89 protein-coding genes, 1 tRNA gene and 4 pseudogenes (1 of these 94 running past the window's edge) are annotated in these 115,343 nt (G+C 62.2%); 51 read left to right on the forward strand and 43 right to left on the reverse strand.

Annotated features, from left to right (window positions below; all coding sequences use genetic code 11):
• From E3N85_RS06100 to E3N85_RS06125, 6 genes are all read right to left on the reverse strand, one after another.
• Positions 1 to 129: CoA-transferase (locus E3N85_RS06100; protein ID WP_304990977.1), on the reverse strand; the 129-nt coding region annotated here is incomplete at its 3' end.
• Positions 122 to 931 (reverse strand): alpha/beta fold hydrolase, encoded by an 810-nt coding sequence (locus tag E3N85_RS06105; RefSeq protein WP_134460827.1) that lies wholly within the window; start codon positions 929 to 931, stop codon positions 122 to 124. The genes E3N85_RS06105 and E3N85_RS06100, both read right to left, overlap by 8 nt.
• The gene (locus tag E3N85_RS06110) at positions 928 to 1,221 is read right to left on the reverse strand and encodes a muconolactone Delta-isomerase (protein WP_134460829.1); all 294 of its coding nucleotides are present in this window, start codon (positions 1,219 to 1,221) and stop codon (positions 928 to 930) included. Before E3N85_RS06110 ends, E3N85_RS06105 begins: the two co-directional genes overlap by 4 nt.
• Positions 1,222 to 1,251: 30 nt before the next feature.
• Positions 1,252 to 2,130, reverse strand: a complete 879-nt coding sequence (gene catA, locus E3N85_RS06115) for a catechol 1,2-dioxygenase (RefSeq protein WP_241978337.1) — start codon at positions 2,128 to 2,130, stop codon at positions 1,252 to 1,254.
• A gap of 63 nt (positions 2,131 to 2,193) precedes the next feature.
• Positions 2,194 to 3,297 carry a mandelate racemase/muconate lactonizing enzyme family protein gene (locus tag E3N85_RS06120; RefSeq protein ID WP_134460835.1) on the reverse strand — a complete coding sequence of 368 codons (1,104 nt, stop codon included), beginning with the start codon at positions 3,295 to 3,297 and terminating at the stop codon, positions 2,194 to 2,196.
• Positions 3,284 to 4,219, reverse strand: a complete 936-nt coding sequence (locus E3N85_RS06125; RefSeq protein ID WP_241978338.1) for a LysR substrate-binding domain-containing protein — start codon at positions 4,217 to 4,219, stop codon at positions 3,284 to 3,286. The genes E3N85_RS06120 and E3N85_RS06125 overlap by 14 nt, the downstream gene beginning before the upstream one ends.
• Positions 4,220 to 4,458: 239 nt before the next feature.
• On the opposite strand from E3N85_RS06125, the gene benA reads away from it, so the two are divergent.
• The 6 genes from benA to E3N85_RS06155 all read left to right on the forward strand — a co-directional run bounded on the left by benA (position 4,459) and on the right by E3N85_RS06155 (position 12,386).
• Entirely contained in the window at positions 4,459 to 5,823 is a 1,365-nt protein-coding gene (gene benA, locus E3N85_RS06130) for a benzoate 1,2-dioxygenase large subunit (protein WP_134460838.1), read from the forward strand.
• Positions 5,820 to 6,338 carry a benzoate 1,2-dioxygenase small subunit gene (gene benB, locus E3N85_RS06135; RefSeq protein ID WP_198412065.1) on the forward strand — a complete coding sequence of 173 codons (519 nt, stop codon included), beginning with the start codon at positions 5,820 to 5,822 and terminating at the stop codon, positions 6,336 to 6,338. Before benA ends, benB begins: the two co-directional genes overlap by 4 nt.
• 38 nt (positions 6,339 to 6,376) lie before the next feature.
• Positions 6,377 to 7,408: a benzoate 1,2-dioxygenase electron transfer component BenC gene (gene benC, locus E3N85_RS06140; protein WP_134460841.1), complete on the forward strand. Its 1,032-nt coding sequence runs from the start codon at positions 6,377 to 6,379 to the stop codon at positions 7,406 to 7,408.
• The gene (locus E3N85_RS06145; protein ID WP_134461146.1) at positions 7,408 to 8,202 is read left to right on the forward strand and encodes a 1,6-dihydroxycyclohexa-2,4-diene-1-carboxylate dehydrogenase; all 795 of its coding nucleotides are present in this window, start codon (positions 7,408 to 7,410) and stop codon (positions 8,200 to 8,202) included. Before benC ends, E3N85_RS06145 begins: the two co-directional genes overlap by 1 nt.
• Positions 8,203 to 8,263: 61 nt before the next feature.
• On the forward strand, positions 8,264 to 9,658 hold the full coding sequence (locus E3N85_RS06150; protein WP_134460844.1) for an aromatic acid/H+ symport family MFS transporter: 1,395 nt from the start codon (positions 8,264 to 8,266) through the stop codon (positions 9,656 to 9,658).
• A 10-nt stretch (positions 9,659 to 9,668) separates the two neighbouring features.
• Positions 9,669 to 12,386, forward strand: a complete 2,718-nt coding sequence (locus tag E3N85_RS06155; protein ID WP_134460847.1) for a LuxR family transcriptional regulator — start codon at positions 9,669 to 9,671, stop codon at positions 12,384 to 12,386.
• Between the two features lie 386 nt (positions 12,387 to 12,772).
• Here the strand turns inward: E3N85_RS06155 and E3N85_RS06160 are convergent, their stop codons facing one another.
• Entirely contained in the window at positions 12,773 to 13,843 is a 1,071-nt protein-coding gene (locus E3N85_RS06160; protein WP_241978340.1) for a site-specific integrase, read from the reverse strand.
• A 123-nt stretch (positions 13,844 to 13,966) separates the two neighbouring features.
• Entirely contained in the window at positions 13,967 to 14,149 is a 183-nt protein-coding gene (locus E3N85_RS06165) for a helix-turn-helix domain-containing protein (protein WP_134460852.1), read from the reverse strand.
• Between the two features lie 662 nt (positions 14,150 to 14,811).
• Between E3N85_RS06165 and E3N85_RS06175 the strand changes: the two genes are divergently transcribed.
• The gene (locus tag E3N85_RS06175) at positions 14,812 to 16,713 is read left to right on the forward strand and encodes an ABC transporter ATP-binding protein (protein ID WP_134460855.1); all 1,902 of its coding nucleotides are present in this window, start codon (positions 14,812 to 14,814) and stop codon (positions 16,711 to 16,713) included.
• A gap of 110 nt (positions 16,714 to 16,823) precedes the next feature.
• Here E3N85_RS06175 and E3N85_RS06180 read toward each other — a convergent pair whose 3' ends face one another.
• The 3 genes from E3N85_RS06180 to E3N85_RS06190 all read right to left on the reverse strand — a co-directional run bounded on the left by E3N85_RS06180 (position 16,824) and on the right by E3N85_RS06190 (position 18,790).
• Positions 16,824 to 17,291 carry an SRPBCC family protein gene (locus E3N85_RS06180; protein ID WP_134460858.1) on the reverse strand — a complete coding sequence of 156 codons (468 nt, stop codon included), beginning with the start codon at positions 17,289 to 17,291 and terminating at the stop codon, positions 16,824 to 16,826.
• 100 nt (positions 17,292 to 17,391) lie between these two features.
• Positions 17,392 to 17,859 (reverse strand): hypothetical protein, encoded by a 468-nt coding sequence (locus E3N85_RS06185; protein WP_241978341.1) that lies wholly within the window; start codon positions 17,857 to 17,859, stop codon positions 17,392 to 17,394.
• Between the two features lie 271 nt (positions 17,860 to 18,130).
• The gene (locus tag E3N85_RS06190; protein WP_134460864.1) at positions 18,131 to 18,790 is read right to left on the reverse strand and encodes a hypothetical protein; all 660 of its coding nucleotides are present in this window, start codon (positions 18,788 to 18,790) and stop codon (positions 18,131 to 18,133) included.
• Positions 18,791 to 18,869: 79 nt separating this feature from the next.
• Between E3N85_RS06190 and E3N85_RS06195 the strand changes: the two genes are divergently transcribed.
• Positions 18,870 to 20,024 (forward strand): integrase core domain-containing protein, encoded by a 1,155-nt coding sequence (locus tag E3N85_RS06195; protein ID WP_241978342.1) that lies wholly within the window; start codon positions 18,870 to 18,872, stop codon positions 20,022 to 20,024.
• Positions 20,021 to 20,784 (forward strand): annotated as a pseudogene (istB, locus tag E3N85_RS06200) (IS21-like element helper ATPase IstB). The gene E3N85_RS06195 and the pseudogene istB overlap by 4 nt, the downstream one beginning before the upstream one ends.
• 76 nt (positions 20,785 to 20,860) lie before the next feature.
• On the opposite strand, the gene E3N85_RS06205 reads toward istB, so the two are convergent.
• Positions 20,861 to 21,469 (reverse strand): HNH endonuclease, encoded by a 609-nt coding sequence (locus E3N85_RS06205; protein WP_134460870.1) that lies wholly within the window; start codon positions 21,467 to 21,469, stop codon positions 20,861 to 20,863.
• Positions 21,470 to 21,885: 416 nt separating this feature from the next.
• On the reverse strand, positions 21,886 to 22,032 hold the full coding sequence (locus E3N85_RS16260) for a hypothetical protein (RefSeq protein WP_166783880.1): 147 nt from the start codon (positions 22,030 to 22,032) through the stop codon (positions 21,886 to 21,888).
• A 549-nt stretch (positions 22,033 to 22,581) separates the two neighbouring features.
• Between E3N85_RS16260 and E3N85_RS06210 the strand changes: the two genes are divergently transcribed.
• The 4 genes from E3N85_RS06210 (at position 22,582) to E3N85_RS06225 (ending at position 28,459) form a co-directional block, all read left to right on the forward strand.
• Positions 22,582 to 22,956 carry an STAS/SEC14 domain-containing protein gene (locus tag E3N85_RS06210; RefSeq protein ID WP_370289124.1) on the forward strand — a complete coding sequence of 125 codons (375 nt, stop codon included), beginning with the start codon at positions 22,582 to 22,584 and terminating at the stop codon, positions 22,954 to 22,956.
• Positions 22,957 to 23,276: 320 nt separating this feature from the next.
• A complete protein-coding gene (locus E3N85_RS06215) occupies positions 23,277 to 24,815 on the forward strand; it encodes a bifunctional diguanylate cyclase/phosphodiesterase (RefSeq protein ID WP_134461153.1) in 1,539 nt (512 codons plus the stop codon).
• Positions 24,816 to 24,956: 141 nt separating this feature from the next.
• Positions 24,957 to 25,613: a class I SAM-dependent methyltransferase gene (locus E3N85_RS06220; protein ID WP_241978343.1), complete on the forward strand. Its 657-nt coding sequence runs from the start codon at positions 24,957 to 24,959 to the stop codon at positions 25,611 to 25,613.
• A 1,601-nt stretch (positions 25,614 to 27,214) separates the two neighbouring features.
• Positions 27,215 to 28,459: an IS256 family transposase gene (locus tag E3N85_RS06225; protein WP_134460876.1), complete on the forward strand. Its 1,245-nt coding sequence runs from the start codon at positions 27,215 to 27,217 to the stop codon at positions 28,457 to 28,459.
• A gap of 604 nt (positions 28,460 to 29,063) precedes the next feature.
• On the opposite strand, the gene E3N85_RS06230 is transcribed toward E3N85_RS06225, so the two are convergent.
• A complete protein-coding gene (locus tag E3N85_RS06230; protein WP_134460879.1) occupies positions 29,064 to 30,560 on the reverse strand; it encodes an amidase in 1,497 nt (498 codons plus the stop codon).
• Between the two features lie 168 nt (positions 30,561 to 30,728).
• Positions 30,729 to 31,496, reverse strand: a complete 768-nt coding sequence (locus E3N85_RS06235) for a 5-oxoprolinase subunit PxpA (RefSeq protein ID WP_134460882.1) — start codon at positions 31,494 to 31,496, stop codon at positions 30,729 to 30,731.
• Between the two features lie 568 nt (positions 31,497 to 32,064).
• Between E3N85_RS06235 and E3N85_RS17110 the strand changes: the two are divergent.
• Both E3N85_RS17110 and E3N85_RS06240 read left to right on the forward strand, forming a co-directional pair.
• Positions 32,065 to 32,277, forward strand: a pseudogene (locus E3N85_RS17110) (winged helix-turn-helix domain-containing protein); the annotation flags it as partial.
• Positions 32,278 to 32,340: 63 nt separating this feature from the next.
• Positions 32,341 to 32,877, forward strand: coding sequence for a FadR/GntR family transcriptional regulator (locus tag E3N85_RS06240; protein ID WP_241978344.1), 537 nt, complete (start codon positions 32,341 to 32,343; stop codon positions 32,875 to 32,877).
• A 1,068-nt stretch (positions 32,878 to 33,945) separates the two neighbouring features.
• On the opposite strand, the gene E3N85_RS06250 is transcribed toward E3N85_RS06240, so the two are convergent.
• The 4 genes from E3N85_RS06250 to E3N85_RS06265 all read right to left on the reverse strand — a co-directional run bounded on the left by E3N85_RS06250 (position 33,946) and on the right by E3N85_RS06265 (position 42,714).
• Positions 33,946 to 34,953 (reverse strand): hypothetical protein, encoded by a 1,008-nt coding sequence (locus tag E3N85_RS06250; RefSeq protein ID WP_206751239.1) that lies wholly within the window; start codon positions 34,951 to 34,953, stop codon positions 33,946 to 33,948.
• A gap of 8 nt (positions 34,954 to 34,961) precedes the next feature.
• Positions 34,962 to 35,534 carry a hypothetical protein gene (locus E3N85_RS06255; RefSeq protein WP_134460891.1) on the reverse strand — a complete coding sequence of 191 codons (573 nt, stop codon included), beginning with the start codon at positions 35,532 to 35,534 and terminating at the stop codon, positions 34,962 to 34,964.
• Positions 35,535 to 36,035: 501 nt separating this feature from the next.
• Positions 36,036 to 36,656: a hypothetical protein gene (locus E3N85_RS06260; protein ID WP_198412066.1), complete on the reverse strand. Its 621-nt coding sequence runs from the start codon at positions 36,654 to 36,656 to the stop codon at positions 36,036 to 36,038.
• On the reverse strand, positions 36,646 to 42,714 hold the full coding sequence (locus E3N85_RS06265; RefSeq protein ID WP_198412067.1) for a hypothetical protein: 6,069 nt from the start codon (positions 42,712 to 42,714) through the stop codon (positions 36,646 to 36,648). Before E3N85_RS06265 ends, E3N85_RS06260 begins: the two co-directional genes overlap by 11 nt.
• 640 nt (positions 42,715 to 43,354) lie before the next feature.
• Here E3N85_RS06265 and E3N85_RS16730 point away from each other — a divergent pair.
• The gene (locus E3N85_RS16730; RefSeq protein WP_241978345.1) at positions 43,355 to 43,642 is read left to right on the forward strand and encodes a hypothetical protein; all 288 of its coding nucleotides are present in this window, start codon (positions 43,355 to 43,357) and stop codon (positions 43,640 to 43,642) included.
• Positions 43,643 to 43,738: 96 nt separating this feature from the next.
• Positions 43,739 to 44,065 (forward strand): hypothetical protein, encoded by a 327-nt coding sequence (locus tag E3N85_RS16735; RefSeq protein ID WP_241978346.1) that lies wholly within the window; start codon positions 43,739 to 43,741, stop codon positions 44,063 to 44,065.
• A 1,144-nt stretch (positions 44,066 to 45,209) separates the two neighbouring features.
• Here E3N85_RS16735 and E3N85_RS06275 read toward each other — a convergent pair.
• Positions 45,210 to 46,465 (reverse strand): annotated as a pseudogene (locus tag E3N85_RS06275) (IS110 family transposase).
• Between the two features lie 390 nt (positions 46,466 to 46,855).
• Here E3N85_RS06275 and E3N85_RS06285 point away from each other — a divergent pair.
• From E3N85_RS06285 to E3N85_RS06310, 6 genes are all read left to right on the forward strand, one after another.
• Positions 46,856 to 49,690 (forward strand): helicase-related protein, encoded by a 2,835-nt coding sequence (locus tag E3N85_RS06285; RefSeq protein ID WP_241978347.1) that lies wholly within the window; start codon positions 46,856 to 46,858, stop codon positions 49,688 to 49,690.
• 3 nt (positions 49,691 to 49,693) lie between these two features.
• Positions 49,694 to 54,409, forward strand: a complete 4,716-nt coding sequence (locus E3N85_RS06290; protein WP_134460900.1) for a DNA methyltransferase — start codon at positions 49,694 to 49,696, stop codon at positions 54,407 to 54,409.
• On the forward strand, positions 54,406 to 60,840 hold the full coding sequence (locus E3N85_RS06295; RefSeq protein ID WP_134460902.1) for a DEAD/DEAH box helicase: 6,435 nt from the start codon (positions 54,406 to 54,408) through the stop codon (positions 60,838 to 60,840). Before E3N85_RS06290 ends, E3N85_RS06295 begins: the two co-directional genes overlap by 4 nt.
• Before the next feature lie 6 nt (positions 60,841 to 60,846).
• On the forward strand, positions 60,847 to 63,111 hold the full coding sequence (locus tag E3N85_RS06300; protein WP_134460905.1) for a 3'-5' exonuclease: 2,265 nt from the start codon (positions 60,847 to 60,849) through the stop codon (positions 63,109 to 63,111).
• Between the two features lies 1 nt (position 63,112).
• Positions 63,113 to 64,903, forward strand: coding sequence for a DUF262 domain-containing protein (locus tag E3N85_RS06305; protein ID WP_134460908.1), 1,791 nt, complete (start codon positions 63,113 to 63,115; stop codon positions 64,901 to 64,903).
• 182 nt (positions 64,904 to 65,085) lie between these two features.
• Positions 65,086 to 66,252, forward strand: coding sequence for a hypothetical protein (locus tag E3N85_RS06310; protein ID WP_134460911.1), 1,167 nt, complete (start codon positions 65,086 to 65,088; stop codon positions 66,250 to 66,252).
• Between the two features lie 123 nt (positions 66,253 to 66,375).
• On the opposite strand, the gene E3N85_RS06315 is transcribed toward E3N85_RS06310, so the two are convergent.
• Positions 66,376 to 66,711: a hypothetical protein gene (locus E3N85_RS06315; RefSeq protein ID WP_134460914.1), complete on the reverse strand. Its 336-nt coding sequence runs from the start codon at positions 66,709 to 66,711 to the stop codon at positions 66,376 to 66,378.
• 742 nt (positions 66,712 to 67,453) lie between these two features.
• On the opposite strand from E3N85_RS06315, the pseudogene mobF reads away from it, so the two are divergent.
• Positions 67,454 to 69,317, forward strand: a pseudogene (gene mobF, locus E3N85_RS06320) (MobF family relaxase); the annotation flags it as partial.
• A gap of 435 nt (positions 69,318 to 69,752) precedes the next feature.
• On the opposite strand, the gene E3N85_RS06325 reads toward mobF, so the two are convergent.
• Together E3N85_RS06325 and E3N85_RS06330 are read right to left on the reverse strand one after the other, a co-directional pair.
• On the reverse strand, positions 69,753 to 70,658 hold the full coding sequence (locus E3N85_RS06325; protein WP_134460917.1) for a metallophosphoesterase: 906 nt from the start codon (positions 70,656 to 70,658) through the stop codon (positions 69,753 to 69,755).
• A gap of 146 nt (positions 70,659 to 70,804) precedes the next feature.
• Positions 70,805 to 71,401: a hypothetical protein gene (locus E3N85_RS06330; RefSeq protein ID WP_134460920.1), complete on the reverse strand. Its 597-nt coding sequence runs from the start codon at positions 71,399 to 71,401 to the stop codon at positions 70,805 to 70,807.
• A 498-nt stretch (positions 71,402 to 71,899) separates the two neighbouring features.
• Here E3N85_RS06330 and E3N85_RS06335 point away from each other — a divergent pair, with 498 nt between their 5' ends.
• On the forward strand, positions 71,900 to 73,456 hold the full coding sequence (locus E3N85_RS06335) for a hypothetical protein (protein WP_134460923.1): 1,557 nt from the start codon (positions 71,900 to 71,902) through the stop codon (positions 73,454 to 73,456).
• Positions 73,457 to 73,753: 297 nt separating this feature from the next.
• Here the strand turns inward: E3N85_RS06335 and E3N85_RS06340 are convergent, their stop codons facing one another.
• Positions 73,754 to 74,113 carry a hypothetical protein gene (locus tag E3N85_RS06340; RefSeq protein ID WP_166783881.1) on the reverse strand — a complete coding sequence of 120 codons (360 nt, stop codon included), beginning with the start codon at positions 74,111 to 74,113 and terminating at the stop codon, positions 73,754 to 73,756.
• Between the two features lie 372 nt (positions 74,114 to 74,485).
• Between E3N85_RS06340 and E3N85_RS06345 the strand changes: the two genes are divergently transcribed.
• The 6 genes from E3N85_RS06345 (at position 74,486) to E3N85_RS06370 (ending at position 79,422) form a co-directional block, all read left to right on the forward strand.
• Complete coding sequence (locus tag E3N85_RS06345) at positions 74,486 to 74,851, forward strand: hypothetical protein (RefSeq protein WP_134460929.1); 366 nt, start codon at positions 74,486 to 74,488, stop codon at positions 74,849 to 74,851.
• Positions 74,848 to 75,177: a hypothetical protein gene (locus E3N85_RS06350; RefSeq protein ID WP_134460932.1), complete on the forward strand. Its 330-nt coding sequence runs from the start codon at positions 74,848 to 74,850 to the stop codon at positions 75,175 to 75,177. Before E3N85_RS06345 ends, E3N85_RS06350 begins: the two co-directional genes overlap by 4 nt.
• A 133-nt stretch (positions 75,178 to 75,310) precedes the next feature.
• Entirely contained in the window at positions 75,311 to 75,514 is a 204-nt protein-coding gene (locus E3N85_RS06355) for a hypothetical protein (protein WP_134460935.1), read from the forward strand.
• Entirely contained in the window at positions 75,511 to 76,416 is a 906-nt protein-coding gene (locus E3N85_RS06360) for a tyrosine-type recombinase/integrase (RefSeq protein WP_134460938.1), read from the forward strand. Before E3N85_RS06355 ends, E3N85_RS06360 begins: the two co-directional genes overlap by 4 nt.
• A gap of 91 nt (positions 76,417 to 76,507) precedes the next feature.
• Entirely contained in the window at positions 76,508 to 77,506 is a 999-nt protein-coding gene (locus tag E3N85_RS06365; protein WP_134460941.1) for a tyrosine-type recombinase/integrase, read from the forward strand.
• Positions 77,503 to 79,422 (forward strand): hypothetical protein, encoded by a 1,920-nt coding sequence (locus tag E3N85_RS06370; RefSeq protein ID WP_134460944.1) that lies wholly within the window; start codon positions 77,503 to 77,505, stop codon positions 79,420 to 79,422. Before E3N85_RS06365 ends, E3N85_RS06370 begins: the two co-directional genes overlap by 4 nt.
• Positions 79,423 to 79,655: 233 nt before the next feature.
• Here the strand turns inward: E3N85_RS06370 and E3N85_RS06375 are convergent.
• Together E3N85_RS06375 and E3N85_RS06380 are read right to left on the reverse strand one after the other, a co-directional pair.
• Positions 79,656 to 79,732 (reverse strand) — tRNA-Pro (locus tag E3N85_RS06375).
• Positions 79,733 to 79,968: 236 nt separating this feature from the next.
• Positions 79,969 to 80,976 (reverse strand): NYN domain-containing protein, encoded by a 1,008-nt coding sequence (locus E3N85_RS06380; protein WP_134460947.1) that lies wholly within the window; start codon positions 80,974 to 80,976, stop codon positions 79,969 to 79,971.
• Positions 80,977 to 81,122: 146 nt separating this feature from the next.
• Here E3N85_RS06380 and E3N85_RS06385 point away from each other — a divergent pair, with 146 nt between their 5' ends.
• From E3N85_RS06385 to E3N85_RS06395, 3 genes are all read left to right on the forward strand, one after another.
• The gene (locus E3N85_RS06385) at positions 81,123 to 82,043 is read left to right on the forward strand and encodes a pseudouridine synthase (protein WP_134460950.1); all 921 of its coding nucleotides are present in this window, start codon (positions 81,123 to 81,125) and stop codon (positions 82,041 to 82,043) included.
• Between the two features lie 105 nt (positions 82,044 to 82,148).
• Positions 82,149 to 82,847, forward strand: a complete 699-nt coding sequence (locus E3N85_RS06390; RefSeq protein ID WP_134460952.1) for a bifunctional 2-polyprenyl-6-hydroxyphenol methylase/3-demethylubiquinol 3-O-methyltransferase UbiG — start codon at positions 82,149 to 82,151, stop codon at positions 82,845 to 82,847.
• 171 nt (positions 82,848 to 83,018) lie between these two features.
• Complete coding sequence (locus E3N85_RS06395) at positions 83,019 to 83,780, forward strand: MOSC domain-containing protein (RefSeq protein ID WP_134460955.1); 762 nt, start codon at positions 83,019 to 83,021, stop codon at positions 83,778 to 83,780.
• Positions 83,781 to 83,936: 156 nt separating this feature from the next.
• Here E3N85_RS06395 and E3N85_RS17115 read toward each other — a convergent pair whose 3' ends face one another.
• On the reverse strand, positions 83,937 to 84,203 hold the full coding sequence (locus tag E3N85_RS17115) for an SDR family oxidoreductase (RefSeq protein WP_370289111.1): 267 nt from the start codon (positions 84,201 to 84,203) through the stop codon (positions 83,937 to 83,939).
• Positions 84,204 to 84,357: 154 nt separating this feature from the next.
• On the opposite strand from E3N85_RS17115, the gene arfB reads away from it, so the two are divergent.
• Positions 84,358 to 84,780, forward strand: a complete 423-nt coding sequence (gene arfB, locus E3N85_RS06405) for an alternative ribosome rescue aminoacyl-tRNA hydrolase ArfB (protein WP_134460958.1) — start codon at positions 84,358 to 84,360, stop codon at positions 84,778 to 84,780.
• A 36-nt stretch (positions 84,781 to 84,816) separates the two neighbouring features.
• Here the strand turns inward: arfB and E3N85_RS06410 are convergent, their stop codons facing one another.
• Positions 84,817 to 86,688, reverse strand: a complete 1,872-nt coding sequence (locus E3N85_RS06410; RefSeq protein WP_134460961.1) for an FAD-binding monooxygenase — start codon at positions 86,686 to 86,688, stop codon at positions 84,817 to 84,819.
• Between the two features lie 351 nt (positions 86,689 to 87,039).
• Between E3N85_RS06410 and E3N85_RS06415 the strand changes: the two genes are divergently transcribed.
• Positions 87,040 to 87,483 carry a VOC family protein gene (locus E3N85_RS06415; RefSeq protein WP_134460964.1) on the forward strand — a complete coding sequence of 148 codons (444 nt, stop codon included), beginning with the start codon at positions 87,040 to 87,042 and terminating at the stop codon, positions 87,481 to 87,483.
• A 98-nt stretch (positions 87,484 to 87,581) separates the two neighbouring features.
• Positions 87,582 to 88,460, forward strand: a complete 879-nt coding sequence (locus tag E3N85_RS06420; RefSeq protein WP_134460967.1) for a helix-turn-helix transcriptional regulator — start codon at positions 87,582 to 87,584, stop codon at positions 88,458 to 88,460.
• A gap of 4 nt (positions 88,461 to 88,464) precedes the next feature.
• On the opposite strand, the gene E3N85_RS06425 is transcribed toward E3N85_RS06420, so the two are convergent.
• From E3N85_RS06425 to E3N85_RS06440, 4 genes are all read right to left on the reverse strand, one after another.
• Positions 88,465 to 89,442: an aldo/keto reductase gene (locus E3N85_RS06425; RefSeq protein ID WP_134460970.1), complete on the reverse strand. Its 978-nt coding sequence runs from the start codon at positions 89,440 to 89,442 to the stop codon at positions 88,465 to 88,467.
• Positions 89,443 to 89,552: 110 nt separating this feature from the next.
• Positions 89,553 to 90,620: an NAD(P)-dependent alcohol dehydrogenase gene (locus E3N85_RS06430; RefSeq protein ID WP_134460973.1), complete on the reverse strand. Its 1,068-nt coding sequence runs from the start codon at positions 90,618 to 90,620 to the stop codon at positions 89,553 to 89,555.
• Positions 90,621 to 90,781: 161 nt separating this feature from the next.
• Positions 90,782 to 91,009, reverse strand: coding sequence for a sulfurtransferase TusA family protein (locus E3N85_RS06435; RefSeq protein WP_134460976.1), 228 nt, complete (start codon positions 91,007 to 91,009; stop codon positions 90,782 to 90,784).
• A 61-nt stretch (positions 91,010 to 91,070) separates the two neighbouring features.
• Positions 91,071 to 92,201, reverse strand: a complete 1,131-nt coding sequence (locus tag E3N85_RS06440; RefSeq protein WP_134460979.1) for a YeeE/YedE family protein — start codon at positions 92,199 to 92,201, stop codon at positions 91,071 to 91,073.
• A gap of 272 nt (positions 92,202 to 92,473) precedes the next feature.
• Here E3N85_RS06440 and E3N85_RS06445 point away from each other — a divergent pair, with 272 nt between their 5' ends.
• Both E3N85_RS06445 and E3N85_RS06450 read left to right on the forward strand, forming a co-directional pair.
• Complete coding sequence (locus E3N85_RS06445; protein ID WP_134460982.1) at positions 92,474 to 93,115, forward strand: DNA-3-methyladenine glycosylase; 642 nt, start codon at positions 92,474 to 92,476, stop codon at positions 93,113 to 93,115.
• Between the two features lie 70 nt (positions 93,116 to 93,185).
• A complete protein-coding gene (locus E3N85_RS06450) occupies positions 93,186 to 94,166 on the forward strand; it encodes an NAD(P)-dependent alcohol dehydrogenase (protein WP_134460985.1) in 981 nt (326 codons plus the stop codon).
• Here the strand turns inward: E3N85_RS06450 and E3N85_RS06455 are convergent.
• Complete coding sequence (locus tag E3N85_RS06455) at positions 94,132 to 94,716, reverse strand: CGNR zinc finger domain-containing protein (protein ID WP_134460987.1); 585 nt, start codon at positions 94,714 to 94,716, stop codon at positions 94,132 to 94,134. The two genes, E3N85_RS06450 and E3N85_RS06455, sit on opposite strands and share 35 nt — an antisense overlap.
• An 80-nt stretch (positions 94,717 to 94,796) precedes the next feature.
• On the opposite strand from E3N85_RS06455, the gene E3N85_RS06460 reads away from it, so the two are divergent.
• The 3 genes from E3N85_RS06460 to E3N85_RS06470 all read left to right on the forward strand — a co-directional run bounded on the left by E3N85_RS06460 (position 94,797) and on the right by E3N85_RS06470 (position 97,647).
• Positions 94,797 to 95,792: a DMT family transporter gene (locus E3N85_RS06460; RefSeq protein ID WP_134460990.1), complete on the forward strand. Its 996-nt coding sequence runs from the start codon at positions 94,797 to 94,799 to the stop codon at positions 95,790 to 95,792.
• Positions 95,793 to 95,896: 104 nt separating this feature from the next.
• On the forward strand, positions 95,897 to 96,526 hold the full coding sequence (locus tag E3N85_RS06465; RefSeq protein ID WP_241978348.1) for a DUF1992 domain-containing protein: 630 nt from the start codon (positions 95,897 to 95,899) through the stop codon (positions 96,524 to 96,526).
• 89 nt (positions 96,527 to 96,615) lie between these two features.
• Positions 96,616 to 97,647: an NADPH:quinone reductase gene (locus E3N85_RS06470; protein WP_134460993.1), complete on the forward strand. Its 1,032-nt coding sequence runs from the start codon at positions 96,616 to 96,618 to the stop codon at positions 97,645 to 97,647.
• 74 nt (positions 97,648 to 97,721) lie between these two features.
• Here the strand turns inward: E3N85_RS06470 and E3N85_RS06475 are convergent, their stop codons facing one another.
• A complete protein-coding gene (locus E3N85_RS06475) occupies positions 97,722 to 99,596 on the reverse strand; it encodes a DEAD/DEAH box helicase (protein WP_134460996.1) in 1,875 nt (624 codons plus the stop codon).
• Between the two features lie 214 nt (positions 99,597 to 99,810).
• On the opposite strand from E3N85_RS06475, the gene E3N85_RS06480 reads away from it, so the two are divergent.
• Positions 99,811 to 100,476, forward strand: coding sequence for an SDR family oxidoreductase (locus tag E3N85_RS06480; RefSeq protein ID WP_134460999.1), 666 nt, complete (start codon positions 99,811 to 99,813; stop codon positions 100,474 to 100,476).
• Positions 100,477 to 100,580: 104 nt separating this feature from the next.
• The gene (locus tag E3N85_RS06485) at positions 100,581 to 100,724 is read left to right on the forward strand and encodes a hypothetical protein (protein ID WP_241978349.1); all 144 of its coding nucleotides are present in this window, start codon (positions 100,581 to 100,583) and stop codon (positions 100,722 to 100,724) included.
• Positions 100,725 to 100,750: 26 nt separating this feature from the next.
• Here E3N85_RS06485 and E3N85_RS06490 read toward each other — a convergent pair whose 3' ends face one another.
• On the reverse strand, positions 100,751 to 101,527 hold the full coding sequence (locus tag E3N85_RS06490; protein WP_134461002.1) for an alpha/beta fold hydrolase: 777 nt from the start codon (positions 101,525 to 101,527) through the stop codon (positions 100,751 to 100,753).
• A gap of 145 nt (positions 101,528 to 101,672) precedes the next feature.
• Here E3N85_RS06490 and E3N85_RS06495 point away from each other — a divergent pair, with 145 nt between their 5' ends.
• Together E3N85_RS06495 and E3N85_RS16430 are read left to right on the forward strand one after the other, a co-directional pair.
• Positions 101,673 to 102,311 carry a phosphoribosyltransferase gene (locus E3N85_RS06495; RefSeq protein WP_241978350.1) on the forward strand — a complete coding sequence of 213 codons (639 nt, stop codon included), beginning with the start codon at positions 101,673 to 101,675 and terminating at the stop codon, positions 102,309 to 102,311.
• Positions 102,312 to 102,450: 139 nt separating this feature from the next.
• Complete coding sequence (locus E3N85_RS16430) at positions 102,451 to 103,470, forward strand: lytic transglycosylase domain-containing protein (RefSeq protein ID WP_134461005.1); 1,020 nt, start codon at positions 102,451 to 102,453, stop codon at positions 103,468 to 103,470.
• Between the two features lie 143 nt (positions 103,471 to 103,613).
• Here E3N85_RS16430 and E3N85_RS06505 read toward each other — a convergent pair whose 3' ends face one another.
• Positions 103,614 to 104,228, reverse strand: coding sequence for a hypothetical protein (locus E3N85_RS06505; protein WP_134461008.1), 615 nt, complete (start codon positions 104,226 to 104,228; stop codon positions 103,614 to 103,616).
• A gap of 130 nt (positions 104,229 to 104,358) precedes the next feature.
• Between E3N85_RS06505 and E3N85_RS06510 the strand changes: the two genes are divergently transcribed.
• The gene (locus E3N85_RS06510; protein WP_198412069.1) at positions 104,359 to 104,772 is read left to right on the forward strand and encodes an ankyrin repeat domain-containing protein; all 414 of its coding nucleotides are present in this window, start codon (positions 104,359 to 104,361) and stop codon (positions 104,770 to 104,772) included.
• 109 nt (positions 104,773 to 104,881) lie between these two features.
• Here the strand turns inward: E3N85_RS06510 and E3N85_RS06515 are convergent, their stop codons facing one another.
• The gene (locus E3N85_RS06515; protein WP_134461011.1) at positions 104,882 to 105,451 is read right to left on the reverse strand and encodes a hypothetical protein; all 570 of its coding nucleotides are present in this window, start codon (positions 105,449 to 105,451) and stop codon (positions 104,882 to 104,884) included.
• Between the two features lie 244 nt (positions 105,452 to 105,695).
• The gene (locus tag E3N85_RS06520; protein ID WP_241978351.1) at positions 105,696 to 106,556 is read right to left on the reverse strand and encodes a 3-methyladenine DNA glycosylase; all 861 of its coding nucleotides are present in this window, start codon (positions 106,554 to 106,556) and stop codon (positions 105,696 to 105,698) included.
• 175 nt (positions 106,557 to 106,731) lie between these two features.
• On the opposite strand from E3N85_RS06520, the gene E3N85_RS06525 reads away from it, so the two are divergent.
• On the forward strand, positions 106,732 to 107,730 hold the full coding sequence (locus E3N85_RS06525) for an LLM class flavin-dependent oxidoreductase (protein WP_134461014.1): 999 nt from the start codon (positions 106,732 to 106,734) through the stop codon (positions 107,728 to 107,730).
• 8 nt (positions 107,731 to 107,738) lie between these two features.
• On the forward strand, positions 107,739 to 108,110 hold the full coding sequence (locus E3N85_RS06530; RefSeq protein ID WP_134461017.1) for an MmcQ/YjbR family DNA-binding protein: 372 nt from the start codon (positions 107,739 to 107,741) through the stop codon (positions 108,108 to 108,110).
• Between the two features lie 20 nt (positions 108,111 to 108,130).
• Here the strand turns inward: E3N85_RS06530 and E3N85_RS06535 are convergent, their stop codons facing one another.
• Both E3N85_RS06535 and E3N85_RS06540 read right to left on the reverse strand, forming a co-directional pair.
• Positions 108,131 to 108,787, reverse strand: a complete 657-nt coding sequence (locus tag E3N85_RS06535; RefSeq protein WP_134461020.1) for a histidine phosphatase family protein — start codon at positions 108,785 to 108,787, stop codon at positions 108,131 to 108,133.
• A gap of 97 nt (positions 108,788 to 108,884) precedes the next feature.
• The gene (locus E3N85_RS06540; RefSeq protein WP_134461023.1) at positions 108,885 to 109,178 is read right to left on the reverse strand and encodes a putative quinol monooxygenase; all 294 of its coding nucleotides are present in this window, start codon (positions 109,176 to 109,178) and stop codon (positions 108,885 to 108,887) included.
• Positions 109,179 to 109,447: 269 nt separating this feature from the next.
• Between E3N85_RS06540 and E3N85_RS06545 the strand changes: the two genes are divergently transcribed.
• Positions 109,448 to 109,774 carry an antibiotic biosynthesis monooxygenase gene (locus E3N85_RS06545; protein WP_134461026.1) on the forward strand — a complete coding sequence of 109 codons (327 nt, stop codon included), beginning with the start codon at positions 109,448 to 109,450 and terminating at the stop codon, positions 109,772 to 109,774.
• A 36-nt stretch (positions 109,775 to 109,810) separates the two neighbouring features.
• Here the strand turns inward: E3N85_RS06545 and E3N85_RS06550 are convergent, their stop codons facing one another.
• Genes E3N85_RS06550 through E3N85_RS06560 form a run of 3 tightly spaced genes read right to left on the reverse strand, consistent with a single transcriptional unit; the run spans position 109,811 to position 111,700 of the window.
• Positions 109,811 to 110,224 (reverse strand): hypothetical protein, encoded by a 414-nt coding sequence (locus E3N85_RS06550; RefSeq protein WP_134461029.1) that lies wholly within the window; start codon positions 110,222 to 110,224, stop codon positions 109,811 to 109,813.
• 55 nt (positions 110,225 to 110,279) lie between these two features.
• The gene (locus tag E3N85_RS06555) at positions 110,280 to 111,299 is read right to left on the reverse strand and encodes an MAB_1171c family putative transporter (protein ID WP_134461032.1); all 1,020 of its coding nucleotides are present in this window, start codon (positions 111,297 to 111,299) and stop codon (positions 110,280 to 110,282) included.
• Complete coding sequence (locus E3N85_RS06560) at positions 111,299 to 111,700, reverse strand: hypothetical protein (protein ID WP_134461035.1); 402 nt, start codon at positions 111,698 to 111,700, stop codon at positions 111,299 to 111,301. Before E3N85_RS06560 ends, E3N85_RS06555 begins: the two co-directional genes overlap by 1 nt.
• A 946-nt stretch (positions 111,701 to 112,646) precedes the next feature.
• Here E3N85_RS06560 and metH point away from each other — a divergent pair.
• Positions 112,647 to 115,343, forward strand: the 5' portion of a protein-coding gene (metH, locus tag E3N85_RS06565; RefSeq protein ID WP_134461038.1) for a methionine synthase. It continues 939 nt past the right edge of the window; 2,697 of the gene's 3,636 nt are visible here — the first part of the coding sequence; the start codon lies at positions 112,647 to 112,649; its stop codon lies off the right edge, out of view.

Here is a 115,343-nt window from a genome sequence, read left to right on the forward strand (position 1 = left end):
GCCGAGTGCGAGCAGCGCACGAATGAGCACGATCGGCACGCCGACCAGGCCGAATCCACCGACGGCGAGCGAGGCGCCATCGGGAATGTCGGCGACGGCGGATGCCGCGGAGAAATATGTCTTATCCATGAAATTCGTCTTTGTTCGGTTTGATTGGCCGGCGTGTGTTTGAGAGAAGCAGCTCGGTGACCTCTCGCGGGCGTTCGAGAGGAGGAAGGTGCGCCGCGCCAGCTATCGTCGCCCAGCGTGCCTCGGGGATGCGATCGCTGAGCTCAGCGAGCTGAGCGCTGGGCGTCACCCGGTCGTATTCCCCGGAGACGCAGAGGGTGGGTGTAGAGAGTGTGCCCAGGGCATCCGTCACATCAAATTCGGCCAACGCCTCACAGGCCAGCGCATACGATTCGTCGTCAACGTCCCGCAACGCGGCCAGAGCAGTCGAGCCTGCAACGTCGCGCGCCAGAAAGCCGGGAGCGAACCAACGCTCGGCGCTTCCGTCAACCAGGGTGCCCGTGCCACTCGCACGTACTTGAGCTGCACGAGCTCGCCAAGCTTCGGGGGTGCCCACCCGCGCTCCCGAGCAGAAAATGCTCACGCTCCGCAAGCGGTCCGGATGCCGCAGGGCCAACTGCAAGCCGACAGCACCGCCGAGGGAGACCCCCGCATAGTGAAAGGGACCTCCGCCGACGGAATCGATCGCCGCGATCACAGCATCGGCGAGATCCGAGATGCAGAACGACTCACGCGCATTAGGGCTGACGCCATGGCCGGGCAAATCGTATCTCAGAACGCGGTGCGTTGCTGCGAGCAGGTCTGCTGGCCCGGCCCAGAGTTCAGCCGTCGTGCCTAGGGAGGGTCCGAGCACGAGAAGCGGCGCTGTCGGATCCCCGGCTCGGACCCCGTCGAGGGTATGCAGAATGTCGGGATGGCTCATGCTTTCTCCGCCACAGCAATGTCCGACGGGTGGGACGACAGTGCGGTGACGACAATCTCCATGTAGGGGAAGAGCGGCAGGTCCCACAGAATGCGGTGCAGGCGCTCGTTGCTGTCCACATCGAAAATACTCAGGTTCGAGTACTGGCCCACGTTGCGCCAGATGTGCACCCACTCTCCCGAACGCTGGAGGGCCTGGGAATAGGCCTTCTCCCGAGCGAGCGTCGCCGCTTTCACCGCCGGATCGAGACCTACCGGTATGCGGACGTTCATGTTGACCGAAAAGAGCATGTCTACCTCCTCAGACCGTGACGGAACGGGCTATGCAGAAATCGGATCGAGAACGAAGTCGTAGGTGACTTCTTCGCCCGGTCCACCCGCCACCGGGGTCGGGCTCAGGATCAGTTCCGGCTTGACGGCGGAGGCGATGTCATCGGACAAGTGCCGGTCGCCGGTGAAGTAGAGCTGTGCCGTGAGCAGTTGCTGGCCCGGAGCAGACACCTTCAGATGCAGATGGGCCGGACGCCAGGCGTGCCAGCCGGCTGCGGCAATGAGTTTGCCACAGGCTCCGTCAGTGGGGACCTGGTACGGGGCCGGCTCGATCGTATTGATCTGGAACCGGCCATGCTCGTCAGCGATGACGGTGCCGCGCAGATTCCACTCAGGAAGGCCCGGGCTGTACTGCGAGTAGAAGCCGTGGCTATCGGCGTGCCAGATCTCCACCGTGGCGCCCGGCAGAACGGTTCCGTCAACGGTGGTGATGGTGCCCTGGAACAGCAACGGAGTACCTGCCTCGTCCGCGCGCATCGGCAGAGTGGCCGGGGTCGCCAACGAGGGTGCCTGTGCGACATAGTAAGGTCCCTCGATGGCGCCCTTATTGCCGTGGCGGGCTTCGGTGGCAACGTCTTCGATCACGTGCTCCACCCACACGTCCATGAAGAGCGGCCATTCGCCGTCTAAGCCCACCTGTATGAGCCAGCCCTTGACGGCCTGGAACTCGTCGTAGCTGACTTTGTGCCGCCGGATGGTGTCGGCGAGGGAGTTGAGAACTTCGACCGCGAGAAGATTCACGCGTTCCGTGCTGACCTCGATCTCGACCCTGTGGTTTTCTTGATAGCGCTCCGTGGCTTGCTGTCCGGACTCGGCTGCCTTGGCGTCGAACTCGGTGCGGCTGTCTGTGGTTGCGATCTGTTCGGTCATTCTGTTCTCCATCTCTGATGTGGTGCCCCACACAGATGTGTAATGGGGCATGAAATGATGCGGTTAAGAGTCCTGGCGATACTTCGCCAGCTTGGCGGGATCGACTTCAATCCCCAGTCCCGCCACGTTGCGGACGGCGAGAGTGCCGTCCGAAATCTCGAGAGGGTCGGCGAGTAGGTCGTCCGACATATCCAGAAAGTTGGACAGTTCACCGGCCCGTGACGTCGTGGCCTTGTAAGCGGATCCGAAGACCGCGCTGCACATGGTGCCGATCTGGCCGTCAATCTGGTTACCCATGACGACCTCGGTGCCGAGTCCCTCGCACAGGTGCAGCACGCGCCGGGAAGAGGTGAAGCCGGTGCGCGCGGTCTTGATGCTGATGACATTGGAAGCCCCGCTGAGCAATTCACGGGTGACCTCCCCGGGTGTCGTGGCGCTCTCGTCGGCCACGACTGGAAGGGGACTACGAGCGGTCAGCCACTTGCGCCCCAGAACGTCATCAGCCGGGCAGAGTTCCTCGGCGAGTGTCAGGTCGAGATCGTTCATGGCGTTGAGCGCGCGCAGTGACTCGGACGGAGTCCAGCCCCGGTTGCCGTCGATGTACAGCTCAACCTCGCTGCCCAACGCGGCGCGTAGAGCCCGGCAGACCTCCACGTCGAGCATGAATGGCTTGCGGCCGACTTTCACTTTAAAGGTGGTAATCCCGTAGACGTCCCGCATCCGCTCCGCTTCGACGACCATGGATTGAGGGCTGGCGAATCCCAGCATGTGCGAGACCCGCATCCGGTCGGCGTAGCCGCCCAGGAGAGTGGTCACCGGAAGCTGGAGAGACTTGCCAATTACGTCCCAGACCGCCATATCGACGGCGGACTTGGCCGTGGGATTGCCGACCGTGCGGTTCATGACGGCATGGATCTGTTCGCGGTTGAGGCAGGACAAACCTACGAGTTCGGGCGCGAAAACCTTTTCGACCATCGACTTGATGGAATCCTGAGTCTCCCCATACGTGAAGGGGCGGGGCGGGGCTTCGGCCTCTCCCACAAAGCCGTCTTCGCTGTGGACCCGCACCAGAATGTGCGCGGCCACACGCACCTCGCCACTGGCAAAACGCAGCGGCTTTTTGTACGGAATCGCGAAGGGGATCGCTTCGATTTTAGAGATTTTCACGGGAGCCTTCGGTCGGATGCGGAATGTGAAAGAAGTGATTTTCGTCGAGGAGCTCTATCAGCCGGGCGACCAGCGGCGATTGATCGTTCGTGCGCCAGGCCAACGCCAGTTCAATGCTCTCGGCATCCAGCAGGTCGAGGTAGACGACACCCGACAGGGTCATGCTGCCTGTGGATTCCGGAACAACCGCCACCCCGAGTCCCGCGGCCACAAGCGAGAGCGCCGTGGACGTTTTCTCAGTCTCGTACGCCACCTGCGGGTAGAAACCCGAGGCGAGACAACTTGCGACCACGGCATCGTTGACGACCGAGAGCGAGGATTGCGGGTACATGATGAAATTCTCGGCGCTGAGTTCCGCCATGCTCACCTCACGGTTGGAGCTCAACGGGTTCTGCTCAGACACAGCCAGGATCAGGGACTCCTGGGCAATCGTGCGCAGGCCGAGCGCGGCACTGCGCGCGGGCGGGCGAAGCACCGCAACATCCAGTTCCGAGTCCAGCAGGGCGCTCTCCTGCGCCAGGGTCAGCATTTCAGTCCTGATTTCGAGTGCGACCGTGGGAAGAAATTTGTTGACCAGACGTGCAATCGCGGGGAGTTGGCGATACGCGGCTGAGCTCGTGAAACCCATCCGAAGGGTGCCTGATTTGCCGGTCGCAAACCGTCGTACGTGCACTTGGGCCGATTCCACAGACCGGAGGATGCGCACGGCATCCGCGTAAAAGACTTCGCCGGCTGGCGTCAGGTCAACCTGGCGGGTCGTCCGGGCCAGAAGCTCGACCCCAAGTTCCGCTTCAAGCTGGCGAATCTGTCGGGAGAGGGGAGGTTGGGCCATCTGCAGCCGTTCGGCGGCGCGTCCGAAATGGCGGGTCTGGGCGACCGTGGCGAAATAGCGCAGGTGGCGTAACTCCACAGCAGACCTCACTTTCGTCTCTTACGGATCGGCTGTGACCCGCGGATCGCGGTGTAGCGGATTCATACTCGGATCCGATGTCTATGACGCTATTGATATTCGAGAGGTTCTAATAGCCCCCCTAGGCGACCCTAGGCAAATGCCTAGTGTGAGCGTCGGTGCACACTGTAATCGTCGTCATCAGCACAAAAAACTTGCCAACCAGTGCCGGTTGGCCGGGGCAACGTAGCCCCAATCAGATTGGAGCGGCAATGACTGACAAGCTTGATAACGTCACCACCTTTCTCGACGATGCAGTCATCGAGAACGAAGACACGGGCATCCATCGGGTGAAGCGCAGCATCTTCACCGACGAAGAAATCTTTGAACTCGAGATGGACCACATTTTCGAAGGAAATTGGATCTATCTCGCCCACGAGAGCCAGATCCCGAACGTGGGCGACTACTTCACAACCAACATTGGCCGGCAGCCCATCGTTATCTCACGCAACAAAGAAGGCAGTCTCAACGCGCTGATCAATGCGTGCAGCCACCGCGGGGCCATGCTGTGCCGACGCAAGACCGACAATAGAACCACGTTCACCTGCCCGTTTCACGGCTGGACGTTCAATAACTCCGGCAAGCTGCTGAAGGTCAAGGACTCTCGAGATGCGGGCTATCCGGAGCAGTTCAACACGGACGGTTCTCACGATCTGACCAAGGTGGCCCGATTCGAGAGCTATCGGGGGTTCCTCTTTGGAAGCCTTCGAGAAGACGTGCTGCCGCTCGAAGAGCACCTGGGCGAATCCACCAAGATCATCGACATGATCGTCGAGCAGTCTCCGGATGGGCTCGAAGTTCTGCGTGGCGCGTCCACCTACACCTACGACGGAAACTGGAAGCTCCAGGCGGAGAACGGTGCCGATGGTTATCACGTGACGGCTACGCACTGGAACTACGCCGCCACGACGGCACGTCGCACCAGCGGGGAATCTCTCAACGAGACCACGGCGATGGATGCAGGCGGCTGGGACAAGCAGAAGGGCGGCTATTACTCCTTCGAACACGGGCACCTGCTGCTGTGGACCGAATGGCTCGACCCGAGTAATCGTCCGCTGTCTGACCGTCGCGACGAGCTCGTGGAACGCGTCGGTGAGGCGAAAGCGGACTGGATGATCGATATTTCCCGCAATCTGTGCGTCTATCCAAACGTGTACCTGATGGATCAGTTTGGCTCCCAGATTCGTCACCTGCGCCCGATTTCCGTTGACAAGACCGAAGTGACGATTTACTGCATCGCGCCCAAGGGGGAGAGCGATGCGAACCGCGCGAATCGCATCCGTCAGTATGAGGACTTCTTCAATGCTTCCGGAATGGCGACGCCGGACGACCTTGAAGAGTTTCGGTCCTGCCAGAAGACCTACCGGGCAACGGCCGCCAAGTGGAATGACCTGAGCCGCGGGGCCGCGCATCAGATCACCGGTCCCGATGAGACCGCTGACAAGATCGGGCTCAAGCCGCTCTCCAGCGGCGCTCGAACGGAAGACGAAGGGCTATATCCAATCCAGCACGGGTACTGGCTGGACACCATGCGCACGGCAGTTCGGATGGAACAGAAGGGTAAGGCAGAGCAATGACGATGATGCTAGACACCAGCACCGCGACGGTTCCTCTCGATGAGATCCAGCAGTTTCTCTATCGTGAGGCACGTTTCCTGGACGACCGGGAGTATGAGCGGTGGATCGACTGCTACCACCCCAGTTCCGAGTTTTGGATGCCGGCCTGGGCCGATGATGACCAGCTGACCGAAGATCCTCAGCGGGAGATCTCGCTGATCTACTATGCCAACCGCGGCGGCATTGAGGACCGGGTGTTTCGCATCAAAACGGACCGGTCCAGCGCGACGAGCCTGCCCGATCCGCGCACCGGACACAACATCACCAACGTTGAGGTGGTCGAGCAGCGGGGCGCACTCGTAGACGTGCGGTTCAACTGGTTCACCCTCTATTACCGGTACCAGAACGTGGACCACTACTTCGGGACCTCGTTCTACACGATCGACTTTTCCGGGACTCAGCCTTTCATCCTCAAGAAAAAAGTCGTTCTGAAAAATGACTACATCCACCATGTTGTGGACATTTATCACATCTGACCGCTGTCGTAATGACTCCCGATCGAATTGAGTAAATTATGAACCACCAGGTTGCCCTGAGCTTTGAAGACGGTGTCACTCGCTTTATCAAGTGTGGTCCTCGAGAAACCGTGGCCGACGCCTCCTACCGAGCACGAATCAATATTCCGTTGGACTGCCGGGACGGCGCCTGTGGTACGTGCAAGTCCCTCTGCGAATCGGGCAGCTACGACGGCGGTGACTACATTGAAGATGCTCTCACCGATGAGGAGGCGAGCCACGGTTACTGCCTGCCTTGCCAGATGACGCCCACCAGCGATCTGGTCCTGCAGATTCCAACGACATCCGCTATGGCCAAGACTCAGGCGGGAACGTTCGTCACGACCCTCACCGAAATTCGGCGTATCTCCGAGACCACGTATGGCTTCACCGTGGAGCTTGAAGACCGGGGCTCCCTGGAATTTTTGTCGGGTCAGTATGTCAATATTGGTGTTCCGGGAACAGACGAGAGCCGGTCGTACTCCTTTAGTTCCGGCCCGTCGGCCCTCGCGGTCTCGTTCCTTATCCGCATCACCGACCGCGGACTCATGTCCAGCTACCTCCGCGACACCGCTCAGGTCGGTGACACGGTCGAGGTCACCGGCCCGCGTGGGAGTTTCTTCCTCCGAGATCTCACCCGCCCGACCCTGATGCTGGCCGGCGGTACCGGCCTTGCACCGCTGCTATCCATGCTGGAGAAGATGACCACCCTGGAATTAGAGCACCCGGTGCACTTGATCTATGGAGTGAGTACGGACGTCGATCTTGTCGAACTGGATCGGCTGCAGTTCTACGCGGACCGTATTCCGAAGTTCACCTTCGATTTCTGCGTGGCAGACCCGGCGAGCATGGCGCCGAATAGGGGTTACGTCACCAGCTTTATTGACGACCAGCACATCAATGACGGCGACGTCGACATCTACCTCTGTGGTCCTCCGAACATGGTCGAGGCCGTGCGGTCGTGGCTTCACAATGAGGGAGTTGAACCCGCGAACTTCTATTCTGAAAAATTTGCACTCGCCGCCCTCGTTCCCGCAGGTGTGGGCGTTTGATGGCGTCGTGGGTGCACCCCCACCGGTTCGCGGGCAAAGTTGTCGTCGTGACCGGCGCAGCACAGGGGATCGGTTTGGCCGTGGCGCGGCGGGTGGCCGCCGAATCCGGGCTTGTTGTGCTCATCGATAGAGCTGAAGTCGTGCACGATGTTGCTCAGTCCATCCGCGATTTTGGGGGTGAGGCACACAGCATCAGCGCCGATTTGGAGCTCTACGAGCACACAGTTTCGGCGATGTCGTCGGCGCACGCGTGGCACGGCCGAATTGACGTTTTGATCAACAACGTCGGCGGGACCATTTGGGCCAAACCTTTTGAGCACTACGCGCCCGCCGAGATTCAGCAAGAAATTCAACGATCGCTCTTCCCCACCCTGTGGTCGTGCCACGCGGTACTGCCGTTTCTGATCGAGCAGCAGTCGGGTGTCATCGTGAACGTCTCCTCCGTTGCGACTCGGGGTGTCAATCGGGTCCCTTATGCAGCGGCCAAAGGTGGTGTAGGTGCAATCACGGCCGCGCTCGCAATGGAAACGGCACGGCACGGCATTCGCGTCGTGGCTACAGCGCCGGGCGGAACGGATGCTCCCGAGCGTCAGGTGGCGCGCGGCCCCTTGCCGACGGGTGTGCAGGAAAAGGCCTGGTACCAAGAGATTGTGGATCAGACGATTGATTCGAGCTGGATGAAACGCTACGGCACCCTTGACGAGCAAACCGCTCCCATCGTGTTCCTCGCTTCCGATGAAGCGACCTACCTCACCGGTACCGTGCTGCCGGTAGCGGGCGGCGACCGTGGCTGAGTAGCTGTTCTCAGCGCGGTAGCGTCACCCACTTTTCCTCATGTAACAAAGGAGTTACACAATGCACATTAGCGACGCCTCGAACGCTGTCCTTCAGCGCAAAACTTTGCGCTGGGTGGTACTGATTACCGCGTTGGCCCTGGTCTTCGATGGGTACGATCTCGTGGTCTACGGCACCATCGTGTCAACGCTTCTTCGTGATCCCAGCCAGATCGGTGCCGTGGATCCCGTTCAGGCCGGTTTGCTCGGAAGTTATGCCCTCATGGGGGTGATGGTGGGTGCTTTGAGCGCCGGTGCAGTCGGGGATTTCTTCGGACGCCGAAAGATTATGCTGATCAATATCGTGTGGTTTTCGCTCGGTATGGCGGCGACGGCGATGACCACGAGTATCGGTGCTTTCGGACTGATGCGTTTCCTCACCGGTATCGGTGTCGGAGCTCTCGTTGCGACGGCCGGTGCCATGGTCGCGGAATTCGCCCCGGCGGGCCAACGCAATTTTTACAATGCTCTGGTCTATTCCGGTGTTCCTCTGGGGGCACTGTTCGCGTCTCTTCTGGCGCTGTGGCTCTCGGATCTGGTGGGATGGCGTGGGCTGTTTCTGATCGGCGCCTCGCCGCTCCTCTTTCTCTTTCCCATGGCCGTGATGAGGCTTTCGGAATCTCCCAAGTGGCTGCTCTCTCGCGGCCGCGTTGGCGAGGCGGAGGCGCTCTCTCGCCAGATCGGAATACCGATGCTGTCCGATGACGCCCTCACAGCATCCGCTGCGTCGGTGGTGCTCAGTGGCCAGCGTTCGGGGTTCGCCGGGTTGTGCAGCAGTCGTTTCTTTGTGCCCACCGTACTTCTCGGGCTCATGAGCTTCTCAGGCCTCATGCTGACCTATGGGTTGAACACGTGGCTGCCCGAGATCATGCTGCAGTACGGCTACGATAAAACGTACTCTTTGCTGTTCCTGGTGACGCTGAACGCGGGTGCAGTCATCGGGGGGCTGGTTGCGTCCCGTGCGGCCGATAGATTCGGCCCGCGTCGCATCGTCTCCTCGACCTTCGGGTTGGCCACCGTGTCGTTGATCCTGATCACGTTCCACCTACCCTTGAGCGTGCTGCTTGTCGCCATCGCCATTGCTGGCCTGGGCACGCTGGGAACGCAAGTTCTCATTTATGGATTTGTCTCGAACTACTACGTCACCTCCGTGCGTGCGGCCGGGGTCGCGTGGTGCGCTGGATTCGGCCGCCTAGGCGGAATCTTTGGACCGCTCCTCGGCGGTGCCCTGATTGCCGCCGGTGCAGCCGGGACGGCGGCGTTCTACGTCTTCGCCGGGGTTGCCCTGTTCGGGGCGCTCGTTACTCTTTTTGTTCCTCGGCACCCCGCCGAACGGGCATCGAGTGGTGCGTCGGAGCCTGGCGTATCGTCTGACCACGATACGTCCAGCGTCCACGCATCCAGCACCATCGACTAAGCTACGTGCGATGATAGCCACTGAGGGCCTTCGAATCTTCGGACGGCTAGCGGAGATCGAGGCGCTTGGCGACCTGATGAGCACGGCCACTACTGGCCGCGCCGTCATGGCCGTGGTCACCGGGCCCGAGGGAATCGGACGGTCTGCCCTGATCGAGGCGTTCCTGGGCCAGAATCGTCCCCGGACCATCCGTGCCAGTGGAGTCCTCTGGGAAAAAAACATCCCCTTCGGTGTGCTTGATCAACTGCTGGCGGGTGCCGCCTGGCATCAATCGACCGAGCCTCCGACGGTTGGAACTGCCGGTGAGGCTCTGCTTGTTGCCGTGCGAAAGCATGCCGAGGAAACTCCGCTCGTTGTGTTCCTTGATGACCTTGGCGCCGCCGATGATGAGTCGACCCAAGCGCTTCTCTATGCGGTGAGGCGCCTGCGCACCGAACGAGTTCTCGTCATCCTCGCGGCCGCGAGCGAGCAGGACCTCTCGGGCGCAGCCATCCGACTGGTAGGACTAACCGGATCCGCGTCGCTGGAATTGGGCCCGCTGAACACGGAAGCGATCCAGCACCTGGCACTCGCCCATGGGCGAGTCGATCTGACAGCGTCAGCCGCCCACCGGCTGGGTGTTCACACCGCCGGAAATCCTCGTCACCTCCAACAGTTGATGCTCGAGAGCCCACCGGGGTCCTTGTCGGATTGGCAGCAGATTCTTCCCGTGCCACGCCAGTTTGCTAGTGACGCCCGGCGAAAGCTGTGCACACTGAGCCTCGATGCTCGGACTCTGGTTGAGATGCTGGCAGTGCTGGGCGACTCCGCGTACCTGGCCGACGCCGTAACCCTTGCGAAGATCGACGGGCCCATGACAGGCCTGGCCGAAGCGGTGGCGGCCGGCTTCGTGACGGGATCGGGAGCGGGAACTCTTTTTCGCATCACCTTTTCCAGTCCGCTCATGCGGGCAGCAATCTACGAATCGCTTCACCTGACGAAGCGCGCAGCACTTCATCTGTCGGCGGCGCGAGTGGTTGACGGTGAGGGGGAGCGGCTAACCCACCGGGCAGCTGCAGCGATTCTGCCGGACCCGGCGCTCGCGGCCGAATTTGAACAGTTCGCGCTCGATCAAAGTGAACTGGGGGCGTGGGAAACTGCTGCCGAAGCCTATTTGGCATCCGCACGATTGTGGCCCACGCGAGCCGAACGTGAACATCGTCTGCTGCGAGGCCTCGATGCACTCGTCGGCGCTGGGGACGTGCCCCGGGCGCTGAGCTATAGCGATGAAATCGCGAGCTTCTCACCCGGACCGCTCCGCGACTCCGTGCAAGGATATCTGGCGGTGCATCGGGGGCGTCTGCTCCAGGCCGAACGCCTCTTGATCGGAGCCTGGGAGCAATGCGATCCGCATACAGACGCCGATACCGCCGCGACCGTTGCGCAGCGTCTCGTGTTGCATTCACTGGCGAAGTGGCATGGTCCAAACCTGGTCCAGTGGGCGCAGCAATCAACCGCCCTGGTAGAGCCGGGGATTCCCGCAGCCGTCGAAGCGCGGGCGATGGTTGGACTTGGTCTCGGTGCGTCAGGGGCAAGCGAGCAGGCAACCCTGCTCTATAGCCAGTTGAGCAATGACGATGAGGTTGGCGCCCAGTCGCAGCGCATACGGCTTGGGAAAGGGTGGCTTCAGCTGGCCTTGGACGAGCCCGAACTGGCACGGGACGAGCTCACCATCGCGGTTCCCACGGCGTACAACTATGGTTCACTACGGATCGCCCTCTGGGCGCAGGGCTGGAAAGCCCGCGCTGAATTCACTTTGGGCAGCTGGGACGATGCTCTGCGAACCGTCGAGCGTGCCATCGTCGACCAGGAGGGTTCACAAATCGAACTCGTCCGGCCGCTACTGCACTGGACCGCCGCGCAAGTGTTCGCGCTTCGAGGCGAACTTGAACAGGCATCCGCTCACGTGGCGTTGTCGAGCGCTACGGCCGAAAACTACCCTGTTATGCAGATTCCCGCGTGCATGGCCGGCGCGCAGTTGGCCGAAGTGCAAGCCGACTACGCGGGGGTCGTCCGTGCTTTCGCACCGCTGCTTGGACTGGACCGAGCACACGGCATCGATGAGCCTGGATTCTGGCCCTGGCAGGCCGTCTATGCCGACGCGTTGGTAATGGTGAAACGTGCGGAGGAGGCAGATGAATTCATCCGCCCTCTCGAGCTTCTCGCGGACCGGCGTCGGCATCGATCGACTCAGGCCAGGCTGGCCTGCGTGCGCGGCCGAATACTCATCGCGCACGACGAAATCAAGGGCGCGAGGGCGGCCTTCGAACGGAGCCTCGCGTCGCTCGAAGGGCTTCCTATGCCCTACCTACGTGCGCGGGTGCACTTCGCCTACGGGCAGTCCTTAAGACGGGTCGGCAAGCGTCGAGACGCTGCACCTCACCTCACCATGGCCCGCGAGCTCTACGCCACCCTGGGCGCACGAACCTACGTGGAGCGGTGCGACCGTGAGCTTCAGGCTGGCGGCCTGCGAATAGTTCGCCGTGGCGGAGCACCCGGTGTCGTCCTGACCGCCCAAGAATTGGCGGTGACCACCCTTATCGCGAACGGAAAAACCAATCGGCAGGCCGCTGCTGAACTTAACGTGACCGGCAAGACCGTGCAATATCACCTCACCAACATCTACTCAAAGTTTGGAATCAGTTCACGGAGCGAACTCGCCGTACGTGTGATGGAGGGGGAGCTGTGAGCCAGGGCTCGAGGGTGCCGGGTTCGGCCTAGTGGCAGTCGTGCGACTATATGACAGGTTGACCTGCGTGACGCCGCCCTTCTAGGGCGAGAATCGCACTGCAGCACCGTTAAATCCACTCTTTGTCGTGACCATAAACACGCCAGTAACCCGAAAAATGACCAGATTCGGGTCGCGCTCCTCCGTGTCGGCCTGAACAGTAGAAGGCATGACAATCGCGGAAATCCGCGGAATTCTGCACCAATTGCGGGTGAGCCAGACCATCGGGACGACTATCATTTGTCCTTGGTTCGAGTCCAAGTACCACCGCTAGCCACTGATTTCCTACGGGGCACCAGAGAAGGATTCCGGGCTTAGTATCGGACGTCGCATTTCGTGCACAGCGCTCAGTCCTCATCCTTTGCAAAAGCCTTGTCCAGTAGCTCCGCCGTTGCCGGATTCACCACCTCGCTGCGCCGGATGTAGTGCTGCACCGTGATCTTCGTATCCGTGTGACCGAGCAGTTCCGCGGCCAGCTCGACGTTGGCGTTGTCGTTGACCGCGGTGGCCACGGTGCGGCGGAATAGGTGCGGCGTCACCCCGGCGATTCCCGCTTCACCAAGAACAGTGCGTAATTGACGGCGCACATTGTTGGTGGTCAGCGGGGTGCCGTCCCGTGACTGAAACAGCAGGGCATCCGGGTCACGGTCGCGGGCCTTCGCGAGACGTCTGCGGACCGCATCCGAGGTAAAGGTCGGTAGCGCCACCACGCGCCGCGACTTGGCCGTCTTGGGGTGGTCCTGCCGAAACGTCAGCTCGCCCTTGCGGCTCACGATCGTGCCAGCGAGGCGGATGCATGGGACGGCACTGGTGACGTCGACGTCCACGCGTCGGATCGCCAGCACTTCTCCGATGCGAGCTGACGTGCCGAGCATCACCTCGACGATCGAGCTGAGCTGCCCATCTGGCCGTGGACCGGAGACGTGGCCGACGCCGGCTTCCCACCGCGCGATCGCGGTTCGGATCTTGTTTACTTCGACCGCAGTGAGCGCGTCCGGAATGTGCGGCTCCCGGTGCAAACGGGCCACGTGGTCCATGGGATTAGTCGGGAGAATTTCGTGCCGTACCGCCAGCTCGAGTGCCAGGCGAAGCACGACCCGCGATTGCTTGGCGCGGCTGTAGGAGAGCTTCGCCATCTGCTTGATGAACTGATCGCATCGAACGACATCGATCTCACGCAGCGTGAGATATTGAAACACTGGCAGTACGAGCGTGCGCATGTTGCGTTCATACAGATTACGGGTGGTCTTGGAGATTCGACCTTCCGCGTCGATATCGTCCAACCAGTACGTCACCAATTCGGTGAACGCGCTGTCCGGAGTCAAATAGCCGTTCGTGGGCTGCATCAGTTTCCTCTCAGAAAGTTTGCCCTTCAACGTTCGCTCGGCTGCTTTGGCGGAGGTGCCGGTGGATTGCACCAGGCGCGACTGGCCGTCCCAGTCCCGATAGTGGGTGCGGGCCTCGAACTGGCCCGACGGCCGGATGCGGATCGTGATGTCGCCGAAGGTGCCGATCGTTATGCGTGGCCGCGACATCTCAGCTCACCGCCTATCGGGCGGCCCAGACGGTTCGCGCTGCTGGGCCATCCAGGATCGCACGTCGGAGATCGCGAATTTCAGATGCTTGCCGAACCGGTACGCAACAGGGCCTTTGCCGTGCACGCGCCAGTCGTAAACGGTGGAGACCGGGATGCCGAGGTAGTTCGCCAGCTCGGCGACATCCATCAGTGGCTCCAACGCCATGGGAGAGACGGGGGCTGAAGTTGCTTCGTGTGTGTTCATATTCCGTAGGTGCGACTGGCGTACCTAAGCAATCGAAGGGGACCGAATGTAACGTGGTCGACTCGCACGGCAGAGCCGCCAGAAGGCGTTCTCGGAGGGGTTTTAGATGGGTTTTAGATGGGGTAATCGATTGTTTAACCTAAAAAGACCCGGAAACCCTTGAGTTTCCGGGACTTTTTGGTCGGGCTGACAGGATTGGAACCTGCGACCCCTTGGAGGTTTTTGCCTACATTTTGTCGTTGCCGACTGTCTCCGAAAACCCGCGGATTCCCTTGTGTTTACAGGGAACCGGGCGGTTCGCTGCTTCCAATTGTAGGGCATCATTTTGGGTCATTTAGTGATGAATGTGATGGGTAAATGATGACCTTGTGAACCGCTTTTGGCGGGCGCACAGTCGTGGAATGACCGCGGCCCTGACGCGGTCCATGACGCTGACCGGCGCACCGCGCATCGCCTCGGCAGCCGAGTTGCAAACCCCGCCCACGCGCTCGTTGCCGGCCGAGCCGTTTCATGAAAGAAGCCCCGGTTCGCCGCCACTGGGGGGAACACCGAGCTCGGGCAACTCGTTATCTAAACTTGTCCTAGTACGAGCGAAAGGAACCACCATGAGCATGGAAGGCGCGGCCTGGAGCTCGCTGCACAAGATCTCGCGTGCTAGGGACAGCAAACGCGGCTTCTCCCGTGAGTCCGTGAGGCGGATCATGACGTTCGCGGTGCCCTACCGGTCTAAGCTGCTGATCTTCATCACCCTCTCCACCGTGGGAGCTTTCCTCGCGGTCGCGACGCCGGTACTCGCCGGCCAGGTGGTCGACGTCATCGTCGCCCAGGGCGCGGTCACCACGATTGTGTGGCTCGCCGTCGTCATCGCGCTCGTGGCCGTGGCCGACGCCGCCGTGTCACTCGTGACGCGCTGGTACTCGGCGCGGATCGGTGAAGGCGTGATTTTGGACCTCCGCACCGCCGTCTTCAACCACGTGCAGAAGATGCCGATCGCGTTCTTCACCCGCACACGGACGGGCGCCCTCGTGAGCCGCCTCAACAACGATGTGATCGGCGCTCAGCAGGCCTTCAGCGGCACGCTGTCCGGCGTGGTCACGAACGTCGTGGCGCTGATCCTCACCCTGATCGTCATGCTCAGCACGTCCTGGCTCGTGACGGTTCTCGCCGTGATCATGCTCCCCATCTTCCTGGTACCCGCGCGCCGCATGGGGAGCCGCCTCGCCGCGCTCCGCCGCGAGGCCGCCGATCACAATTCCGCCATGAGCACGCAGATGACCGAGCGCTTCTCAGCGCCCGGCGCCACCCTCGTCAAGCTGTTCGGCCGGCCCGACGAGGAGGCCGAGGAGTTCCGCGTCCGCGCCGCCCGTGTCCGCGACATCGGGGTGCGCACCGCGATGCTGCAGTTCGTCTTCTACACCGCACTGATGCTCGTCTCCGCTCTCGCCCTCGCGCTCGTGTACGGGCTCGGCGGCTTCCTCGCACTCGCCGGCCAGCTGAACACCGGTGACGTGGTCACCCTGGCGCTTCTCCTCACCCGCCTCTACGCGCCGCTCACCGGCCTCGCAAACGCACGGGTGGAGATCATGAGCGCGGTGGTCAGCTTCGAGCGCGTCTTTGAGGTGCTCGACCTTGACCCGCTCATCAAGGAGAAGCCCGACGTCGTCGCCGTTCCCGAAGGCCCGGTGTCCGTCGAGTTCGACAACGTGCGCTTCGCCTACCCGTCCGCGGACAAGGTATCTCTCGCGTCTCTCGAGGAGGTTGCCACATTGGACACCCGCGGCGGCGAGGAGGTGCTGCACGGCGTGTCCTTCAGGATCGAGCCGGGTCAGACCGTTGCCCTCGTTGGTTCGTCCGGTGCCGGCAAATCCACGATTGCGCAGCTCCTCTCGCGCCTGTACGACGTCGACAGCGGCGCCGTGCGCCTCGCGGGGACGGATGTCCGCGATGTCACGTTCGCCTCCATGCGGCACACCCTGGGCATGGTGACGCAAGACGGCCACCTGTTCCACGAGACCATCCTCTCCAATCTGCGCCTCGCGAGGCCGGAAGCGTCCGACGACGAGGTGTGGGACGCCGTCCGCCGTGCGCGGCTCGAGCCGCTCATCCGGTCCCTGCCCGACCAACTGAACACCATGGTGGGCGAACGTGGCTACCGATTGTCCGGGGGTGAGCGCCAGCGGATGACCATCGCGAGGCTCCTGCTCGCCCAGCCGCGCGTCGTCATCCTCGACGAGGCGACGGCGGCGCTGGACTCGACGTCTGAGGCAGCCGTGCAGGCGGCGCTCAGCGAGGCGCTCAAGGGACGGACAGCGATGGTGATCGCACACCGCCTCTCCACCATCCGCAGCGCGGACCTGATCCTCGTGGTTGAGGACGGCTCGATCGTGGAGCGCGGTACGCACGAGGAACTGCTGGCCGTGGGTGGGCGGTACGAGGAATTGCACCGGACCCAGTTCGCCGTGCAGAAGAATGTTGCGGCGGATGCGGAAGCGCTAAGCGGGATCTAGTCACTGAGCACTTCGCCACCATGCGGTCCGGCGTCTGAGCCGGATGACCCACGAGTCGGTGGCGCTGGTAATCACGGCCGCGTAACCGACTCCGGCCCGGTGGCCTCACGTCAAGCGCGGGCGGAGCGCGACGCGAGTTGGCGAAGGGTGGCTTCGATGCCGGCGGCGTTCTGCCGAGGAAAGCCGAGCAGCTCGTAGACCTTTCCCTGAACGGCTGGGACGGTGCTGTAGTCAAACGTCTCCGTAACGCGCGTAGACGTGGGCGTGAGCGGCGTGAGTTCCCAGCGCCACCGGTGTCCCGCGGGGTGACGCCACTCTACAAGCCGACCGTCTTCGATGCGCGTCACCGTGCTGGTGATGCGATACGGGACGCCGAACTGCTTCATCGCTACCGAGAATTTTGCGCCCCGGGTGAGCCGCCGCGGCCCCGACACCGTACCGCCGACGGTGCCCGAGCCGTCCAGCTCACCGTGACGGTGCGGATCAGCCACCAACGCGAAGATGTCTTCGGCCGAAGCCGGCACCTCAACAGTGCGCGCGACTTGGCGAGGCCCTTGCTCAACCTGTTCGACCGTCATACTGCTCAGCCTAGGTGGGGGCTGTCTCTTAGACGGTGTTTCCGGCCTGACGCGCTGCACGTGGGTCTTTCGGGAGCGGCGTCGATGCAACGAATTGCCGCTACGCGGGGTCGACAAGGGCACCGTCATCCTCGTCGCCCCAAGACTCAACAAGCGTGATTCGCCCGCGCGAATCGCGAATCGAAAGCACGAGCGCAATGATCGCGGTCGCGATTCCGATAACGCCCAGGGGGTTCGCGATACCAATAGCGATATCCAACGCAGGCTGTGTGGGTCCGCTGATGATTGTCTGCAAACCGCGAGGTGTTGAATCTGGAAGCGTGAGTCCCAACAAGAGTCCGATAACGCCTGATGCAAAGAAAAACACGTATGTTATCGCGCGAGTTTCGAACCCTCGACGTGCCGTGCGTCGTACCGCGAGCCCCGTGATCACCAGCAAGGCGGCAAAAATCACACCCAGCGTCGCCGCGTAGATGATGGTGAGGTCGCCACCGATCCCGAAGAGGTGGCGGCCGAAAGAGATCCACGCGGCCACCGCGATACCAGCAACCACGAGCACGCCACCCATGTGCCCTGAGCGCGAGGCACTAGGCGTCGCGCGAACTCGAATTACGCTGTACGTCATCACGCGCTCTCAATCACTATGCTCTTTACAACCGTAGCCATGGAAGCGCTTGCGCGTGCGCACCTCCACAGATGGACAAGCCCGCGAACCGCGAAATAAATGCGACGCTATCCGACAACACACCCCTGCCTGCTTTCTCTAGACGGAATCTAGCAAGATGTCGCAAGCCTGAGTTTCATCCTTTCCGTGCTCCGGTACCGCGACGATCTCAGCGTCAACGGCGCGGCCGACTTGCGTGCTCAGCAGCATTCTGAACGGTGCGGTTCAAGTCGACGATCAAACGCACGGCGGGAGCCCATTTGTTGTCCAACAGCAGTGTGTCCGAACGGACCAACCCATTCAGAGCGACGAGGACCTTCGCAACCGCCCGGGGTGATCCGCAAACCTGTCGGACGCACTCGGTGATGTCGTGCCCTTCATCGATGGTCCGAATCATCTCAACCGTCTTCACGACAGTACGGTCAACAATTCGCACGTGAAATGCCTCCGGTTTACGAGCCCGTCTGTCGTCGTACGCTGCTTTGCGGCAGCCGGGTCCACAAAAGACGCGCGGTCGTCCGGTGCTCGCGGCCGGCGGCAGAGCCGCGCCACACCGGACGCACTGGGTCATGGTCATCCGCCGGATGGTGAATTTTTGCAGGTCGCTCATACTCAGGAGGAGCGCCAGGCTGCACCGTTTCGTCACCGACGAAACAGCCGGGTCCTCGATCTGCAAGAGGCGTGGCAATTCAATTTGGGCGTTAAGCAGCTCAATCGGTTCCATAAGGATTTCAGCATCAAGCAGCCCGGTGTCCTTCCTGTTAACGCCAACTGAAAACAGGGCCAGAAACGCCAACTGAAAATAGGGCCACCAACCATCATGGAAGGTGATCAAATTGGATGATTGGGCAGAGATTCGCCACCTGCATTCGACGGGGAAGCATTTGAAACGGGAGATAACCCGGCTGGTCGGAGTGTCGCGCGGCACGGTGGATCGGGCGTTGGCAGTGGATCGGTCGCCGACGTATCAGCGGGAGCCGACGGGGTCGAGTTTCGACGCGTTTGTCGGCCAGGTGCGGGTGTTGCTCGCGGCGACGCCAACGATGCTGGCAGCGACCGCGGCCGAGCGGGTGGGCTGGTCGGGGTCTCCGTCGCTGTTCCGGGCCAAGATCGCCGAGCTGCGGCCGGAGTATGCGGTGCCGGATCCCGCGGATCGGCTGGTGCACCCGCCCGGGTTCCAGGTCCAATGTGATCTCTGGTTCCCGCACGAGGACCTTCCGTTGGGTCATGATCAGGCTGCTGCACCGCCGGTTTTGGTGATGAGGTCAACGTTCTCCGGGTTCATCCAGGCCCGCATGTTGCCCTCGCGGACGACGCCGGATCTGCTCGGCGGGATGTGGTCGTTGCTGCAGGAGGCCGAGACCGTTCCCGCCCGGCTGACGTGGGATAACGAGACCGGCATCGGGCGTGGGAAGCTCACCGAGCCGGCCGCCGCGTTCGCCGATACTCTCGGCACGCAGATCAAGCTGCTCAAGGCCCGCGATCCTGAGTCCAGGGGCATGGTCGAGCGGATGAATCGCTTCTTCCGGAGCCGCTTCATGTCGGGGCACGCCTTCACATCTCCCGACGATTTCAATCAGCAGCTGGCCGGCTGGCTGCCCCTCGCGAACAACCGTCTCTCCCGGTCGCGACGAGGGCGACCGGGAGACCTGGTCAGCATCGACCGTGCTGCGATGCGCGGACTTCCGCCGATGGCGCCGGAGGTGATGTTCCGCAATAGCGTCCGGCTCCCAAGGGATTACTACGTTCGCGCGTTCAGCAACGACTACTCCGTCGACCCAGCCATGATCGGCCGAGTCGTGGACGTGGCCGCGAGCCTGGAGCGCGTGACCGTCCATCACGACGGGGTACTCATCGCCGACCATCGCCGGAAATGGGCCCGGCAACTGACCGTCACCGACCCGGCACATGTCCTCCGCGCGGCCGAGCTACGCGCCCAGTTCCAAGCCCAACGCGCGCGCCGGCCCATAGTCACAGCCGTCGTCGAAATGGCCTCACTGGTCCGCTACGACGAGCTCTTCAGCGTTGACATCGACGCCGCACCGACCGGGTTGGCGGTCGCGTCATGACCGGCTCGGAAGCGGCCTCGCAGATCGAGTACTACGCCCGCGCATTGCGGGCACCGCGGATCAGTGAAGCGTTCCAGCGCCTGGGCGACCAGGCCCGCGACGCGGGTTGGTCCCATGAGGAACACCTCGCCGCAGTGCTCTCCAGGGAGGTCTCCGAACGGGAGGCATCCGGGGCCGCGCCGCGGATCAAGGCTGCCCGGTTCCCGGGTCACAAGACCCTTGAGGACTTTAACTTCGACCATCAGCCCTCCGCCGACCGGAACCTGATCGCGCACCTGGGCACGAGCGTGTTCCTCACCGAAGCGAAGAATGTCGTCCTCCTCGGGCCCCCGGGACCGAGAAAACGCACCTCGCCGCCGGCATCGGGATCAAGGCCGCCAAAGCGGGCCACCGGGTCCTCTTCGACACCGCGACGGGCTGGGTGACTCGACTCCAAGAGGCCCACTCGAGGGGAAAACTCGCCGCCGAACTCATCCGGCTGCGCCGTTACAGCCTGCTAATCGTTGACGAGGTCGGCTACATCCCGTTCGACCAGGATGCCGCGAACTTGTTCTTCCAACTCGTGTCTTCCCGATACGAACACGCCTCGCTCATCATGACGAGCAACTTGCCCTTCGCCCGCTGGGGCGATGTGTTCGGCGACCTCACGATCGCCTCCGCGATGATCGACCGAATCGTTCACCACGCCGACGTAATCAGCCTCAAAGGCAACAGTTACCGACTCAAGCAACACCAACCCGCCGAGACTACGGCACACTAAAACCACACGAAAGTGGCCCTGTTTTCAGTTGGCAGAAGTGGCCCTGTTTTCAGTCGGCGTAAACACTTCTGTAGGATCACGCATCCGGACACAACGTGGGGGCTCGTTCCCCTGCGCGTGACGAAGCGATCCTGGATCGAATCAACTCGACCGTGATTTCGGCGTCCTTCATCGCTTGAAGAATGGCCGTATGGTTTTGCCAGTGCTCATCCCATAGCTCATGTCCGACAACAGACGCGAAGTCGATGAGCGTGGGCGACTCCCACTCTTCATACGCTGCGAGGCGGTTCACCCTTTCCTCGAGCCCGGTTACGGCACGGGTCTGAGGTGATAGTCGTGCCGAACTGAACATCCATGTTCGCCACGGCTTATTGCCTTTACTTTGATTACATTTGCCGCAGGCCGGCACGAGGTTATGGATCTCCGAGATGTAGCCCGTTGGTTTCTTGCCGATGACGAGGGGACGTAGATGGTCCCATTCTGATGCCATGTCGCCACAGTACGCGCACACCACTTTGTCTTCCATCCCAAGGATTCGCAAAGCTTCATCAACTTTTTCGACCGTCGGCGGCACGACCGGAATGATGCCATTCACGAATGCATTTGTGATGCTCGAGGAGCGACCACTAATGCGTACCGCCTTTGGCATAGCGAAGCGGAACACTGCAGGGTCGATCACATGCATGATCCTACGTGACGGCCTGAACCCCTTGGCGGGCACCGGAGCGCCGTCCCGGTTTAAACTCCATCGAGGGAATACGGCGTCTCACACGGCATCAGTTTGGCCCCGAGGCCAAAGTTCTGTCACTCCGGATGCTGGCTGTGATCTGCCACGTCTGGTTCTGCACGGGCAGCGTCGGGCCGCGACGAGAATCGAACCTGCTCGCCGAGGTATTCCCCTTCGCGACTTCTCTTGCCCGGCACTGCTCATTGAGAACGTCGACGTGAATTTGCCAAATCCGATCTCGTGAGGCAGCTCCCCAACGGGGCAACGTCCAGCTAATCTCGAAGCCACCCGAACCGACTGTGACGGACGTGTAACGCCATGAAACCAGGGTGTACTTCTCTTACTCCGCATTTAGCCGGTCACGCTGGGGCGACCTAGAGCTGGTTAGGGTACGTCAGGAGGACGATGAATGCGCCGTAATACGTCATTTCTTTGTCGAGCAGATCTACGACTTTCCCTCGGGCGCTTGTCTGGCCGTGTGCCAGAAACCGGAGGTTGGCGCCGAATGCGACGACGACCATGTTGATGATTCGAACTACCTTCGGACTCAGAATGTGGTGCAACTCGGAAAACAGCGGTTCTGCTTGAGCAGTGCGGGTGTGCCGCTCAGCTTCCATAGCCGTCTATACCGATTGTCGTTAGTAGGGCCGCATTTGGCCCTGCGAAGATTCCTGGTTATCAAAAATTAGCGCCACAAAGCGATTGCAAAACTCCGCCATAAAGCGTTAGCGGTCACAGGTTACAGAAGCGAACCTTGGGGAGCAGCCCGGGGCTACTCCGCCCACAGCTACGTCGGGAGACAGGCCCCAGCTTTTTGCCGTGTAGGAGCTTTGGATGTCCCGTGAGAGGTCGCTCAGTCGTAATTCGTTCAGGGCCGCTGTGAAATCAGTAACCTGCATACCTGATCGGTGTTGGACCCGGCATTTGGATGCTCGCGCTAATAGATTGCATCCTCCGTGACTGCCTGCCCGGGTTTCAGCTTGCTGTCTGTTTGATAAATCGATGAACCCGAGTACCTTTGAGGAGCGGCTGAATGGTTCGGCGGCGTGCTCGGGGGAGGACACGTGGTGGTGGATCCGGTCGCTGCAAACGAGGCAAAGCTCAGCATTGAAATGACTGATGGCGGGCTCCTCCATCTGCGCTGGCTGCCCGGGGTCCACGTTCAGGTCGAGGACGCTCGGGCCGCGATGGCGAAAGTCAACGAGGTCTGCCAGCAGGAAGAACATCCCATGCTCGTCGATATGGCAGCGGTCGGTTCGGTTAGCCGTGAGGCCAGGGCTGTTTGGTCCATTCCCTGCAGCGCCTCACGCATTGCTCTGTTAGGCGAATCGCCTGTAGACCGGGTCCTGGCGAACTTCTTCCTCGGTGTGCACGTCCCGCCTTGTCCGACTCGTTTTTTTACATCGCGCAGCGAGGCCTTGGACTGGCTTAGTGCCCGTGCGTGAGCGCCGGAAAGTGGGGCCTGCCGCGATGAGGGCCACAGCGGGCGTCTGTCCTTTGAGCGAGGAACCGGCGGTGGCGGTGCCCGACACGTTCCGGCCAACCGGCAGGATTACTGACCGCCTGTCGGGCTGGCAGGCGCCTTCGGGTGGGTGCTCCTCTTGGTGGAGTATCGACAGTGGGCCCGCGCATCGGAGGTTGCTGGTGACCGCAGGATTCAGGACGTGACAGATCGATTCGGGGTGACCCCGGGGCAGTTGCCAGTTCTTCAGCCGGGGTCTGCAAAGGGCCAGACTTCTCGTCGTGGATTGCACCTTTGGACGATATGAGCTCGGGAAAGGCGGCTGAGGACCCGCGCCTGCAGCAGTTGGTGGAGACCATTGTTCGGTTGGCTGCCGGTGAGCTGGACACACGCATGAAAATTTCGGAACGTAGGGATGACATCGATGCTGTTATCACGGGTGTCAACCTGCTCGCGGAGGAACTTGGCCATATTTACTCGGATCTGGAACGGCGGGTTGCCGACCGTACGGCCATGTTGGAGCGAGCGCAGGCTGAGCTGGAACAGATGGCCAAGACGGATGCCTTAACAGGCCTTGCGAATAGGACCCTGCTCAACGAGCGGATCCAGGAGGCAATCCTGGCTAGTGCGGACAGCGGGAAAGCCCCGGCCGTGCTGGTGTTGGATCTGGATTCTTTCAAGGCCATTAATGACACTCTGGGCCATGGTGCCGGTGACGCCGTGCTGGTCGAGGTTGCCAAGCGTCTCCGGTCCGCCGTCAGGGCCGCCGATACAGTGGCGCGTCTGGGTGGGGATGAATTTGCCATCGTCATCACTGAGGCCACGGAAGAGGAGATCCTGCAAATCGCGCACCGGGCATCCGAGCAACTGCAGGAAAGTGTGCGTGTCGGAATCGAAACGGTCTGGGCAATGGCCAGCATCGGGGTGTGCATCGGCACGCCGGGGTATCCGGCCGAGGCACTGCTGCGCGATGCTGACATTGCCATGTATCAGGCGAAGGAGCAGGGTCGGAACAACGTCCAGCTCTTCCACCCCGACATGCTTGCCGCTGTACGGGAACGCTCACGCATAACCGCCGAACTGCGCAGCGCTGTTGCCAGCGGCGAACTGGCACTCCGGTACCAGCCGGTGGTCGAATTGGCCTCCGGCAGGGTCATAGGCCTCGAAGCCCTCCTTCGGTGGCATCATCCCGTGCGCGGAATTATTATGCCGGATAGCTTCATCCGCATCGCGGAAGAAACCGGCCTGATCCTAGAGCTGGGGCGGTGGGTGCTGCATGAAGGAGTAGCCCAGATGAGACGCTGGAACGAAACCGCACCTGACCTGACGGACTTCCGTCTGCACATCAATCTTTCCGCCGCCGAACTGCTTCGCAGTGATCTGCTGGAGGATATCAGGGATACTCTGGACCGGCATCAGGTGGCTCCGCGGCGTTTGGTTTTGGAGATCACCGAGACCGTGTTGATGTCTAGGGGAACGCTGGAAGAAGAGGTCTTCAGCGGGCTGCGGGACATGGGCGTAGGTCTGCAAATTGACGACTTCGGTACCGGCTATTCGTCCATCAGCTATCTCCGGTCGCTTCCCGCGGACACGGTGAAGGTCGACCAATCCCTGATTCAGGACATAGGCTCGGACCCGCAGCAGCAGAAATTCGTTGCTGCCATTCTTCAGCTGATTTCCTCTGCGGGACTGAAAGCGATCGTGGAAGGCATCGAAACCGCCGAGCAGGCGATCCAGTTGCAGGCCATGGGCTGCCTTTACGGGCAAGGCTATTACTACAGTTACCCGCTGCCGCCGGCGAAGGTACTGGATCGGCTCCGGAGTCTCGCGCAGCGTCGGTAGAGTTAGGGCATGTCAAAGCTTTGGGAACAGATGCTGCTTGTTCCAAAAGTAGTACGCCTCACTTCCCGGGCACCGAGAGACCCGACGGCCGCGTGGGATGGGTACTGGCGCGGAATCCACACCACCGGCCGTTCCGGAGACGTGCTGTGGGACTCCGGATCCCGGACCGAGCATGCGCAGTACTCCGACGCCGTCGTGGCCCACTTTGATCCGGCTCTTCCGGTGATTGACGTCGGGTGTGGCAACGGAACCTATACCCGCTGGCTTGCTGGTCTTTTTCCAAGCGTGCTCGGCATCGATGTTTCAACCGGCGCGGTTGAGTTGGCGAGGAGGGAAGCTGAGGGCGTCCAGAACGCCGACTTCATGGTCTTGGATGCTGCGGGAGTAGGTGCGGGAGAGCACCTGTTGGAGCGGATGGGGCCTGCCAACGTTTTTGTCCGCGGAGTCTTTCACGTCCTGAAGCCCGACAAACAGTTCAGCTTAGCTGCCAACCTGCGAACCGTCATCGGGCGCAGCGGCCGGGTGTTCCTCGCCGAAACCAACTTCCACGGAAACAGCCTCGCCTACCTGCAGCAGCTGGGCGCCACCCCGCGAAGCATGCCCCGGCAGTTGCAGAGCGCCCTGGAAAACCTGCCACGCCCGGGGCGTTTCGGCGCCCAGGAACGGCACAGCACATTTTCGGATTCGGACTGGCAGTTGATCGCGGACGGGCCGGTAAACATCGAAGTGGTCCCGATGAAATCCACAGGTCTTTCGCAGCAGGTTCCGGGATATTTCGCTCTTCTGGCCGGCAAGTAAATCTAGCGAACATCCGCCTTGAGCGTCAACGGCGGACTTGCTCTGTGGTACTGGCCGTGACACGTAGGAACACCCTTTTTCCGAACCCCGCTCACGTCGAGGGTCTCCCGCGTTATGTGTTGGAATGTTCAGGATGCGACGTCACCGCCGTGCGCCTTGATCCAGGTCGTCGACCACACATTGCCTTTTCGAGCGAACGGCATCTGTCTTGGGCTCCCTTCTTTCGGTGGGTTAGTTCCAAAGAAGGCACATCAGGGGAGACTTATTCTGCAAATGTTGCAATAGGCCACTTTACCTATTGACAAAATCACCATTATCGGTGCGGATTTGATCTTTCTGGCGCGCAGACGAGCTAACTGTCCAGCGGGGCACCCCCCGACAACGTAGGGCGACCCCGCCCGGGCGGTGGCATCGGGTCAGCCCAGAGTTCGGAAAGCACGAGCGTGAGGCGCGCCAGCTGGAGAGCTGCCATAGGCCGCAGCTTACTGGCCTGCGCGGACTTGGCACTGATGAGGTGGACTAGCTCGTTATAGGCCGGGTTTCCACACTCGAAACGTATGATGTTACTGATGCGCGCAATCTCTCGACGCTGGTGACAGAGGTAGCAGAGAGGCAGGCCCATGATGATGAGCAAGTCAGGCTCGGCGAGCTTCCGGAAAGTGGGGTGGAAGCGTTTGGCGCAGCTGTCGGTCGCGCACGCTCACTCGTAGACATAACTGTGCGTGATCTCTTCCTACGGCAGCTCACATTCGTCGCAAATTGGCGGGACAGACAGTTTCACGGCAGCGATTGGGGCGGCGTTAGGACAGCCTGTCATGGGGTGAGAGTAGCGCCTAGCCGTGTCGGTCCGCTCTGGCTTGCGGAACGCCAGGTAGATGACGAACTCTTGCGGACGTCCGCCATCAACTTGGACCGAGCGCGCAGGTCGGTACCCGCTCTCGATGATTCACCTGATACAAAATCGTAAAAGTTTTTCCAATACATCATAGATTTTTAGAGTAAACGGATCATTTTCTTGCCCACAATTTGCCCACATTTGAACGGAAATGACGCTGTTATGGTTGATCACATCAAGCTCAATAAGCCCGTGAAATCAACGATTTCGACGCCGCAACGCCCGTTTCTGGGCACCTATCGGTCACTCGTAATGAGAAGGTCGTCAGCTCGATTCTGACAGGCCCCTCCACTCAGACATCAGGATGTCAGCTCGACTCACTAACCACCCAGTACTCGCCAACTCTCCCGCTGAGTAAAGCCTTCGACCGACTTGGAAAGGAATTCCTCATAGGCATTTGCGCGCCCAAGCCTCGGCGACGTATGTTGTCTTCTCTCGGCGACCCTGACCATCCGCTATCTGTGCCTTTTCGCCACGGCGGTGAACCCGTCAAGGACTCGCACGACGCCTCTTGCCAGCCGGATCCGATTGCGCCGTCCGTCAGCCTTTGACGGCCACTCGCGTAGGACAAAGAGTGTACGCGGTCGGTCATGTCCCGTTGAGTGGTGTTGTTTCCCGCTCCTGAGTGTTGCTGCGTTAACGTAGCGAGCCACCGTGGGATGGTCAGTGAGTACCGACTAAAGCAACTCACGAAGGACACCACACGATGGCTCTAGACCAGTCTGCCCTGCTCACCCTGCTGGGAGAACTCCAACTCACCAATGTCACCGACCGCATCCGTGTCGCGACCGAAACGTTGTATCAAGAACTGATCGATGCGGAAGCGAGCGCATTCATCGGCGCCGCCCCGTTTGAACGCTCCGGCGACCGCACCACGTATCGCAACGGCACCCGGCCACGGACGTTGAGCACCACGGCTGGGGACCTCGACCTGAAGATCCCGAAGCTGCGCGCCGGGTCGTTCTTCCCCGCCCTGCTCGAGCGCCGCCGCCGCGTCGACCAGGCCCTGTTCGCGGTCGTGATGGAGGCCTATGTCCACGGTGTCTCGACCCGCAAGGTCGACGACCTGGTCAAGGCGCTCGGCGCTGATACGGGGATCTCCAAATCGGAGGTGTCCAGGATCTGCGCCGGCCTGGATGCGGAAGTGGCGGAGTTTCGGGACCGGACCCTCGCCGCGCAGGTTTTTCCGTATGTGTTCCTCGACGCGACCTACTGCAAAGCGCGCGTTGGGCACCGGATCGTCTCTCAAGCAGTCGTTGTCGCGATTGGCGTGGCTGCCGACGGGCGCCGGGAAGTCCTCGGGTTTGACGTTGGCGACAGCGAGAATGAAGGCTTCTGGACGAGCTTCCTGCGGTCGTTGAAAACCCGCGGTCTCGACGGGGTGAAGCTCGTCATGTCTGACGCCCACACCGGGCTGAAGAAGGCCATCGGGACGGTCTTTCAAGGCGCCGGCTGGCAGAGATGCCGGGTCCACTTCATGCGAAACGTCCTCGCGGTGGTCCCGAAAGGATCCCAGGAGATGGTGGCGTCGATCATCCGCACCATCTTCGCCCAGCCCGACCGTGAGGACATCGAGAAGCAATTCCGTGAGGTCACCACCATGCTCGGTCGATCGCACCCGAAGGTCGCTGCGATGCTCACCGATGCCCAACCTGACCTGCTCGCGTTCGCTGCTTTTCCGCGGCGTCACTGGCGACAGATTTGGTCGACCAACCCGTTGGAACGGGTCAACAAAGAGATCAAACGCCGCACGGACGTCGTCGGCGTCTTCCCCAACGCTGCCGCCCTCCTCCGCCTTGCAGGGTCTGTCTTGATCGAGCAGCATGACGAGTGGGAAGCCGGCGAACGTCGCTACTTCTCCGAAGCCTCGATGCTCGAGCTGACCACCATGAACAACCCCATCGAAGTCATCGACGAGGCGGTGATTCTCCCCGAACTCGCTGCCGCCTAAACTAAACCAGCTGACCCGCACGGTGACGATGAATTACACCACCCAGCGGGACGTGACCATTACGCGGCACTGGATCCCTGATATTCAGGTGTTGCGAGGATCACTAGAACCCAAGTTCCGGTTTACGCAGCACAAACGGTCCTATTGACGCTCGCTGGCATATGTCTGGCTATCGCCGTCAAAAAACGCCAGGCGGTGGTCGAGTCAGAGAATCTGCCTCAGAAGGTCGTCCAAGTACTTCATAAGACCTGCGGCCAAAGGCCTTCCTAATAACGACCGAAGCGTAAAGGACATTGATGGTGACAGCGTTTGCTGGCTAGGGTTTGAAGTCCAGATGTGCCCTCGGGCAGCTGCAGCGCTGGCTACTTCATGAGTCTCCGAACGCCGCCATCGACCAGCAAGATCCACACGTCGGCGCTCCATGTGCGTTCTCGGTCACTGTTTCTCTCACGGGCGTGCTGTAGAGGAAAGATTCACCGCAGCTGTTCACGCGTAGCGTGCGCCTTCGGAAAGACCGTTGATGCTGAAAACCTTTGGAGCCTTGGACCGTGGCGGCCATGTTGAACACCTCAGCCGTTTCAGTCGCGTCTCGTGGGTTGACGTGTCACAAGATCGGTGTCGTAGCCGGCAGTGTGCAGTGGTTGGTGACCTGTTCAAATCCGAAGCCGACCCGGAACAGCGTGCGCTCGTCGTATGGGCGGGCGAGGATCTCCATACCAACTGGCAGGCCGTCTTCTGTGAAACCGGCAGGGATTGACATGGCTGGCATCCAGGTCTGCGAACTTATCAGTGTGTTTGTTGGAAAGTTGAGTGTGTTCCATACGTCGGAGTCGCAGTCCTCCCGCGTCGGTGGGACCACTTGCACAGTCGGATACACGAGAGCCGTTAGATCGTTTGCCCCCATGAGGTTAACAACTACTTTCATGTATGCCTCGCGTGCGGCAAAACCAGGGTAGTAAGCGGGGTCAGCGAACGGGTCGTCAGGTCCGGCCTCGATGGCTTCGAGCAGGTCCAGTTTGGGGTGATATCGCTTCGAATCAACGATTTCCTTCACGGAGTGCATCGGCGCGTCGGGCTTGGATGCGAGAAACCGGTCGATGTCGTACTTGGACTTTGTTGTGTAGAGCGAGGTGCGGATGTTCCAGTCCTGAAGGTTGGGAATCTCCACATCGACTAGGACGGCGCCGGCGGCGGCGAGTTGGTCGAGTGCTGCAGTCATCACCTTGTTCACGGGAGCGGAATGCTGGCCGTCATCCGCGCCGAACGCATTGCGGACGACACCGATACGGAGGCCGAGAATAGCGTCCGGCACGAGTTCTGCGAGGTATGGCCCTTCTTGTTTGCTGATCTCGGCTGCGTACGTGAGCTCATCGGATTCATCAAATCCGACCATCACGTCAAATACCCGTGCGACATCGGCCACGCTGCGGCCCATCGGGCCAATCGTGTCCTGCATGCTGACGAGGGGGTTGCAACCTTTGCGGCTGATTAGTCCGGGGGTGGATCGGACTCCGACCAGGTTGCAGAACGAGGAGGGAACTCGCACGGATCCGCCGCAGTCGGTGCCGAGCCCGATGGTTGCGAAGCCCGCTGAGATGGCGGCTCCGGTTCCGGCTGAGGACCCACCTGGGTCGCGGTTTAGGTCGTAGGGGTTTTTCGTGAGTCCGGTGCGCGATGAGTAGGTGAACCAGGAAGTGGCCCAGTCGGGCAGGGTGGTTTTTCCGATTATGACCGCGCCAGCCTTCCGGAGATTCGCGATGACTGTGGCGTCCTCGCCTGCCTGGTATTCGGCGAAGATCTCGGATCCGTAGGACGTTGGCATGTCCTTTGTCTCCAGACAGTCTTTGACTAGCATCGGGATGCCGTGGAGTGCTCCCAAAGCCTGGCCTGCGGCCAAATCTGCGTCGCGTTGGTCTGCTTGCTCGAGCGCGTCGGATGCGAGCGTGACTATCGCGTTCAGTGCGGGCCCGCTTTGGTCGAAGGCCTTGATTCTCGTGAGATAGGCCTCAACCAATTGGCGTGCCGTCACCACTTGTCCACGAAGAGCCGCTTGAATTTGGGTGATGCTTGCACTTTCGAGGGGAATTCCGTTGATATCCATGGTTCTCTTTCTTTTAGATTCTGCAGAGTATGCGGCGCGGTTATCGGGAGTGTGCGTGACGGGAGTGCCTGCTGATCTGAGCTGGCATATGTTCCCCATCGTTGGGATTTTCGTTGTCTGAAAATGATTGACGTACATCTAGTTCGACGGTGTGAGCCCTCAGCTCCTTTAGGGTTCGATACCGGCTAAATGGGAATCAAGAACGCTGCGGATTCTTTCGGCTACAGCGGGAGCATTTGGGATATCGGAGTGTACGCAGAGCGATTCCACGCGAATGGGTAGCTGTTTGCCAGTAACGGTCTGTATCTTGCCCCGCTCGAGGGCTCGCCGGATGCGCTGCTCGACGTCGTCGAGATTTCGGGAGCTGGCGCGACGAGCGACTATGACGCTTCCGTCGTCGTTGTAATCAAGATCAGCGTAAAATTCTGCGACGAATTGTATCCCGCGGCGCTTTGCAACGTTCTCCTGTCGAGTGCCAGTAAGCCCGAGCTTAGGCACGCCGTAGATTTCCGCGACATCACAGATCGCTTCCATGTGCGGTTCGCTCTGCGTCACCATTTCATATAGTGCTCCGTGGGGCTTGATGTGATGAAGAGGAGCGCCATTTGCTCGGAGGAAACCGGTGAGGGCGCCGACTTGATATAGAACGAGTTCGCGTACTTCCTCCGGGTCGAGGGCCATGTAACGTCGACCAAAGCCGGCGAGATCGGGTAGCCCTGGATGCGCTCCAATCGTTACTCCGGCGACAAGAGCCTTCTCGACCGTGCTGCTCATTTCATTTGGGCCACCCGCGTGCATTCCGCAGGCGAGGTTGATCGTGTCAACGAAGCTAAGCAGTGCGTCGTCATTCCCGAACGAGTGGATGGCGATTCCTTCGCCCATGTCGGCGTTGATGGTGATCAGGCGATCGGGCTGAGTCAGGTGGGTTGCAGTCATAGTGGGCCTTCTCGTCTGAGGTAGGAAGTCCCTCTGCGTTCTCTTCCTAGAGGGATGTGCCCGATTGACATCGTCAGTATCTCGCTGTAATTCATGTTGTCGCCCAGCAGGATGTTGATGTCGAACAGCTGGACACGGGCGCCATCGGAGCGAATACATAGCCGGCGCAAGGGCCGTAGATCGCATTTTGCATCTACGACTGTTGCGGCGCCGTCGCGATGACAGAGGAGTTTTCGCATGCAGATCATGTATCGCCTAGAGCGGGGCGGCAGCGGCGCGGTCAGTACTCCATCTGTTTCACGAAGTGAGGACGGAGACAAGGCTCTCGTGCTGAGGTTGGGTCGGACCTCCCCGTGAAAAGGTGTGGCCCAGTGCAGAACATACAGTCTGCGAAAGGTCAACCATCCGGGGGACATACGCATGGTGCTCCTCTACGCAGTAAGGTGCGAACGGCAAACAGACATTGGAAAAATAGCTTATAATATTAAATGTTAGACATTTACGTTGTGTTGAAACTATCCTCCCTAAACCACGCAAATGTAAAGCCCTAATTTCGACGGAGGCTCCCATGGCTCGACGAGCTTTCCAAGCGACCACTCTCTCTCGGCGGGACGCATCGGGTCAGATAGCGCGGCAACTGAGAACCGCTATCACCACAGGCGTTTGGGAGCCGGGGGAGCGATTACCGAGTGAGAATGAGCTCGGTGAGACATTCGACGTATCCCGTGCAACTGCCCGGGAGGCGCTTAAGTTGCTCTCCGCGACCGGCCTTGTTACATTTCAGCGGGGTGCGTCGGGGGGAAGCTTCGTGGCGGTTCCGGATGCCGACGACGTTGCAAAGCAGTTGAGCGAGGCCATCCAGCTCTGGTATCGAGTAGGAAACATCTCGGTGCACGACGTGGACGAGGCGCGGTGGGAGCTTGAGCGTATCTGCGTGAAGATGGCGGCAGTGCGGCGTACCGAAACGGACATCGCAGCCATTCGCGGCCCGCTGGAGGCTGCCCGCGATTTCAGTCTGCCGATGACGGAATGGCTTGATTTCGATCTCGAGTTTCATTCCGCGATCACCGCCGCCGCTCGCAACAAGATCCTTGAATTGGCGATGACGGCCGTACACCTCAGCCGGCCTGCTACGAACGACATGTTCGTAGACTTGCTCGGGCGACAAGAAGTGTGGCAGCAGCACGACCGGATCGCAACCGCCATAGCAAACGGTAATCCCGATGCCGCGGAGCAAGCGCTCAGTGCGCACGTCACGTATCTCGGTCAGGTTCGAGATCGGGCACTCGCTGACCTCCAAGTCGACGACGTCGTAATTTCCGCTTTGCCGAGAGTCAACTCACTTAAAGCGCGAAGGTTATCTCCGAAAAACGACGCATAATCTCAAATTGGGTAGCTCGCGAACAGGCTACCGGAATCGTGAAACACCTGGGCCAGCAGCTGACTGCTCGTGGCCTGGTAACGCTGCGAAACATGAACGCGGTAACGAAGCTCGCCACTCGCGCGGGACCTTCCAACCGGTTGATTTAGCTCGCTGGGTCGCGAACTCATCGGAATGCGTCGTGGCCGAGTCGTCGGACTGGTCGACCGTGCGGCGGGACGATACCGCAGGCAAAACTCGGGGGCGCAGAGGTGCGAGCCGCCCTTGTGAGGCGAGGAGACCTGGCAATACAGTCGATCCCCGTCAAGAGCCTGAGCGACTACTTGTGATTTCGACATGCCAGAACGTCCCCCACTTTGGTTCGGCCAATTCGCCAGTCTTATCTTGGCATGCCACCGCCTTCCGAAGCGCCGGCGCAAGTCTCCCCGCGAATCCTGCACAGGCGGCCATCACCAATGTGACTAATAGTCCGCTTGTATCAGCCCCGCCGAGACGCGCCAGAAAGTGTACCCAAATGTCGAGCAGCAACGGAGACATCCGGATCAACGGAAGGGAATTTGCCTGGGATGCGTGGCCATGGCAGCGTTGCCCGCAATATCGGAAAAACATTCGGAGCGACAGTGCAAGATCAGCCCGATCCTGATCTCTCTAATTGGGAGCAATATCCTCGTAGCTGCAAAGTCGACACCCCGAGAATCCCCGAATTAGTGGTTGGACGACTCCGTCCTGCACCGCTCAGGGCCGATAAGAGCGGTTATGTCAGCCGACCCGAAACCCGCCAGTGGGCAGTTCGGATTTGCCATAGACACTCCAACCTTCACCTGGCCGACAACCAAGAGGACAAAGCGGTTTCCCGCCACCCGTCCCGCTGGACGAAGGGCGTCGACCCTGGTTTTCGTGTATCTGGGTGCTCCAGGCCAGAGTGCCGCGCAGATTGAACGCTCCGAGACGCACAAACGGCTAGATCTTCTCCGGCGATCGTGCGACGATGCTCGCCGCCGGGACCACCCAAATACGCCGTTAGAAGGTCATTTGTCCAATGTGAGATTCACGAGGGTACGAGAACCGTTATCGGCGTGAAAGACGGTCGGCGCGACGTTTTTCCGCGGTGAAATCATCTTCAAACCATCGGCCTTCAATAACGTCGAGAAACGCAGCGACGTCGTCCTCGCCGAAGTTGAAGGTTCCGTCTGTGTCCAAGAGTCGAGAAGCGTCCTCACCGTGAGACACCATGGAGGCACGGACCTTTTCAGGGGTCAGACCGGCAGAAGCGATTCGGGCCGGTAGGGAGCGAAGGCGAACGGCCAGGGACACGCTCTTTGAGCAGACGAGAGAGATAGCCTCTTGAGAGCGGCCATCAAGAGGGACTGCAGTCGACAATGCTGATGCGACGCTCTCCGCCAACTGCGGTACCTGCTGCAGCGCAACGCGCACGTCCGACATGATCATCTCGAACACGACCTTGTTGAACGCAAATATCGTCGTGCTCGTTATGACGAGGTCGACATCGTTTTCCAGGACAAAATCAGGCTTTGAGATTCTTTTCAGTGTGTCGCCGTACGAGAAGACCGCGAACCCACGTCTCAGAGACTGTGTCGGATCGTGTTTACGGAGAAACGTGACTGTATCGACGCCGTCCCCATAAGAGATGCCATAAAAGAGGAAAGTGCCGCCCGCCAGTCTGTCTGCGGATAGGGGCACGGCCTCGGCCACGGCCCCCAAAGCCACCATCAAAGCTACTGGCGTTGGCTCACTGGACAAATCTGACATGGCTGGCGTGCTTGTGTCTGGGGGAAACGACACCGTCTCCGAGCCAGACGGTAGGCCGGCGATGGGGATCACATAGTGTTCTTCGCCCGGTTCCAGAGCGGAGGAGGCTTCATAGGGCCTCCCCCTTGACGCAGACAATCGGGCCAGAGCCTCCTTAGCGACCTCCGCAAGTGCAGAAAAGGTATCGGTATGGAGGTTGATTGGCTGAGCACTAATAGCTTTCCCGCGACGCCAACCAACCATCAACGTTGGGTCTCCTGACGGCAGAATCACTTCAGATTTATGAGGACTTAGCTTGGTGGTCAAGGGTTGCTTCAACTCGATTTCTTTGACTTCTTATCGATGTAAACGGCGTTGTACTCGACGACGTTGCCGGCCCCGTTGACAGGGATATCTCCGCGATGCACGTAGAAAACCCGGCGGCCGGCAACAGTCACTCGAGAGACCCGCCAGCCCAGAACGTACAGCGTGGGATTGATGAGACCGAGGTTTGAGCGCATGTGAAGGAACGTGACCAGCCCAAAGAAGATTACGTATCCGATCATCACGCCGAAATTTGCTGTCGGAACCACCAAGAACGGAAGAAGATACCCAGCTAGGTATCCCGCCACTGCGCCGCCCTGGTCCTCCGCGTCTGAATACTTGATATGTCGTGCACCGACAGAACCGGTTCGACGCATAAGAATCCCCAGAACAGAAAGCGCGAGCAAGAGCGCCACCACCCCCCAGCAAACGGCAAGAATCAGACTCTCCGAAAGGCTCACTGCGCCGATGATCAATGCCAACGGCGCATAAGCACTGAGGACAAATCCCAGGCTCGCGGACCAACCTGCGACCTGCGACATGCGCGTTTCCGGTGACGGCCCTTGCTCATCAATCGTGCTCATGGGAGGACCCTATTCGAAGCCGGGGACATGCCGCGCGAGTAGGCGAGGGGCTCCGACGGCGGTGCCCAGACCATGGAGACTCCTTCGACGCCTGAATCTGATACAACCGTGCCGGCCCCCTCAATCACTTGCGCTCCCAATATCGATTCGCTGGCCCCCGCCGAATCGTCGTTAACATCCCTTGATGGCGGCGATTGAATCATGCGAAGCGTTCAGAAGAAGCCGTCCGGCTCATCCTTCAGCGCATGATCTCTGACAACGATAGTGGTCCATCTGGAGTCCCCACCGCGCTGGACGTCGAAGTCATACCCCCACTTTCGGGGACGGCCACTCTGGTTCGTCATCTAGCCGCTGCCGAGTGGCTGCAAGGACGATGAGCGGGACATGGGCAGCCGCTCGGTTGCACCGCACAAGGCAGCTACAGCATTCGAAATCGAACGCACCGTCGCACAGGTGAACGATAGCGGCCGAATTTGTCGTTGTCGGTCGAACCCGTCAAGCTCAGTCACCAGTCTGGCCCGGGCGTTCAGAACTTTCTGCTTCGAGAGCAACGACCAGTGCCGCAACTACCGATGCCAACGCGGTGGCCCTCGTCTTGACTTCGCTATTCCAATCCTCACTCTCGGTGGCGTCTTCGCTGTTATCAGGGTCAACACGAACGAGGCGAACTCTCCGAAGCGTGTCATCACCGATCTGCTCGGCCTGCGGGACCCAAGCCGCCTCATCCCCTTCCGCAAGCGCGGCAGCACGGGCGATCAGCCCGTGAACGAGGTCGCCAGCAAGTCGGTCGACGAGCAGCGCGGCTTTCAGAGTGGTGCTTGACTCTGTCGCTGCTTCACTTGGCTCGGTGTCAGCAGTGAACGCACCGAAGTAGGCCCACGGCCGTCGTCCCGGTGCCAACCTTGCGATTGCCGCCTCCACCTCATCCACTTCAGCGAGAGGCAGCCGTCCGCCAGGAAGCTGACGGCGGAGTGCCCAGAGGCGGAGTATTAGGTCAACGACCTCGGCCTCGGCGATGGCTCTCTCGGACTCAGTCTTCTGTTGTAGGCCGGTCATCTTCTCCGCGAGGTGGTGAGCGATCCAGCGTCCGAGCGTATCGGTGTGCTGTAGGTCAGACGCCAATAATCTGCCTAGTTCCAACACGCCCGCTGGAGTCGCTCCATCCTGCCCCTGGCCGATAGGAGAAGACCCGGAAGTCGTTGTCACGATCTTGATCACCTCCTTCATCCTCAGAATCGAGGCCGTACCGATCACGGCGGTCCTCTTGCCTCAAACGCACTTCAACTACGAGAACTCGCCCCAGACGATTCAACAGCTTATCGAGAGCGGGCCTGGTGATGCGAAGCCGATGGCCTGAGGGCCCTCGCGGTTCGCGACCGTCGGAAATCTCTGCCCACGTCTCGGCGGCAAGCACTAAATCCCCGCCAGCGCCCTCCCGCCAGTGAAGACCGCCCGCGATCGAGGTGATGCCGAGCGCCTCGATTGCCGCGGCCGAAGGGCCGGGGAGAATGGGCGTCAGCTCTTTTGCGAGAAGATCTAGCCGGTCGATCCCACCCTCGGTATACGGAGTCGATACCCAGCCTCGAAGCTCAAACGGAGGCGAGTTGAACTGAAATTCTTTGTCTTCAGGATCAGCTGATGGGATTCGAAAGTTCCAAGAGCCTTGGCCATACTGTAGTGCTCGCAGAAGCGAGTCGGTAGCCTCAGGGTTTACCAACGCTGAGGCGACGTGGCTCGTCAAGGAGCGGCCGTCCTCAGTAACAGACGCCGACTGCCAGACTGTCACCCACTCCCTAGCGGGTTCAAGTGCAGCCAAGAATGCGTTTTCGTCGATCCGGCTGTTTCCTCGCGGGCCGAATGCCATGAGCGACCCGGGAACTGGTCTTCGCTGATCGGTAATCCACCGTCCGTCGGGGCGGGCGATGTCGAAGCCCGCGACCCACCTCAAGATGTCAGGTTGGTCGGCATCAGGGTCGCGATATGGAACAGCAGTTCGCATGAGCCGCCCGGCAACGGTCAGCGCCGCGTGACGTTCTAAGTTGTACTCCAGGTCTTCGGCTCTGGGGACCTGCCACTTGTAGCCGTAGGTCTCGCCATCCTGGTAGACGGCTGCCGCCCGCCTCGGGTCTTCTGCATGGTCGCCGTTGTCCCGCCAACCCCATTCATCAAGGACGAGCGTGCTCGCAGCCTCGAGCACTTCTTGGTGCGTGATGACCATGGTTTCTGTCAACTTCCCGAGGACGTACTCATCGAAGTCGGAGTCGAATCGGAGCTCAGCTCGCGGCGCTCCCTTCATCATGGGACTTGAATGTCCGGGCCGATGCCAATTCTCAAGTACGACAGGCTCCGCTAATTGAGCCTCCCAATCGGTGCCAACAGAGGCGCTATCCGAGGTGGCGGTAAGCTGCGCAATTGAGTAACAGTGCCTTTGAACCGTCGCATGATCTGGATAACGGCTGCTCAGTTCCGCCACTGCGGACAGGAGCACACCGATGGCGGTGGGATCGTCGCGCGTTGCGCGCTCGACAGCGATCAGGAACCACTCAGCAGCGCTCATTTCATAGAAGGGGAATCGTGGGTCGGCGTACCCGGCCGCGTCTCCCCGAACGACTGCCGTGCGAAGCGCAACGATCACATCGGTTACGCCGAGTTCGATGGCAGTGCGAACGGCGTGCGCGGCCTGCCAACGAACTGCGGAGCGCGGGTCGCCGAGTGCACCCCAAAGGAAGTTCGCTACCGCGACATCAATCGAATCCTCGGGCGACTGTCCTGTAGCCGTCGGCGATTCGATGCCCAGGTCCGCCTCGAACGAACCGATCGTTTCGCTTAGTACGCGCGCAGCGGTTAAAGGGTCGAGTACTGCGGAGGCTCCGGCTGCAAGCATGTAGCAGTGATCGGCGTCGATCAGCGCTTCCTCGAGATCCAGATGGTCGAGGGCACGTTGCAGGAGATCAGTGATGGTTACATCCAGTAGTGTCGCCGCCGCATGGAGGTCAAAGGTCAGCCAATTCCCGTGAAGCAACTGTGCACCGTACCGTTCGACGTATGCCGTGATCGCGTTCTTCAGGGATTCCACGAACGACTGTGCAGTACGAGGACGCTCAAGGGCCGTGTTCAGGAGTTGGGCCAGGTCGTAGCTGCTGAGGTTATCTGAGCTCGATGCGGCATCTAGGATTAGTCCCCACTGGAGCTGTGGACGCGAGAAAACCTCCGCGACGAGGAGGTTTTCGCCAAATGCGGGCGCTGCCCGCTGAAGTTCGATGGCCACATCTACCCCGCCTGACTGGGTGAGGTCGAGAGCGGCGATCTCTGCCTTGCACTCATCAACCTTCGCCACCCGCTCTGCCTGCTCAGCTGACGTGGGAGTGAACGCAGAGCTTGGAACTGCCTCAGTCCTCACAAGCGATGGAGGATCGGGAAGCGGCGATTGCGCGAACGTTACGTCTAGAGATTGTCCTAGTCGCGCCGCGAGGTCGTTAATGGCGGAGAGAACCTTCGCGTCGATACTGTCCTGCGCTGCAAGTCCGCGGAGCGCACCGTCCAGGTCGAAGCTCGTCGAAAATACCGCCAGGACGACCCTGAGGTCTGGGCGCCTTTCCAGCAAAGCGCCATTGCCTTCGACGAGGCCCCGGCATTGCCAGTCGAGTTCCCCGAATCGACGATCCCGCCATTGTCCTAGGATTCGCAGAATGTTCGGGCCCGAGAGGAGCGCGAGGACAGAGACGAGGCGGTGCTGGCTGATTCCGCGATAGATGATCGGCTCGACGGCCTCGCTCAGATGAGTCACGCGCGCAGCCAACGCTATTGCATCGGCTTGATCGATGCCCGCCGACGCCCGTGTGAGTGCAACTATCGCATCCCATCGATGATTGGCATCATCGCCTACTCCTGTCGCAGCCTCTACTGCCAGGTCGAAGTAGCTTCCTGCCTCTGCCCGGCTGAAGGCTCGGAGTCCCCGAGCGATGGTAACTAGCGTCTCGGCCTTGCTGTCGCCCGTGTCGGCGGTTTTGACAAGAGCGAGGCGTGCCGCGTTGGCAAGCTCGATGACAGCCGTTCCGAAACGGGGGTCGCCGCGCAGACCCGAGATCAGATCTCGTGCGCCCGGCACAGGGGTATCAGCTGCGATGGCCTGGATGACTCGCGCGCACTCGTCTGCTACCGATTTTTCCTCAAAGGCAGACCCGATCAGCGGGATAATCTGCCGAGCAAGTCGGAGCTTCATCGACCAGGTCTCGTCTCGGAAGTGACGTTTGGGGTAACTCTTGATCGCGTCCACGGCGGATTGCGGATCTAGTCCGCCGAGGGCGTACTGTGCCCAAGTCCTGAGCCAGCCGAGAGAGGGCAGTAGATAGCGATTCAGGTCCTCGTCGTCAGCCTTCGAGGGATCGTACTTTCCTCGCTTCTCTGCGACTCCGACAGGACGGTAGTGCCTTAGATCGAGGACCTCACCCTTGAGCTCGGTATGTAATGCGATGGCCAAGAGAAGACCGGGCCGACCATGACCGAATTGATCGCCGAGTCCGCGAGGCAGCGAGGGCGGCAGGCACCTGCGCAGTCGTTCGGCGGCTACGGTTGCGCTGGTGATTGAGTGACGTACTGCGAGAGCGCAGACCCACGAAGCCCCTCGAAGCGCAACATCTTCAGCATTCCGATTCTGGAATTCGTCGGCAGTTAGGGTAGCGCGGATTCGGCTCAGTGTCGCCCATGCGCCATCGACGACATTGGCGTCAGCGGTCATTCCAACACGCTGCATCTCGCCGAAGATGCCAAGGAGCATCGCGGGATGTGTAGAACTCGTGATCAGGCGTGATACGTCCGCGTCATCGACGCGCGAGATCAGCACGTGTGCGAGCTCTGCGCTCGATTCGAGGACGAATTGTGCTGGCCGCCATTGAGACAAGTAGCGAACAGCTGTCTCGGGTCCATCCGTTCGCAACATTGCCAGCGCGATGTGTGCTACTTGAAGTGGGGTGACGTCCTCGTATCGGGAGTGCGGCCCTCTCGGCGTGTGCACCCATGCAGCAATGGCTGCGGCTGCCTGCCGGGCCCTGCTCCTTGCTGCACTCACACCCCCACTGGAATGCGCGAGCAACGCCGCCTCGGCACCGAGCGTGGACCCCGGCCAGGTCTGCGGGATTTCCCGAGATGCAATCAATTCGTTAATTACTCGGGTGACCATGCCCGAACCCGCTAGGTCCGGGTAGTCCCTGATGATCGTGAGCTGTCGGCCCCTCCCCGCTCGCCCGGCTCCAGCGCGCATAGCGAGCTGCACTACCGAATCCGGACGCCGGAGGCGAACAGCCGCACGAAGTCCGAACTCGACACGAGAGTGCTCGACCTGAGTGCGCTCGACGCCGCTCGTGGACGGCAAGGCGTCGTCCGTGGCGACCAGCGCGAGGAGCTCATCGTGAAGATTCGCACTCCAGAGAACCTCAGGCAGGGATGCGGCAGCGTAGGCCGAGGAGCCGCTCAACTCTCGGAGCTTGGCCGCGACCTGGGCTGCGACCTCAAATGTCGCGGGGTGTCGGGAACGGAAATAGGTCTCTGTCGGCTCGTCAAGGAATTGGACGCTTTCCCCATTCGAGATCAGGCCGCGACCTAGGTCTGCGATGAAACTACGCACGGCCGCAACTTGAGTGCCGGCAAGCTCCGCAAGCACGTTCAGCGGGACACTGGGGCGCAAGAGGGTAAGGAGCTGTGCAGTGCGCTCGAGTTCTGCTCGCAGTCCCCCCGCGTTGTCCAACGCCTTGGCGACCTGATCTTGCATGAGAGCGTCGAGGGGGGATGATGCGCTCGTAAGCCCAGTCAGGCGACCAAGTGCCTCTTGAATCGACGTAGTTTGAGATAGCACTGTTGCTACGACTCGCGGATTTCCCGCAGTTCGGTCATGAATCTCCCTGACGTCCGGATTAGACGCCGAAGCATGTGTGACACGAACGATCTTGGCTGTCTCCGTGGCAGTGAATGCAGGTAGCTCTAGTGTCGGGATGCCCACCGGAGCTTCCAGGAGATGTCGACGTTCTGGCCGGCACGTCAGAACGATGTGAACGTTGGCTGGAACGGCATCGTCTAGTCGAAGCATGTCACGCACGAATGGCCTTGGGTCTGCGTTATCTGCCGCAGCTATCGCCGCGCTATCAGCAGCATCCACGACGATGACCAACTGCCGCATGCCGATCTGCGCGAGCATCTCACTCGCACCGTTAATACGGCGAATGAAGGCTTTAACGTACTCCTCCGGGGCGAGGTTGCCGGCCTGAATGATCGGAAGCCCGAGACCCAGGCCTGCAACTTCGGTGGCGATCTGAACAAGCCCATCTCGGTGGCGATGTCGCGGACGATCTGGGCTGCGGTAGGAGCCACGCCCGAAGCAGTCGTAGATTATGACGTCGGCACGATCGCCTAGCAAGCCAGGCAGCGCCCGAGCGAACGTGCTCTTGCCGACCCCTCCTTCGGCCGTGACGACTACTACCGAGCCGGGCGCTTCAAGAACTCGGTCTGCCAGGTCCTGATACACATCTCGGGCGATGAATGGTGCGGTGTCAAGGAGGCACGGCGCGGGTGCGAGCTCATCCCGCCGACAGCCAAAGGCTGCTAGCACGTCGGCCTGCCGGATTGGCCCGCTGGACTCGGTGCTCGCACGTGACGCAACGAGGTCGACGAGGGATGCAGAAACTCGAAGATCGGTGTCAGCAGTGAGTCCGTGAATCCCCTGGTCGAGCCCACGGCGAAGAGCGGTGATGCTTGGCTCACCGCCTCGCAGGTCGAGTCGGGAGCATAGAGACTCAGCGGTTTCGACACTGAGACTCGTTCCATCTATTAGTCTGGCGGCCGGCGATCCCGCCGCAGGCTGTTTACCGCTCGCGACATCGCTGACTGCGCTGATCGCCGTGGGGGCAATCGGCTTATTCGTGAGAATTGAGAATCGGATGGCTGCATGCGGGTATTGCGCGCGCAATGCTTCGTCGAGCAGCGCGAACTTGTTGAGGATGTCGCGGACTTCGCCCAGGGCCAGGTTTTGGTCGGGATTCAGGGTGGAATGCTTGAACTGACGCACATTTAGGGATGTGAAGTCCTCCCCTGAAAGCCCGTAAAACTCAACGAGGTCGATGACTTCGGCGCCGTCGGGTTCTTCCTCTGATGGAGAGGTTCCGAGCCCCTCGATCGATACCTGTTGCAAATTGGACGATGGGCTAAGTAGGTGCAGTAGGCGAGTTGCAGCCCAGGTGTAGTGGAATCGGTCGCCATCGCGTGAGGCGCGCACTCGCTCCGAACCGGTGGAACCTCCTCGTTGAGCGGAAGTCCCCTTCACCGCAGCCATCCTTCAGCGCTCCATACAAAGCTGACGGCGCCGACGCAGGCCGTGGTGACAACTAAGCGTCGAATGGCGATTAGGCGCTATCACCAGGTGGAAACCTCCTACCGGTGACGCGGTCACCTACTGTTCGTCAAACACCGCCCCATTCTCCTACATCTCCTTCATCGCTGCCAGGAGACACGCTCTCGCGGGCCGACTGGCTTCCCTTCGCCCCGAGCCGGGAACCTTTTCGCACGGATTGATGGGGCCGCGCTCGGAAAACGGCGGGACTTCACCACGAACGTCGAATCGCTCGGACCGATAATGTTTCATATGACAACAGCACCAGCGATCGCGGCGGTCGTGGGCGGGGGAGTTGTCAACGAGGGCAGAGCGGCTGGACCGATCGCATCGGTCAAGCCCGGGACTTTTCGATCGGTTGCGTTTCGTGTCCTGCGGAAGTGGCCGCTGAACGTGGCTGTAGAGAGCTGACGTTCTGGACTCCTCAATTAGAGTTGCGAGCATGGTTCCACTGCCAGTGATCGACACTGCTTTTGACGTCCGCTCAGATACCGGGGGACGAGACCCCGACAAACACAGTCCGACATTGCGGCGCTACCACCAGTTCCTCTGGAGCAAACCGCTGCCCAGCGGCGCACTACTTTCCTTGGACGCGTCCAGACCGGGGGCGTACCTACATCATCGCTCCGATCTCGGCGAGTTCTTCCTGGCAAGCGACACGATCATCCACACGTTCGCGTCATGGATTCGGATGGCGGACATCATCGCTCAGGTGGACGTCGAGGACTGAGCGGCGTTCTATCGCATCGGTCGCACGATCGGCGGTGCGATTCTCTTCCCGGGCAATCGGATCGATGGGAAGCCGACGATCAATGGTGCGCGTGGCATGCATCCGCAGATTCGCGATCGATTCGACTTGACACTTGAATGCATGCGTCGGCACTACGAAGGCGCACCGAGCCCGCTTGAGGAAACGCTCCTCCGGTATGCGGGGTTCTTTCGCCTGTTCGAGGACTTTCAGGGCTATGTTGACTTCTTTTTCCTGCAAGACCTGGTCAGCTATGACTACGCGACTGTCGAGTTCTTCACCCCGTTCGACAACTTCACCACACCGGCTATGCCAGGAAATCTCGCTGCTTACGAGCACTACCGGGCGCAGACCGTCGGGTTCGTCCAGGCGAGAAACGGCCAGATCGCGGACAGCCTCAATTAGGCGATGGATCCTAGGGTCGAGCGTGCCACGGTCGCGACAGTCGGCCGAACCGGCCCCGCCATGGAAGTCGCACGGACCAACAGCTGACAAGTCAGACCTCCCTGCTGAATGCGCAGCGAAGAGATCTCAGCCAATAAGTGCGGTCATAACAGCACAGCCGAAAGTCGCTCAGCGCTCGCACGTGGGCGCCGCTGCTCCGCGCCAGAGAGCAGCTTCGCCGCGTGCACTTCATGAGTCCGCGTGTTCGGAACCCGCCGGTCGACCGCCCGAACGGGGACGTCGGCTCTTAACTCCCCACGCGATAGGATCCTCCATATGCTGAGTTACACCATGAGCGACTGCCCAATCTGCGATGCAGCAGGCCCTCACCACGCCGAGAACGGCCAGTTCGGCTGCGCCATTTGTTCGAATTGGTTCGGGAGCGCCGCCCCCTCCGCACCCCGGCCACCCGACCGGTACTCCACCGTCACCGATGCCGCCAGCAGGAAGCCCGCCGGGGTGCAGGATCTCTCTGCTTGGTTACCGAGCACGCCCCGCCGATAGTCGTACCTCTGCGCGCCCCCCATCGCTATTCTCAGCGTTGTGGATGTCGGGCATATCCGCCACAAAGGTCAACGTCGGGTGTTCCGCCGGCAGAAACTCGGCGGCTAGCGCCGAAATTACCGCCTGCATCGGAGCATGAGCGTCGATGGGCGACCAGCGCCCGCATAGGTTGAGGTGGTCTCCGCGCGCATAGCCAGCCATGTCTCATGTGTGTGAGCATTTCCTCGATCGGCGAAAAATGGGATGTCCTTCGTCTGCACCGCGGCCGTGGAGACGGGGTAATCACCGTCCGTCCTCGTTCCAATCACCCACTGAACCGTTTTAGGGTGCCCCGGTATCCAGTCGATGTGGATTGCGTAAGGTCGATGTTCGGTTAGACGAGCACGTCCGCGTCAAAAGATCTCGAACCTTCGTCGCGGGCCACACAAAGGGCCGTTGCAAGTCAGGCAACTGAATGGCGCCATTCGGCGACCGGCAAGACTCGCTCGATCTCCGGCAGCGACAACATGGGCGCTGCCCACCAAATCGTCGATGGCCAGCAGCGCCTGACACCTCGGTATGACGCTAATTCGGGGGGGGGGGGGGGGGCCCTATGTTTTTGTCAAGCGGCGAGTTGGTGTTCAGTTTCGTAGAGGGTGCCGTCTCGGAGCATGGCGAATAGAACATCGCATCGCCGTCGGGCGAGTGCGATGAGGGCTTGGTTGTGGCGTTTGCCTTGGGCGATTTTGCGGTCGTAGTAGGTGCGGGAGACGGGGTCTCGGAGCGCTGCGAAGGCTGATAGGAACAGGGCGCGTTTGAGAATCTTGTTTCCTCGTCGGGAGGGATGTTCGCCGCGGATCGAGGAGCCGGAGCGTCGGGTCACGGGTGCGAGGCCGGCGTAGGCGGCGAGGTGGGCAGCGGATTCGAAGTGCTTGCCGGTGACCTCGGTGAGGAGCCGGGCTGCGGTCCTGACGCCGACTCCGGGCATGCTCGTCAGGACGAGGGAAAGAGGGTGGTCGTTCACCAGCTTCTCGACCTCGACGGCGATGTCGGACCCTTGCCGGCGGAGGGCGGCGAGTTGTTCGGCCAAGCGTGGGAGGACCGTTGCGGCGGCATGGGTGCCGACGACTACGACGGTCTGTTCACCCAGGGCCTGGGTGATTTCCTCTGCCAGGCGGCGGCCCATGCGTGGGGCCAGTTTCAGCAGCCGGGTGGCCATCCGAGTGGTGCCGGCTGTTTTCATCGCCGCTGGTGACGGGTAATGCTGGAGCAGATCTAGCATCGCTGGATGGTCCAGGTGCGGGCCCACGACCCGTTCCAACGCTGGGTGGATCTGGGTCAGCAGTCCGCGGATCCGGTTGCTGGTCGCGGTCATCTGACCGAGGATGTCATCGTCAAAACCACACAGCATCGACAGCTCCGCGACCGACTCATCAGCCAGCTGAATCGACCGCAACGCATGCGGAAGCGTTCGGGCGGCTTGGGCGATGATCGCTGCGTCGCGGGCATCGGTCTTGGCCTCACCGGGGTGGAGGTCGGCTATGCGCCGCATTGCCAGGCCGGGCAGGTAGCCGACGAGGACTCCTTCGGCTTGGGCGACGGCGATCGGCAGGGCGCCGATCGTGGCTGGTTGGTCGACGATGACGAGCACCGTGCCGGACTGTTTCAGCTTCTGCAGCACCGCACGCATCTTGCCTTCGTCGTTTGGTAATGCTTTGTCGAAGAGGACCTTGCCGGCCCTATTCAGGGCGACGGCGTGGTGCTCGCCTTTGCCAACGTCGACACCGACAAACACGTCGACGCTGTCATAGTTTTCGATCATGACTGCTCCCATCCACTTGTATTCGTGGCCTGGTCTACGGCGTCAAGTCTCGGCATCCACGTTACGAACGACCTCGGCTCTGGGCCTAGTCGAGCCCCTATTAGCGATCACCCGACGCCAATCGGGTCCGGTGACAACACCCCCCGGATCATTAACGACTGGGGGCAACAATCATGCCGGACCCGACAGGCCAACACCCTCAGATATTCACACCATCTGAGGTTACGAACAAGGTAACGGGGGTACCCCCCTGACGGAAGCAGAGCGCGGCGCGGATAAGCTAGTTGGAAGCGCTGAACCATAGGTTCCTTACGCCGTGCACAGCGGCGGGGCGTTGAACCGGAGGTACAGGGGTGACACAGTCAATGCTGCAAGAGTCAACGGCAGATCATTCATGGGGGGCTCGGTCCGGTAAACTCGCCGTCGCCCCCGGCTCAATCGTGGTTGTGCGAGACGCCGAATGGCTCGTCACGAGCACGGAAGCGACAACCTCCGGAACGCTGATTCGCGTTCAGGGCCTCTCTGAGCTCGTCCGCGACTCGACGGCAGCGTTCTACAGCGACATCGATGACATCGTGCCGCTCGACCCCGAGCAGGCCGTCGTCGTCGGTGACGAGTCAGCTGGCTACCGCACTGCGAAGCTCTGGCTCGAGGCCACTCTCCGCAAATCACCCATTCCGCTCAACGCGCCCGAGCTCACGGTCTCCACTCGCATGCTTGCCGACCCGTTGGCGTACCAGCAGGCGGCTGTACGCAAGGCGCTTGATCCCGAGAATCTGCGCCCTCGCATCCTCATTGCTGATGCGGTAGGCCTCGGCAAGACCCTCGAGATCGGTATGATCCTCTCCGAGCTCGTTCGTCGCGGTCGCGGTGAACGCATCCTGATCGTCACGCCCCGGCACGTGCTGGAGCAGATGCAGCACGAGATGTGGACGCGATTCGCGCTCCCATTCGTGCGACTCGACTCCGTCGGCATCCAGCGGGTACGCCAAAAACTCCCCGCCACTCGTAACCCGTTCAGCCTGTACAAGCGCGCCATTATCTCCATCGACACGCTCAAGCAGGAAAAGTACCGCTCGCACCTCGCGAAGCACAAGTGGGATGCCGTGGTGATCGACGAGTCTCACAACATCACCGGCGCCACTCTCAACAACCGCCTTGCCCGAATCCTCGCGCCGAACACCGAGGCCTTGATTCTCGCAAGTGCTACCCCGCACAACGGCAAGAAGGAATCTTTCGCGGAGCTCATTCGCTTGCTCGAACCCACTGCGGTCACCCCCGACGGCGAGATTATCGAGTCTGAGGTGAAGCGACTGATCATCCGCCGCCACCGCCACAGCGAAGAGGTCGCCCGCGAGGTGGGCGCCGACTGGGCCGAGCGGATGCCGCCCCAGCACTTCCTCGTACAGGCGTCACCGGCCGAGAACGCCGTGGCCAACGAGCTTGCAGACGTCTGGCTTCACCCCGAGAACGGGTCTTCGCCATACTCGAGCGACAATGGCGGCCTCTTCCCCTGGACGCTCGCGAAGGCGTTCCTCTCGTCCCCGGCGGCGCTCAAGGAATCGGTCAAGGAGCGGTTGAAGAAGGTCACGCCCTCTGCCGACGAGAGCCAGGCCCGGGAGCGCGAGGCGCTCGAGTACCTCGGCGAGTTGTCAGATGCCGCTCTGGTGCAGCCCTCAGCCAAGTACACGAAGCTCGTCGAGTACCTCAAGTCGATCGGCGTCAGCCGCACGGGAACGGAACGCGCCGTCGTGTTCTCAGAACGCGTCGCCACCCTGCACTGGCTGCGCGCCAAACTTCTCACCGACCTCAAGCTCAAAGACGAACAGGTTCGGGTGCTCCACGGCGGGCTGAACGACGTTGAGCAGCAGGAAATCGTGGAGAGCTTCAAGCAATCCTCCTCGCCGATCCGCGTGCTCATCACCGGCGACGTCGCTTCCGAGGGTGTCAACCTGCACTCCCAGTGCCATGAGCTGATCCACTTCGACATTCCGTGGAGCCTCATCCGCATCGAACAGCGCAATGGCCGCATCGACCGCTACGGCCAGAAGCACCGCCCGCAGATCAGCACGCTGCTGCTCGACCCGGCGAATGCCAACTTCGCCGGCGACATTCGCGTCTTGAAGCGCGTGCTCGACCGAGAGAACGAAGCTCATGGCGCGCTCGGCGATGCCGCGTCGCTCATGGGTCACTACGACGCGAAGCTCGAAGAAGACGATATTCGCAAAGTCCTGGCCGGAAAGAAGAATCTCGACGAGGCCGTCCCCACAACCGATCACGTGATCGACAACGGTGACAGCATTGGCGCGCTCATGGCACGACTTGCTGCCGCTCAAAGCTCACCGGCGAATGTGACGACGGCCGGAGCGACGGATGCCGGCAGCGGCCTTTTCGCCGATGACACGGCGTTCCTCCGTGAAGCGCTCCAGGCGACGTTCGCCACCCCCGCAGCCTCGGTCTCCGACAACGGCGTGAACTGGCACGAATACCCGAACCACGGCCTGATATCGCTCTCGCCCACCCGTGATCTCGCGCAGCGCCTCGAGGTGCTGCCGCAGACCTACCTGAGGGACCGCAACGTGCTTGACGAGCTCAAGCTCGTCGTCTCCCCCCAGCGCGGAAAAGCGCTGCTGCAAGACGCTCGAGATAACAAGGCCAGCACGTCGCTGTGGCCGGAGGCGCACTACCTCGGCCCGTTGCATCCGGTATTGGAATGGGCCAGCGACCGCGCCCTCTCCAACCTCGGCCGCAACCAGGTCTTCGCCGTGCGTGGCGAGGTTGACGTGCCCACTGTGCTGCTGTTCGCCACGCTCACGAACCGTCGCGGTCAGGTAGTCGCCAGTTCGTACATTACGGCGCAGATTCCCGACCCCGCAGACCCGGAGTTCGTGCTGCCGACCGCCCACGGTACGGCCCACGAGGCTCTTGAAACCATCGGATTCACCGGTGCAACGGCAATCAACTATGGTGCGGTCACGGTCGATCACCTGCAAGGGCTCATCGCACCGGCCGTGCGCGCCGCTCGAGCTCTCGCGGACCAGTTCTCTGACGCTTCGGCGACCACCATCGAGCAGCGCATCGGCCGCTGGTCAACTCGGGTTGACCTGTGGGAAGAAGAAGCCAACGCCCTCATCCAGATCAAGGACTTGAAGTTGCGCCGCGTAACCGTGGAGCAAGAGCGGTTGATGGCCGAGTCGATGAAGCCACACCAGCAGTTGGTGCGCCCATTGCTCGTGGTGGTTCCACAGGATTTCATGAATGAGAACGGCACGGGGGAGTAGCGCATGTCAGACGAAGCGATCATCATTGGTGAGGGTTGGCTGAGCGACCACTTCTTCACCACCGATGCGAAATCCCAGTCGTTTCACGCCCGGGCCGTGGCCAGGCGCAAGGAATGGGATGAGCAGGATGCCGACGGTACCCCGTCGGCGCGGGCCCGTTTCACCGCAGTGCGCGCCCAGCTCGAAACACGCCTTGCCGCACTCGAGCCGGGCGTTGACGACCTGGGCATTCGTGACGAAATCTACGGCCCCCTGCGTACAGTGCTCGGATTCACCGGCGGCGGCTATCACCTCGACCAGAACGGACCGCTGCTGCGCGTAACCCAGCCCGGCCTCGTCGAGGGTTCACCTTTGGTGATCGTCGAGGCCCGCCCCGTCGACACGCTCGAAGACCTGCTCGCTCGGGATGCCGACACCTTGCTGGTTCCCTTCGAGGTCGACGACAATCACAAACACGCGATCTCCTCGGTCGGGAGGCTGCTCTCCACCCTTTTTGTCGAGGACGACGGGCCAATCTTCGCGCTGGTGCTCGCCGGAAAGTGGCTTCTCGTCGCCGAGCGGGAGCGATGGGCAGAGGGACGCTACCTCGCTGTTGACCTGCAACTCGTAGTCGCCCGCAACGACGCAAAAAAAGGCGGCGAGATTGATCGTGCGCTCACCTGTGTGTCGGCCGAGTCGCTGGCTCCGGATGCTGAGGGCGACATCTGGTGGTCCCAGGTGCTCGACGAATCGATCAAGCACACGGTTGGTGTCTCCCAGGACCTGCGCGAGGGCGTGCGGCTGTCCATAGAGATCATCGCCAATGATGTGGTTGCCCGTCGGCGCCGGAAGGGAATGGAGCCGCTGCCCGGCAGCGAGGCCCAGACGCTCGCAAAGCAGTCGCTGCGGTTCCTATACCGAATTCTTTTCCTGCTTTACGCCGAAGCCTCGCCAGAACTCAACGTGCTGCCCGTGGGTGCGAGTGAATATGAGGAAGGCTACAGCCTCGACCGTCTGCGCGAGCTGACTCTCGTGAAGCTCGCGACCGAACAGGGCGAGAACGGCACCCACCTCTATGAGTCCCTGGCTGTGCTCTTTCGCCTGGTTGACCGAGGCCACGGTGTCACAACCCCAGCGCCGCCCGTCGAGTCTGGCGAGACCCCCTCCGAAGCCTTCGACCTCCGCGACGGCCTGGTCTTCAACAGCCTGCGCGCCGACCTCTTCCTCCCCAAGGCGACCGCCCACATCGATGAGGTGAAGCTGAGCGACACCAAGCTGCAGGAGGTGCTCGCGCACCTGCTGTTGAGCAAAGTAAAGAACGGCCAAGACATTGGCTTCATTAGCTACGCAGACCTGGGCATCAACCAGCTCGGCGCCGTATACGAGGGCCTCATGTCGTACACGGGTTTCTTTGCCGAAACCGAGCTTTATGAGGTAGCCAAAGACGGTAATGCCGCCAAGGGCTCCTGGGTCGTGCCTGTCGAGCGCTCTCAAGGCATTTCCTCTAAGGATTTTGTTCAGGAAGCGCACCCGATTACCGGTGAGACCCGTGCTCGAATTCACCCTGTCGGAAGCTTCGTCTTCCGGCTGGCCGGCCGAGAGCGCCAGCAGTCAGCGTCCTACTACACACCCGAGGTGCTCACCCGGTTCACGGTCTCTCAGGCGCTCGAGGAACTACTGGACCAGGACGACACAACTACGACAGCCGCCGAGATTCTCGAACTAACTGTTTGTGAGCCCGCGCTCGGCTCCGGTGCATTCGCGCTCGAGGCAGTGCGCCAGCTGGCCGACCAGTACCTTCGCCGTCGACAATCCGAACTGGGCGAAAAGATCGATCCGGATGCCTACCCGCGGGAACTGCAGAAGGCGAAGGCCTCGATCGCACTGCACCAGGTGTACGGCGTCGACCTCAATGGCACCGCAGTGGAGCTCGCCGAGATCTCACTCTGGCTCGACACAATGTCCGAGGACCTCCAAGCCCCGTGGTTCGGCCTGCACCTCAAGCGTGGTAACTCTCTTATCGGTTCCCGACGTGCGGTCTACAGTCGCGATCAGGTGAACTCAAAGTCGTGGCTCAAAACCGTGCCTCGAGATGTTCACGTGTCAGATCTCGCTACCGACCTTCGTGAGGGCAAGATCGCTTCAGGAGTCTCTGGATCAATCCACCATTTCCTCCTTCCGGCGGAAGGCTGGGGCAGCGCAGTCGACGCCAAGGAAGCGAAAGAACTTGCCCCCGAGGCGCTTGCTGCCCTCAAGGGCTGGCGTCGTCAGATCACGGCCAAACCAACGAAAAAGCAGCTCGACCAGCTCGTGAACCTCTCGTATCGAGTGGAGACGCTCTGGCAATTCGCCCTCCGCCGGCTCGAGATTGCCGAGCGCGAGATTCGACGCCAAATCCCCCTCTGGGGAGCTACCCCCACTGCGATCGAGTTTGTCGAGCCCACACCTCACGTGACTCGTGAAGAAATCGAGCGCAAACTCGCCGATGCCAACGGCGCATATCAGCGGCTTCGCCGGGTTATGGACGCGTGGAACTCTCTCTGGTTCTGGCCGCTCACGGATACTCTCACGCAGGGCATTCAACCACCAACGACAGACCAGTGGATCGCCGGTCTGACTGCCCTGCTCGGCACGCACTTCGAGGTCAAAGCCAAGCTCGCGGCGCAGGGTCAGACAACGCTTGGCCTTTCCAACGAGTGGTCCGAGCTCGGCGCAATCGAAGAGAACGAACTCGCGTTTGCGATGGTGACTCCCGTGAATGGGGCCCTTGAAGCCCACCCATGGCTGGTCGTGTCGGAGCGTATCGGGCAACAGCAGGGGTTTTTCCACTGGGAACTCGACTTCACGACAGTCTTTGCACGCGGAGGATTCGACCTTCAGATTGGGAACCCGCCGTGGGTGCGTCCCGATTTCGATGAGGCCGCTGCGCTTGCGGAGCATGACTCGTGGTGGGCGCTCGCGCACAAGCCTCCGCAGTGGGAAGTCGAGGCGCGACGATCGGCGACCCATACTCTGCCAGGCGCGAAGAGATATTACCTAGAGGAACTCTCCTCGAACACGGCGGTGCGGCAGTCGGTGTCTCACGTCACTCGTTTCCCGCTTCTAGAGGGGCTCCGTCCTGACCTCTACAGGTGTTTTATGGAACAATCTTGGCGCAATATGTCTTCGACGGGAATTGTCGGTCTGATTCACCCTGAAAGCCACTTCACCGACGAGAAGGCCGGGCTACTCAGATCGTCAACGTATCGTCATCTACGCCGACACTGGCAATTCCTAAACAGCCTTCGGCTTTTTGAAGTTCATGCTGAAGTGAACTTTGGAGTGCACATCTACTCGGAGCTTCGTGAGGACGTGCGGTTCCTGATGGCTGCTTCGATTTACCATCCCGACACTGTGAATCGGTCACTTGTGCACGATGGTTCGGGTGCTGAGCCGGGGATAAAGAACACTCTCGGAGAATGGGACCTTAGACCTCACCGAAATCGCATTCTGACTGTCACGCAGGACGTTCTCAAGGCCTGGCATTCCGTACTGGAGGACCAGCAAGTGCCGGTTCTGCGAACTCGAATGGTCTACACAGTGAGCACGGCTATTGCGAGTGCTTTAGGGAAGGTCACGAAAAACGGTCGGATTGCATCCCTAGGATTGTCGTTCTCTCTAGGTTGGGATGAGGGAGCAGACTTCAAGAAGGGTCGGTTTGAGAAAAGGTGGGGGGTAGCCGACGCTTGGTCGAAAGCAATCCTTCAAGGGCCACACATGTTCGTCGCAGACCCCTTTTACAAGTCGCCAAACAGCACAATGTTGCATAAGACTGACTGGTCGAGTTGTGATCTCGAGAGCCTGGCGGCCGATGCTTTACCCGTGACCGCTTACAAACCCACTGGGAATTGGGACGACTACGAAGCTGATTTCACGAACTGGCCCGAGGCGGAGCCCACTGCCGCTCGCAGGTACTATCGTGTCGCTTGGCGAGCAATGGCGGGGAATAACAATGAGCGGACGCTCTTGGCAACAATAATTCCACCGGGTGCCGCCCACGTGGACGGTGTGAACTCGCTTGCAAAGAGCGGCACCGTGGCCGGGGTCGAAGTCGTCTGGGTCGCTGGATTTTTAGCGTCTCTAGTTTCAGATTTCGCCGTCCGCGTGGCCCCGAAGTCTGCGCTCCGTCGAAAGACGATTGAGCGGTTACCTATAGTTTCAACGTCCCCGCTTATGCCACATTTAGTGCTTCGGACGCTTCGGTTGAACTGTCTAACAGATGCCTACTCAGAGCTCTGGTCGAGCGTCTTTGAGACTGAGTTCAAGTCTCAGAATTGGGTTGCTGGGATTGATTACCCGAATCGGAAAGGGTTGGGTGAAATCGAGAGTCACTGGACGCGGGATTCTCCACTCCGTATTGCCAGTGACCGTCGTCAGGCGCTCGTAGAGATTGATGCTCTAGTCTCAATTGCGCTGGGCCTCACCGCCGACGAGCTGTGCACGATCTATCGCACACAATTTCCCGTTTTGTATGGCTATGACCGCAATAGTTATTTCTATGATGTAAATGGCCGACTTGTGCCGAATTCTGTGCTTCGTATATGGCGCTCACGGGGGGATCAGACTACCGAGGACGAGCGCACGACGAGTAGCGCGGGCAATATGTACACCTACGAGCTCCCCTTCGTCACACTCGACCGTGAGGCGGACATGCGGCAGGCATACGCGCACTTTGAGAAGATCCTCGAGGAGCGCTCGTGAGTGAGCTCCTCCCCACACTCCAAGCGGAGGATGTGCGGGATGGTCTGGTCGACTACCTCTCCACCACTTTTGCCCTCGCCGACGAAGACGCACGCGTCGCGCTCGACCGCTTCCTGCGGCATTCGGAGCGGGGAATCTTCAAGGGCCCCTACGTGCGGCTGCGCCTACCGTTCAAGCCCGCCGAGGACGGATGGCGTTCGACACTCGACTGGTACGAAGGCTTCCCGCCCTACGGGCACCAGGCCGCGGCCTTTGCACGGCTCAGCAGCGCGAACCTGAGCGCTGAAAAACCTCGCCCGCTGCCGACGCTCGTCACCACCGGAACTGGCTCCGGTAAGACGGAGGCCTTCCTCCACCCGATCCTTGACCACGTGTTGCGCGCCAAGCGCGAGGGCGTCGAGGGAATCAAGGCGCTTATTCTCTACCCGATGAACGCCCTCGCCAACGACCAAGCCCGCCGCCTGACCGAGCTCATCACGACCAGCCCTGCGCTGGGCGGGGTACGCGCCGCCCTGTACACCGGGCAGAGCGGACCCACTCGCAGTACCGTCACCGCCGACGGGCTCATCACCGACCGCACGGCGATGCACGCCGAGGCCCCCGACATCTTGCTCAGCAACTACAAGATGCTCGACCAGCTACTGCTGCGTCCCGCCGACCAGGCCCTCTGGAAGCAGAGCGCAACCAGCCTGCGCTATCTCGTGCTCGACGAGTTCCATACCTACGATGGAGCTCAGGGCACCGACGTCGCCATGTTGCTGCGCCGGCTGGGCCTCGCCCTCAAGCGCAACTGGCCCGAAGCTCATCAAGACATCGATGACGCGGCTCGGGCTCGTCCGCTCGGGCTCATCACCCCCATCGCCACGTCCGCCACTCTCGGCGACAAGGGCGATCCCACGCTCATGGTCGACTTCGCCAACACCGTCTTCGGCGACGACTTCGATGACGACAGCATCATCACCGAAACCCGCCTGACCCTCGAAGACTGGTCAGCGGGGGCTCACGAAAGCCTCGCCGGCCGTGGTCTCCAGCATCGGTCTGTCGACGCTGCCCTCGTCACCGAACTGACCGACGCCGTCGCCGCCCTAGGCGAACTACACCGCGACGCCGAGACCCTCACCGCGACCGTCTTTGCCACCCTGTACTCAGACGGAACTTCACAGAATGCGGCAGAGGCGTTCGCCGACGCTACCCCGGAGCTGCTGCTCGCTGCCGCTCAGGGGCATCCGTTCATCCGCGAGCTCTGCGAGGCCGCGATCGATGCGGTGTCGATCGACACTCTGGCCGTGGCGTTGTTCCCCGCCGGGCTCAGAACCACTGAGAGCATCGAGCAACGAGATGCTGCCCGCGGAAGCTTTTTGATTGCAGTCATCGCTGCGCTGAGCCATGTGCGAGCCGTCGCTGGCCGCTCAGCAGCCTCGGTGGATCTGCACCTGTGGGTGCGGGCGCTCACCCGGCTCGACCGATACGCCGGCCCCACCGTCGGATACGACTGGTCCGACGACGGCGGCATCGAAGAGCGCGAAAACGACGACCCGTTCAGTGTGGAAGGACGCGCGAAGTTTCCGGCCATTTTCTGTCGGCACTGCGGGCGTAGCGGGTGGGGCGTGCAGCTCGGACCTGTTGGGTTTGACCTTGATCACAGCGACATCAACATTCGCCGCAACCACGCCAACCACTCGGCGCGATTCCGAGCGCTCATCTATGCGCCGCGGGAAGCCGACCAGCAGGAGCAGGCGCCAGCGGATGAGTCGAGGACGGAAGGCCTCTGCTGGTTCGACGTGCAGCAACGCAACCTCAGCCTCGAGCCGCCGCGCGATGAGGAGTACGCGCAGGCCGTCACCGACGTGCTCCCCGTGCTCACACTCACCGGAGACGAAGCCGACGAAGCCTCGAACAAAGACGTCTGCCCCAACTGCCAGAAGGCCGACGGCATCCGCTTTCTAGGAAGTGCGATTTCAACGCTGCTCTCGGTGAGCATCAACACTATTTTCGGTGATCGTCACCTCGATGCCAACGAGAAGAAAGCTCTGGTCTTCACCGACAGCGTGCAGGACGCCGCCCATCGAGCCGGATTCGTGCAGAGTCGTTCGCACGTTTTTAGCCTACGCAACGCCATCCGAGACGCCATCGGTGAAGGGTCTTCGACCCTCGACGATGTCGCCGAAGAACTCCTGCGGCGCGCGGGCGACGACAAGTTTCTGCGTTACCGCCTCCTGGCACCCGACGTCGTTGACCGAGACACGTTCTCGCCGTTCTGGCGAGAAGACACCGCTCGCCGCGTGCCCGCCAGAACCATCAGGCTGGTACGCAAACGTCTCAAGTTTGACCTCGCCATGGAGTTCGGGCTGCAGTCCCGGGTGGGTCGCACCCTCGAGCTGACCGGGTCGGTCGCCGCCGAGGTCGATGCGGGCCCGGAAGCGCGCCTCGAGGCGCTGGGCCGCGCAGCCGTGCGCGACTTCGAGACCGCCGGATTCGTGGACGACGACAGCGACGGCGAGGTAGCAACCTCAGAGATCGTGCGCTGGGTTCGCGGCGTGCTCGAACGCATGCGCGAACGCGGATCCATCGAGCACGAGTGGTTCCGCAAGTACATCGAAAACAACGGCGAACGCTGGCACGTGTGGGGCGGCCGGCCCCGCGGCGAGGGAATGCCGGCATTCCCCAAGGATCGCGAAGCACCGGCCTACCCGCGCGTCGGCTCGACGGCAGCCATGAAGGGTGCCCGCGAGTCCCACCTCGACCAGGCGACCTCGTCGCGGGGCTGGTACGCGATCTGGGCGCGCAAGGTGCTCGGCGTCACCGCCTCTGACGGAGCCAAGCTCACAAAACTGCTCTTCACCGAATTGGAGAAGGGCGGAATCATTCTCGGCACTCCAATCGGTGCCAGTGGAGCGATCGCCTATCAGCTGAGTCCGAGCCGAATCCTCGTGGCGCCCATCGATCTTGCCGATCTGGCGGCCGCACGCAATCTGCTCGGGTGCGACACCTGCCAGACCCCCGTGCCCGGAACGGCCACGGTGGTCGAACAGCTCGGCGGCGGGCCCTGCATGGTGGCCCGTTGTCGCGGCACTCTTCGGCCCATGGCCGGCACGGCAAACTACTACCGCCGTCAGTACGACGAAGGGGAGATTCGTCGGGTCGTTGCCCGAGAGCACACCAGCATGCTCAAAGATGAGGTGCGCCTCGAGTACGAAAACGGCTTCAAGGCTGCAATTGCGAGTCCCGATGCGCCCAACGTGCTCGTCGCCACACCCACGCTGGAAATGGGTATCGACATCGGAGACCTATCCACGGTGTTCCTGGCCGGACTCCCTCGATCGGTGGCATCCTACCTGCAACGCGTGGGGCGGGCCGGCCGCGTGACCGGCAACGCCCTCACGATGGCTTTCGTCGTGGGACGCGGCGAACAGCTGCCCAAGCTCGGCGACCCACTCTCCGTGATCAATGGGGAAGTGCGCCCGCCGGCCACGTACCTGAATGCCGAGGAGATCCTGCGGCGGCAGTACACAGCCTCCATCGTGGACCGCCTCGCCGCAGCGGGAAAGATACTGGGCATCACGCATGCCCGTGACGTGCTCGCCAAGACCGAGGGCACCTCCTTCCTGGCCATCGTCATCGACGATGCCGAAGCTCACGCGGAAGAACGACTTGAGGCCTTCCTCGCGACGTTCGACCACCTCAGCGACTGGGCAACCGAGACGCTGCGAAGTTGGTCTCTGCCCGGCGCCGAACCACGAATGAGCGGAATCGCCACCACGCTCATCGCGTCCAGCGCGCGCTGGAATGGGGAAATCGAAAACCTCCGTCTGCGCAAGAAAGCAATCGTCGAATCGCTTCCCGAGCTGGAGAAGGCCGCCGGGCACCCGGCAGCGAGCGAAGACGACAGGATTGCGTTCAGAGCGGCCAAAGCATCACTGGGCATGGTCATCCGTCAATCGAGCGATCTCTATGACGAGCACTGGGTCGGAGCGCTTGAACGCTTCGGAGTTCTGCCGAACTACACCTTGCTCGATGACAGCGTGCGGCTTGATGTGGCCCTCAGCTGGATCGACCCCGACAGCCAAGAATTTCAGCACGATGCCATCACCTACGAGCGCGGTGCCGGAATCGCGATCAATGAACTCGCACCGGGGGCAACCTTCTACGCCCAGGGCGTTGAAATCTTCATCGATGCCGTTGACCTGGGCAGTGAAGGCTCGCGAGTGCAGACGTGGGTGTTCTGTCCCGATTGCGGGTATGCACGCGACGTCATGGATCCCACCGACGGCGATGCCTCCAAGGGGCCGGCCAGCTGCCCTCGCTGCGGGAGCAAGGGTATTGCTGACGCCAACCAGAAGTTCGATGTTGCCGAACTCGAACAGGTCTCGGCCGAGGTTCGCCGTGACGAATCGACGATCAGCGATCGCCGAGACGAGCGGCAGCGCGAACGGTTCTCCGTGCAGATCGCGGCCGACATCGACCCGGCCAACGTTGCGCGTCAGTGGTTCGTTGAAGGAACGACCTTCGGCGTGAAGTACCTGCGCGAACTCACCATCCGCTGGATCAACCTCGGCAAAGTCACCGGGGCGGGTACACCGCGAATGCTCGCGGGAGAGGAACTCTCGCCACCCCTGTTCCGCGTCTGCGGAGCCTGCGGCAAGCTCGACCAGAAGGGCGACGTCAACACAGCCCGGGAGCATCGCCCCTGGTGCCGATACCGCACGTCCAAGCAGGAGCACGCGCGGCAACTCGCCCTCAGCCGCACGCTCACAACGCAGGGCCTCGTGCTTCGACTGCCGAGCGCAGTCACGGTTGGTGACGGACTCGGCCTGCCCAGTCTTTCCGCGGCCGTCCAACTGGGACTGCGGGAAGTCATTGGTGGCGACCCGGACCACCTTCGGCTCGTCGCAATTGTGGAACCCGTGCTGGGCGATGAGGTCAACAATGTGGCCCTCCTGATTCATGACGCCGTACCTGGCGGAACTGGGTACCTCGCGGACCTCGCCGAGCAGGGAAACATCCGCGACATCCTCGAGCGCGCCTGGCGCATCGTGGCTGTATGCCCCTGCCGGCACGAGGGCAGAAGCGCCTGCCACCGATGCTTGCTGCCTTTTGCGCCCGGTGGCGATCTTTCTCTGGTCTCGCGGGCCAGCGCCGAGCGGAGCCTGCGCACGATCCTTGGCCTCGATGAGCAGGGCGAGGGTGCTCCCTGGATAGTGACGGAAATCGACCCAGGGGCGCAAGACCCCGAGTCGATCCTCGAGCAGTGGTTCCGCAAGGTGTTTATGGACCGGGCTCGCGCTCTCGGCGCCACGATTAAAGAGATCCCCGGCGCTTGGGGCAACACGATTCGCCTGACGCTACCGGGAAGTAAACACCAGTGGGCGCTGACACCGCAGCCCTTCATCGGCAAGACTCGGCCTGACTTCGTGTTGGAAGCCATCGGGGGTGGTGCACCTCCGCTTGCGATCTATACCGACGGTCGCGCGTACCATGCCACGACAGCCCACAACCGGATCGCCGATGATGCTGGTAAACGACGGTATTTGCGAGCACAGGGGTATGGCGTGCTCGCCATCACCTGGGATGACATCAAGCGCGCAGACACCGCCACGGCCGAGCCCGCGACACCGTGGTTCGACCGCGATTTTGCGGCATCCATGGTGAACCAATTCGGCCTGTCGCCGAGCGCTCTTGACCACGTCACCGCTAACCCGATCACGCAACTGATGGACTGGCTCCAAGACCCTTCGGCGGCCGAGGACCGATGGAAGCGCGTCGCACACGGGCTTCCCATGCTCACCCTTCAGCCGGGCAAGTTCGTCGATGCCGTTGCCTCGCGCGAGGCGCTGATCGAACGCGCCGCCGACGTGTTGCAGGGGGCGCTACCCGCGGCCTCGAGCCAGCCATTTGCCTGGCATCTCGAGCGCACGTCGGTTGTCATGGCCTCGCGCTATAGCGGCACCGGGGACGCGACCGAGGTCGTGCTTATGATTGATGACCGAGCGAGCGCGGTGGCAGACACGAACTTTGCCGATGCCTGGCGACTGTGGCTGCGGCTGTCTAACCTGCTCGGCGCGGCCGATGTGACCCGGCGCGGCGAGATCATGGCGATGTCCGAGGTATTCGACTACGCACCGCAGCTGGGCGCGGTCGACGTGATTGCAGGCGGCACGGTGTCAGTGGAGTGGGCAGCTGCACTCGAATTCGCCGACGGCGACGAGCGGGAACTGCTCTCACAACTCGCCGAGTGGCCCGACATGGTCGTGCCCACCATTGGTGTCGAGGTTGCCGACGGTATCCCGGTGGGAATCGCGTGGGAACTCGAGCAGATCGCCGTATCGTTTGGGCTTGACGACGGCGACCGCACGGACCTTGAGAAAGCGGGCTGGGTCATTGTCGAACCGAACGTCACCGCAGTTGCAGCAGCACTCGGAACAGGAAAGTAGCGCGGTATGCCACAGATTGTGATGTCTAAACTCAAAGGACAGAAGCTCGACAAGACGGTGCAATCGAAGTCCTTCGCCTTTCTTCAGAAGCTGGCTGCCGACGACACGTCACCAGGTCTGCACATCGAGCCGATGCAAAAGGCCGCCGACGCACGTGCCCGTACCGGCCGAGTAGATCAGTACTGGCGTGCGGTGCTGTTCAAACTCGACCAGAAGAACGGCGAGTCGATCTACGTTTACGACGGCACGTGGCCGCACGACGAGGCGATCGAGCGTGCACGAACCCGTGTGCTGCACTTCAACCCGATCAATGGGATCACCGAGATCATTGAGCAGGGGATGCCACCGGCCGGTGAGCTGTTGCCTGATTACCCGCCCGTCATTCAGAAGCCGAACAAACCGGCCGAGTCTTTCCTGGCAACGCACGGTTATCTGCTCACTGATCTCACGGATGCGCTCGGATTCGACGCCCTCGTTGCGCAGCGAATCTTTGCCGCCACCAGCGAAGACGAGCTTCTGCAGATGTCTGAGAGCCTGGCTAATCAGTGGCAGATCGATGCGCTGCTGGGGCTTGCCGTGGGCGACACCGTAGAGAAGATCCGCGAAAGCCTCGGGTTCGGTGCCGGACCCGTCGAGCCGGATGTTGTTCCCGAGCCCCTCGCCGAAGAGACGGAAGACGACCGACTCGCCAAAGGCCTCCAGCATCCGGCAGCACGCATGCAGTTCACCTTCATCGAGAATGACGAGGAGCTGCAGCGAGTAATCGAGGGCGGCGACTTTGGCGCGTGGCGCGTCTTCCTGCACCCCGAACAGCGGAAGTACGCTGAGAAGGACTTCAACGGTGCCTTTCGGATGTCTGGCGGCGCCGGTACAGGAAAGACGGTGGTGCTGCTGCACCGAGCGCGTCGCCTGGCGCGGGAGAGCACATCCGCTCGAATTGTGCTCACGACATTCACGAAGGCTCTGTCGTCGGCGCTGGAGCGAGATCTTGAGAGGCTGGACCCGGCCATCCCTTGGGCAAAGGGGCTCGGGAAGCCGGGGGTGCTCGTCCGCGGTATCGACGCTCTTGCGGTAGCCGTTCGTGACACGGCCGGCGCGCAGTTTGGGCAGGCTGCCGAACACGTCTTCGGCGCACCGATCGAACCCCGCGGGAGCCTCATCGGAAATGACATTGGATGGCGCGAGGCCATCGATGACGCAGACGTTGACCTGCCCGAGCCGCTGCAGAGCCCGTCGTTCTTCGAAGGCGAGTATCTGCAGGTGATTCTGCCGAATCGCGTGACAAGCCAAGAGGCCTACTTCAAGGTGCGCAGGCCCGGACGGGGGATCGCACTTGATCGGCGCAAGCGGGTGGCAGTCTGGGCCGTGGTCGAGCAGTATCGGCAGAGTGCCCGCCACATGGGTTCGCTGAGTTTCTCTGAAGTTTCTGCCATCGCGTCTGCTTATCTCGAGCATTCCGTGGAGGGAGGGCTCGCCGATCATGTGCTCGTCGATGAAGGCCAGGACCTCACCCCGCTGCACTGGCAGCTTTTGCGCGCGTTGGCTGGCGAGCACAAGAACGATCTCTTTATCGCTGAGGACACGCACCAGCGCATTTATGGCCATCCGGTGGTGCTTTCCCGCTACGGAATCAAGATCACCGGCCGTTCGCGTCGTCTTACGCTCAATTACCGCACCACCCAGCAAAATCTGCGATTCGCGCTTGGGGTGCTCGAAGGCGCCGACTTTGTTGATAGCGACGGCAATGAAGAGAACGAGCATGGGTATCGTTCGGCACGGTCTGGTCCGCTCCCACGGGTGGTCTCAGCGACCAGCGAGAGTGGACAATACGACAATGTCGCCGAGGTGATCAAGGGTTGGCTGGCTGACGATGAGATATCGCCCGAGACTGTGGCTGTGCTCACGCGTTCTCGCAACCAAGGACTCAAACTCAAGGACCAGCTCGCCGATCGTGGTGTCATCGCAGCCGTCGCAGAGCCCGGTGATGCTGGTGTGGGGCATCCGGTGGTCCTCACAATGCACAAGGCGAAGGGTATGGAGTTCTCGCGTGTGCTGCTCTTCAACGTGTCGGAAGGTTCGATCCCCAACACGTGGGCATTGAAGGGCGTGGCCCCCGAAGAGCTCGACGACGCCATGTTGCGCGAACGTTCCTTGCTCTACGTGGCAGCCAGTCGCGCTCGTGACGAGCTGGTGATTTCGTGGGCGGGGAAGGCCTCGCCACTACTTGAACAATCGACCGCACCAGATTCACAGCATTTAGGAGCCAACTAACGTGGCGAAGTACACCGTGCAGCAGCAACCAGTTGAGACGCTTCTCACCTGGGTGAAGAGTGGCCAAGTGGCTATCCCGGAAATGCAGCGCCCTTTTGTGTGGGATTCCACGAAGGTCCGAGACCTCCTTGATTCTCTCTACAAAGGCTTTCCCGTTGGGTACCTCATCACCTGGCAAAGTGCCGACGTAGGCCTCAAGGACGGAAGCAAATCCAGCTACCGCCAGATCCTGATCGATGGGCAACAGCGGATTACCGCAATGACAGCGGCTTTGCTCGGGCAGCCCGTTGTGGACAAATCATACAAATTGAAGCGCATCAAGATCGCCTTCAACCCCCTGACGGAGGAGTTCGCGACCCAGACGCCCGTCATCGAACGAGACGTTGAGTGGATCTCTGATGTGGCGCTTTTTCTCAATGCGACATCAACGTTCGGCGCGACAAAAAAATACCTGGAGGCGAACGACGTACTTGACCAGACGCGCATTGAGGATTCCTTGAACAGGCTGTCGGCCGTTAGGAATGCGCAGGTCGGTATCATCACGCTTGACGAAGATCTTGATATTGAAACGGTCACCGAAATCTTTATCCGGATCAACTCGAAGGGCGTGGCTCTGAGCAGTGCGGACTTTGCAATGAGCAAAATTGCAAGCCACGGTCTCCTCGGATCGAACCTGAGAAAGCTGATTGACTACTTCTGTCATCTAGCTGTCGCGCCCCATGTCTACAACGACATTGCCGAGAACGATGATGCCTTTGCGCTGTCGGGATACATGGAGAAAATCGCCTGGCTTCGTAATGATTCATCAGACTTGTATGACCCCACGTACACGGACGTTATCCGCGTCGCTGGGATCAAAGAATTCAAACGCGGCCGGCTGGCTGCACTGGTGAGTGTGCTCTCGGGTCGCGATTTCGAGACGCGAACCTTCGACGAGGAGATCGCGGTGGAATCGTTCGCGAGACTCGAAAAGGTTCTGTTGGAAATTGTGAACCAGTACAGCTTCCAGCAATTCACCATGACCATCAAATCTGCCGGATTCATCGCCCCGCGGCTGATCAGCTCAAAGAACGCCCTGAACTTCGCCTATGCCCTCTACCTGCAGCTTCGCAGTGACAACGAGCTCAATGAGGGTGAAATCAAGCGGATCGTCCGCAAATGGTTTGTCATGTCGCTTCTCACCGGTCGCTATACCGGTTCCTTTGAGACCGCCTTCGAAGCTGATATTCGCCGCGTGGGTGAAATTGGCGCTCCCGCCGTGCTCGACAACATCGAACGATCCTCGCTGTCGGATACTTTTTGGCAGGTCGCCTTGCCGATGGACATGGAGTCCTCGAGCGTTCGGAGCCCTTACTTTCTCGTCTTTCTCGCGGCGCAGGTGCACTCGAACGCCCGCGGCTTCCTGTCGAAGAACATAACGGTTGGCAACATGGTCGAAGAAGTTGGCGATATCCACCATCTCGTGCCGAAGAACTACCTCGTGAAGAATGGCATCAGCAACCGCGGCGACTACAACCAGATCGCAAACTACGCCCTCACTGAGACGCCGATAAATATCGCTATCAAGGATCGGGCGCCGGGCGATTACATGGGATCAGTCGACTCTCAGATCGTCGATGGCAAACTTCGCTTAGGTGAGATTACGGATGCTGTTGAACTTGCCGCAAACTTCACCGCCAATGCGGTGCCTGATTTTATTCGCACTGTCACGACCGAGAGTTATCAGGAATTTCTTACTTCGCGGCGCACGCTCATGGCGGCATACGTTCGGCGTTACTACGACGGACTTTAGGGTCCGTAACTGGCATGGGGCCGCGGCGGCATGACATCTGGCCGCCGTTAGCGCGGAGTTCAACGGCGCGCACCGCTGCCGCGCTCATCGAGCTCTGTTCTCACGCGGCACCGACGTGGGCTGGGGCCGCAGCCGGAATCGTGCGTCGTTTTGGTTTGCGTAATCGGCAATAGATTAGGGGCATGCCCTCGCCGACCGACATTCGAAAAGTCAATAAAGACAATGCGCCCACCGTGAGGATTCAGCATGGGCTGAAGAGATTCCTCCATGAGGAGATGAAATCCCGTACTTTTCTGGACTGCCTAGGTGAGAGCGAATCTCCTAGCATTATCAGAGTTGTTCCTCTTCTGCTGGTATTCACGATTGCGCAATCGCGGTGCATAGTGGTGGGTAATATACGGATCGTCGTCAGTGGGATCCAGCAAGTCGCCTTCGAAGTTTTCCTGGACGGTCTGTGGAAAGAGGGAAACGCGAGGGATAACTTTCTCCCGTTAAATCCGGAAATGCCGGAGAGTCTGGATGAAATCGATCGCTCGTTGTCGGCGCTGCAGGACCTGCTCGTCAAATTAGCTGGTGTTCAGTCGAGGAATACGGAAACCAGCAACGAGTTCCACGCCGCCTTCGTCGCTAAAGGCGTTGCTGAAGAGTCGCGAAATGCGGTTTCAGACGTGCGAGAAATTCGTTACGGCTTAGAGCTGCAGCTCGCAGAAACAAGTGCAAAGTCGAGCGTGGAAGGTTCTCAAGGATCGCTTGTGTCTGCCTTGTTGCAACTGGGGATAATTCTTGGACGAGGCGCAGATAACGCTCGCGAGGCGGTTCGGGAAGGACTCTGGGTCTTCCTTACGGACTCAAACGCCTATCACTCGTACCGTGTTCTTCAAGACCTGCGAATCATTAACAATGCTGCGCCAGCAACTGAGTTTTCGAGAACTTGGATGAAACTACACGACGCAGCGATTCGTCAATGCACCGAGCTGCGTGGGCAGCTCGACGCTGAGTGCATTTCTTTGCATGCGCTTCTTGCCGCGGCCGCCGCGGTGTCGAGCTCGCGGGAGGCCGACGCGCAGACCAATTTCAACACGTTGGCTGCTGTGGCATCTTTTGGCCTGGGAATTCCGGCGCTCGTTTTGGCGCTTTATGGAGCCGACCGGCTACTGCCGTTGGATACTTTGCCGAGACAGTTCGCTTTCCTCCCGGTGGCTGCCGGACTCGTATTCGCTGCGATCCTTGCAGTGATGAGATCTCCGACGGGCAAACGCCGTCGGGTCTGGCTCCTCGGGGCTGCCAGTGCACTAATCTCAGCTCTGGCATTGCTCATCGTTGCGGGGATGATCTTACCCGGTGTATAGCCCGGCCGACCCAGGGCATACATGACAAGTGATTCCCGACTCGAGCGTTTGAGCTCACTGTGACGTCCCCATCGACGGCATCTTCCTTATTGCTGCCGCTCGCTTGGGCGCCATCTCCTGCACCTAGTCGGCAGTGTCCAAGGCGTTAAACACCTCCGCGATTACAGAGGCTGAACCCTCTGGCGTTGACAGAAGAGGCATTTTCATCGGACCGAGGTCCGATGGAATCAGGTGGCTCTGTCTGGAATAGAAGAGGGGAGCGCCCGGCGCTGGGAGTTCGCCTGTGCCAAAGACGCGATACCACCAGTGCAGTTGGCAACGAAAGAAGATCGCTGTCTTGCCATCTTGTGCCTCGACGTACACACCCGGGTGAGTCTCCGCAATGATATGACACGGTGTCGCCACAATCTCAGGTTTCAAACCTGGAGCGGTCTTTTTCAGTACGGCAATTGTTTTCATCGTCACCTTAGTTTGAACCCTCGTAGCAAACCCCATACTCTCCACCCTCCGCCGTTGTCTGGCCGCCATATGGAACCGTCATGCTGGAAAAATCTCGATCGCGCGAGAGCGGTCTAGTACCCGGTACTTCTCTGGAGTTGAGGCCGTTTCGGTACTGACAAGACGCTCGCCCGCAGAGAAACTGCGTGAATCCCATGCATTCTAACGACTTCGGGAGTGGGAAACTCGCCGTCACTCATATCTTCTTGGATTTTCTGTGTCGAAGGATGTGAACATCATCCTCACCTTCGTTGGCCGGATGGGAGCCGCACCTGTTGGCGACATCGTCCCAGACGATAGCGAAATTCACCGGCCCCGGTCCGTGTGGCGGACTGTTCTCTCGCTCAGGGCCCGCCTTTTGGGAGACTTCGAACGAAGCTCAGGGAAGTGGCATTGCTCACCGAAGAAACTCAAATATGCGGGCGCGGGAAGAGGCGGTGGAAAGGCCCTTGCTGACGACTGGGTGCTCCCCATCCAGGCGTAGTCGACCGGCCGATACGGCGCTCTCATTGTCACGATTGACGAAGCGCTTTCCTCCTCAACATCCAGCTCGCGCAACGAAGCGTCAAGACCGCGTCCGTTCGGTCGCTGCGTCGTTCGGCCCTAATTTGGAATGCACCACAGCACGCACTCCCACGCCTCTTGCAGATCGAGGCGGCGCACCTCCGTTGCGACGGTGGAGGTGCGCGCGGTGACGGTGTCGATGCGGGTGATGAGTGCCGGCGATGGGTACAAGTATCTGCTGCGCACGGTCGCCGCGGGTGACGGCAAACGGTTGCTGTCGACGCCGCTCACTCGCTACTACACCGAGCAGGGCACGCCACCGGGTCGGTGGATGGGTGGTGGCCTTCCTGGACTCGGCGGGGGCCTCGTAATCGAGGGCGATGTCGTCACGGAGGCGCAGCTGCAATTGTTTATCGGGTTGGGCCGCAACCCGGTGACCGGGGAGGCTCTCGGGCGCGCGTACCCGGTCTACCGCACCGCCGCCGACCGTGCCTTGGGTGGGCCAGGTGAGGACGGTCTCGGTCCTACTCAGCGGGCCGCGGCATCCGCTGAAGAACAGTCGGACGAAAAGAGGCGCCGCGCCGTGGCCGGCTACGACTTCACGTTTTCGATTCCGAAGTCGGCGAGCATCCTCTGGGGTGTTGGCGACGCGGCCACACAGGAGCGCATCGTGCAGGCTCACCATGCGGCGGTGGCCGAGGTGCTGGCGTACATGGAGCGCGAGGTTGCGGCAACGCGCACCGGCACGACGGCGCGGGGCGGTGCAGTGGCGCAGGTCGATGTGACCGGACTGGTCGCGACGGCGTTCGATCATTTTGACAGCCGGGCCGGCGATCCGCACCTGCACACGCACGTGGTGATCAGCAATAAGGTGCAGACCGTGCTCGACGGCAAGTGGCGCTCGCTCGATGGCCGGCCGATGCATGAGGCCGTGGTGGCGCTCTCTGAACTGCACGAGAGCCTGTTTGCCGACGAGCTCACGCGATCTCTCGGCGTGCAGTGGCAGCGGCGGGAGCGGGGGCGAGACCGCCACGCCGCGTGGGCGGTGACCGGCGTGCCGGAGGCGCTCGTTGCGGAGTTTTCGACCAGGGCTCGGCACATCGATGTCGAGACCGACCGGTTGATCGAGGAGTATGTGACCAGTCACGGTCGGCGGCCCAAGCCGGTGACGATCATGAAGCTGCGCGCGCAGGCCACGCTCGCCACGCGGCCGGCGAAGCAGGTGCACTCGCTCGCGGACCTCACGGCGGCGTGGCGAGAACGCGCTGCACGCGTGATCGGGCACGACTTCTGGACGGTGGCCGGCTCGTCTCCGGTGTTGTTGCGTGCCGAGGACCTGCCGCGCGAGGCTGTGGATGCGCTCGGTTTGAGCGTGATGACGGCCGTCAGTGAGAAGCGCGCTACCTGGCGGCACTGGAATCTCACGGCCGAGGCCGCGCTCCAAGCGATGCCGTACCGGTTCGCGTCGGCCTCCGATCGGGAAGCCGTCGTCGGCCTCATAGTGGATGCTGCCGAGCGCGCGTCCCTGCGCCTCACGCCGCCAGAGTTCGCTTCGAGCCCTGTGGAGTTTCAGCGGGAGGACGGGACGTCGGTTTTTCGTCCGAAGCACTCTGTTGTGTTTACCTCGACCGAGTTGCTGGCTGCGGAGTCTCGGCTGCTCGAGCGGGCTGCGCTTCTGACTGCACCACGTGTGACGCTCGGTTCGGCTGCGTTGTCGCGGTTGCCAGGTGGCGGGAGGCTGGCCGAGGACCAGCTCGCGGCTCTCTCTTCTGTCGCCGCATCGGGTCGCGTAGTCGATGTTTTCGTAGGGCCAGCCGGCGCGGGCAAGACGACGGCGATGACCGCGCTCCGACGGGCCTGGGAATCAAAGTACGGAGCCGGCTCCGTCGTCGGGCTGGCGCCGTCGGCCGCCGCCGCCGCGGCACACCCATCTCGACCAGGGGCCGTCATTTCAGGCCGGTCAGGTCATGATCATCGACGAGTTTTTTTTGGCGGGCATACTGCCTTTGAATCGCATCACAGCACTGGCTCCCTCCGCGGGCGCGACGGTTTTGCTAATCGGAAGCGCTTGACCTGAGCAGTACGCAGACGTTGGACACGCTTTAGCACGAGCTGCCCACGGCCAACAAGTGGCTCAGTTTTCAACCGTTGCTGACACCAAGCACATCCAGTCGTGGTTAGGCGTCACCGGAGGCTGCGGTCCATTTCTCGTCGAACATCTCCGGAAGCGGCTCACTATGGACTGTCACCGAGCTCTCGTCGACGATTTCGGTTAGGGCGCGGACCCCTGGCGGGGTTGTCGCCCCCGTTTTTCTGTCAGCAGCCACGCGAGTTCTGGCGATGGCCATCAGCGTCCCTAAGGAACGTTCGGGCCGTGCGGAGATCATGAGCTGCCGTACCCTCGTGAGGAATTCGACGGCACCTGACTTGACAGCGTTATCGAAATTATGGGGAGGCACAAAAGCCGTAATGGAGGATCACTAGGGTGACCGTGATTGTTACTCATGGGCGGCGTCTTTTCTCGCAGGGGATTGCTCAGATGTGTTCATTTGCGCGCGGACGGCGTCACGGGTGATGTATTCCAATTCGAGGGTTTGCACGTCGAGGATGGCTTGGCTGATCCCGGATGCTGAGCCGCCTTCGTCCAGGATCACGACGCGTGTCTGGAATTCCGTTTCGCCGGTCGTGTAGGTGACCGGTTCGTCGATGTGGTGGTGGTAGTGGCCGCCGAGGTAGAGCCGGGGCTGCACCTGCAGAAACCCCCGATGAAACATGGCTTGTCCTTCGGCGGAGTAACTGAGGCCGGCTGGCGGCCAGCCGCGATCTGTTGCCGCCAGCCACGTGTCCAGGGTCGGGAGGTCCACAGGCGCATCATGTCCAATGAGCACGTCGGCCGGCTCGGGGCCGAGCGTGGCAAGGTCGGTCTCGGTGATTGATTCTTCTGCCCAGACCGAACGCCCCAGGAGACGATGGCCGATATCCACCGAGTTGGCACCGCCGAGGGCAGCAAGGGTGACCCCGCTGGCCAGCACGGTTCTGTATCCACGCGGGATGTGCACGATGTTCGGTCGAATCCAGCGCAGCCCGTCATCTGTGACCGGGAACTTGTAGAGGAGGTCGAAGGCCTCGTGATTGCCGTCAACAAAGGCGAGCGTCTGGCCAGTCGTCTTTAGCCGCCTGCTGAGCTTGTCGATGTCGATACTCCAGTTGTGCCCCGGCCACACAAACCCGAAATCACCCAAGACCACAAGATGTTCGATGCCACGGACCGCCATCGTGCGTGCCACGGTCAGAACATGGTGCATGTCGCCATGAGTGTCGCCGAGGAATCCGATGCGACTTGCCGTGGACAGCGTGTCCCGCCGCGTCTCACCTGTCACAGGGCACTCACCGAATTGTTCCAACCTCGGTGATCACCGAGCGCGGAACAATTCGGTTTGGGTCGGTTCAGATCCAGCTGACACATGTCATCAGACTATGTTGAGCTCTCCTGCTGGCAGCGTCCGCGGTGACTTATGTCGATGAGTCGGGGTTTTGGTGGATCCCGTTCTCAGCATGGGTGGCCGGTTCCACCCGTTGTGCTCCGAAGTGCCAGAAGTATGGCGAGTTGGTCGGCTCTGCCCTTGGGCTGCGCGCCTATTTGGAGTTGCCGGAGTTGGCGGTTGAACCATCGGGCGAGCGCGAACTCGTACGGGTCTGCGCCGTTGAGGTAGGGCGGGTTCCCGGTCAGTTGAAGGTGCTGAAGGTACGCGGCGAAGTTCCTCTGCCAGACCTGTTCCTGCGGATCCCAGTCAAAGGCCGGCGAGAGGTCGAGGCGGATGATTTGGTACCGGCAAAGCCTTTCCTCGAACTTACGTTGATAGCCTGCCCAGCCCCCTTTTCGGCGTTCCTCGGCGGGGAGGGTTGCGAGATTACGAGTGTTCTCCCGTGGGCTCCGTCCATTTTCACGCCAGAACTCCTCATAGCCGTAGAGGGCAGAGATCCAGTTGACAGGGCGTCTGGTGTTCGCTGGCTGCGGGGCGTCGCGGTAGGCGCGGTTCTTGTCAGCTGCTGCGTACCGCGCAGAGCGTGGATCCGGATCTGGTTCTTTGAGCCAGAGGTCTTCGGCTCTGGTCGGGAGGTAATCGTGGGAATTCGTGCCGGGCATAAGGGCCAATCGTGGCCACCCGAGTGGCGGCCTCGATGGGGTCATGCGCGGCAGGGACCGCACGTGCGTGCCTCTGCGCTAGTTCGCGAATCTTTGTCGGTGACTCGGTGGAATGAACCGCAACTTTTTCCTACGGTTGAAGGTCAAGCAGGCGTTGACGACGAGCGGTCCCTGCTGCCGGACGCGGCACGGTCGAATACGGCAATCTCTGCGGCGGTGTCGCTCACGGAAAATGGTTTCAAATTCTTTTATGGTCGCTGATCAGTATTTTCAATCACGAATAGGAGTTGAACATGACAAATGCAGTGCAATATCCCGTGAGGCGTGAAATCAGCCGCACACATACTCGTCATGACAAACAACCGATTCACCGACAACATCAACTCCGATACCAACCTCCCCGCGACCGTGGCGGCGACCATGACTGATCAATCCCCTATATCGGACGACGAAGTTTCCACCGAAAGGAGTGCCTCAGAGCCTCACGCTGGCCATGGAATGGACCTGGTCGACACACGCGCGCCATTGGACAACGTCGCCGGTGGGCCGGTGCCGAACATGGATGCCAGCTGGTTCTCCTCTCCTCGGAGTGGCAACGGCGTAGAGGGCTTCAAGTGGGGGCAGGAAATCACCATCCCGGTGAGCGTCGATCAGGAACACCCGATAGACGCCCAACATGCTGAAAAGAAGAGCAATGCGACGCAGAGCATGTACTTCTCCCCGAGTGCGATTCAGGAAAACTTTGTCGCCGCACCGGATCCCACCGATTGCGGCGGCATCAGCGCCTCCGAAGTCCTGTCCGGCGGTCACGCAGACTATGTCTTCACTTCGGAGCAGGTCGTCCTGGCTCACTCCCGGGTTCTCCAGACCGGCATCCTCGACAAACTCGCTGTGTGGAGAAGCGCTGACACTCCGGTCACGGGTGCCAGAACACGGCCCAGCCTGATCTCTGACCGCGTCATCCTGGTTGGGCTTCTCCTACTCGCCAGCGAACACGGTAATTTCCGGATCAGCTCTCTCGCCGTGGTCTTTCAGAATCGACTGCCCCCTGAATCCCGAGCGCTTCTGCATCTCTCCGGCGTGGCACCGGTTTCGCTAGACGACACATGGGAGGACAAGCGCTGGTACGGCCGCACACACCGCGCTTTCCACCGAATGCTCGCGTTCATGGATCCCTTTCCTCGCGACCAAGTCGCCACGATAACCTCCGCGGAGGTCCCGGCCGCTCTGGACGCGCATGACTCCGACCGCGAGAAGAAAATGAAGACCCGCCTAGACGAATTCACGAACGCTTTCCTGCACATGGCATTCACGCAGCAACCGCGACGCCTCCGTCACGCCACCGCCCGCATCGACCTCGCCGTCGGCCAGACTTTCCTCGCGTCGCCGACCACCCGCAGCTTCTCCAGAAAGACCCTGGCAGAGAACGAAATCGGCGCCGGTCCTCGTTTGTGCCCTCAGGGCATCTTCGACGTCTTCGCCGACTGGCGGGCAGGCACGGCTTACAACAGCAGGAGCACTTCTCGCTGGGGCTGGATGGTCAATAGCGCCGTGCAGGTCGACTCGGAACGCACCGAGGAATCCCGATCTCCAAAGGTGGCGACGAGCGCAACCCTGAGTCTGCCCAACATATTGGTGGCAGAGGAAGCCGTCTCGCTGATGCCCACTGCACTCAGCACCGGCCTGGCACCTGGCATCCTTGACACCGACAACGCCTACTTCGCCAGTTCTCCTGTCGCAGGTCTCTCTGGGTCCACATTCAACCTAAGCTTCACGCCCTCGACCGACTACCGCGTCGAGCAACTCGATGCGCACGACCATCCGGACTCTCCCGACGAGATCCGCACCCAACAGTCTGTGACCTTTGAAAAAACGACGGTATGCACCAGCGGCAGCCCATCACGTATGGGAGTAAGCAGTGGCAGGCTTTTCACAATCACGCACGGAACTCCATGGACTGCTTCAACGCCGATATCACAGAGTCACTTTTCGAGAGTCTCGGCGGCACCTCCCGCCGAACTGTGCGCGGGTTCGCTGCCGCCCAGATCTTCCTGACGATCTCGCTCAGCAACTCCAACCTGAGCGCTATCGCCACGTTTATGCGCAGGCAAATCAGCAAACCGGTCATACCGTCGCCGGCCGCTGAACTACCCGCGAACATTCGTCGCAGGGACCGAGAGTGGCACTCCCCATACGCCTCGCCCAACCCGGCCGACACCTCGCACAGACCGGAGGACGGTGCGGTGCCGACGACCTAGTCGAAAACGAAGAAGTCGCTCCTGAGGAATCTCAGGAGCGACTTTGTCGTTGGGCAGGACTGAGGCCGAGGGTTGCATGGTTGCCGCGGCCTCGTCACCATTGGGTCTCGAACTCGCTTGTGGCGGCGGCAATCACAGAATCAGGATCGTGGAAGTGGTCCACGGGACGGTCTTCCTCCTTGAAGGATGTATTCGGCCCGCAGAGCCACAGCAATAGGTCGTGTTCGGTCCAGCCGTTCGCCATTGCCAACCCGGTGAGTCGCCCCATCAGCGGGAGGATCTTTCCGTAAACCCGATCGAATTGAAATCCGGGATAAAGAACAGCGTTTCCCCTCACGATGCCAGCGATGTGATGCGCCGCGCGGTTCCGCGACGCCAACATCCGATTTGACGGCCTAGCTCCGAGCACTTTCGCGACCTGGCTGCTGGTCAACAGCCCGAACTCCGCCTCCATATGGGCCCAGGCAGTCTGGGTTGCTTGCACACTGCGCGCTAGTTCATCCGAGACGACGTCAACGCTCGGAGAAGCCGCTGGTTTGCGTCGCCGGATGCTTCCGCCCGGAACCCCGGCTTGGTCCGGCTCCGCGGCTGGCCCTGATGTCGTCATGATCCGCCTTTCCCGGGGCGGTCTGCTTCTACTACAAGGACCTTCACCGCAAGGACCTTTACCGCCGAACACTGTCGATGATCGCCCCTCACAGGGGAGCGGCGCCAAGTTTGTCGTTGAGTCGGTGGTTTGAAAATGGGAACTTTCGTACATTGGAATTTCACCAGGCCGGAGACGTCCACACGGGGGACACCCGACCGCTAAGAATCGGCGTGCGAAATGGTTGACATGAGTCACAACCCGGCCGGCGACGGCCCGGCAGCGGGACCGGACTATCTGTGGGGTATCGAAGGCGGATGCTGGCTGATCACGACAGAAGACTCCATCTACCGGATCGATTTGGACGCCATGACCATCGATCGTTTCCGGTTTCGATTCCCGGACCCCCTCATCACGTCGAGGGAAAACGGGCCCCGACGCCCTCTCAAGGAACTCGTGCAATGTCGAGTCGGAAAGAACGGCTACTGGCTCCTCGAAGCCGAAGGCGCCGATCGAGAGAGCATCGAACACTTTTGGCAACGCTCCAGCCGGGTCATCAGCATTCAACCGGTACCGGCAAATCACACCGAGAGCCCCGATCGATGACCGACAGCCTGACTGGGGCCGAAGGCGGCCGTTGGCTCGTCACAACCATCGGGTCCACCCACAGATTTGATTTGGAGGCGATGACCGTCACCCGCATTCCTGGCAAGGATTCCGCGTCAACCGTGAACGATCAAACGCGTCCCCTCATTGAGATCGTGCACTGCACCGTCGGCGCCCGAGGCTACTGGCTGATGAGTCCAGAGCTGGACGATTCGGAGTTCGTCGAACATTTCTGGCACCTGTCGAGCATGATCCAATCAATCGAACCCGCCATCGACGATGGTCTCGACCGGGATATCGCTCCGCGACCAGACCCCGAGAGGTGAAGCGATGTGCTACGTGCCGGAGGGCCAACGCTCCCTAGAGTCCCTCGCCGACGACTCCGTCGGCTGCTACTTCATCAGCACAGAATCTGACACGCGGTACTGGATCCACTGCGACCGACGCTTGGTCCGCCGCGTGCCCAGTCCGGAAAACGCGCGCGCGCTCCGGCTTCGGGGCGACGGCGAAGACCTCATCCTCGAAGAGATCATCCAGTGCCGCCGGGGCCGGCCGCTGCTGCTCCTGATCAATCTGCAGCTGCCCGGCGTCTTGATCACCACTCGCGAATCCACCCCGATCATCCGCATCGACCCGGTACCGGAAATCCGTGGTCGGTCATGACCGCCGCCGAGGCTCGCTCGTACGACTACCGCCCCATCAACGCACTGCCCTATTGGCACGTTATTGGTGACTTCATCACCGCTGCAGTCGCCGACACCGCCTCAGCGACAAACCGCGACGTACGTTCCCTCTACCCGGCAACTGTGGCCTTCGTGCTCTGGTGCTGGCAAAGCAGAGGCACGCCTTTGGAACGCAAACGCATCTTTCGCCGCAGCACGGTCGAAGAATTCATCCACTTGGCGATGAAGAATTATGCCACCAGCAGCAGAGCCACGCACCGATCGACGCTCTGGCTCATGGTCGATGCTCTGAACCCGGCCGATAGGACCGAGCACCGGCCGATCTCACGTTCAGTGCCGACGACACCCTATTCGTCGTCGGAGGTTGCCATGCTCTACAGCTGGGCCACGTCGCAAGGAACCGAACATCGGCGCCGCGACGCTGTAGCACTCCTCGCCCTCGGACTCGGGGCAGGTCTGGCAGCGAGAGAGATCCTCGGAGTTCGCGTCCGAGACCTCGACACCACAACCGATGACATCCACGTGATCGTCTGGGAAAGCCGGCCACGCGTCGTACCCCTCAGCAAGCAGTGGGACCGACCCCTCCGGCGAATCCTCGCAGACCTCAAACCAAACGACTGGCTCTTTCGTCCCGGCCGCATCAGCGCAACCTCTGGACAAGTCACGGATTTTCTCCTGCGCGCCCGCACCGACCTCGACGTTCGGCCCAGTCGCATGCGCTCGACGTGGCTCGTGGAGCACCTCCGCGACGGGACGCCACCGCAGGAACTCCTGCGAATCTCCGGCCTCAAGAATCTGGCAGCCCTCGACAAACTTGCCGCCTTCGTGCCCCGAACGGCGGTTTCTGCAAAAGTTTCTCAAAGAAATTTTAACAGTGTCTGATCGGGGTTTTGGTGTGCCGTGATCATCGAGGATAGGGCAATTACGCGGATTTTGACCCAGGCTCCAAAAATCCGCCGCACACACAGTCTGCATGACCCGAAAAGACCGACTCAACGACATCTTCCGCGACGACTCCCGCACGTACGCCCACCTGCGCGCTGCGGACCCCGAACTTCCCGAGCACGTCTGGGAAGTGATCATCCGGTTCCGGCCGCAGCTCTCTGCCCTGCAGTGGGATGCCGTGCGCGAGTTCACGATCGTGACGGCCATCAACATGAAACCGCGCACGTTCGAGACCGTGCGGCGGATGATGACGATGACCGGCCGCTTCAACGCCTGGGTGTGGGCGACCACCGGAACAGCACTCACCGTCGAGCGTGTGTACACGCAGAACAACGTGTATCGCTACCTGCAGGAATGCCTTCCCAAACACTCCGAAACTCATCGCTGGGGCGTTGCACGACAACTCGGCACCATCGCCGAAGTGCTCGCTGAAAACACTGTCACACGCCTCCCCACGCCCCACGCCCACCGTCGGCGCCCCTTCAGCATCGCCGAAGTCGCGTCCATGCACAGCTGGGCCGCCAGCCTCACGACAGACCTGAAACGGCAAAACGCCCAGGCCCTCCTCGGACTCGCCGGCGGCGCCGGCCTTCGCCCCAACGAAATCATTGACCTCCGCCTCGGCGACATCGACATCGTCGATGGGCGCCTCTTCGTCACCGTGCCAGGGGTGAACTCCCGCCGTGTTCCGGTGCGGCACCCGTGGAACCGCACCCTGCTCCGCAGCCTCGCTGGTCGTACCGACTCGAACGAGTATGTCTTCCGGGCCTACCGCTTCGAGGAATACCGTCCGCGGGCGATCCAGACGTTCCTCACCGACCACCCTGGCCGTGTGCGCGCTACTCTGACTCGGCTGCGCGCAACATGGATCGTCGCACAGATCGATAACGGGCTCCCTCTTCCCGTGCTCATGGCCTTGGCGGGGTTCTCCAGCACGGGGAGCCTCGACAAGCATCTCGTTCACGCCCAACCGCTGAATATCACCAACTACATCGGCCTCGTCATCGGCGAAGAGGTGTCCGCATGAGCGCCGGCGACATCGACTATGGCTTCACCGGATACAGCCCTGACCTCGGAGGGATGACGGAAGCAGAAATCATGGGCCGCGGGCGTATCCACGACTTCATCGATCACCAGACCGTGGTGCTGATGGAGGGCCGCGTGCGCAAGACCGGTGTTCTGGCGAGGCTACAGGAATGGCACGACGAAGATGCTCTCGCGTTCAGCATCGGTGGTCGCCCGTCCCTCATCTCCGAACGCGCCGTTATGACCGCTCTGTTGCTGCTCGCCAAAGAAGGATCAGCAATGTTCCTCACCAACGTGCGCGATCTTTTCATGTTTCGCCTCAGCGATGCTTCCCGTGAACTCCTCGGATTGGAGAAATCCATCGAGGCCTTCGTCGGCCACGTCGGTGAAAAGAACCGTTGGTACGCCAACACGAGCCGCGCCTTCCACCGAATGAACGACCTTATGGACCCGTTCCCCCAGGAACGACGCAACTCAAAAACCTATACAGAAATCCAGGCAATCCTCCGCGCCCACGACGTTGATTTGGAGGAGAAACGCAAGGCCCGCCTCGATGAGTTCACCAAACTCTTCCTCGTGATGACCTATAACGAACAGCCCCGCAACATTCGACGTGTCTCCAAGAAGATGGACATATCCTTCGACCAGACCTATATCGGAACCCCGACCGTGAAGGGGTACTCCAAGAAGAACCTCGCCAAACGCGTCGCAGACGAAGCCAAGGTTGAGGATATGAGGACTCTGAAGCCGGGGCCCGTAGATGCCTACGCCGGCTGGCACGTCAGCACAGGACCCCGCACAGACGTCGGCAAGGGCCAGACTGATCTCACCGACCCCGGTAAGAACACCAGCTCCGCAGAGTACAGGTGGGGTTGGGAAATCAACATCGCCGTCCGCGTAGATTCCGAAGCCCCCGGACAAAAGCGATTTCCCGCCCTCGCCGTCGCCGCGACTATGAGCCTGCCCAACATCCGCGTCGCCGAGGAAGCTATCTCCCTCATGCGCGCAACCCAAGCTCTCGGCTTGGAGCCCGGGGTCGGCGACGCCGACAAACAGTACTGGGCAAACTCACTCGCTGAACGCCTCCACGAGCCCGCCTTCAACTTAGGGTTCACGCCGTCCACGGACTACCGCGTCGACCGCCTCGGGCACCAGGGCGGTGATCACGGCGCCCTCTACATCGAAGGCGGTACTTACTGTCCCGCGACACCTGCACCACTGCAGAACGCCACCAAGGATCTGCTGGGCGCCGTTATCGACACCGAAACATATCGGGCACGCATCACGGGCCGCACCGCGTTCAAACTGCATGTAAAGGAAAAACCAGATGCCAAAGGCCGCACCGTGCTGCGCTGCCCCGCACTTGGACCCAGCCCCACGGTGACCTGCCCTCTCCGAGACCTCCTCAAGACCAGCAAAGTTCTGAAGGGAGTCGAGGACGAAAACGTCCCGGACTTCGCCGACAAGATCTGCATCCAACACTCCGTGTCCTTCGACACCGCCAAGAACCGCCGCACCGCCCAAGCATTCGAATACGGAACCAAGGAATGGGACGAGTTCCACACCCACGCGCGAAACAGCATCGAATCGCTCAATAACCAGGTGAAGAGCGGCGGCACCGAACATATCGAAACCGCCAGCCGTCGCCGCGTCCGCGGCTTCGGCGCCGCCCAAATCATCGTCACCATGCTCCTCACAAACTTCAACCTGCGCAAGATCGCGGCCTTCATCAGCGACAAGATCAAAGACGACGCGAAGAAGCAGGTCAATGGCGAACCGCCAGTCGCGCTCGTCCGGCGTCGCGACCGAGAATTCCATAATCCCTACACGGACACCTACCCGCCCGATGTAAAGCGACCCACCAAACCCAAACGATCAGACGGCGACGAAACCGGCGGACCACCGCGAAGAACCTAAACGGCCACATACGCCGCCACTACCGCCCGAGAGGGCACGCCTCCCGCATTCCGAACAATCCGACGCGCCCCAAAACACAAAAAACCACCGGCGACACGGTCTCGGTCGACGAATCGCCAACACAACTCCACGCATACCCCGCTTAAACCAGAAATCGCTCCTGAGAATCCTCAGGAGCGATTTCTTTTTGTTCCAACCGGGCCGTTTCGTGAACAGTTTCGCGAACGGCCCTTTGGTCGGGCTGACAGGATTTGAACCTGCGACCCCTTGACCCCCAGTCAAGTGCGCTACCAAGCTGCGCCACAGCCCGCCGCTTCCGCACAGCGATTTCAACGTTCGAAATCTGCGGAAGACAACTGTAAGAGCTTACCGCTTTCTGAGAGGCCCTATGAACACATCGACGCCGTCGAAGAAGTCCGTTTCAGTTTGCAGCGCAGGACTCTGCGTATGTCGACACGAGCGACTCAAGGCAGGGATTCCGAGTGGAATCGTTCTTGAAATAGCCGTGCAGCAGTTCGAATCCGATGCCGAACACAGCGGCCGGGCTCACCGCCTACTTTCTGCCTCGTGGCGCAGCCGTATCAGCCGCTGCGGGCCATCCTCTTTCAGATCGGCCAAGTCGCTGCGCGAGGAGAGAAAGTCGGTGAAGGACCGGAAGCCGAGCGGCTTCTCGTTGAACGAGGGGTCCATGCGGCGCATCTGATTCTTGATCGTGCCTGTGTTGAGCCATTCGTCGGCGTCTCCTTTGGCGTGACCGATCTGCAGCGCCCGCACCAGGAGCTCCGTGGCCAGTGTCTGTGGGTCAATGTCGTCGCCGGCCTCAGGCTCGTCGAACTGCGCATCCTCGGTGTGCGAGAACATGGGATTCGTAGCGAACAGACGGGCCTGGATGGGCGCCGGGTCCGGTGCAATCTCGGCAGCTTCTGGAGCCTTCCTGCCTGCCTTGGGCCTCTCCGAATTGGTCGTGCCGGTCGCTTTGCCAATTCCGGGCAGCGAGTCGTAGTCCTCAAACTCGTCGCACGCAGCGGCGAGTGAGGTGCTCGTTGATCCCGCGACACCGATGCCGACCACGAAGCGCCCCAGCCGCTTCGACTTCTGGGCCAGGGCGATGTAGTCAGAGTCGCCGGCGATGATGATCACGTGAGTCAGGTCGGGCAGGCGAAAGAGGTCTTCAACCACGTCGACGGCCAGTCGGATGTCGGCACCGTTCTTCGTTCCCCGGGTGGTCGTGGTGAACAGCTGGGTCAGGTCCACCGCTCGAGACATGAGCTGGCGCTGGTAACTCGCATTGACCGGCACTGACCAGTCGGCGTAGGCCCGGTTCACGACCAGGGTGCCAAATGACGCGGCAAAGTCGATGATGGCGTTGAAGTCCACCGTCGCGGAGGCGAGCCGCGCGGCGACCTCGGGGTCGGCATCCGCACTCGACTTATTGAAATCACGGATGCCGTCGCGCTGGAAAGCATTACGCCCGTGCAGCTGCTGGTAACGCGAGATGACGATGTTGTCAAAATCGATGTAGAGGCCGACGCGCGCATCGTTCGGTTCAGTCATAGTGAGCTCCTTAGCCACAGGCGGAAGACTCAGTTGCGATCCGGTGCCTCCAGTCTGCGCCGAGCGGCGGGGCGAGGGCAACTCGGGTTCCGACTTGCGCCAGCAATCGACTGCGGTGAAAGGGAGTGGCCACGTACCATCAATGCATGCCCCCGCCTTCTCCGCTCCCGCAACGACACGGGCTCGATGCCGCGTGGGTGTGCACGCCGGAACGGTCGCAGCATCCGCTCTGGCAGACTATGGGTGCCTGGCTGGACGAGCGGTTGTCGGAGTTCGTGGACGTGGCTGGATTTCTGGCCCAGGAGCGTTTTGTCTATGACACTGGCGCGGCAGTCGGCGGCCGAGACCCATACCGGCCGTACACCTTTGTGTGGTTCCATCGCGATCTGGCCGAGGAGACCGTTGTTCCGGGGCCCATTCATCTGATCTACCGCGACGATCGGATCGTGGTGATCGACAAGCCCGCTTTTCTCTCGTCTATTCCGCGCGGGCGCCACGTCGTGCAGAGCGTGGTGGTGCGCCTGCGCGCGGCGCTGCAGCTCCCGGAGCTCTCCCCGCTGCATCGGTTGGACCGGGTGACGTCGGGGCTGCTGGTTCTTTCGACCGAGCGACGGTGGCGCGGGGCGTATCAGTCGATGTTCCAACGCCACGAAGTGGAAAAGACCTACCGTGCGCTGGCGCCGCTGCTGCCTGGTCTCGACCTGCCCGTGACGGTGCGCAACCACCTCACGACGCGCCGTGGTCGGTGGCAAGCCGAGGTGCTGCCGGGCGTGCCGGCCAACGCTGAGTCGTTGATCGCACTCGAATCGGTGATCGACGGCCTGGGCAGCTACCGGCTGACACCCCGCACCGGTCGCACGCACCAATTGCGCGTGCACATGCTCGGCTTGGGAATTCCCATCAGTAATGACCCGCTCTACCCGGTCGTGCAGGATGTCCCGCTCGACGATTTCACCCGTCCCCTGCAGTTGCTCGCGAATGAGTTGCGCTTCATCGACCCCATCGACGGGGGAGTGCGGCAGTTTGCCAGCCTGCGCACGCTTCCGCTTCGCAGTGAGGTCTCCTGAGCGAGCAGTTCCGCGGCACGCGGGTGAGGGAACGCATCTGATCATGATCGCTCCGGGGGTCCACCGGAATTTGTCGTGCACCCGTGAAAGACGGATGCTTGAACCATGGAGCACACGAACGACACTTCACCCGACCACGCCGGGACCGACCACGCCAACGCGGAGGCGGCATCCGCTGGTCGCGCCCCTCGTGATCCGGGCGCGGAGGAGAATTTCTGGGACGACCGCTACGCCGACATGGAGCAGCTGTGGAGCGGGAAGCCGAACGCGACGCTGACCACCGAGGCACGGGAATTGCCTGTCGGGCGCGCGCTGGATGTCGGCTGCGGCGAGGGAGCGGATGCCCTCTGGCTGGCGGAACACGGGTGGGACGTCACGGCGCTGGACGTGTCGGGGGTGGCGCTCGACCGCGCGGCCGCTCAGGCCGACGTTCGCAAAGTGACGGTGAACTGGCTACACGCCGGCCTGGTCGAGGCGGCACTACCGCAGGCGTCCTTTGATCTCGTCTCCGCGCAGTACGCCGCGCTGTTGCGCACCGATGGAAACGTTGCCGAGCACGCGCTGCTCGCGGCGGTCGCCCCCAATGGGGTGCTGATCTTCGTGCATCACCCCGCTCCGACGGCAGAGGAGGCCGCGAACCACGGTTTTCATGCCGATGACTACGTGGGCCCGGCGCAGGTCGCTGCCCTGCTCGACGACAGCTGGCAGATTGAAGTCGACGAGACCCGGCCACGCCATGTAGCGACCGGAGCCGGGTCCCGTCACACCCACGACGTTGTCCTGCGGGCTCGACGACTGCGCTGATCGGCCGAATTCAGACCGTTATTGTGGCCGGCGCTCCGCGCCCGCAGGGATCGGTGTACCTCGCGCAGCGCTCGCGGGATGCGGGAGAGAAGCTGTAACCTGCATGTCCTCCTCGACCTCGGGCCGGGAGCCCCGGGCCGCGAGCGGTCTGCCGATAGGGTGGTGTCTATTATGCAGATTCGCGACATTGGCCTGTCGGTGCTCAAGGGCGGCCGTCACACCACGCGCGAAAACGTGCTGCTCGAAGCACACGGCCCGGCGGGGGACCGACACTTCGCGGTGGTTGACCTCGCAGACGGCCGCGTGTTGAAGACCGTCGAGCATCCGCTGCTGCTCACCTGCAGGGCCCGATTGGATGACGGGGTGCTGTCGATCGACATCGGCGGGCGTCAAGTGGCCGCAAAACCCGAGTCGAACGGTCAGAATCTCACACTCGACTATTGGGGTCGCGCCGTTTGCATGCACGTGGTCGGCGGGCCGTGGGCCCGGGCGTTTTCTCGTTTGCTTGGGAAGGATGTGGCTGTGGCGCAGATCAACGCCCCGGGAGGCGTGGTCTACGGCGACTCCGTCACCATCGTGACGACGAGTTCGCTTCGTCGGCTCGCCGATGAGGCGGCCGCGACCGTTGACGCTCGCCGGTTTCGGGCGACGTTCACAATTGACACCGGCGACGCGGCTGCGCACGTGGAAGATTCCTGGGCTGGTCGCGAACTCGACCTGGGGAGCGCGCGCCTGCTCGTGGGCGCCGGAATCCCTCGCTGCGCGGTGATCGACTCGGAGCCCGACACCGGCGCGCGCGGCACGAACCTGCTGAAGACCCTCGCACGCTATCGCCTGAGCGGAAGCGACATTCCATTCGGCGTCTACGCCCAGGTCATTCGCCCGGGGATCGTTGGCTGCGGCGGTCAGGTGCGGGTACTCCCCGGTAGCTGACGAGAGGCCGGGCGTACGTTGACTCTGCCGCGGTTGGCATCAGTGCCGGCCTCGACGCGGCAGTGGGTCAGGGAGCGATCTGCTTGACCGGGCGCATGAGGATCTCCTGGATGAGCACATTGGCCGGCTGCGAGAAAGCGAAGACCAGGGCCTGGGCTACGTCTTCGGACCGCATCGGTTCCAGGTGGCTGCGCCGTATCGTCCGCCGACGCTCGAAACGGAGCAGATCATGGCACCAGCCCGACCGCGCATGAGGGGGATGGCAGCCTGGGTGCAGTTCAGCACACCGTACAGGTTTGCATCGATCATTGACTTCCAGTCAGCGGGGTCGCTGCTCGCAAATGGCGAATTGAGGCCAAGACCGGCGTTGTTGAAGAGCAGATCCACGCCACCGAAACGACTCTCTCGCTCGTGGTGAGGCAAGGAGGGTGACCTGGCGCTGATCCATCAGGTTGTGGAAGCAGAGGACACGGTGCATCTCTAGACCCGATAGACGCTGGAGAACCCAGACTTGCACGAATACTCAACTGTACAGTCGGGGGCTTCGACCGCGCCCACTCTGTGCCACGCTGGGAGCATGGACCTTGAGGTGTCGCCGGCGCTGACCATTCCCGAGCGCGAACTCGGCTGGCGGTTCTCGCGGTCGTCAGGACCCGGCGGCCAGCACGTGAACACCTCCGACAGCCGGGTCGAACTGTTCTGGAACATCACCGAGTCCACGGTGCTTTCGGCTGACCAGCGGATGCTGCTGCTCACCCGCCTCGAGCATCGTCTCGTCGCCGGGGTGGTCACCGTCGCGGCCAGCGAGCAGCGCTCCCAGCTGCGCAATCGCGAGTCGGCCCTGCGGAAACTCGCCGACCTGGTGACCGCAGGGCTGGAACCGGAAGCGCCCGCCCGCCGCCCGACCAAACCCACCCGCGGCTCAGCGAGGCGACACCTCGCCGTCAAGCAACAGCGCTCAGCCACCAAACGCAACCGGCAGCGGCCGCCGGCCGAGTAACGGTCACGACGGTCGGCATCCGCTTGGTCGGCGTCGTTACCGCGGGAGCAGCATCTGCCGAAAATAGGCGGCCAACTCCGCTGTCGCGGTCAGGGGCAGCACGTGCGCGACGTACTGGTCGGGACGCACCACGACAATGGCGCCGTCCTGGCTGATGCCGCGTTCCTCGAAGATGTGGTGTCGGGGGTCGGCGGCGTACACCTTTTCGTAATCGATCAGCCCGAACGGGCCGGTTTTGGGCAGGAATGCTTCATCAACCTGGCCGAGGTCTATCTCGGTGTGCGTCTGCTGGTAGACCACCTTGATGTCGAAGACGCTGTCGATGTCGGCCTCGGTCGGGGTGTGCGCGCACAGGGGAGAATCGGCGGAGGTGCGAAGCCACTCTGCCCAGTCGGCCAGTGCAGAGCGATCGGCGTCCGCGAATGCATACACACGCCAGCGGCCGTCGGCACGGTGGTGGTGGCCGAGCTGAACCGGGTTGGCGTCGCCGACGCGCACGACCGGGGCAGACTTGAAGCGCTTACCGATGGGAAATCCGCTGGCGAGCGACTGGTGGGTCGCTTTGCCGATCAGCATCGACGGCGGGTATTGGGTCATGAAGCCGGCCGGGAACTCGGCCGTCTGGGTGTAGAAATCTTCGAGGGGCACCTTCAGGTCTTCCGGCTTCATTGCCATCAGGGTCGACCACTCCTTGTCGAAGTCGATGAGGTTCTTGGCGATGACCTGGCGCTCGGCCGAATACGTACTGAGCAGGCTGTCGGGGCTGCGCCCGTCAAGCACGTAGGCGAGTTTCCAGCCCAGGTTGAAGCCGTCCTGCATCGACACGTTCATGCCCTGGCCAGCCTTGGCGCTGTGCGTGTGGCAGGCGTCACCCAGGATGAAAACACGTGGCGAGCGGATGTTGATCTCCTCGGGAAGCAGATCGTCGAATCGGTCGGTGAGGCGGTGGGCGACCTCGTACACGCTGTGCCAGGCAACGTTTTTCACGTCGAGCGTGTAGGGGTGCAGAATGGCGTTCGCCTTCACGATGATCTCGTCGATCGTCGTCTTGCGCACCGCGCCATCGTCGTCGGGGGAGACGTCGCCGAGGTCGACGTACATGCGAAACAGGTAGCCGCCCTCGCGCGGAATGTGCAGGATGCTTCCGCCGGTTCCGGACTGGATGGCGCACTTGGTGCGAATGTCGGGAAAGTCCGTGACAGCGAGCACGTCCATGACGCCCCAGGCGTGGAAGGCCTGGTCGCCGGCGGGCGTGCAGCCGATGGAGTCGCGCACGGCGCTATGGGCACCATCGGCGCCGACCACGTACCTGGCGTGCACGATGCGCTCCTGGCCCTGTTTTTCACCCGTCGTGTGCACGAGCGTCACCGTGACCGGATACTCGCCGTGGTTGCTGTTGGTGAGGCTGAGAAAGTCCAAGCCGAAATCCGGCCTCATGCGGGTGGGGGAATTCGCCATCACCTCGGCGAAGTAATCCAACACGCGCGCCTGGTTGACGATGAGGTGCGGGAATTCGCTGACGCCGGTGGGATCATCGATGGCGCGGGCCGAGCGGATGATGTTCGCCGGATTACTGGGGTCCGGCTTCCAGAACGCCATCTCGGTGATGCGGTAGGCCTCGGCGATGATGCGCTCGGCGAAACCGAAGGCCTGAAAGGTCTCGACGCTGCGGGCTTGGATTCCGTCGGCCTGTCCGATCGCGAGGCGTTCGCCGCGGCGCTCCACGATCCGCGTCGTGATGCCCGGAAACTGGGAGAGCTGGGCGGCGGTGATCATGCCGGCCGGGCCCGTTCCCACGATCAGAACGTCGACGTTGTCGGGCAGCTCGTCGGGGCGATCGATCCCGACTCCGGCAGCGTCCTGCGTGCGGGGATCGGTCGACACGTATCCGTGGTGGTGAAACTGCACGGCTTCCTCACTTCTCTGTGTGGCTGTTCTGCGTGGTTTCTCGGTGGCGGTAGCGTACCGCACACCACCGATGCCTGTTCGATAATAGAACTAGGTGTTCTATTATCGTTTGCAGAATCATATCGGGCAGCACGAGATTCGCACACGCGCACGAAGAAGCATCCGCGGTGAGCGGGCGGCGCGTTCTTTTTTTCGGGGGGAGGGGGCTACGGCTTCCGCGTGCCCGAGTGGCGGGATTCGCCGCTTGGTTCGTGGCCTGACACCTCTGCCCTTGACAACCTGCTTGTTGTTGACGAGTGTGTCGGCAGGTCCGTAGATCGACGGATTGCCCTCGACGGACAAGGAGTCACCATGGTTACCAGCATCTTCGTCAATCTCCCCACCAGCGACCTTGAACGCTCAAAGGCGTTCTATTCGGGGCTCGGCTGGGGCATCAACCCGTTGTTCTCCGACGAAAACGCCGCCTGTGTCGTGATCGATGAGATTCTCTATCTGATGGTGCTCACCCGGGACTTCTTCAGCAGCTTTACCGACAAGCCGATTGTCGATCCCAAAACCGCGCTGCAGGTCGAGACGGCATGCAGCCGTGATTCCCGAGCAGACGTCGATGCCATTCTGGAGAAGGCGGTCGCCGCCGGAGGTACGGAGCACCGTGAGCTGCAGGACTACGGCTTCATGTATGCGCGCGACTTTGAGGACCCGGACGGCAACCTGTTCAGCGCACTCTGGATGGACCCGGTCGCCGCCAGGATCGGCCCCGAGGCGTTCGCGGCCCTGCAGTCAACGGGCGTCTGATCCTTCGGTGACGGCACCCGACTACGGTCAGCCGTCGCGCGACGGCGTCGCGGTCCGTACGCACATTCGACGGCGCGTCCGCAGGAGATACTGGAGGGATGGAAGACAAAGACACCCTCGCTGATTTTCTGCGCTCGGCCCGGGCCCGACTCACGCCAGCCGATGTCGGCCTGCCGTTAAACCTCCACGCGGCCGCCCGACGGGTGCCCGGACTGCGCCGCGACGAAGTGGCCGGGCTGGCCGGCGTGAGCGTGGATTACTACGCACGGATGGAGCAGGGCCGGGTGACTCAGGCGTCTGATGCGGTGGTGAACGCGCTCGCCGAGGTACTGCACCTGAACGAGGCAGAGCGCACCTACCTGTTCTCGCTGTTGTCGACGTCGACCGGCGGGCGCACCCAGCAGCGACGGCGCACCCACAGCGTGCGGTCGTCGGTGCGCACCATCATGGATTCGATCACCGGGCAGCCTGCGTTCGTCCTTGGTGTGGGGATGGACGTGTTGGCCATGAACGACCTCGCCAAGCTGCTGCTGAAGGATTTCACGCAGGGCGCCGGGCTCCAGCGCAGCCTCGCCAGGTGGACCTTCCTCGATCCGGCGGCGCGTGCACTGTACCTGGACTGGGACGACGTCGCCTGCGACGTGGTGGCCATGCTGCGCCACGACGCACGCTCCCACCCGAACGACCGTGCGCTCAACGAGCTGATCGGCGAACTGACCGTCAAGAGCGACGAATTCCGCGGCTGGTGGAGCCAGCACCGCGTGTGGAAATGCACATTCGGGCTCAAGCGTTTCGTGCACCCGATCGTGGGCCGCGTCGACGTGGACTACGAGACCTTCCCGGTTCCGGGCGAACCCGACCAACAGCTTTTCGTTTACAGCACCCAACCGGGGTCCACCTCGAGCGACGCCCTGCACATTCTGGCCTCCTGGCGCACAGACCAGACGGATGACGCCGCGCTCGAGTCCGTTCGCTGACGCTTTAGAACCCTTCGGGCAGACGTGGCAGGTACGGCGCCTCCAGTCGCGCGCGCTCCGAGGCGCTGAGCTCGAGATCGAGTGAGGCGATGGCATCGTCGAGGTGCTGCTGCTTGGTGGCGCCCACAATCGGCGCTGTCACAGCGGGGTTGCCCGACACCCAGGCCAGAGCGATCTGCGCTCGCGGCACGCCGCGCTCGGCGGCGATGTCGGCGACGACCGATGCAACAGCACGATCGCCCTCCTCCGCCTGCGCGTAGAGGGTCTGGCCGAACAGGTCCGTCTCGGTGCGGGCGGTCGTTTCGTCCCAGTCCCGAGTGAGCTTTCCACGCGCAAGCGGGCTCCACGGGGTGAGGCCGATACCGGCATCCATTGCGAGCGGGAACATCTCCCGCTCCTCTTCTCGGTTGATCAGGTTGTACTGGCTCTGCATCGACGCGAACGGGGTCCAGCCGTTCACCTGCTGCAGGCGCAGCGCCTTGGCGAATTGCCAGGCGAACATCGACGAGGCCCCAAGGTAGCGTGCCTTGCCCGAGCGCACCACGTCGTGCAGGGCCTCGAGCGTCTCCTCAAGGGGGGTGAAGGGATCGAAGCGGTGCACGATGTACAGGTCCACGTAGTCCAGGTCGAGCCGGCGCAGGCTGTTGTCGATTTCCTGCAGTACCGCTTTGCGTGACAGGCCGCGCTGGTTGGGGCCTTCGCCGACGGGCGCGTACACCTTGGTCGCTACGACGACCTCGTCCCGGTTGGCGTATTCCTTGAGTGCGCGGCCGAGGATTTCTTCGCTCGACCCGGCCGAGTACCCGTTCGCGGTGTCGAAGAAGTTGATCCCGGCTTCAACCGCCTGCCGGATGAACGGCCGGCTGGTTTCCTCGGTCAGCGTCCAGGCGTGGTTGCCACGTTCCGGCTCGCCATAACTCATGCATCCCAAGGCGACCGGGGAGACATCCAGGCCGGTGCTGCCGAACTTCACGTACTTCATGAGACTCCTTTAATGACGGATGCCCCGGGCCGCCTCAATGCTGCGGCCCGGGGCAGTTCGTACCGGGGTTTTATCGATCCGCGGAGCGATTGCCGTGCGGATCGGAGCGCTTACGCGCCGACGCGGGTCTCGTTGGCGAACGAGGCAACGTCGATGACGAAACGGTAGCGCACGTCGCTGCGGATGACCCGCTCGTATGCTTCGTTCACCTGGTCGACCGTGATGACCTCGATGTCGGCGCCGATCCCGTGGGCGGCACAAAAGTCGAGCATCTCCTGGGTCTGGCGGATGCCGCCGATCTTCGAGCCCGCGATGGAGCGACGCTGCGAGGCGAGCCAGACCATCTTCACGCTGTCGGGTTCCGTGGGAATTCCAACGTGCACGAGCGTGCCGTCCAGCGCGAGCAGCTGCAGGTACCGTTCCATGTCGAGGTTTGCGGCCACGGTGTTCACGATGAGGTCGAAGTGGTTCTCGAGCTCGGTGAACGTGGTCGGGTCGCTCGTGGCGAAGTAGTGGTCTGCTCCGAAACGCAGGCCGTCTTCCTGCTTGCTCAGGGTCTGGCTGAGTACGGTGACTTCAGCGCCGAGCGCGTGGGCGATCTTCACGCCCATGTGCCCGAGGCCGCCCATGCCGAGGATGGCGACCTTCTTGCCGGGGCTGGCTTTCCAGTTCTTGAGCGGCGAGTAGAGGGTGATGCCGGCGCAGAGCAGGGGAGCGGCTTCGGAGAGCTCGATGCCGTCTGGGATGCCGAGTACGTAGTTCTCGTCGACGACGATCGCGGTGCTGTAGCCGCCGTTGGTGGCGGTGCCGTCGTGGTTGCGGTCGTTGTAGGTGCCGACCTCGCCCTTCAGGCAGTACTGCTCTTCGCCGGCGAGGCAATTGGCACACTCGCGGCAGGAGTCCACGAAGCAGCCGACGCCGACGCGGTCGCCCACCTGGTAGCGGGTGACGTCGCTGCCGACGGCGGAGACGATGCCGGCAATCTCGTGGCCGGGAACCATCGGGAACAGTCCCACGCCCCACTCGTCGCGGGCCTGGTGAATGTCGGAGTGGCAGATGCCCGCAAACTTGATGTCGATGGCCACGTCGTGGGCGCCGGGAGTGCGTACCTCGATCGTGGTGCGTACGAGAGGCTGGCCGGCCGCGGGGGCGGCGAGGGCGGGAATAGTGGTCGTCATAAAGAAGTCCTTCAATGCCGGTGGTGGAATGCGGGGGAACCCCGTGCCGTGGCACGTGTCGACGGTGACATCCGCTGCTTCAACGCTACGCCGTGTCAGCCCTTTTATCAGGACAGAGGGGGGCACTGATTGACCCACCCACCAATCTGATCGGGCGAGACCTAGGCCTTCTGCACGGTGATGGTCCAGGCGGCGTCGCCGACGCGGTCGAAATTGGTGACCGGGTAACCTGCCTCCGCGGCCCAACGCGGTAAGGCATCCGTCGCCTGGGTGCAGTCGAAATTGATAACCAGCTCATCGCCGACATCGAGCAGGGCAATGGCTTCTTTGGCCTCGACGATGGGGAACGGGCAGACCTGACCGTCGGTTTCAAGTATGTGAACTGCCATGGTGAATCTCCTTGTTGGGTGGTGAATAGTTGAACTGGAATATGGCGCAGGGTGATGGACGCTAAGGGCGAACGGATGCCCGTGTCGCGCGCGCCGTCTGAGGGGGTGAACCCGGCGCAGCTGCACCCTGCCCGGGCGACTCTCGGGCCGCCGCGTTTCGGGCGGAGCGTGCCTTGGAAGGTCCGGTGATGAAAAACCGGGTGGCGACGCCGGTGCCGAGGATCATGAAGCCGAAGGCCACCCAGCCTTGAAGCTGGAAGGAAGCCGTGTTGACCATGGCATTACCGATGGTGCAACCGCCCGCCAGGCTGGCGCCGATCCCCATGAGGGCACCGCCGGCGATGCTGCGAACGGTGGTGACGGCGTCTGGAATTCGAATGCGGAATTCTCCGCTGCCCTTGGCGGCGATGAAGGCACCGGTGAGGATTCCGAGCACCAGATAGACACCCCAGTCGATGACCTCGGCGTCGCCGCTCACGAGATAGTTGACGATGTTCGATGACGGGCCGGTGATTCCGAGACCGGCTTCGCGGCCGGTGGCCCAGCTCAGCGGCCAGGCCAGAATCGCGAGGCCGGCGATCACGAGCGCGGTAGTGAACGCGCCCCACTGCTTCTCGAAGAGTAGGTGAGCGATTCCGTGTTTGCGGGGCGGCAGGGTGGCCAGGCGCGCTCCCGGGCGTTTGCGCAGGTGATGCCGGGCCAGCAGAACGACCGCGGTGGCGAGCAGGGCGACCAGGAGCCAGGGCGAGACGCCAAGCAGCCCGTGCACCGTCGAGGCCTCCACCGTCACGCTGCGCAGGCCGGAAACCCCGGTCGCCAGCATGCCGGTCTTCGAGATCGCGGAGAACAGCGAATAGAAGATGAGGGCCAGCCAGCTGCCCACCAGGCCCTCACCGGCCCGGTAGTAGGTGCCCGTGGCGCAGCCGCCCGCGAGCACGATGGCGAAGCCGAAGAGGAAGGCGCCGAGAACCGTGGCGAGCCAGGGAAAGGCGCTGGACGACAGCGAGATAACGCCGACGGCATCCAGGGTGAATACCCCGACGCTCTGCACGGCGATAACAATGAGAAAGGCCGTGAGCCAGCGGGTGTTGCCGGTGACCCAGAGATCGCGGAATGCACCGGTCACGCAGAAACGACCGCGTTGCATCGCGAAACCGAGGGCAATGCCCAGGCCCAGACCGGTGAGAAGCATGTCGTATCCCCGTTCGTGTCGCGCCCTCCGCGAAGTCGTGAAGGCACTACCGACGCTACGACTCATTGACGACTCGGCGGCTCAGAAGTCGTGCAGTGACCGTGTGCGACGACACATTTGACTGCCACGCTGTGGAGTGTTATCAATCGCGGGCATGGACGCGCGAAGGTCGACGGTGATCGCGTCAGGAACGCACCACACAAACACATTCCCGGTGTTTCACCGGGGGCGCGATTTCGGGCGGTCTGCAGGCGAGCGGCTACGATTGGCCCATGAGCGACTTTGACGGGTTGCGGCCGGCCAGTCGGGGTTTCTTTGCTCGCGATGTGCTCGAGGTTGCACCGGAGCTTCTCGGCTGCGTCCTCCAGCGCACCGATCCCGAGGGCACCGTCTCCATCCGGATTTCCGAGGTTGAGGCGTATGCGGGCGAACGCGATCCCGGTGCCCATGCATACCGGGGTAAGACGAATCGGAACAAGACCATGTTCGGTGCGCCCGGGCATATCTACTGCTATTTCACCTACGGGATGCATCACGCTCTGAATCTGGTCACCGGGCCGCTCGGGCAACCATACGGTTGTCTCATTCGAGCCGGTGACGTCATTGCGGGCGCCGGTCTGGCCCGCGCCCGTCGCGAGCGGAAGCCACGTAAAATTCCGCTATCGGAACATGCCCTGGCGCGCGGTCCCGGGTGCGTTGCGCAAAGCTTTGGGGCTGACCTCAGCAACGATGGCGACGATCTTTTTGACGGCCAATGGCGTCTATTCATCCCGAAAAATGGAGCTGTGTTGCCACATGCGCGAGGTCCACGTGTCGGCCTCAGCGGGCCGGGCGGTGATGGAACCGCGTTTCCCTGGCGGTTTTGGCTCACGGATGCGCCCTCTGTCTCGGCATACAAGTCCGGACGCAGGTAGGACCGTCCCGGACTCCGACTGCTCTACGCGGTATGTCAGTTCATTCTTTGAGTGCGGTACGCTGTGCCGCATGAAAGCTGCCGTGTACCGTCGGTACGGACCACCGAACGTGATCCGGGTAGAGGATGCCTCGGCGCCGGTTCCCGACGGCGACGAGCTGCTGGTGCGAGTCTTCGCGTCAACGGTGAACCGCACGGACTGCGGGTTTCTGAGCGGCAAACCACGCCTCGTGCGCCTGTTCAGCGGGCTGCGAGTGCCCCGGGCGACAATTCTCGGTTGCGAGTTCGCCGGCGAAGTCGCGGGTGTCGGTGCCGGCGTGACCGCCTTTGTGGTCGGCCAACGCGTGTTCGGCTATAACGGCGTGAAATTCGGCGGCCACGCGGAGTACGTCACCATCGCCGAAACCGGACTCGTGGCCGAGATTCCGGTGGGATTGGCCTATGCCGAGGCCGCGCCGACCATCGAGGGCGCCCATTACGCGCTCAATATGATTCGCGCGGCGAAGATCACGGTCGGGCAGAATGTGCTGGTCAACGGCGGTACGGGAGGTATCGGCTCAGCCGCCGTGCAACTGCTTGCGCACCTCGGCGCTCGCGTCACGGCGGTCTGCGCCACGGCGCACCTGTCCACGGTGCAATCGCTGGGCGCGGAGCGAGTTGTGGATTACACCCGGGAGGATTTCACGGCGCTCGATGACCAGTTCGATGTGGTGCTCGACGCGGTCGGCAAGAGCTCCTTCGGGCGCTGCCGTCGGCTGCTCGCGCCGGGCGGCTTCTACGTCTCGTCGGAATTGGGCCCGATGTGGCAGAACCCGGTGCTGGCACTGACGACGCCGCTGCTGAGAAAGAAACGGGTGCTGTTTCCCATTCCGAAAGACACCCGAGCTGACGCGCTTTTTCTCCAGGGATTGGTCGAGACCGGCGAGTTTCGGCCGCTGCTGGACCGCAGCTTTCCGCTGGAGAAGATTCGTGAGGCCTACGAGTACGTGGCGGCCGGTCAGAAGATCGGCAACGTTGTCATCCGCGTGCGCGACGAGACGCCTCCGGCGTAGGTTCGGCGGCCTGGCGCTCGCGGAAGGCGATCATGTTCATGCGGTTGCCGCAGCGCACGCTGCAAAAACGCTTGGACCCGTTGCGGGAAAGGTCGAGAACCAGGCCGGTGCAGGCATCCGCTGCGCAGATTCGCAGGCGTCCCATCTCGTCGCTGCGGATCACATCGATCAAGGCGAGGGCAGCCTCGACGCGCATCCGCTCGCCGAGCGGCGCCTCGGGCACGGTCGCGTGCAGATGCCAATCCGACACGTCGTGCCGCGCGAGTTGGGGGAGTGCCCTGGCCTCGCGTAAGATGCGGTTGACCTCGATGACGGCGTCGTCGCGGTCGAGTGTCCAGACTCGCCGCAACAGGGCGCGGGTCTGCCGCACATCGCGCAGTTCGGCGGCGTCGGCGTCGATGCGGCCCGTGAACGGGATCGGGGCGAGCAACGCGGCGAGGTCGGCGAGCGTCTCGAGCTCGTCACGGCCACTGCGGGAGGCCCCGGGGTCGGTATCGCCGAGCGCCACCACGAATTCGAGGGCCCCCTCGGTGTCAGGGGCAAAATGCAAGTTGACTCCTTGTGATTCCAGTCATATTGTCAGAGGTGTAAGCCAGTTTAGACCATGACAAGATGGACCGGAGGGCTCCCATGCAGCTGTCATCGATTCCCGGCGGCCTGATTGTCGCCGCGGTCGCCGCTATCTCTTTCGGTACCTCCGGTGCACTGGTCAAGCCGATGCTTGAGGCCGGATGGTCGCCGACGGCGGCGGTCACCGCCCGCGCACTGACCGCCGGACTCGTGTTGCTGGCGCTGGCGCTGTATTCGCTGCGCGGGCGCTGGGCGGCGCTCTGGCGGGGCCGGTGGCGGGTGCTCGGCATGGGGATGGTCGGTGTGGCGTGTACGCAACTCGCCTATTTCGCTGCCCTACAGACCATTCCGGTCTCGACCGCGCTGCTCATTGAATTTCTTGCCCCGCTGCTCCTCGTCGCCTTCGTCTGGGTGACGACACAACGGATGCCGCGCCGCACCGTTCTGCTCGGCTCGGCTCTCGCCGTGGCCGGCCTGGCGCTTGTCATCGGGCCCGGTGCGATTCGCGCCGTCGACCCCGTGGGTGTGCTGTTCGCGTTCGGGGCCGCGGTTGCCTGCGCGGTCTTCTTCGTAGTGGCCGCACGCCCAGCCGAGGGGCTGCCGCCGATCGCGCTCGCGGCGTTCGGGCTGCTGGTCGGCGGTGTGGCACTCGGCCTGCTTGGCGTCACGAGACTGCTGCCATTCACGGCGTCATTTGCAGACGTGTCGTTGCTCGGAGCGGTGACACCCTGGTGGGTGCCGCTCCTCGCGCTCGCCGTCATCAGCACGGCGATCGCCTACGCGGCGGGGATCACCGCGGCCGGGGTGCTCGGGTCGAGGCTCGCGTCATTCGTCGGGCTCCTCGAGGTGATCTTCGCGTCTCTGTTCGCGTGGCTGTTGCTGGGCGAACTGCTCACGCCACTCCAACTGTTCGGCGGGCTGCTCATCCTGGGCGGTATTGCGGCCGTGGGGGAGGAACGCGTCGAGCTGGCCGCAAAGTCGCGGGTGCCGGACGAACCGGAACAGCACGAGGCGAGCGCCGCCGGGGAATCGACGGTTGCAACGTCCGCTCGCTGAACGGATCAGGGTCCCCGCACGTTGCCCCGCCGCGGGTCGGCGGCGGGGCAACGTGCGGCGTTCTCTGGTCGACTCCGAGACCACCGCGACCTAGGCTGGCAGCCATGACCGGCAAGAAAGAGCCCAGCGACTCTCGACGGAATGTGGCCCACTACGAGATTGACCGGATGCTGCCCCCCGGGCGCGTCGAAATTCCCGAGCCCCGGCAGGACACGCCCGAGCAGAACACGCCCGAGCAGAACACGGCCGGGCAATCCATGATGGAGGCCCGCGCCCAGTACGTGGAAATGGCCATTCAACAGGCTATTCGCCGCGGCGAGTTCGACAACCTGCCCGGAGCTGGCAAGCCACTGACGAATCTCGAGCGCGGCTACGACCCGGACTGGTGGATTCGCCAGAAGATCGAACGCGAGAAGATCACCGGCCTCGGGCCGCCCGCCCTCACCCTGCGCACCGAGAATGTCGAGCTCGACGCCCGCCTCGACCAAGCACACTCCGAGGCCGCAGTGACAGCGATTCTCAATGATTTCAACAGCCGCGTCGTGTCGGCACGCCGTCAGCTGCAGGGCGGGCCACCGGTAGTCACACCCACCCGCGATGTGGAAGGACAGCTCACGCTCTGGCGGGATCGCCGGGCAGCGCGAAGCGAGGCCGCGCGGCAGGAGCGCGACCGCGAAGCAGCCGCGCTCGCCGCGATGACCTGGCGTGAACGCCGCCGCGCTCGCTCCCGTTGAACCACCTTCGCGCCGGCCGTGAAATCACGACGGAATAACCGTGTCCCGGGGAATGGAAACATTCCGGCGCCTGTGGTGTTAGGCCTCATATGAAGACCATTGTGTATCGCGAGACCGGTGACCCGTCTGTACTTCAACTTGTCGATCGGCCGGTGAGCGATCCCGGGGCTGGCGAGGTGCGCGTGCGGATCGTGGTGAGTGGGGTGAACCCGACCGATTGGAAATCGCGCCGTGGCTCGGCACCGGGGGAGCCGCTCGCGTTCGCCGACGTCGTACCGAACCAGGATGGCGCCGGGGTCGTCGATGCCGTCGGCCGCGGAGTCTCGAATGTGGCCGTCGGTGACCGAGTCTGGGTCGCCCTCGCCGCGTACCAGCGAGCGCAGGGCGGCACCGCCCAAGAGTACGCGGTGCTCCCGGCAGACCATGTTTTTCTTCTGCCCACGCCGGCCAGTTTCGATCAGGGAGCCAGCCTCGGCGTGCCGGCGATCACCGCCTACCGGGCGCTGACGGTGGCCGAAGACGGGCCGCGGCGGCTGCATCCGGGGGCGCTTGACGGCAAGATCGTGCTCGTGGCTGGCGGTGCCGGTGCTGTCGGTCACGCAGCCATACAGCTCGCCGGCTGGGCGGGCGCTACCGTGATAACGACCGTGAGTGGGCCGGAGAAAGGAGCGCTGGCGACGGCCGCCGGCGCACACCACGTGCTCACCTATACCGACTCCGATGTCGCTGATGAGATTCGACGAATTGCGCCAGACGGCGTGGATCTCATCGTCGAGGTCGCCCCAGCCCAGAACTCCACCCTCGACCTCGCCGTTATTCGCAACCGCGGATCGATCGCGGTCTACGCCAATAATGGCGGCGACGAGATGACCCTCGACGTGCGCAAGCACTTCAGCCTGAACGTGCGCTATCAGTTCGTGCTGCTCTACACGGTCGGCGCCGAGGTCGTGCAACAAGCTGCCGCTGGCATCAACGAAGCACTGGTCGATGGCGCGCTGGCCATCGGAGCGGATGCCGGGCTGCCGCTGCATCGCTTTGGCCTGGCGCACACAGCGGATGCGCACGCCCTGGTCGAAAGCGGCGTCACCGGTAAGGTTCTCATCGACGTGTCGGCGGGCTGACCGCCATGCTGGCCTGAATGCAGAGGGCACCCTCGTCGTGTACGACGAGGGTGCCCTCTGGTATTGCTAAGGCCCTAGTACTCGCGGCGCGGAGCCCGCGGCGGGCGATCGCCCTGCTCGGCCGAGCGCGACGCTCCGCCCTTGTCAGCTCGCAGCTCGATCAGCTTGCCGCTGATGCGGGTGTTCTCCAGCTTGGAGAACACGTCGGTCGACAGATCAGCGGGCAGCTCGACCAGCGAGAATTCCGGCAGAATCTTGATGTGCCCGAAGTCGTCACGGCTCAGGCCACCTTCGTTTGCCAGGGCGCCGACAATCTGACGTGGCTCTACCTTGTGGCGCTTGCCGACCTCGATGCGGTACTGCGCCATCGGCTTGCCGCTGGAACGCACCGGGCGTTCGCTGCGCACCGGCCGGTCATCGCGGGCGCCGTAGCTGCCGCGATCGTCGCGGCTGCTGCGGTCGTCGCGGCCAAATCGGTCTGAGCGGTCCGGGCGGTCTGAGCGGCCACCACGTTCCGGACGATCGCCACGTTGTTCCGAGCGCTCGACCCGCTCGTCGCGTTCGACGCGCTGCTGTGCCCGAACATCCTCGGCCGAGAGCAGCAAGGGAGTCTCGCCCTGCGACACCACGGCGAGGGCCGCGGCCACGTCAACCTCCGGTACGTCGTGGTGAGACACGTAGTGCGCGATGATGTCGCGGAACTTGCTGATGCGGTCGGTCTCGTCGAGCGCTGCGGTGATCGCATCGTCGAAGCGATTCAGGCGCGTGACATTGACGTCTTCTACGCTCGGCAGCTGCATTTGCGTCAGCGGCTGACGGGTGGCTTTTTCGATTGCGCTGAGCAGGCGCCGTTCGCGCGGCGTGACGAAGCTGATGGCTGCGCCACTGCGGCCGGCGCGGCCGGTACGGCCGATTCGGTGCACGTAGGACTCGGTGTCGATCGGAATGTCGTAGTTGACCACGTGGCTGATGCGCTCCACGTCGAGGCCGCGAGCGGCGACATCCGTTGCCACCAAAATGTCGAGCTTGCCGCTCTTGAGCTGGTTGACCGTGCGCTCGCGCTGCACCTGCTGCACGTCGCCGTTGATCGCCATGGCGGAGTAGCCGCGGGCGCGCAGCTTCTCGGCGAGCAGCTCGGTCTCGTTCTTCGTGCGGGCGAAGATGATCATGCCCTCGAAGTTTTCCACCTCGAGAATGCGGGTGAGCGCATCGAGCTTCTGCGGGTACGACACCATCAGGTAGCGCTGGGTGGTGTTCGACGAGGTTGTGGTCTTGGTCTTGACGGTGATCTCGGCGGGGTCGTGCAGATATTTCTGGGAGATGCGGCGAATCTGCGCGGGCATCGTGGCCGAGAACAGGGCTACCTGCTTGTCGTCGGGGGTGTCGGCGAGAATCGTTTCGACGTCTTCCGCGAACCCCATCTTGAGCATCTCGTCGGCCTCGTCGAGCACCAGGTACTTGAGCTCCGAGAGGTCGAGGGTGCCCTTTTCGAGGTGATCCATGATGCGGCCGGGAGTACCGACGACGATGTGCACTCCGCGACGCAAGGCCGACAGCTGTACGCCGTAACCCTGTCCGCCGTAGACGGGCAGCACGTGCACGCCGCGAATGTGGGCGCCGTACTTCTCGAAGGCCTCACACACCTGCAGCGCAAGCTCGCGCGTGGGCGCGAGCACGAGGGCTTGCGGGTTCTTCTGCGAGAGGTCGAGTCGGTTCAGGATAGGCAGCGCGAACGCAGCCGTCTTACCGGTACCGGTCTGGGCGAGCCCGACAACGTCGCGACCCTCCAAGAGCGGGGGGATTGTGGCGGCCTGGATGGCCGAGGGGGTTTCGTAGCCGACGGCTTTGAGCGCCTTGAGCATGGCGTCATTGAGCCCGAGATCGGCAAATGTCTTGGATGCAGTGGCAGTTTCTGCCTCGTTCTGCGCTGCGGTGTCTGGTGCGGTCATGCTACCAACGGTAGTCGAAGAGTTCGTCCTCGGCGTAAAGGCTCGTGAGGCACATTACCTTCTTGTCGCTCGGCGCAGTCGAGGCGCACAGTCCAGGCGCACAGTCGAGGTGCGCCGTCGCGGCGGCCAGTCGGTGAAGAGTGACCGGGAGCGGGCGCCCCCCAACGCCGCACCGGTCTGGAATATATTGCCATCGCTGGGTCTTGCAACCCGTATGACTACTATCGCGATTATCGGTGCAGGAGCAGGACTCGGGGCAGCAGTAGCGCGTCGCTTTGGAGCAGAAGGGTTCACCGTTGCGCTGATTGCGCGAAACCAGGCGCGAGTGGATGCTCTCGCCGAAGAACTGGGCACAGAGGGAATCACGGCGAAGGGTTTCGTCGCCGACGTGCGGGATACGGCAGCGATTACCCGGGTGCTGGAGCAGGTCGCGGAAACTCTCGGCCCGATCGAGGTCTTGCAGTACAGCCCCCTGCCGCAGAAGGACTTCATGCGTCCGGTGCTGGAAACAACGCCGGCTGATCTAGTCGGGCCGATTGAATTCTCGGTCTACGGCCCCGTCGCGGCGGTACACCAGGTTATTCCCGGCATGCGTTTTCTGGGCAAGAACCGAGGCACCATCCTCTTCGTCAACGGCGGGACGGCCGTGACTCCGGCGAGCCACCTGACGGGGACGTCGATTGCCTTCGCCGGACAGGCTGCTTACGCTCAGTTGCTCAACGAGGTTCTCGGCAAAGAAGGCATCCAGGTGTCCCAGCTCATCATCGGCGGTGGCATCATTGCCGGCCACCCCGAGAAGGATCCGTCGAAGCTGGCCGAGCACCTCTGGGACTTCCACGCCAAGCGCGACCGGTTCCGCCACCAGATCAGCGCCGACTAAGCGCTTTCCACTCAACAAATTGGGCGGCACGTGTCTGAGACGTTGGCCCGGGTTCACACCGGTGTCAGCCGCTCAAGCGCGTGCCGCGATCAATCTGCCCTGCGATGATCGTGCGCGAACCCGCCCAGGACGGAGCCTTCGGCGGCATCTTTCACGGACACGTCGCCAACCCGAACAAAATCATCGGGAAGATCGCGCATAACCTCGGATGGCGCGTCGACGACACCGGAACCGGTTCGCTCGGCTGATCCTCCGTCGGCTGATTCTCGGTCGACTACGCCTTCAGAAACGCGATCGCTGCCTCCCGGAACGGGCGTGACGTGGGCGCGTTGAAGTGATTGCGGCCGGGAATCTCGAAGAAACTGCCGTGCGGCGTGGCTTTGGCCAGTGCCCGGGAGGCGTCGAGAATGGTGTCCTCGCTGCCGGTCGCGAAGAGCACCGGCTGCGCGGGCGCATTCGCGGCGCCGGGCTGCGGGCCATCGCGCAGGCCTTCGACCAGGGCGACGAGTGCCGCGAGGTCGTTGCCCGGCAGCGCCTTCGCCATCTCGAGGTACACGCCGGTGAGGCGATCGGTGATCTCGCGGCCGCTTTCGAGGTGGGCGCGGGCATCCGCTATCTGAAAACGCTTCAGCGGATCACCATCGGGGATGCCGCCGAGCACCGCCTGCGTGATGCGAACGCCGAGCTCTCGGGCAGCCTGCCATCCCACCCGGGCGCCGAGCGAGTAGCCGACGTAACGCACCTCGGTCAGGAGGTAGGCGTCGAGAACCGCCTCGACGTCGGCGACGAGCAATTCCATCGTGTACGCGTCGGCTGAGTCGGGCTTGTCACTCGCACCGTGACCACGCTGATCGATGCCGATCACGTGAAAGCCGGCCCGGGTCAGGTCGCGGGTCCATCCGGTGGCGTGCCAATTGGCGATTGCACTCGAGGCGAAGCCGTGCACCACGAACACGGTCGGATGCTCGGGGTCGCCGAGCTCGTAGGTGGCCAATTGCACGCCGTCGAGGGACGGAACAAAACGGTGCTCGGGGGCAATTCGGTGCAACATTCCCCTATTCCACCACGGATGCCGCGGCGCAGGTCCACCTCGCTTGCCACCCCTACCGGGGCGGGGCCGCTCGGACTATTATGGACTGAAGACCGGCACGCTACGACCGGCCGTCGTGGCGGCTACGCGTGGAGTGGAGAGCGCCGTGACGATAGTCTTCGCTAATCGGGCGGATGCCGGGCGGCAGCTAGCCACCCGGCTTGAGTCCCTGCGTGGTTGCGACGCCGTCGTCGTGGGGCTGCCGCGCGGGGGAGTACCGGTCGCTTTCGAGGTTGCGCGGGCGCTGGGCGCTCCGTTGGACGTGATCGTGGTGCGCAAACTTGGGGTGCCGAGCGAACCCGAGGTGGCCATGGGCGCCATCGGGGAAGGGGGAGCGCGGGTGCTCAACGACGATGTGATAGCGCAGCTAGGCGTGAGTGCGAGGCAGCGTGAAGTGGTTGAGGACCGTGAGCGGGTGCGGCTGGACGCCCGCGTCGCGTTGTTGCGCGGTGGTCGAGCGCGCGTCGATCTGGCCGGTCGGGTAGTGATCATCGTAGACGACGGCATCGCCACGGGTGCCACGGCACGCGTGGCCTGCCAGGTAGCCCGGCGCTTTGGAGCCACCCGGGTGGTGATAGCTGTGCCCGTTGCGCCGGATATCACGTCGCTCGCGCTGGGAGCTGACGAGGTGATCTGCGTTTTCGTGCCGGAGTGGTTCACCGCGGTTGGCGCGCACTATCGTGATTACGCACCGACGACCGACGACCAGGTCGTCGCCCTCCTCGCCTCCGGCGAACTGAGCTGACCGGGTGACGGATACCTTCGTAGCCGATACGGGAGCTCAGGACGATGACGGCTGTGCCGACGACCGACCGGTGAAAGTGAGGAAGTATTCAGGAAAGCCGTGCATACTGGAACCTTCGCCCGCAGACGCCGCCTGTGGAGTGTCGATTCAGAACCGCCCGCACGACAGCCAGCGATTCGTCTTTCTGAAAGCCAAACCTATTTCTTCTTCAACCACGCCCACCACATCCCTTGAGACCGACGCCAGCCGCCTTCAAGCTACGCGTCGCCGCCGGAGCCGGAAGCGGAGCCGCTTCCTGGCAGCCGGCGCCATCATTGCCACCGCCGCAGTTGTCGGCACCGGCTTCGCGGTGCAGTCCAATGTCGCAGACGCAAACGAGCGCACAGCCGTCATGACAGCGCTTGCCTCCAGCGGCGCTGGACACGACGAGCAGTTGGAACTCAATGCGGAGCGCCTGCGAGTGCGCGCCGAACAGGCCTCTGAAATCGCCGTATCTGGGGCCAGCGTCGTAATCGCTGCAGCGCAGGGCAAAACGGATGCCACGGGCCTGTCGGAGTCCGTTGCCGCGCTCTCCCACGTCACCCTGCTTGCTCCGGAGCGCATTTTCGAACTCGTCGACGTAACGACAACCGAAACCGCCAACGTGCAGGCCTCCACGACCGAGGTCGATCGCGTTGCCGCCGAGCAGGCAGCGGTCGCCCAGGCTAGCGCTGAGGCCGCTGCTGCTGAGGCTGCTGCTACCGAGGCCGCATCTGCTGAGGCCGCTGCCGCTAAGGCAGCTGAGGCTGCCGCTGAGCCCGCACCTGCCGCTGCCGTCCGGGCGGCACCGGCTCGCCCGTCCGCTCCAGCTGACCCCAACGCGGCGCAGCAAATCGCCCGTCAGCTCATGGCGAACCAGTACGGCTGGGGTGACGATCAGTTTGGTTGCCTGGTGAGCCTGTGGGACAAAGAATCAGGCTGGAACGTAAACGCCTACAACGCCTCCAGCGGCGCCACCGGCATCCCGCAGGCACTGCCGGGCAACAAGATGGCCTCGGCCGGAGCCGACTGGCAGACCAACCCCGCGACCCAGATCACCTGGGGCCTGGGTTACATCGCGAGTCGGTACAGCACACCCTGTGCCGCCTGGGACAAATCGGAAGCGTCGGGCTGGTACTAGCGCGCGGTAGCGGTACCTCGCAGCCAGCAGGCCAGGCGGTTCCGGATCTGTCACGTTCTGGTCAGGCAGGAGCCAGGGCTTGTTTTCGGCTCGAAGGTGAGGCGGAAGGTACCTCCTCGGGGACGCGATCCGCGCCGACGAGTTCAGCTCGCGGGGAACAGGGCGGGCTGTACGATAACGACGTCGGGGCCGTATCGCTCGTCTACATAGAGCTGAATGGTGCCGTCGTCGTAGAGCACGGACACCCAGAGGTAACCGTTCATCGGTACAGACGAGAGTGTTTGCGAACCGGCTAGTTCGTCGCTGATGCGCTGCAGAGTCGCGTCATCGCTCGCGCCCGCGTTCGTCGCATCCTGCCGCGGGTCGGGGGAACCGACCGGTGAGTAGAGCGAGAGCGGAATCGGAGGCTGCGTCTGGGTGAAGGCCGTGCCGTCCCACGTTCCAAAGACCGCGTACGTTCCCCAGGTCACCGTCGAGGCAGTTTCGGAGTACTTGGCCAGCGACCAGTCCCAGCCGCGAATCGCCGGTCCGTTGCACTGCGGAGGGTACGACTCCATGATCGCGCCCAAGCACAGTTGCGGCTCGCCCTCGCCCTTCTGCAAGACGGTGCCCTGGCCGACGAGTTCGTCGGTGTTCGTCACTGGCTCAGGAAGAGCTGCGGGCACTCCGGCACCCGGTACTGCCGTACCCGCGCACGCGGTCAGGGCGAAGAATGCGCAGGTCACCAGCGCGGCCATGACCGCGCGTTGAGATTTCATGCTCTGAGTGTGGCATCCCACCGATCGCGCCGCCAGTTCCAGCCGCCCAGGAACCCAAACCGTAACATGCACCTCGCACGACGGGCCGAGACGGATACGCTGGATACTCGACTGTCGAGCGGGAGTATCAGTGAACGAGAACACGCAAGTACCCGGCGGAGCTATCAGCCCGCAGGTCATCGAGGGCGTTTTCGGCCTCGCCCGCGACGGCTTGACCGTTCCGCTGGGCGAGATGATCGACGCTGGAGTTCCCCTCAACGTGGTCAACCCGCGAGGAGACACGCTGCTGATCGTGGCGGCGTACCAGCAGCACCCCGGAACCGTCGCGGAGTTGCTGCGGCGCGGGGCGGACGCATCGGCTGTCAATGCCATGGGCCAGACCGCGATCTCGTGTGCGGTTTTTCGCGACAATGAGCCGATTCTGCGGTTGCTCCTCGAAGCGGATGCCGACCCTGACCTCGGCACGCACAGGGGCGTGGCCATCGCCGACCAGTTCGGCCTGCCGCGCATGCGCGAGGTCATCGAGTCGTACCAGCGCGACTGAAACACGCGCGACTGAAACAAGCGCGACTGAAACAAGACTGTGAAACAAGATTGAGAAACGAAAAGGGCGCCCCCCGAGTGGGAGACGCCCGCATTTCTAGTCGAGCGCGTTAGCGTCCGAGGCCGAGGTCGCCGAGAACATCGTTGACGATCGAGTCGACCGAGCCGTCGATGTTTTCAACGTCGACGCCGCCGACATCGGTGCCGACATCCGTGCCGTTACCGGCGTCAACCGGGGCGTCGACCGGTGCGTCAACCGGGGCGGTGACGGGTGCCTCGATCGGTGCGACAACGTCGTTGCCACTGCCGACGGATGCGTCGTTGCCGACCTCGTTGCCCGACGCGACATCACCGATGTCACTGGTAAGGGAATCATTGACGACGCCGCCGTTGAGGATTCCGCCGTTGCCGAGCACGCCGTTGCCGACGCCGCCGACGGAGGTGTCATTGCCGAGCACGCCGTTGCCGGTCGAGTCGTTGCCGGAGAGATTGAACAGGTCGCCGATGACGTCCAGGCGGTTCTGCTCGGACGAACTGTCGGTGCTCGTGCTGGTGCTGTCGCCGTCAAACGCCTGGGCGGGGGCGACAAAGCCTCCAATGATGAGAGCGGATGCTGCGGCGCCGGTGATTCCCAGCGCGGTGATCTTGCGAATGTTCGTGTGCTTCGTGATCGTATTCATGAGAGCTCCTATTCGTGTTTCTGTCCCAGCCCGATGTTTTCTCGGGCCGCACAGATGGTCCGGAGCCCCGACTCATGTGGTTTGGTCTCCGTACCCCAAATGGGTGCCGCCAGACAGTTTGGGCGAGCGTCACGCACCGGGCGACGCGCTCAGATCGCCGCCATGAGGGGTATCCGCTCGACGCCGTGGCAAAACCTGAGAAGGGGCTGGCAGTCGGTGCTCGATGGCAATCGACGGAGCTGCGCTAGACGAGAAGGCTCACGACGCGTTCGCGCAACACGTTGCTGCGCTCCGTGAATGCGCGCTGACGGCGCACATACTCCGCCTTACCGGCCGGAGTCTCGATCGCGACCGGCGCGTAGCCCCATTCGGCGAGGTCGTAGGGGGAGGCCTCCATGTCGAGCCGGCGAATGTCGCGGGCGAGCTCGAAGGAGTCGAGCAAGACCGCGCCGGGAATCAGCGGGCCGAGCTTGATGACCCACTTGTAGATGTCCATGCCGGCGTGCAGGCACCCGGGCTGCTCCAGAATCGGCTGGTTGTCCCTCGACGGCTGCAGCTGGTTCAGCGGGATCGCCGCGGGGGTGAAGAACCGAAACGCGTCGAAGTGGCTGCAGGCTATGCGGTTGCCGTCGACGACGGCGTCGGTGTCACTCTGGCCGAGTCGAAGCGGAGCGACATGGCGGTGTTCACCCTGGCGATACACCATGGCCCACTCGTGCAGGCCGAAGCAACCAAACTGGGCTGGTCGCTGCCGGGTGGCGGCGAGCAGTGAACTGATGAAGCCAATGGTCCGTTCGTTCTTGTCGACGAAAGCCGCGGCATCCACTTGGCTGTCGTCTTCGAGGGCGCGATACCACTTCCACGTTGCCCGGGGAAGTGTGGCGGCGCCCTGCAACAGCACTCCCGCGCCGGGATGCCAGCGCCGCAGCAGGCCGGGGCGAAACGGGTAGTAGGTGAACAGGAAATCGTCGACCGGATGCGTGCGGCCGGTTGCCGCGCGCTCACGGCGACCACGGGTGAACGCGTCAGCGCGCTCCTCGTGGGCCTGTTCGAGGCCCTGCCATTCAGCGGCCCCGAGCGTCCGGGTCTGGTCAGTCAGTTGCACCCATCGAGGTTACCGCGCGGGCACGAGGCCATACCTACCGGACTGGCGGCGGATGTGGCTCCGTAGTAGCAGCAAGCTGACGCTTCAGCAGCAGAGGCCCCGTGCCTCGGCCGGAGATTTCATACCCGTTTCCGGCACGGGGTAACGATTCGAGCGCGGCGGTGTTGACCCCAGTATGACTATTGTGCTGTCCATACTCGACCTTGCTCCGATTGCCCCCGGGCAGACCGCTCGGGAGGGCTTTGCAGCGAGCGTCGCGCTCGCCCAGACCGCCGAGAAGCACGGGTATGAGCGCGTTTGGTATGCCGAGCACCACAACATGCCGACCATCGGATCGTCGGCGACGAGCATTCTGATCGGCCACGTCGCCGGGCAGACCAGCACAATTCGGCTCGGATCCGGCGGTGTCATGCTGCCCAATCACTCGCCGCTCGTGATCGCCGAGCAGTACGGCACCCTCGCCGAGCTCTACCCCGACCGCATCGACCTTGGTCTCGGCCGCGCTCCCGGGAGCGACCAGAACACCGCCAGGGCGATGCGCCGCGACCCGCGTGCCTCGGATCAGTTTCCCCAGGACGTGATGGAGCTGCAGGCGTACCTGCGCGGCCAATCGATCGTACCGGGCGTGCAGGCCGTGCCAGGAGCCGGCACCAATGTTCCGTTGTACATTCTCGGATCGTCGCTGTTCGGCGCCGGGCTCGCCGCGGCGCTCGGCTTGCCCTACGCCTTCGCGTCGCACTTTGCGCCCGACGCACTGCACGAGGCCATCGCGCTCTATCGCCGTGAATTCACTCCGTCGGAGCAACTCGCAGCGCCGCACCTCATCGTTGCGGCGAACGTCGTCGCGGCCGATGATAAGGCGGACGCCGAGCAGCAGTTTGAGACGACCCGCCGCACCCGGGTACGCGGCATGCTCTCCCGCGGGCCAGCGACCCCGGAGTACAGCGACGACCAGATCGACGTCTTTCTCACCACGCCGGAAGGCCGCAATATCGCCAACATGATGCGCTATTCGGCGGTCGGAACGGCCGACGAGGTGCGCCTCTACCTCGAGGAGTTCGCCGAGGGAACGCAGGCCGATGAGCTCATCCTCGCCCATCAGTCACCGTTCATCGAGGGCCGCCTGCGCTCGGTCGAACTCACGGCCAACGCGATGAACCTCGTCGCGGTCTGAGTTGGCACATGACGCCGGACGCGCTCGTCGACCTGTGCCTGAGCCTGCCCCAGGCGATTGAGACGTTTCCGTTCGGCGAGGAGACGAGCGTGTTCAAGACCAGCGGCACTGGCAAGATCTTTGCCCTCGCCGCCCTCGCGAGTGAGCCGTTCACGGTGTCGCTCAAGTGTGATCCGGAGGAGGGCCGCGCCCTGCGTGAGGAATTTCCCCTGTGGATCACGCCGGGCTACCACCTGAATAAGAAGCACTGGATTTCGATTGACCTCGGCGGCAACGTGCCCGCCATGCTCGTCGACCAGCTGTTGCGCGACAGTCATGCTCTCGTGCGACCGCGGGTTCCCCGGGCACGGCCACACGAGTGTTCTCCAAACGCGAGCTGACGCTGGCTTTCTCCGAAAGCTCAGTCAAGCGGCTCGCCCAGGGGATCGGCAGCGCCCAGGTCGGCGAGGGCCATTCCGCCCACCGGCAGGCCAGCCCAGGACAGCAGAGTCCAGCCCTCCTCGGGTGAGCCAGTGAATTCGACCATACCGGTGTTATCGAGCTCGTGCTCTCTCGCAAAGGTCGGCGGCACGTTTCCCGCGCGACCTGCGGTCCACACGCGGATAGCCGCGCCATGGCTGAACACCACTGCGACGTCGGATTTCGCGGTGGCGGCAGCGACATCGGCATCGAAGCGCCGGAAGAAATCATGACCGTCGTGAGCGCCCGGCATCCTCTTATCGAGGTTGCCGGTGCCCCAAGCCATCACGGTTTCCAGATAGGTGCGAACGGAGGCCCGATCGCGCAGCCCCTCAAGCGAGCCGGCTTCGATCTCGTGCACCCCGGTCGCAACCTGTAACTGGAGGCCGCGATCGGCGGCGAGCGGATGCGCGGTCAGCCGGGTGCGCAGCAGGGTTGACACGAAGATGGCGTCAATCGGGTCGGAGCGCAGCGCATCGGGAATAGCAGCGGCCTGGCGCAGGCCGAGATCGGTCAGGCCTGGACCGGGATGCGCGGTGTCGAGCTGCCCGAGAACGTTGCCGGGAGTCTGGCCATGGCGGATCAGGAGAAGTCGCATATGCCCTCCAGCATAGGCAACGCGACTGGGCAAGAGCAGACGCGTGCCCCGACGGCACCAGCGTAGAGGGCTGCGAGTTTCAGCTCTGGCGATTGCGTCAGATGTCCGTGGCAATCTCGTACTTGGTGAGCACGGGCGTACCGGACACGATCGATCCCAAGGACGATTTACCCGGTCCAGCACGAAAGGCGCGATAAGCGGTGTCGTGCTCCATCGAGATCCACTTTTCCACGAGAACGAAGTGGGTGGGGTCTTCAGTGTCGACGAGAACATCGACACCGAGGCATCCGTCGAAGGCTCGGGTGACCAGGAGAGTGTCGTGCAACACCGTCGCAGCCTGGGCGAGGGACTCGGGCTTCACATGGATATCGAGAAAAGCGGTGATAGGCACAACAGCTCCAAACGGCTTGAGGTCACGGGGCGAAATCGGTGACGAGTGGTCGATCGCGTCGGCAGTCCTGCATACCCTGACGAATCAGGAGAAAAGCCACATACTCCCAGCATAGGGAATGCGGTGGGCCGGGGGGAGAGAGATGCGCCGACCGCACGGCTTTGCCCGGCCGCAGCAGGCCCTCGGCACGGTCTGGCAGCAGAGAGTGGCAGCAGAGAGTGGCAGCATGGAGGAAATACATGTCGAGCCTTTGACCAGAAAGCAGTTTCATGACAATCATCAAAATCAATGCCATCACCGTGCCGAACGACGGCGGCGACGAGCTCGCCCACCGATTCGCTGCCCGCGCTGGCGCTGTCGACGACCGCGCCGGTTTCGAGGGCTTCGAGCTGCTGAAGCCGACCGATGACCGCCTCACCTGGCTTGTCGTGACCCGCTGGGCCGACGAGGAATCGTTCCAGGCCTGGTTGAGTTCCCCGTCCTTTGCCCACGGGCACCGCAGCGAGACGCCGAAAGAGGGCGAGCCGGCGGCGCGCCCGGTCGGTGTGAGCAGCGAGCTGTGGTCGTACGCCATCGCCGGCGGTACCGGGCACTGACCCGGGGCGGCAGCCGCGTGCCGGACGGAACTCGCGCTAGGTGTCCAACCCGCGAGAATCGATCGGAGACGGCTGCTCCTCCAGTAATTCGGTAATGGACCGCAGTGTCTCGGGAGACACATCCCCGAGAAGTCGCGCTGCGAAACTAACTACTCTCTTCACCCGCAGGCTCTTCACAAATGCGAGTTGGGCGTCTACGCGATCGGGGAGATCGCCATCGGAGTGAAGCAGATATTCCGGAGGGATGCGGAAGAATTCGCCGATTCCAGTGAGCAGAGCGGAGTCAGTGACGAGCGGGCCCTCTCCCGTGATCATGTACGCCCAGCGTGCTCGCGACAGGGCGACACCCTTGTCCTTGAGCCCCTGCGCTATCTGCTTGTAGGTGTACGGGGTGTTGCCTTCGGCCACAACCACATCGAGCAGCAGATTGAGTTTTCGAGCCAGCTCCACCTGGGGACTGACGGGTGGACGGTCGCGTCGAGCGGGGGACGCGTGCTCCGGGAGATTAGACAACGGTATTGATCCCATCGTGTCGTATCGGTCCAAGCGGTACCTGGGTTTGACGTTCGGCCTGATCGATGATCGATTGTTCGGCCAAAGACACGATTTGCGTCGGGTCGAGAAGCAGGCTGTCGCGAATCTCAACGTACCGACGGTACAGGTGCAGACCAGGACGCCGAACGACGAGCAGGCCAGGGCGAGTCAGCTTGCGGTCAATGCTGAGGTCAGGTGCAGTCAAGAGGAGGCGGTGCCACAGGGGGGTGATGCGCCACAACAACACCCGATCGTGGAAAGTCTTCCGGGTGGCGGTGAGTCCGTCGACAGTGGCGGTGAGGCCCAAACCGATTGCAAGGCTCAACGGTGCGATGAGCAGCGCGAGAACGTATGCCATACGCGGCCACCCTTGGAAGACAAAACCCGGAGTCAAGTTGGATTGCACGGCACTGGTCAGGCTGATGAGGGCATAAATTAGAACGTTCAGGCAGCCAAGGGTCATAAATCCCAAGGACAACCGGGTGACCATTTTGGGCTGCTTGCGAATATCCGACAAACACGCGTAGGCCACGGAGACGGCAAAAATTGCCATGGCGATCCACGTTGTCGATGCATACGCGGTGTAATCCCACCGGGCAACGAAAGACTGGGAGATGTTGTCCGTGATGCGCCAGTCACTCGTGAAGAACAGAACTGTCTGCGCCGTGATGATCAGGCCTGCGATGAGAGCCGTGACACGTCGACGTTTCCGCGTGACTCCACCGATGGACACTGCCTCTTGAACGATCACATCGAGCAAGGCCACAGCAACGATCGCGAGGGCATGGAACAGAAAGTACGTGGCATTGATTCCGCCCAGAAACGAGTCCACGATCTCATAGACCGGTTTTGGCTGCAGGCTCATGGTCAACGCGAACATGATCAAAAACCACAGGAGCGGACGGCGGGTTCCGCGAATGGCCGAGGGTATGCACGAAAACGCGGCGATCCAAAGGACAACGGGCACGAAGATCAGCACGGTGGTCTGCATTACAGCACCTGACCGAAACCGGTCCGGAGACCCAACGCGATTTCGGGCCCATCGCTCAACATAATCAGGGCCAGCCGATCGCCGATGGCCTCGGCTAGGGCTTCCTGCTCGTCGGTGAACCGGCTACGAGCGAGCGCGTATGCGATGGCATCCATCGGGATCAACGGTGCGAGAAGCGCGACTCGCTCCGCCGAAAGAAGCTCTTGTTCATGATCAAGAATCATGTGGCCGTATTCGTGATTGATGAACTGCTGGCGGTGCACCATGGAACTGGTCGGTGAATGGTAGATTCGATCAAAATTTTCGCCGGCGATTGAGATCCAGAGCCCGCAGAGCCCGGCCTCGAGCATGCGCGGCGGCGCGCACTGCACCACGATTTTCTTTCCGCGCACCGATTCCATGTGCCGGTGCAGCAGCTCAGCTGTGAGGGGTCGGGGTAGACCGAGATCGGCCACCATCGTGTGCGCCCGTTTCTGGCGTGACTCGTAGCTCATCTCGTACCCCCTGTTGGCATTCTGAGCCTACCTTCTTGTTCGGAACCGTTTACGAGAGGTCCCGCACAGGCCCCGCAGAAGCCTTACGATGGACATGTCCAACATGGGTCTATGGGGGAAGGATCGGCCATGGTCTGGCTCGAAACTGGCGGTAACGCGGGGGCTCTGATGCCGGTGTCTGACACTGGGCATGGTCGTCCAGCATTCGGGGAAAGGCTGCGCTCAACGTTGAATTTGCGCGCTCGGCGCGCCCAAAGTGGGAGTGCCGAGCAGCAGATCGGTCGATCGGTCTTTCGTCGAGCGATCGACGGCGCCGTCGTGCCCACTGACACGGCAGCTCAGAGCGGTACGCGCGCTGACGTTCTCGCGCTGAGGTGGTTGCGGGGGCTCGTGCCGGCAGAAAACGATCAACGGGTCATCCTTACCTTTGACAGCTGGCACAACGCGCAAACGCGGACGGAGACCGTCACTGGTGTGGACGGCGCCCTGGCCGTGGCGAATCTCCCGGCCGTTCGCGCAGCCTGGTGCATCGTCCAGTCCGGTCACAGTGTCGTGGTTCAGGTCTGGTCGATGCCAGAACGTTCACGTGCATGCGGCCCCACAATCAGGGTCTGGGTCTGCAACGGTGACAGCGCCCGTGCGATCGAGGCCAAAATTTTGGAGCACACTGTGGAGCTCGATGGGGGCGACTCTGCACAGACTCGCTTCGCTACCGGCTGGATTGTGACCGGGGAACCCGGTGGCGCCCGCCGCTCGCCGTGACCCCGGCAGCAGCCAACGCTCAAAATCGCGCACGCTAAGAAACGTTACTTCGGGGCCTCGGACAGTTCGGACCCGCCATTAAGCTGTCCCGATGAGCACTGTGCTAACTATTGACGCCCAAACACCCTTCGTCGCGGCGCGCCCGGCTCGATCTCAAGCATTGCTGAATGCCGTCACCAACTCTGTCGTCATCGCCGACGGTGCCATGGGCACCATGCTGCAGGAACACAACCCCACCCTCGACGACTACCAACAGCTCGAGGGCTGCAACGAGATTCTCAACGTGAGCCGCCCCGACATCATCGCGGCCATTCACGACGTCTACCTCGAAACCGGCATCGACGCTATCGAGACCAACACCTTCGGTGCGAACTGGTCGAACCTCTCGGACTACGGGATCGAAGATCGCATCGAGGAGCTCGCTCGACTCGGCGCCGAGATCGCACGCGCCAGCGCGGAAAAATTCGAAGTCCGCGACGGTCGCGTGCGCTGGGTGCTCGGCTCGATGGGCCCCGGCACCAAGCTGCCCAGCCTCGGCCACACCACCTATGCCCACCTCAAGGCCACGTTCGCCGAGCAGGCGCTCGGCTTGATCCGTGGTGGTGCTGACGCGTTCCTCATCGAGACTTCACAAGACCTGCTGCAGACCAAGAGCGCGGTGAACGGATGCAAGCAGGCCATTAGCGAGACCGGCATCCGCTTGCCCATTTTCGTCGAGGTGACGGTGGAGACCACCGGAACCATGCTGATGGGCAGCGAGATCGGCGCCGCGCTGACCGCGCTCGAGCCACTCGGCATCGACGCTATCGGCTTGAACTGTGCGACCGGGCCGACCGAGATGAGCGAGCACCTGCGTCACCTCTCCAAGTTCTCGCGCGTGCCCGTCATCTGTATGCCCAACGCCGGCCTGCCCCAGCTGACGAAGACCGGCGCGAGCTATCCGCTGACCCCCGACCAGCTGGCCACGGCGCACGAACAGTTCGTGAAGGAATTCGGGCTGGGTCTGGTCGGCGGATGCTGCGGCACGACTCCCGCACACATGACGGCCGTGGTCGAACGCTTGCGTGGCGTCACGGTGAAACTCCGCACCCTCGAACAGGACCCGGGTGTCGCAAGTCTGTACCAGCACGTCAGTTTCGACCAGGACAGCGCTTTTCTGGCCATCGGGGAGCGCACCAACGCCAACGGCTCGCGCGCTTTTCGCGATGCCATGCTCGCTGAAAACTGGGACGACTGCGTCGACATCGCGCGCAGCCAGGTGCGCGACGGCGCCCACCTGCTCGACGTCTGCATCGACTACGTCGGTCGCGATGGCGTCGCCGACATGAAGCAGGTCGTCTCCCGACTGGCCAGCGCCTCGACCCTGCCACTCGTCGTCGACTCCACCGAGCCGGCCGTGCTGCAGGCCGGTATGGAACTCATCGGTGGTCGTCCGGTCGTGAACTCGGTCAACTTCGAAGACGGCGAGGGGCCCACGTCGAGGTTCGGCCGCATCATGCCGCTCGTCAAGGAGCACGGCGCGGCCGTGATCGCCCTGACCATCGACGAGGAGGGCCAGGCCCGCACCGCCGAACACAAGGTACGCATCGCCACCCGTCTGGTGGACACCCTCGTGAACACGTGGGGCATGCGGGTTGAGGACATCATCGTCGACGCGTTGACCTTTCCCATCGCGACCGGCCAGGAAGAAACCCGCCGCGACGGCATCGAGACCATCGACGCGATCCGGCAGATCAAAGCGAAGTACCCCGGCATCCACACCACGCTCGGCGTCTCGAACGTGTCGTTCGGGCTCAACCCCGCCGCGCGCTCGGTGCTCAACTCGGTCTTCCTGCACGAAGCGACGGAGGCCGGCCTTGACTCGGCCATCGTGAACTCGGCCAAGATCGTGCCGCTCGCCTCCGTGCCCGACGACCGCCGCAAGGTGGCGCTCGACCTGGTCTGGGACCGCCGCGAATACGACGCCGAGGGAACCCTCACCTACGATCCGCTGGTGGCCCTGCTCGACCTGTTCGCCGGCGTCGACTCCGCCGCCCTGAAAGACGAGCGCGCCGCCGAACTCGCCGCCCTTCCGGTGGGCGAACGCCTGGAACGCCGCATCATCGACGGCGAGGCCAAGGGCCTCGAGGCTGACCTCGACCTTGCCAGAGCCGAGGGGTTGAGCGCGCTCGATATCGTCAACGTGCACCTGCTCGTCGGCATGCAGGTCGTCGGCGCCCGCTTCGGCAGCGGCGAGATGCAGCTGCCGTTCGTGCTGCAATCAGCCGAGGTGATGAAAGCCGCCGTGGCCCTGCTCGAGCCGCACATGGAGAAATCCGAAGCGGCCGGCAAGGGCACGATCGTGCTCGGCACCGTGCGCGGTGACGTGCACGACATCGGCAAGAACCTTGTTGACATCATCCTCACCAACAACGGCTACGACGTGATCAACATCGGCATCAAACAATCGATAGCCGAGTTCATCCGGGTCGCCGAGGAGAATAACGCCGACGTCATCGGTATGAGCGGGCTGCTCGTGAAATCCACCGTGGTGATGAAAGAGAACCTGCTCGAGCTTCAGTCGCGCGGCTTCGCCGACAAATGGCCGATTCTGCTCGGCGGCGCGGCCCTCACCCGGTCCTACGTCGAGGACGACCTCGACAGCGTCTTCGCCGGGCAGGTGCGCTACGCCCGCGATGCCTTCGAGGGCCTCGCCCTGATGGAACCGCTCGTGGCCATCGCCCGCGGCGCTGACCCTCTGTCGGTTGGCTTGCCACCGCTCAAGAAACGTATTCACAAGAAGAGCCTG

The sequence above is a fragment of the Cryobacterium sp. Hz9 genome (assembly GCF_004402825.1).
Taxonomy (GTDB): domain Bacteria; phylum Actinomycetota; class Actinomycetes; order Actinomycetales; family Microbacteriaceae; genus Cryobacterium; species Cryobacterium gelidum.

Excerpts from the sequence above, each read along its gene's own strand:
- E3N85_RS06105 (WP_134460827.1), bottom strand. The coding sequence starts at position 931 with ATGAGCCATCCCGACATTCTGCATACCCTCGACGGGGTCCGAGCCGGG.
- E3N85_RS06110 (WP_134460829.1), bottom strand. The coding sequence starts at position 1,221 with ATGCTCTTTTCGGTCAACATGAACGTCCGCATACCGGTAGGTCTCGAT.
- catA (WP_241978337.1), bottom strand. The coding sequence starts at position 2,130 with ATGACCGAACAGATCGCAACCACAGACAGCCGCACCGAGTTCGACGCC.
- benA (WP_134460838.1), top strand. The coding sequence starts at position 4,459 with ATGACTGACAAGCTTGATAACGTCACCACCTTTCTCGACGATGCAGTC.
- benB (WP_198412065.1), top strand. The coding sequence starts at position 5,820 with ATGACGATGATGCTAGACACCAGCACCGCGACGGTTCCTCTCGATGAG.
- benC (WP_134460841.1), top strand. The coding sequence starts at position 6,377 with ATGAACCACCAGGTTGCCCTGAGCTTTGAAGACGGTGTCACTCGCTTT.
- E3N85_RS06145 (WP_134461146.1), top strand. The coding sequence starts at position 7,408 with ATGGCGTCGTGGGTGCACCCCCACCGGTTCGCGGGCAAAGTTGTCGTC.
- E3N85_RS06150 (WP_134460844.1), top strand. The coding sequence starts at position 8,264 with ATGCACATTAGCGACGCCTCGAACGCTGTCCTTCAGCGCAAAACTTTG.
- E3N85_RS06155 (WP_134460847.1), top strand. The coding sequence starts at position 9,669 with ATGATAGCCACTGAGGGCCTTCGAATCTTCGGACGGCTAGCGGAGATC.
- E3N85_RS06165 (WP_134460852.1), bottom strand. The coding sequence starts at position 14,149 with ATGGATGTCGCCGAGCTGGCGAACTACCTCGGCATCCCGGTCTCCACC.
- E3N85_RS06175 (WP_134460855.1), top strand. The coding sequence starts at position 14,812 with ATGAGCATGGAAGGCGCGGCCTGGAGCTCGCTGCACAAGATCTCGCGT.
- E3N85_RS06180 (WP_134460858.1), bottom strand. The coding sequence starts at position 17,291 with ATGACGGTCGAACAGGTTGAGCAAGGGCCTCGCCAAGTCGCGCGCACT.
- E3N85_RS06185 (WP_241978341.1), bottom strand. The coding sequence starts at position 17,859 with ATGGGTGGCGTGCTCGTGGTTGCTGGTATCGCGGTGGCCGCGTGGATC.
- E3N85_RS06205 (WP_134460870.1), bottom strand. The coding sequence starts at position 21,469 with ATGCATGTGATCGACCCTGCAGTGTTCCGCTTCGCTATGCCAAAGGCG.
- E3N85_RS16260 (WP_166783880.1), bottom strand. The coding sequence starts at position 22,032 with ATGGTCGTCGTCGCATTCGGCGCCAACCTCCGGTTTCTGGCACACGGC.
- E3N85_RS06215 (WP_134461153.1), top strand. The coding sequence starts at position 23,277 with ATGAGCTCGGGAAAGGCGGCTGAGGACCCGCGCCTGCAGCAGTTGGTG.
- E3N85_RS06225 (WP_134460876.1), top strand. The coding sequence starts at position 27,215 with ATGGCTCTAGACCAGTCTGCCCTGCTCACCCTGCTGGGAGAACTCCAA.
- E3N85_RS06230 (WP_134460879.1), bottom strand. The coding sequence starts at position 30,560 with ATGGATATCAACGGAATTCCCCTCGAAAGTGCAAGCATCACCCAAATT.
- E3N85_RS06235 (WP_134460882.1), bottom strand. The coding sequence starts at position 31,496 with ATGACTGCAACCCACCTGACTCAGCCCGATCGCCTGATCACCATCAAC.
- E3N85_RS06255 (WP_134460891.1), bottom strand. The coding sequence starts at position 35,534 with ATGAGCACGATTGATGAGCAAGGGCCGTCACCGGAAACGCGCATGTCG.
- E3N85_RS16730 (WP_241978345.1), top strand. The coding sequence starts at position 43,355 with ATGGTTCCACTGCCAGTGATCGACACTGCTTTTGACGTCCGCTCAGAT.
- E3N85_RS16735 (WP_241978346.1), top strand. The coding sequence starts at position 43,739 with ATGCATCCGCAGATTCGCGATCGATTCGACTTGACACTTGAATGCATG.
- E3N85_RS06290 (WP_134460900.1), top strand. The coding sequence starts at position 49,694 with ATGTCAGACGAAGCGATCATCATTGGTGAGGGTTGGCTGAGCGACCAC.
- E3N85_RS06300 (WP_134460905.1), top strand. The coding sequence starts at position 60,847 with ATGCCACAGATTGTGATGTCTAAACTCAAAGGACAGAAGCTCGACAAG.
- E3N85_RS06310 (WP_134460911.1), top strand. The coding sequence starts at position 65,086 with ATGCCCTCGCCGACCGACATTCGAAAAGTCAATAAAGACAATGCGCCC.
- E3N85_RS06315 (WP_134460914.1), bottom strand. The coding sequence starts at position 66,711 with ATGAAAACAATTGCCGTACTGAAAAAGACCGCTCCAGGTTTGAAACCT.
- E3N85_RS06330 (WP_134460920.1), bottom strand. The coding sequence starts at position 71,401 with ATGCCCGGCACGAATTCCCACGATTACCTCCCGACCAGAGCCGAAGAC.
- E3N85_RS06335 (WP_134460923.1), top strand. The coding sequence starts at position 71,900 with ATGGACCTGGTCGACACACGCGCGCCATTGGACAACGTCGCCGGTGGG.
- E3N85_RS06340 (WP_166783881.1), bottom strand. The coding sequence starts at position 74,113 with ATGGAGGCGGAGTTCGGGCTGTTGACCAGCAGCCAGGTCGCGAAAGTG.
- E3N85_RS06345 (WP_134460929.1), top strand. The coding sequence starts at position 74,486 with ATGGTTGACATGAGTCACAACCCGGCCGGCGACGGCCCGGCAGCGGGA.
- E3N85_RS06350 (WP_134460932.1), top strand. The coding sequence starts at position 74,848 with ATGACCGACAGCCTGACTGGGGCCGAAGGCGGCCGTTGGCTCGTCACA.
- E3N85_RS06360 (WP_134460938.1), top strand. The coding sequence starts at position 75,511 with ATGACCGCCGCCGAGGCTCGCTCGTACGACTACCGCCCCATCAACGCA.
- E3N85_RS06365 (WP_134460941.1), top strand. The coding sequence starts at position 76,508 with ATGACCCGAAAAGACCGACTCAACGACATCTTCCGCGACGACTCCCGC.
- E3N85_RS06370 (WP_134460944.1), top strand. The coding sequence starts at position 77,503 with ATGAGCGCCGGCGACATCGACTATGGCTTCACCGGATACAGCCCTGAC.
- E3N85_RS06380 (WP_134460947.1), bottom strand. The coding sequence starts at position 80,976 with ATGACTGAACCGAACGATGCGCGCGTCGGCCTCTACATCGATTTTGAC.
- E3N85_RS06385 (WP_134460950.1), top strand. The coding sequence starts at position 81,123 with ATGCCCCCGCCTTCTCCGCTCCCGCAACGACACGGGCTCGATGCCGCG.
- E3N85_RS06390 (WP_134460952.1), top strand. The coding sequence starts at position 82,149 with ATGGAGCACACGAACGACACTTCACCCGACCACGCCGGGACCGACCAC.
- E3N85_RS06395 (WP_134460955.1), top strand. The coding sequence starts at position 83,019 with ATGCAGATTCGCGACATTGGCCTGTCGGTGCTCAAGGGCGGCCGTCAC.
- arfB (WP_134460958.1), top strand. The coding sequence starts at position 84,358 with ATGGACCTTGAGGTGTCGCCGGCGCTGACCATTCCCGAGCGCGAACTC.
- E3N85_RS06415 (WP_134460964.1), top strand. The coding sequence starts at position 87,040 with ATGGTTACCAGCATCTTCGTCAATCTCCCCACCAGCGACCTTGAACGC.
- E3N85_RS06420 (WP_134460967.1), top strand. The coding sequence starts at position 87,582 with ATGGAAGACAAAGACACCCTCGCTGATTTTCTGCGCTCGGCCCGGGCC.
- E3N85_RS06425 (WP_134460970.1), bottom strand. The coding sequence starts at position 89,442 with ATGAAGTACGTGAAGTTCGGCAGCACCGGCCTGGATGTCTCCCCGGTC.
- E3N85_RS06430 (WP_134460973.1), bottom strand. The coding sequence starts at position 90,620 with ATGACGACCACTATTCCCGCCCTCGCCGCCCCCGCGGCCGGCCAGCCT.
- E3N85_RS06435 (WP_134460976.1), bottom strand. The coding sequence starts at position 91,009 with ATGGCAGTTCACATACTTGAAACCGACGGTCAGGTCTGCCCGTTCCCC.
- E3N85_RS06440 (WP_134460979.1), bottom strand. The coding sequence starts at position 92,201 with ATGCTTCTCACCGGTCTGGGCCTGGGCATTGCCCTCGGTTTCGCGATG.
- E3N85_RS06445 (WP_134460982.1), top strand. The coding sequence starts at position 92,474 with ATGAGCGACTTTGACGGGTTGCGGCCGGCCAGTCGGGGTTTCTTTGCT.
- E3N85_RS06450 (WP_134460985.1), top strand. The coding sequence starts at position 93,186 with ATGAAAGCTGCCGTGTACCGTCGGTACGGACCACCGAACGTGATCCGG.
- E3N85_RS06460 (WP_134460990.1), top strand. The coding sequence starts at position 94,797 with ATGCAGCTGTCATCGATTCCCGGCGGCCTGATTGTCGCCGCGGTCGCC.
- E3N85_RS06465 (WP_241978348.1), top strand. The coding sequence starts at position 95,897 with ATGACCGGCAAGAAAGAGCCCAGCGACTCTCGACGGAATGTGGCCCAC.
- E3N85_RS06470 (WP_134460993.1), top strand. The coding sequence starts at position 96,616 with ATGAAGACCATTGTGTATCGCGAGACCGGTGACCCGTCTGTACTTCAA.
- E3N85_RS06475 (WP_134460996.1), bottom strand. The coding sequence starts at position 99,596 with ATGACCGCACCAGACACCGCAGCGCAGAACGAGGCAGAAACTGCCACT.
- E3N85_RS06480 (WP_134460999.1), top strand. The coding sequence starts at position 99,811 with ATGACTACTATCGCGATTATCGGTGCAGGAGCAGGACTCGGGGCAGCA.
- E3N85_RS06485 (WP_241978349.1), top strand. The coding sequence starts at position 100,581 with ATGATCGTGCGCGAACCCGCCCAGGACGGAGCCTTCGGCGGCATCTTT.
- E3N85_RS06490 (WP_134461002.1), bottom strand. The coding sequence starts at position 101,527 with ATGTTGCACCGAATTGCCCCCGAGCACCGTTTTGTTCCGTCCCTCGAC.
- E3N85_RS06505 (WP_134461008.1), bottom strand. The coding sequence starts at position 104,228 with ATGAAATCTCAACGCGCGGTCATGGCCGCGCTGGTGACCTGCGCATTC.
- E3N85_RS06515 (WP_134461011.1), bottom strand. The coding sequence starts at position 105,451 with ATGAATACGATCACGAAGCACACGAACATTCGCAAGATCACCGCGCTG.
- E3N85_RS06525 (WP_134461014.1), top strand. The coding sequence starts at position 106,732 with ATGACTATTGTGCTGTCCATACTCGACCTTGCTCCGATTGCCCCCGGG.
- E3N85_RS06530 (WP_134461017.1), top strand. The coding sequence starts at position 107,739 with ATGACGCCGGACGCGCTCGTCGACCTGTGCCTGAGCCTGCCCCAGGCG.
- E3N85_RS06535 (WP_134461020.1), bottom strand. The coding sequence starts at position 108,787 with ATGCGACTTCTCCTGATCCGCCATGGCCAGACTCCCGGCAACGTTCTC.
- E3N85_RS06545 (WP_134461026.1), top strand. The coding sequence starts at position 109,448 with ATGACAATCATCAAAATCAATGCCATCACCGTGCCGAACGACGGCGGC.
- E3N85_RS06555 (WP_134461032.1), bottom strand. The coding sequence starts at position 111,299 with ATGCAGACCACCGTGCTGATCTTCGTGCCCGTTGTCCTTTGGATCGCC.
- E3N85_RS06560 (WP_134461035.1), bottom strand. The coding sequence starts at position 111,700 with ATGGAATCGGTGCGCGGAAAGAAAATCGTGGTGCAGTGCGCGCCGCCG.